A 115,343-nucleotide genomic window follows, 5' to 3' on the forward strand; every position below is an offset into this window, starting at 1 on the left:
AGTCGGTTATGGTTGAGAAGAGGGATGCTGGATTTGTTTTGGCTGTAACGTAAGTTGAGAGACAGCTGCCAGCGGGAGGTGAGCGGACGACTGGCGCTGGCGCTTAGCGTAAAGCGCGTATCTTTACGGCGAGTCGAGCCAAATAAAAATTCACTGTAGCTGTGCGCATCGCGCTCGATAATAATGCTGGCGGTGTGGCGCAGTGTCCATTGGGCGATATTCATATTATGGCTGCTGCTGGCTTGGGCGCGGAAGGTATTACCCGCATTCCTCATTGGCTGTCGATGGTAGCCGACGTTGAGGTTGTAGCTCCATCGCTGGGCTTTATCAGTAAACAGCGAGGCGGCTAGGTACTGGCTGTCGGGCTTATCATGTTGGTTGTGGCGATAATCTGCGTGCAGTCTGAACCCTGGCATTGATGGGGTGCTCAGATTCTGTCGACTGTATTCTAGGGCGAGTATTGATAGTGCATCCCGCTCATTTGGCTCTTGGTATTGAGCGTATGTTATCCATTGGTGGTGAGTGCCTTGTGCCTGTTTTCTTACAAGCCCCCCCAGTAGCCCGTGTCGGCGGCTGTAGGTAGTATGCGTTTGGTATTGGCGTGCTGATATATTGCCCAATAGGGCATAACACCATTGTTGCTGACAACGATCGGGCGATTCTGCGAGAGAGAACTGTAGGTGTTCTTCTATAAATGAATCCGGGGTGGCGGTGCTTTCCGGGGCTAGGTAGAGTTCAATGGGGATTTGCCCTTGCAGGTTAAGGGTGATGCTTTCTGCGTCGGTGGCAAGGTTGGAATTGTTGTCATAACCTGCGGTGACAGCGAGGTTAATGATGCGTGTTGCTGTGTTAGTTGGACGTGCGAGGTTGATGGCCATTTGTTGCATGAGCTCATTCACCGATTGGGGTACGATATCGATATGAGCGAGCACTGCTTTTAGGTGGGTGAATTCGTCGCGGGCTTCACGGATTTCGCCTGTCTTATAATAGGCGAGGGTTAGGTCTAGCCGTGCGCCGATGTGGTTGGGTTTGAGTAGAATTAGGCGCTCAAGTGCGTTAATAGCTTGAGGATATTGATGACGTAAGAGGGCGAGTTGTGCGAGCCATTCATTGAAGTTTGGATCATTTGCGTAAAGATGTTCATTGGCTTTGAGCCATTGATAGGCGGTATTCGTGTTGTTGTTTTTGAGGTGCTGTATCAATTCTGTGGTGTAGGCGTGGCTAGTTTTTGGTAGGATTGCACAAAAAATACACAGCAGAAAGCGTAGGAGCCACGTGCGCACAGATACGGATGAAGTGTGGCTTGGGATAAACAGAGAGTTTGGAGTTCGTTTGTTCAAGGGGTAGTCCGTGGCGCAGTTATAACATCCGAATAATACAGCTGATTTAGATTAAATTGGCGTGTAGGTTCTGTATTATAGGGCAGAATGCTTTTTGAGAAAGGGCTATTGAGTGCTTTATTCGTTCTAACCTGCGTATTCCAGCGGTTGTGTTGGGCGTTATCAGATTATAGCGTTGTAGGGGGTATAAAATGGAGAAGTGTGGCATGGGGTATTTATGATGTTTATCAGGTCGATTGTGTTGCCAGTAGCTTGTCTGTTTGTGTTTATGGTTAATAACGTGTACGCAAAAACTTCTGTGGGGCAAATTATATTTGCAGTTGGAAAGGCTACCCTTGATCGTGGTTCTGTGACAACTGATGTTACGCGGGGCGATACCATATTTGAGGGTGATGCATTTTCTACTGGGCCGGATGGGCATGTGCATCTGTTGATGCATGATAAGGGTTTTTTTAGTCTTCGACCGAATAGTCGGATGCGTATCGAACGTTACAGCTATGATTCAGCTAATCTGAGCCAGAATCGAGTAAAAATTCAGCTTGAAACTGGGGTATTGCGCTCCATTACCGGACGCGCGGGCGAGATGAATAAGCGTCAGTATAGGCTAAATACGCCTGTGGCTGCTATAGGCGTAAGAGGCACGGATTACAGTGTGTATGCGTCGGAAGCGTTAAGCCGTATCAGTGTGCGCAGTGGCGGTGTTGTGATGTCTCCTTTTGGAGATGGTTGCCAGGTTGCGGGTTCAGGACCTTGTGATGGAGTGGCGGCAGCAGAGTTGCTGGCGGTGGACTTAGGGGCGGTATTGGAAACGCGTGTGGGAGAAAGTACGGTTATCAAATACGATACATTGTCGCCGGATGATCTGAATCCCCCGTTGCCTGAGGAGCGGCATTTATTACGTCAAGTTGGTGACAATTTAAGTAGTCAGGAGACCAAACATGACAATAAGGCTCCAGCGTCTACCCTAGACAATCCGGATGAGTCGTCTGAGAAGGTTGAGGGTGAAGGGAAGGCTGAGGTATCTAATGAGTCACCTACCGAGCAAGAGGCCCGAGCGGGCTTGTCTGGGGGCGGCACTCATTATCCCAATGATGAGCAAATTGACTTTGATGGTCGTCGGGAAGAACTGAGTGCTTATGTGAGCGAACGCCCATTGGTGCAATTGGTGGTTGAGGCTGGGTTGAAGGGAGATGGGCTGCCGTTACCGAAGGATGCCGGGTTGGTTGAAAAGCCTTCTATTATATGGGGGCGTTGGGCGGAATATAGCGGGGATGATGAGAGTTATAAAACCATTGCGCGTCTGTTATATGAAAATCGGCGTTATGCGGCATTGAATAGTGTGTTTGGTATGCTAGAAGAGCGGGTTGATGATCGAGATATTCCAAGCACAGGTAGGACGTTTTTTAGATTAAATGGTTATGAGGCTTATGTTAAGCGCTCTGATCGACTTGAAGGGGCGGTGTTAAGTAATGCGTCACTGTTGATAGATTTTGAGCAGGCGCGTTTTGCTACGCATGTGAATTTTGACGCTGAAAGCTTATCGGAAACTTCATCGATAGTGGGAAGTGGTGATGTGCGGAGCACGGGGTTTTTTAGCAGTGATAGTGGCGCTCCTGCTGTGATTAATGGTGTATTTTCACCAGGCGCAGGGGAAGCCGGTTATTTGTTTCAGTACAATCTTGCACCGGGCGTTGATGCGGTGGGCGCGACTCATTGGGTTAATACGAGCGTAGATATTAGCCGTTAATTGTGTCTTGAGTTTATTACCAGTTTAGCCACGTTGATGATGGAAGCGTATCAACTTTATTCTTCTCTGCGCTCAGCGTGGCTTCGTACTTTGAATTGGTGATCTTTCTACCTACTGGATAATAGATTCCGGCCTATTAGGTTATATCGCCATTCTCTGCTCGGGCGTTCGGGTACTGAGTAAATAGCGATATTCTCAAGCTTATAGTAGTACGAACGCGGCATATTGATGTGTAGCCAAGAGTCTGATCTAGCTTTCTGGCTTAGTTACGTCATTACGCTACTGTGGATTTTTTAGCGCTTTGCGCCTTGCGAACGATTGAACGTTGGGAGTCCATGTTCTGTTTAGGAGCGGAGATATGTTGCTGTCCGGTAATACCTTTAATCTCCAGCTCACCCAAAGATGTGTATGACGATACAGGGAGTTGAGAGGTGAGCTGAGGGCCGATCAGTATGTTGTGTTTGAGTATGTTGGACATCCCTTGAAGGTGAGCTGCCAGATTGACGGGGTGGCCAAGTGCGGTATAAGCACGGCGCTGGCGGGAGCCCATATTGCCAACGGTCACATCTCCAGTTTCCAACGCAATACTGAGTTGTACCAGTGGAAGGTTATGACGTGTTAGCCAGTCTGCGAGTTCATCTGTTCGTTGCTGCAATGCCAGCGCACAATTGAGTGCTAATTCTTTGTGGCTGGGTTGTGACAGTGGTGCTCCCCAGAATGCCATGATGCAGTCTCCCATATACTTATCCAGCGTACCGTTGTGGCGGTGAATCTCTTCAGTTAACTCAGTAAATAAATGGTTAGTCATTTCTGCGATTTGTTCGGGCTGCAGTTTTTCGCATAAATGCGTGAAACCCTTTATATCCGCAAACAATACGGTAATTTCGGTACGTTTTGGGGCAAGAGCGTCATGGTCTTGTCGCCCTTTGATGAGTTGCTGAAGAATGAAGGGCGGTACGTATGTGTTGAAAGCGTTTTCCAGCTGCAAGCGCTCAAGATGGTTTCGTACACCATAGGCAATGGCCATGAGTGCGAGTTGAACAGTCATTGTGATAATTAGAGGGAGTGGGTTCGCCCAGATTCCCGCTCGGAACAGGGTGCCGCCTACGGTCACTACAACGGCAATGCTTATAACGGTAATCAGTATTTGGTGTGTTGCTTTTTGAGCATAGGCACCCACCAAAAAGACACATGTAATGAGTATTAAGGCGAGGCTTTGCCAGAGTGTTTGATGGGGAAGCGGTTGCCAGGAAGCACTATCGAGCCAGCTTGATAATAAGAGAGCATGGATGTTAACGCCTGGGGTTTCAGGCGAAAGAGGTGTGATGACATTGTCACCGAGACCAACCGCTGAGGTGCCTATCAGTGTGAGCGTGCCCCGGAGGTTGGGGATAGATTCTCCTGTTAGTACTTTCCATGCGGGGATGGCGTCGACAATGTGGCTGTGTTGATAGGGAATCCAGATGTGTTGATTGTCGTCTACATACTGACAGTACGGGCCAATACAGAATTGACTGTTGGCAATGTAGGATGTGCTGGGACTCCACTCTGCTGTCAGGCTGGTGAGGCGTTCTAACATGGCTATCGATAGGGTTTTGATGCAGCTATCGGTGCATATCACCGGGTGGATACGACGGATGACATTATCAGCATCATAAGTGGGACTGATGTGCCCGAGAGCTGTCTTTTCCATGTCCAGCAGGGTGGGTGCCAGGGCGATCATTGTATCGCTGACAGGCCATGCCGGGTCTGCTTTATGATGCAATGGGTTTACTTCGGGTTGTGAAAAAGTCACCGCAGAGATGACATTGGGTTGTGATAGCTGATATTTAAGTTCTTGATCTGCAAGCGGATTGTTGTCGGGCTCTGGGAAAAGTATGTCGAGACCAATTATTGCAGGTTGCTGACGTTGCAGTTGTTCAAGAAGTTTAGCCTGAGTGACACGTGGCCATGGCCAGCGTCCTATCTTTTGCAGGCTTTCCTCATCGATATCAATCACAACGACGCGGTTATCGGGGGCTAATGCTGAGGGGGATAACAGGCTGTCGTATATCATGCCTGACAGGCGTCCCGAAGTGTCATCATCTGAGGACCAAATGGTTATCAGACTGACTAGCATCACAATAAGCAGTGATGCTTGATAGATCGGGCGAGCCTGCCGGGATATCACGTGATTAACCTGTCCTTATGTTGTTTAGCAAAAGCGAAGTACTTAGGTTTTTAAGGCGTTTGGAGATCCGTGTCCAGTTGTGTTGGACTAACCAGTCCTGCTGTCGCTCATTGAGAGCATTGAGTGTGGCTGGGTCGTTGAGTGTATTACTGATGCATTCGGCAAGCTCATCTGGAGAGCAGCCATCAGAAAAAGCTACCGCATCGGCGACATCTTCAAAAATCGACAACGGGGTGCATATAACAGGTTTACCTGTCGCTAACCCCCAGCGTACGGCTGCACTGGAAGATTCCTGGGTCTGCTGGTAAGGAAAGACGATGATATCTGCCAAAGACAACCAGCTTAGGGATTCATGATCTTCAAGGAAGTCTGTATTCAGCGTGACATGTTCGTTTAAGTTGAGGCTGTCGATAAGCTCGCGGCAGGCCTGCGCTTCTTCTGCGGATACCGGAGCAGGGTATTCTGCATTCATGAGCAATAAGTGACTGTTTGGATTTTGCGCGTGTATCTTTTTGAACGCGTGAATCAGTGACTGTGTGCCTTTATGTGGCAGAAGAAAGCCGTAGCTGGCGATAACCTGTTTGCCGCTTAGGTGCGGGTTCGCATGGGCTGGCTTTTTAACCTGAATGTTGTGCCGTGTGACCCCATGAGGTAAAAGCGTGCAGTTCTCAATCAGTCCCCAGGATTTCAAGCGGTTAAGGTCCTGCGCACTATGAACCAGTATGCGGGTGCAATGTTCTAGTTCTGGCAGAAGGGTCTGCAAGGTCTTTAATTCCTCACCCCAATACACATCTGCGGTTGAGTGTAGGGTGATAAACGTTTGAATGCCTTGGGCATGCAATGCTGCTAACAGGTTTTTCAGAGATTGCAGACTGAAAAAAGAGAAATTGAACTGGATGAGCACTTGTGAAAGACCGGCATCTTGAATGGCCTTAAGTAAGCGCTCTAGAGAGTCATCTTGTCCTGCTGTCCAGCAGCGTTGAACATATGCGTTGTCAGTCGCTGTTTTTTCTACGTTGTCGTTGGCAAATATGACGGCATTGCTTAACGCAGGCTCTAGCAGCATTTGGCTGTAGGTTGCGATACCACATTTGCTGTTCCATGTTGTGATACAGCCAAATTTTAACTCTGGCTCAAGCATCGGTGCTTGCTGGAGTTGGCTTACCGCTTGTCGAGTGTGTTCAGCGACTGTCGACCAGGTATATCTGCTGTTAATGAGATGGTATGCCGCCTCTGCTTTCTGGGAGACCCAGCTCGATAACGTGCCATCTGTGTAGTGAGTGCCGAATGTTTTCAGCAGTTCGCTCAGATGTCCTGCGTCTGGTTCGACCCATATTGATGCTGCTTGTCCCATGTGTGATTGAGCCCGGGCAAACTGATAATCAATCAACCAGCTGGTTTGTTCGGTACAGAAGTCGGTTTGGCCGCCATAGCCCGTCGTTATTACCGGCACATGATGTAGCATTGCTTCGGCCATTGGTAAGCCAAAGCCTTCTCCGCGACTTGGTGCGATCAAAACACTAGCGACTTCGTAAAGTGCCCGAATAGCACTATCGTCAAGATCTTTGTTGATCAACGTAATATGTGGCGCCTGTGGGTGTTGACTACGCCATGTTGATAGTTGTTGTTCAATATTATGGTGTGGATTTGGAAAGGTTTTGATGATGAGAGTGACATCATCATCCGCAGAAAATGCGTCTGCATATGCACTGAGTAAGCAATCAATCCCTTTGCGCGGAAAGCATGAAGAGATGTGTAGCAAGCGTAACCCATGGGTGATCTCTGGCAGCTGTGTTGGATCAGGTTGAGCACCAAGAATGTGATCTGCGCCGATTCCCGTTGTATAAAGGGGGATATTGGTGCCGTTGTCGATCATCGTTTTGGTGACGTAATCCGACATCGTGGTGGCAAACTGCAGGTGTTGATTAAAGTTGGTGATGTAATTCCACGGCAGGACGGATTCTTCCCAGCCGTAACATCCCAAACCATTGTTTACACCCTTCATTCCGCTGACTCTTGGTGGATAAAGCAGGCGCAATGTAGTGTTTGCTTGCGCACTGGAACAACCTGCTTGATGCAGCTTTTCAACGTTTGGGTGAGTATCGAGAAATTGCTGATCAGGCGAAAAATCGCCATGGCCTTCTGTCGAGTACAGGGCTGTGCTCTCTGGCTCTTGCGCTGAAAGTGCCAGGGCCAGATTGCGGTTCACAGAGGCGAGGCTGTAGCTTGAATCAAAAGGCCCTTCGATGCGAAAGCTGGTTGTTTGTGCCTCGCTTTTTTCAAAGTGTGTATCGGGCAGTTGAATATCAAACTGAGCCATAAAGCGTTGTAGCTGATCGTATAAGGTTGAAGACGTATAGCGCTCAAGGTGGGTCTGGGCCTGAGTGTTGATCTGCGCACGCAATCTTGGATTGGCAATCAGCTGAGCAATAGTTGCCGCGCAGTGAACAGGATCGTCACTTTTCAGAATCAGGCCACCAGTGCCAATTGTATCTGCAACATTGCTATCGGTGTTACTAAAGGCAAGTACGGGTAGGTGCTGACTCATCGCTTCGATCAGAGGCATGCCGAAGCCTTCATGATGGCTGAGGCTCACATAAAGATCTGACTGTTGATAATACTGTGTGAGGGCGTCATCGCTGACTTTGCCTGTCATTTTAACCGCGTGCTGAAGCCCCAGATTCTTGATTTGTTCGTTCAGCTTTTCACAGTATTCGCGGTCAGAGTTGTTGCCGACAAGTGTTAAGCGAATATCCTGCTGTGTCATACAGCGCAGGTGGTATAATGCGTCTATCAAACCATGTTGATTTTTGTGTGGCATGAGGCGGCCAACAAAAAGCAGGTTAAAGACTTCATGTTCCGGGCGGAATGAATGCCGTGGCTGAAGGGCGTTGAACTTGTCCAGATCGACCAGCAGAGGGATGTCCTGGCAGATGTCCGGAGAGTATCCGTGTTCGATCAGTAAGTCATAGTTTTGACGTGAGTCTGCGATGGCGCCGGTGAGCCATGTTTTCCAGCTATCTACCTGCTGCCAACCATGTGTCAGCATCGGCTGTATCGGATCGTTTTCGGCAAAGAAAGATGCAGGTGTAATGTTGTGGAATACCATGAAACATTTATCAGACAGCTGCTTTAACTCTGCTTCCTGATTGTTTCCTATCCCATGATGAATCAGCAGAACTTGCTCTGGATGGCCTTCGTATTGGCCAAAGGGCAATATTTTGTCGGCTAGCTCTGCGTCCACTTCTGTACAGTAAATTTCAGATTTGATACCTGCATGACGCAGCAGTCTCTGGGTAAGAAGCATGCCGTTGGTGATTCCGTCACCAGGGTGTCCAACGATTGAAAACTGATGTATCGCTTTAGGTATCATGATTGTGATGTCTGCTATTGGATGGTCAGGGCTGGGTTCAGTGATGATAGGTATGCGCTGAGCTTAGGTATGAGCGTTGAGCTTTGGAAGTTATTAAGGTTGCGCGTGCCTGCATTGATGAGATCTTGCTTCAGCGTATTGTTTGCCAGTAGCTGCGCTGTCGTTGCAGCCAGTATTGCCGGATCGCTTTGCTCAATGATCAGGCCGGATTCGCCAAGTGTCGATGGTATGTTTGAGGATGCAAAGCTAACGACAGGCAGCTCAAAAAAGCCTGACTCAATGAGTGGCATACAGAACCCTTCATGTTCACTGGCGCACCAGTAGCAATCAGAGTTTTGGTAAAGCCAGCTTAATTCTTCGTCACTGCATTTTCCTGGCATGAGAACATCATCTTCAAGTCCTAGCTTAAGGATGTGTGCCTTCAGGGAATATTCGTATTCCGGGCTGGTAACGCCACCTACGATCACAAGTTGCGGTAGGGTTATATCGTCATGGTGGTTTTTTAGGTACCACATCGCTTCCAGAAGCAGATGCTGACGTTTGTTTTCCACAATGCGGCCCACAGACAGTAATCGGGAACGGGAAAGGTTTAATCCCCAGTCCTTTGGCGCGGACACCGTTTTTTCATGGAACTTCTCCATGTCAATCAGCATCGGTAGTGTGATGATATTGGAGTACCCTGCGTCCTTCAGTTCTTCGCTATTGTATAGCGAATCGCCGATCGCACCGATGAAAAGGTCACTCCATTGCTTCAGTTGTTGGCGGCCTTTTTTCGAGTATATGTGCTCCGCTGTCCCTGCCGCGAAAAACCTGGCCGGAGTTATGTTGTGATAAATCATCGCCATGGGGCATTGAAAGGATGTTATTAGGTCATCATGGTCATGCCCCATAGAATGGTGTACGAGCAGAAGGTCTGTTTCTTTAGAGTGAAGCATATCTATCGGCTGAATTTTATCCGTAAGAGTCGGCGGAATATGTGCCGAGTAGATAGTTGATTCATAGCCGATGCTGCGCAGGAGCTTTTGGGTGACAAACAGACCCGTTGTTACACCGTCACCTACGGCGGTTGCTGGCGTAAATTGGTGGATCTTAATTCTTTTCATTGTGCCATCCCCCCTCAGTTATCCAAAAAAGGTTTGACAGCAGTTACTGCATAGTCTTGCGGGCCGTAAAAGAGAGTGTTGCAGCGCTCTGCAGTTGTTGAATTCTGAGGGATGCAGAACTCTTCGGGTATCGCGTTTAGTCGATGGATAGTAACGTCAGTAAACCCTTTATAAGTTACAGTGAACTCAGTAAATGCTGGGGGCAGTGGATGCAGATGGGTTGGATCTGTATAAAAGTGTGTCGCACCGGTGATCAGGTTCTCAGGGTTTGGTGTTTCCAATATCAGCATGCCGCCAGGAACTAAGGTGCGAATAGCTTGTGTGAGCAAGTGGTTAAACTGTTCAAATGTTAGGTGCTCAATGACGTGGAAGGAGCTGATCAGCGCAAGGCTGTTATCTGGTTGATCTTGTAACCAGCTCAAACCATCGGTTTTCAGAGCGTTATGGCCTGCTTCTGAGCACAGCGCAACATTGACTGAATTTAGGTCTATACCAAGGGGCTCTAAACCTTCCTCTCTCAGGACATTGAGCCACTCACCGCGGCCACAGCCAATATCTACGCTTGGTAGTGAGCAGGCCTTTAGCGTAGGATTTTTTTGTATCAGCGGCACGTAGTATTGGAGGCGGCTTGTGATTGTTTCTGTGCTGCCTCGGAAATGGCTCTCAAATGCTACATAGAATGCGTCTTCAATCTCTGCAGATTGAGATATAGGGGATACGGTGCGCTGTTTTTCGGGGTTGGGCGCAGCAGCTTTCAGGTTTTCTAAGGTGTTAATGCGAAGTTTAAGCTGCTCAATGTATTTTTTTTGTGTAGTTGCTTCGTTATTCAATTGGGAAATAATAGTGCTTTGAGAGGCAATAGTTTCCTTTTGATGCGTAAGGGCGTCTTTGTGCTCTGCAAGTGCTTCTTGCTGCAGTGTAAGAAACTCATTGTGCTCTGTTAATGTCTCTTTCTGTGCCGTGAGGTGGTCTTTATGCTCTGTTAGTGCCGTCTGCTGCAGCGTCAAAAACTCATTGTTTTCTATAAGCATTTCTTGTTGAGCGGAGAAGGATGCCAGATTATCAGCAGCTTGTTGGCTAACTAGTTCTTGTAGTGCCGCAATAGCTTCTTGTTGTGTGTCTAGCTGTTGGGCGTGGGCAGCAAAGGTTGAGTCGACGTTATTCAGGCGAGCGTTGTGATCTTCTCCCAAACGATAAAAATGGTTGAAGCGCGCCTGTATATAGCGTCGAAACTGGGGGGCAGATAGTGTGGAAAAGAGAGTAGCTGATACTTTGCTAATCACGGGAAGTTTTAATATAACCCGTTTTATCAGCTGCTTTGTGCGACCAGGAACTAAGTGCGCATTCTTTTTACCTTCAGCGGAAAATGCAAGGCTGTTGATGATGTGGCTCTTCTCTTCGCCGCTGCGCAGCAAACCGAGATAGTGGTTAAGTCCATCATTATCTGATGGGCGCCCAAGCAGGAGTTTATATGCTTCAGATACAAACTCTTTATCTTCTAGTGACAGTAGTTCAGTGATGCTTGTGATAGGGGCTGTTGTTGATACCGCTGGGGCCGATGATCGTGTTTCTACAGCAAACTCTGGTGGGATGGCTGTATTGTGTTGATAGTGAGTGAGTTGTTCTGCAATTCGGGCATTCAACGCATCAAAGTCGATATTTGGATTGTTTCTTTTTAACATAATTTTGTCTTCGTTCACATGTCGGTCTGGCGTTGCTGAATTGTGGGTGAAAGGTTGCATACACCTGCAAATTGCGGGCCCCGAATTCCGGCTATCTCAAAGTTTAATGCGTTATCCCACCAGTGGTAACAATGGCGTGTATGGTCAGAACCTTCATGCAATGCCAGTGACATGGTGTATTTGCCGGGCGCAAGTGTCATGGGTAGGGTGAAGCTAAATTCTACCAGTTGTCCTGCTTGTAGGCTGATGGGATGGTTTAGGTGATAGGTGTTGGTGCCAAAGATATCTTGACCGAAGCGATCTCGAATCATCATGCCTAATGTGACTGACTCAAGTGGGGCTTTGGCATTGACATGTGCCGTGAGGATGGCATTTTCGCCGCTGGTAATAATCTGTGATGCTGAGTCTACACCTGTGAGAGTTGCTTTTTCTATTAAGGCCTCGCGTGTGCCATAGCCGCTGCTTTCTAGTTTAGGGGCTTCAACTTCAGTTTCGGTACCGAGTAGCTGATTATAAATATTTACAGCGGACTCAGGTTCGCTGTCTGCTACCACGTTCCCTTTATCAAGAACGATAGCGCGATCACACAGCATCTTTACGGCATTAAGGTCATGAGAAACGAATACGATGGAACCGCCGTTTGCACGGAACTGGCGGATTTTTCGCATGCATTTTTGTTGAAAATGCCCATCACCGACAGATAAGGCTTCGTCAATCAGGAATATTTCAGGTTCGGCGTGTATTGATATAGAAAACGCGAGCCGCATAACCATACCGGAAGAGTATGTGCGGATTGGCTCATGAATATAGTGGCCGAGTTCTGAGAATGTAATGATATCTTCGAGCTTGCTCTCGATCTCTTCCGGTGACATACCAATTAATAATCCGTTGGTATGGATGTTCTGTAAACCGGTCAAATTGAAATCGAAACCGGTTCCAAGTTCGAGCAGGCCTGTCAGTTTTCCGCTGAGCTGGACCGTTCCAGTATCCGGTTCTAGAACGCCGGTAAGAATTTTCAAAAGCGTCGATTTACCCGCGCCGTTCCGTCCGAGGATAGCAAGTGCTTCTCCGTCTTCGACCGTAAAGCTGAGGTTATTCAGCACGGTGTGGCGAGTGTGATAAGGCTTTCTCATAACCAGCTCTTTCAGCCGGTCGGAGGGCTTTTTGTAGAGTTTAAAACTCTTCGACAGTTGATCGACGGTAATCATGATATGGCCTTATATAAAGTCCCGGATGTCACTCTGAAGGTGCTTGTTTATATATTGCGCAAACACAAACAAGCTTAATGCCACGAGTGAGGCGGTTAGCATGAATTCAAGCCCCGGCAGCTTGTTCATGAGAATGATATCTCGGTAGGCTTCGATAAATCCTATCGCGGGGTTAAAGGACATCAAGCTCGACAGTCCATCGGGCAGAATGTTGACGACATAGACAATCGGGGTCATCCAAAACCACACATGGAAGACGATCGCAACGAGTTCTCGTATGTCTCTGATAAATACCGAGAATGTTGCTGCGATGAGACCCAGGCTATATGCAATGATTTGTTGAATCAGAAAAAGTACGGGTAAAGCGAGCACGGTCCAGCCGAAGCTATGACCCACTATGAGTGCGAATGCTGTAAAAAACACCATCGAGATGACATAGATAATGGTCTCCGACAGCAGGATATAGGCAGGCAAGGTGCGCAGCCCAATGTTTACTTTGGAAATTATGCCTGCTTTTTCCTGATATATCGTTGTCGTGCGCGTGACACATGCGGCAAAGCAGTTCCAGGCCAGGAGGGCTGAAACCAAATATAAGCTGTAATTGTATTCGTCTAACTCTAAGCCCGAAACGCTTAATCGAGCGCCCATGATCTTCGAGAATATGATTGTAAATATCAGGATATTAACCAGTGGCATGAGCAGCGACCAAAGGCTGCCCAGAATAGATCCCGAGTACTTTTCTATCAGGTCCTGACGGGTGAAAGTCAGGATTACGAACAATGCCCGCACGTTTAATTGTCCTGTTTGTAATGGTTACGCCAGAAATCGAGTACTTCGTTTAAGGTATCTTGAAGCTCTGTTTTCTGAGACCAGCCAGTGGCATGTTTTAAGAGAGAAGAATCTGCTTGTGCGACAGGAATGTCCGTAGGGCGAAGTCGCTCTGGATCAGTTTCTACACTGATTTCGGTTTGGGATAGACTGAGCAGTGTGTTGAGTATGCTCTTAATTGAGACGGGCGTATCGGACGCTATATTAAAAGCACTACCAGAGGAGATGGAGTCTCTGTTTTCGAGTAGCCTTATGTAGGCATCGATTATGTCATCTACATGTAAAAAACAGCGCAATGCACTGAGGTCCCCAACGCTTATTGTCGGAGGCTGTAGACCCGCTTCGATTTTTGCGATCTGCTCTGCAAAAGCGGAAATGACGAATTGGTTGCTTTGTCCGGGCCCGGTATGGTTAAACGGGCGAACACGAATTAGCTTTAGGTTGGGCGTATTGCAGTATGAAAATACACCAATGTCAGCCGCTGCTTTACTTGCAGCATAGGGGTTCAGAGGCTTGAATGGAGTATCTTCTGTTACCGGAGTAGCCTGCTTAAAACTCTCACCGTAACAATCACCGGAGCCTATTTGTAAAAACGTACAGGGGGTCGACCTGCTTGTTGCCGCATTGAGTAATTTGAGGGTGCCAAGCAAATTAACATGCCAGGTCTGCTCTGGATTCTTAAATGCAGTTGGGATGTGAGAGATTGCTGCAAGATGTATGATCGCATCAGGTTTTGTGTCGCTGATGATGCGATTGACACTCTCCGCTGAGGTTAGGTCGAGCGCGAGTGCTTTTGAGTTTGATGCGGAACCAGCTGCATGAATCTGTGCAGCTGGAAACGCTTTATGGAGTGCTGGTACAAGGCGCTTGCCGACAAAACCGGTGCTTCCTGTGACAAGGATGCTATGTAACAACGTTTGCTCCTTGTTTACTTGCCGGATAGGCGGGCAATGTCGGCATCGACCATTTCAATGATCATCTCTTCAAGAGATGTTTTTGCGGTCCAGCCCAAGTTTTTCTCAGCTTTCGCAGGGTTGCCAAGCAGTACGTCAACTTCGGCCGGGCGGAAGAATTCTGGATCAATGATCAGATGGTCTTCCATATTCAGACCGGTGTGCTCGAAGGCGATTTTGCACATGTCGCGTACGGTTACTGTGCGACCGGTTGCTATGACATAGTCGTCAGCTTCTTCTTGCTGAAGCATCAACCACATGGCTTCTACATAGTCCTGAGCGTGTCCCCAATCACGTTTTGCATCGATGTTGCCTAAACGCAGTTCGTTTTGCATGCCCAATTTAATACGTGCCACAGCATCGGTTACTTTGCGGGTAACAAACTCGAGGCCACGTAGTGGAGATTCGTGATTGAACAAAATGCCGCTGCAAGTAAACAACCCGAAGCTCTCGCGGTAGTTTACAGTCATCCAGTGAGCATAAAGCTTGGCTGCAGCATAAGGGGAACGAGGATAGAACGGAGTTGTTTCGGACTGCATTGGTTCCTGGATCAGTCCGTACATCTCAGACGTTGATGCCTGATAAAAACGTGCTTTGGGAGCGGCTAAACGCATTGCTTCCAAAATATTAGCTGCGCCGAGTCCTGTTACCTGGCCAGTCAAAAGGGGCTGGTCCCAAGATGTCTGAACGAATGACTGAGCTGCAAGGTTGTAAATCTCGTCAGGCTGGTATTTTGTCAGGATTCGGACAAAGCTCGACATGTCGAGCATATCTGCATCTTCCAGAATTACCTTACCGTTGATGCCTAGCCAATCCAGACGCCACATGTTGACACCCGAAGAGCTACGGCGAGGCATCGCGCCAACAACCTTGTAACCTTTATCTAACAAAAGCTTAGCCAGATAAGCGCCGTCTTGGCCTGTAATTCCGGTAATAAATGCTGTTTTGGAGCTCATACTCGTGAATGTCCTTGTGTCTGTGGGGGCGTGCAACATAAACGCGCGCATTGTATCAGTCGTCTTTGGTGTTGAAAAGTCGGTTTATGTTGAAAGCGGTGTCGTTAGAGGATGGAGAAGTGGGGCGTAGAAAGCATAGGGATGGTTGTAACGTGCGGTGTCTGGGATGTATCATTGGCCCCATTTTATGTGTCGCTATTCGCTTTTTTGAAATGTATGGAGAGGGCCTTCCTTTTATGATCGTTCCTGTGATTTTGTGTGGTGGCTCTGGTACCCGTCTTTGGCCTCAGTCTAGGCAAGCATATCCAAAGCAGTTTCTGTCGTTAACGTCTGAAAATTCGATGTTTCAGGAAACGTTGCTAAGGCTTGACGGGGTGGAGCATGCTGAGCCCATTATTGTGTGTAATGCGCAGCACCGTTTTATTGTATCAGAGCAGTTGCGGCAGATGGATTTGCAGGCTGGAGCAATTGTATTAGAACCGCTTGCAAGAAATACTGCACCCGCGATTAGTTTGGCTGCTCAGAAAGCGCTTGAGTTGCATGATGATCCTGTTTTGTTGGTTTTAGCAGCGGATCACCTGATTTCAGACCTTGAGCCTTTTTTCCTTGCCATTGATCGGGCAAAAACCCTGGCAGACAGTGGGTTTATGGTGACGTTTGGTATTACGCCACAAAAACCAGAAACCGGATATGGCTATATTTATGCGGGTAATAGAATTGATGATCACTCGTTTAAAATCGATTCGTTTAAAGAAAAGCCGGACTATGCCACCGCTTGTGAATATGTAGATAGCGGTGATTATTTCTGGAACAGCGGGATGTTTATGTTCAAAGCATCGGTGTTCCGGCAGCAGCTTGCTGACTTTGCACCGGTGATAGCGGCAAGTGCTGATTTGGCGTTTAAAAACAGCGAGAGTGATTCGCATTTTATTCATGTGGATGAAACAGCATTCGCGGCCTGTCCTGATGAGTCTGTAGATAACGCAGTGATGGAACTCACTGAGCAGGGAGCCATCATTCCTTTAGATGCCGGCTGGAGTGATGTGGGATCCTGGGATGCTCTTTGGGAAGCGCTTGATAAGGATGAAAACTCCAATGTGGTCAAAGGCGAAGCAATTACGCTAGATACCAAAGGATGTTACATCTCTTCTGAGCGAAGCTTGATTGCAACTGCAGGCCTTGAAAATCTTGTTATCGTAGAATCAGATGATTCGATACTTGTTGCACACAAAGACAGTGCTCAAAGTGTTAAAGCGATAGTGAAAACGTTGGATTCTCAGGGTGGTAGCAAGCACAAAGTGCACCGTAAAGTTTTCCGTCCGTGGGGGCATTATGACTCTATTGATGCGGGAAAGCGTTTTCAGGTGAAGCGCATCTGCGTCAAACCGGGACATCGTTTGTCTTTGCAGATGCATCATCATCGGGCTGAGCACTGGATTGTCGTTAAAGGCACTGCGTTGATAACCCGTGGAGAAGAGACTGAGTTGTTGACTGAAAATCAGTCAACTTATATCCCAGTGGGCGTTAAGCATCGTCTTGAAAACCCCGGTAAGGTAAACCTGGAAATCATAGAAGTGCAGAGCGGTTCGTATCTTCAGGAAGATGATATTGTTCGGTTTGATGACATTTATGGTCGTACAGACTGAGATCGGATCCATGTCTGAAATGAAAGTCTTACATGTCTTTAAGACCTACTTTCCGGAAACGGTTGGTGGAATTGAGCAGGTTATCCGGCAGTTAGCATCCGTTGGTAAAAGGAAGGGAGTTCGATCAGATGTCCTAACTCTGACGAAAGGCCCTTCCCGTGTTTTTAGGTTTGAAGGGCAGCTCGTTTACGCAGTGCGTAGGGATCTGGATGTTGCTTCTACAGGTTTTTCGTATCAGGCGTTTGGTGCGCTGAAACGCATCATTGATCGTTATGATGTTGTTCATTATCACTATCCCTGGCCGTTTGGTGATTTGCTGAAGTTGTTGATTGATGCGGATAAACCGAGTTTGGTGACATATCACTCAGATATTGTGCGGCAGAAGTTTCTTGGGAAACTGTATGCGCCGTTACAGCGACGCTTTTTGGGCTCTGTTGATTGCATCGTGGCAACCTCTCCAAGCTATTTGGAGTCTAGTCAGACGTTAAAGCACTATCGTGAAAAGTCTACAGTCGTTCCTATCGGGTTAAGTAAGGCGACGTATCCCGTTGTCAGTGACAGAAAAATACAATGCTGGAAGGAAGAGATTGGCAGCGATTTCTTCCTTTTTGTAGGTGTGCTGCGTTATTACAAAGGGTTGCATATCCTGCTTGAGGCGTTGAAGGGTACGGACTTGACGGTGGTGATTGCGGGTACAGGTCCGGTTGAAGGCGAGCTTAAGCGTCTTGCTCAAGAGCTTGGTGTTTCGGAGAATGTTCGTTTTCTGGGGCGTGTGAGCGAAGAGGATAAAGTCGCTCTGCTCGAAGCCTGTTTAGGTGTCGTGTTTCCTTCCCATCTGCGTTCCGAGGCGTTTGGAATTACCTTGCTTGAAGGTGCAATGTATGGAAAGCCGCTAATCTCATGTGAGATTAAGACGGGAACGTCTTACATTAATGCATCCGGGGAGACGGGCATTGTTATACCGCCGTCAGATTCAGGCGCGCTGAGGGAGGCTATGCAGACTTTGGTCGGTGATCAGGTGCGTGCTAATCGGATGGGCGCGAATGCGTTTCGTCGTTATCAGACTATGTTTAGCGATGATGTGATGTTCGATGGTTATTACAAGGCTTACAAGGCTTTGCTTTCAAAAGCACAATCATGATGAAAAAGGGTGAGTGAATGCATCCTTTTTTATTTAAAAGTCATTGTCTCCAGCTCTTTGGGCTTGAGGATGATGATGTGTCTTCCACTTTTCTTAATTAGATTCTTCTCGATCAGCAAGGTCAGTGTGCGTGATACCGTTTCACGTGATGTGTTGGTTATATTGGCCAGCTCCTCTTGTGTTGGTAGTTTCTGGATCTCAAGCTCGCCATTCACTGGTTTTGCATATTTTAGTAATACGATGTTAATTCGGCTGATGGCATTCGTGGTGCCGAGCATGACGATGTGATCATTGTTCTGGCGGATAATGTTGGCTAGCTGTTTTAAGAGTTTCTCGGAAACGCTGGGTTTGGAATACATCAGGTTCTGAGCATCGCTCTTGGATAAAAAGGCAATGACGGATTGCTCAGTAGCAACTATAGAGGCGGAGCGTGGTTTGCCATCTATGAGCGCGATTTCACCAAAATGCGAACCTGCTTCAATAGAAAGAAATCCTACTTCTTTTCCGCTGCTCGAGTAATCAACAACCTTTAATCGCCCCTTAAGCAGGAAATATAGCTCAGAGGATGGCTGTCCTTTGTGGACGACCATGTCGGCTTTCTTCACCTGTCTTACATGAAGTTGCTTTATCAGCTCTTGTTTCTCGACTGAAGACAAGTCGGCAAGTAGATAAATGCTGTCCAGGTCTGATGGGGTTACATCCATTGAGCATCTCGTTTAATACATTTTTTTGTGTTATTGCTTTCCGCGAATGGGCTCTGTTCATGTTGCCGGGACCATGGTCATCGGATCTTGTTCTGATAATAAAGAGGTTTTAGGCTCTCTTCCAGCGGTGTTTGGTTCTGTGTTGGCAATGTAGGGTTGATGTGTCAGGGTGTGTGTTTAACTCTTTTGATTTTAAAAGAGTTTTTTGTGGATCTTTGGTGTGCTGATATGCACAGAGATCAGGTGTAGAGGGGGCTTTGTCGTCTGGGGTGGCAAAGGGGCTGTAGGCTTACGGCCCCTTTATCTGTATGTCTGAAGGTCTCTAAAAGTCGTCTTCCTGTGCTTCCGGGCCACAGCTGACGCGGATGGTTTTGATTAGATTGTCGCTGATTTGCAGTGTTTCTAACTGGTAACGTCCCAATCGCATACAGACGTTGGCGTCGGGGATCGATTCCAGGGTCTCTGTTACCAGTCCATTGATGGTTTTGGGGCCATCGGTGGGCAGGTCCCATTCCAGCGCCTTGTTCACGTCACGAATGTAAGCTGATCCGTCGACAAAGTAACTGCCGTCTTCCTGCGGATGAATATCCTGATTGTCTTCTTTGTTGTCGTTGGAGAGTTCTCCGACAATTTCTTCCAGAATATCTTCCAGCGTGACGATGCCTTCAATATCGCCGTACTCATCCACCACTAGGCCCATGCGTCGTCCCTGCTTTTGAAAGTGCAGCAGCTGAGTCTGTAGCGGTGTGCTTTCAGGGATGAAATAGGGTTCGGTAATCACCTGCAAAATAGCGGCTTTGGAGATGGTCCCCTGATGGAAGACCTGCGCCAGATTCCGCATATGCAGGATGCCTACGACTTTATTTAGCTCGCCGCGGTAAACCGGCAGGCGGGTGTGCGGTGTGATGCTGAGCTGTTGAATGATCTGGTCTATCTCTTCGTCCAGATCGATCCCAATAACCTCATTTCTCGGGACCATGATGTCGTTGACGGTGACTTCTGAAAGCTCAAGTACACCCAGTAACATCGACTGGTTCCGGTGTGGCAGAAGGGCGCCCGCTTCGTTAACCAGTGTGCGCAGTTCCTCTGTGCTGAGGTTGTGGTTGTTGTCATCGTTGATATTGATGCCAAGCAGGCGCAAAAAGCCGTTGGTGATGCCGTTGACGGCCCATACAAGCGGGTAGATGAGTGTTAGTAGCGGTCGCAGTATATAGGCGGCAGGAAATGCAATCTTTTCCGGGTGCAAAGCGGCAAGTGTTTTTGGAGACACTTCCGCAAAAATCAGGATCACCAATGTCAGTCCGGCAGTCGCAATGACAACGCCCGCATCGCCCCAGAGGCGCACCGCAACGATGGTAGCGATAGCTGATGCAAGGATGTTAACGAAGTTATTGCCGATCAGGATGACACCGATCAGGCGGTCTGGTCGCTCTAGTAGCTTGCTGGCACGGCGTGCGCCGGGATGTTTTTTCTTCACCAGATGCTTCAGCCGATAACGGTTGAGAGACATCATGCCGGTTTCGGAACTAGAGAAAAAAGCGGAACAGAGGATCAGGCAACAAAGGATGCCTAATAGGAGGCTTATCGACGCGTCTTCCAAGACTGCATAACCTGTGGTCTATATTGGGAGGCCCATTGTCGAGTGCCCCCCAGAACCTGTCAAGTAGCGAATAGATGACAGCGTCGTGATCAGTGTTCAGGTGTCGTTGTTACAGCAGCCACTCAAGCACCAGTTTGCTGCCAAAAAAGGCCAGTGCCAGCAAGATAAACCCGCCAATTGTCCAGCGTGTCGCGGTATGGCTGCGCCAGCCAAAAAAGAGACGACCACAGATTAAGGTGGCATAGAGCACCCATGCCAACAGCGACAGGGCTGTTTTATGTAGCAGGTGCTGAGCAAAAAGGTCATCTACAAAGATAAAGCCAGATACCAGCGCTGCTGTTAGCAGAATCTCGCCGGACCAGATCATCTCAAAGAGTAAGCGATCCATCGTTTGCAGCGGGGGTAGGGAGCTCACCAGGCCGCGGGTATGGTGATGTTTCAGTGCAGAGTGCTGGCGAGATACCAGTACTGCTTGCAAAACGGCCAGTGTGAGTATGCTGTATGCCAATACGGATAGTAGGATATGTGTAATCAGGCCGCCATCATAGTTGCGGGCGATGCTTTCTTCGGGAATAAAGCCCGCGACCAGGGTCGCCATCAGTGCAATTGGAAACACGCCTATAAATAAGTTGTCGATGGCTTGGCGGATGCTGCTTAACAGAACGATCGCAACCACAAGCCATGACACGAGGCTGCCCATGGCAAAGAACCCTAGATGGATGCCTTCAGCCTGATGCAGCAGCGCATATGCGGCCACGGTATGGCTGGCAAAACCGGCCCATCCCAGCAGTTGGTTGATGGTGCGAGGCTGCTGGCGTTTGCCCTGCAGAATCTGCCATTGGAGAAAGCTTGCTACCGCGTATAAGAGGGCAGCCAACAGAGTGGGAAGTATCAGCATCCTTTTCCTCCTGTCCGGGGACAGGTATCAATACTAAAACAAAAGGTCAGCCATTCGCTGAGCCGGTATAAGCGCAGTAGTGTGTCACAATTGCCCGTTGGATGAAATATGGGGGAGTGGCGTGGGTGGGTTGCTACTGTATAATGTGCATCAATTGCAATTTTCTCCGAGTCCCGCCTGAGCAAGATAGCCCTTCTGGACGTTATTTCTATATATAGATGGTTGGCGGGAACTGATACCGAGGCAGAGCATGTTCGAGAATCTTACAGAGCGACTCACGCAAACGCTTAAGTCCGTCACGGGCCAGGCAAAGCTGACCGAAGACAATATTAAAGGCACCTTGCGTGAAGTACGTATGGCACTGCTGGAGGCTGATGTTGCCCTGCCGGTAGTCAAAGCGTTTGTTAACAGTGTTAAAGAGCGTGCAGTTGGCACCGAAGTCAGCAGCAGTCTGTCACCGGGGCAGGTGTTCGTTAAGATTGTTAACGAAGAGCTGGTCAATGTTATGGGTGAGGCCAATGAGGCACTCAACCTGGCAGCACAGCCTCCGGCAGTGGTGATGATGGCCGGTCTTCAGGGTGCGGGTAAAACGACCTCTGTTGCTAAGCTGTCTCGTTTCCTGCGCGAACGTGAGAAGAAAAAAGTTCTGGTCGTTTCTGCTGACGTATACCGTCCGGCCGCGATCAAGCAGCTGGAGACATTGGCGGCGGAAGTGGATGTTGAATTCTTCCCCTCGACGGCTGATCAGGATCCGGTAGATATCGTCAATGCTGCTATCGCGCATGCGAAGATTCAGCATCATGATGTGCTGCTGGTGGATACTGCGGGTCGTCTGCATGTTGACGGCGAAATGATGGACGAGATCAAACGTCTGCATAGCGCGGTTAAACCGGTTGAAACGCTGTTTGTCGTTGATGCGATGACCGGTCAGGATGCTGCGAACACGGCGCGGGCGTTTAATGAACAGCTGCCGCTGACCGGTGTGATCCTGACAAAAACCGATGGTGATGCCCGAGGTGGTGCTGCTCTGTCGGTACGTCATATCACGGGTAAACCGATCAAGTTCCTTGGTGTGGGTGAGAAGGTTGAGGCGCTGGAGCCATTCCATCCGGACCGTGTTGCTTCTCGAATCCTTGGTATGGGCGATGTTCTGTCCCTGATCGAGGAAGCAGAAGAGAAGATCGACAAGAAGAAAGCTGAGAAATTTGCGAAGAAGATCCAGAAAGGCAAAGGCTTTGATCTGGAAGATTTCCGCGAACAGATTCAGCAAATGAAGAATATGGGTGGCATGATGGGCATGCTCGATAAGTTACCCGGCATGGGGCAGATGGCGAATGCATCCCAGATGGCCGGTGCTGAAAAGGGTGTGGTCCAGATGGAGTCAATTATCAACTCCATGACCCCTAAAGAGCGTCGTAATCCAGATATCCTGACGGGCTCCCGTAAGAAACGTATCGCTGCAGGTTCCGGCACACAGGTGCAGGACGTTAACCGACTCATCAAACAGCATAAACAGATGTCGAAGATGATGAAGAAGATGAGTGGCAAAGGTGGCATGGCCAAAATGATGCGTGGAATGAAAGGTATGTTGCCTCCCGGTATGGGCGGTGGTCCGGGTGGCCCAGGTGGTATGGGCGGGATGGGTGGCGGCGGCTTCCCCGGTCGTTAAGTCGACCGAGTCTGCGCCGCTTTCCGGCGTGTTTGACAGCTGGTCTGACGTTATTTTCCGTGCTGTCTAAGATTTAAGCATAAACCTCTTTGAAAGGGCGGTGAATTCGCGTAGAATTTCCGCCCTGTTTTTCCGTTCGTGGATTGCGCGGTTAGCGCGGTTGGCGGGCGAAAGTTGGATCGGTGGAGTCTGAAATGATTTCTACCGGGATACGAAATTGCAGGCGATACCAAAACCTGCACAAATAAAGGGACCATTCGCATGGTAACAATTCGTTTGTCTCGTGGCGGCGCTAAGAAGCGTCCTTTCTATCACCTTACTGTAGCTGACTCACGTAACCCACGTGATGGTCGCTTTATTGAGCGTGTTGGCTTCTTCAACCCTCAGGCTCGCGGCCAGGAAGAGCGTCTGCGTGTAAATCTGGAGCGTGTTGAGTACTGGCAGAGCAAAGGCGCGCAGGTTTCTGCACGTGTTGCTACGCTGCTGAAAGACGCTGCAAAAGCTGCTGAATAAGTTTTTTGGATCAGGTTGGGTCAAGTAGATGAGTGGAAATACCACAGAAGAGAACACGGTTCTTGGTCGTATTGCTTCCGTCTACGGTGTTAAAGGATGGGTGAAGATTTATTCTCACACCGATCCGATTGAAAACATCCTGACCTACTCGCCGTGGTTATTGAAAATTAAAGGCCAGTGGAAATCTTTCGAGATAGAAGCTAGCAAACGCCATGGTAAAGGCCTGGTCGCTAAGTTGGTTGGAGTAGATGACCGAGAGATTGCCCGTACATATAACGGGGTTGAGATCGCGGTTGAATCACATCGTCTTCCAAAACTGGAAGAGGGTGAGTTCTACTGGAGCCAGCTGGAAAACCTGACGGTATATACCGTGTCCGGTCAGTTGCTGGGCAAGGTAAGTCATCTGATGGAAACCGGTGCAAATGATGTGCTGGTGGTAAAGGGTAATGATGAGAGTATTGATCGTAACGAACGTTTGATACCTTACCTGCCTGATCAGGTGATTAAAGAGATTGACTTGGAAACAGGTGCTATTCGGGTCGACTGGGATCCGGAGTTCTAAACCGTGTGGTTTGGTGTAGTGACGTTATTCCCGGAGATGTTCGAAGCGGTTAAAAGCTTTGGCGTAACGGGACGAGCGGTACGGAATGGGTCGATTGAGCTGCAATGCTGGAATCCGCGTGACTTCACGCTCGATAAGCATCGCACTGTAGATGATCGTCCATACGGCGGTGGCCCCGGCATGCTGATGAAAGTTCAGCCGCTGAGGGATGCAATCCATGCTGCAAAAGCTGCAGCAGGGGGCGATGAGGTAAGTGTTATTTATCTCTCTCCTCAGGGACGCCGACTTGACCACAACGGGGTGCAGGAGTTAGCGAATCGTAAGAAGCTGATTCTGGTAGCCGGGCGTTATGAAGGTATTGATGAACGCCTGATTGAGACTGAAATTGATGAAGAGTGGTCGCTTGGGGATTTTGTCCTCAGCGGTGGTGAACTGCCAGCGATGACCATGATTGATGCAGTTTCGAGGTTGGTGCCGGGTGTACTTGGGCATCAGGACTCAGCTACTGAGGATTCTTTTTCAGACGGTTTATTGGACTGCCCGCACTATACGAGACCGGAACAGTTTGACGGAATGCAGGTACCTGGGGTGCTGCTGGGCGGTAACCATGAGGAGATCAGGCGCTGGCGCTTGAAACAACAATTGGGACGCACTTGGAAAAGACGTCCTGAGTTGTTGGATTCTCTGGAGTTAACCAAAGAACAGCAGGCATTGTTAAAAGATTTTATCCGTGAGACCCAAGGGTCCGACGGTTGAATATTTAGGAGCGAGCCATGAGCAGCAAGAACCTGATTATTCAGCAGATTGAAGCTGAACAGAAAACTAAAGACGTACCAGAATTCGGCCCGGGTGATACCGTTGTCGTACAGGTAAAAGTAACAGAGGGTACTCGTACTCGTCTGCAGGCGTTTGAAGGCGTAGTTATCGGTAAGCGTAACCGCGGCGTTAACTCTGCATTCACAGTACGCAAAATCTCTCACGGTGTTGGTGTGGAACGTACTTTCCAGACTTACAGCACTACAGTAGATAGCATTGCTGTTAAGCGTCGCGGTGACGTGCGCAAAGCTAAGCTGTACTACCTGCGTGAGCGTAGCGGTAAGTCTGCACGTATCAAAGAGAAGCTGGGTTAAGCTATCTTTTTGCTACACAGATCATAAAAAGCGGCTTTCGAGCCGCTTTTTTTGTGTCTGTAGATCTGGTTGGGGGTGGTCTGAATGGTAAACCTGCAACTCCTTGCCTATAGTGTGTCCATTCAAAATTCATGAACTGCGTGGGAAGCGGGTGTTGAAACGGATTGCGTTACTGCTGAGTATTCTGCTGTTGCCGGTATTTTGTGTGGCTGGCTTTTATGGTTTCTTATGGTGGCGGGTAACTGAGGCAGCGGATGAAATGGTGACGAAAGTGTCGCCTTTTGCTGAGTTAAGTTATAACGACGTACGTATCGATTTGGTGGCGACTGAGATTGCGCTGGTCGATATCCGGGTCGCGCCTTTGGGCGGTACCGACCAGTTCAATATTGATGAAATATCCCTGAAGGCACCCGACTGGTCTCAGATGCTGCGTCTCGGTGGCGATCTGGGCGCAGAGTCTTGGCCTGATGCTTTGTCGTTGCGTTTGAAGGGGTTCTTCTTCCGGTTGGACAGTGCATTGATGGAACAGTGGATGCAACTAGCCCAGCAGGGGCAGCCGCAAGATATGACGGTGGTAGGACAGTTCTGCAGTCGTATGCAGGGCGCTGATCTACTGCAGGCCATGGGTTACCGGGTGTTGGGCGCCGATATGGAGTTAGCCTATAGCTTTGATGCCGTAGAGGGGCGCTGGGATGTCGATATCTCTGCGGATACGGCCGAGGTTGGGGATTTCTCCATGGGGGTCTCGTTAAAGACATCTTCTGCATCGTTGTCAAAGTCCGCGTTGGCGGGGAGTCAGACCGCTTTGCGTAGTGTGCAGAGTCATTTTAGCGACAAAGGGTTTAACCGTCGTTTTCGTGAGTACTGTGCGACACAGTCAGGCATCACCGATGAGCAGTTTGATCAGGCGCTGCGTGAAGAGTTTGAAGCGATGATCGCTTACGCGGGTGTTGGACTGACAGAGGAGTTGTATCAGGGGCTTGTGGATATGTATCGCCCTGCGGCAAACATCACGTTCCGGATGCGTCCTGATACCCCGTTGGGGCAGATGCAGACCGTTCAAATTACCTCCCTCGATAGTTTCATGAGTGTGTTAAATCCCGCGCTGCTAATCAATGGTGAGCCTGTGAGTCTCGCCGGCATTCAATTGTTGGAACCTGTGAAGAACTCTGTTCCTTCCTCTGCAGTGACGCAAGGTCTAGTGCAACCGCCACATTCCGCTTTACCGGAAGGTGCGTCAGAAGATTTGTCCCCATCAACATCAGGTGCAGACTTGCATGGGAAGACTTCGGTGTCGCCAGCAAATGAGGTAGAGCGCCGTCCAGCATTTCGTTCAGTAGATGTCGCTGATATAGGCAAACATATCGGGCATCGGGCACGTATGGTGACTTATTTCGGGCGTCGAATTGAAGGTCGTATTCTGGAGATCGACCGCCATGAAATGCTTATAGAACAAAGAATGCAGCGTGGCGTGGCAACCTACAGTATTGCACTGGAGAAGGTTGCTGAGATTGAAGTCTACCGTTAGGTCTCATATGTATTGGAATCTGAACTGATGTCTTCTTCTATTGCCGCGCTGTCTGCTGCAGACTCCAGGTTGATTGATCAGTTTCTCGATGCTATCTGGATGGAGCGTGGTCTGAGTGAGAATACGCTGAGCTCGTACCGTCGAGATCTGGTGCAGTACGGTATGTGGTTGCAGGCAAGAGCTTCCGGCTTGCTATCCGCAGGTCGAGAGGAGTTGCAGCAACACTTGGCATGGCGGTATACAGAACGGCTAAAGGCAAGCTCGACCGCTCGCTTGTTGTCGACATTGCGTGGTTTTTATCGTTATCTGGTGCGTGAAAAGCTGATCGATACCGACCCTACGCTGCTCATTGATAGCCCAAAGCGAGGGCGTGCCCTGCCGAAAACGTTGACTGAAAGCGATGTGGAACGTCTGTTACAAGCACCGGATTTGAGTGATGCCGTCGAGTGTCGGGATCGCGCAATGCTTGAGGTGTTGTATGCCACAGGGCTGCGAGTGTCTGAATTAGTGTCTCTGCATAGCTCTCAGGTGAATCTGCGTCAGGGCGTCATTCGTGTGATGGGCAAGGGTAGTAAGGAGCGCTTGGTTCCTTTGGGGGATGAGGCGATTCATTGCGTGCTGCAATACATGCGCGATGCCAGGCCGCTTTTGCTTAAGGATGCCTCCAGTGAGGTGTTGTTTCCAAGTCGGCGGGGGCAGCAGATGACCCGGCAGACGTTTTGGCACCGGGTGAAGCACTATGCCTTGGTATCAGGGCTCGACAAGCCGCTTTCGCCGCATGTGTTGCGGCATGCGTTTGCAACACATCTCCTGAATCATGGTGCGGATCTGCGTGTTGTGCAGATGCTGTTGGGGCATAGCGATCTATCGACAACGCAAATCTATACACATGTCGCCCAGCATCGTTTACAGTCGCTGCATAGTAAACACCACCCACGCGGCTGAACTTTATGGTCTGTTCTGTATCTTAGCCAGTAGTGGATTGTGAATAATATGGGGAAAGTCATGCGGAAGTTATGGGCAGTGGGCCTGATTTTGTTGGGTGTAAGCAGTTTGTCTCAGGCGGCACCCGCTGTAGATGAGATCATCAAAGGCAGTTTAAAGAAGATTGATGCGCGCTTAAGTGCGGTATCTATCAAGCCTGCTGAGATGGAAGGAATGTATGCGGTTGAGCTGAATACCGGAGAGTTGCTTTATTCGGATGCTAAAGGTGAATATTTCATGGTTGGACAGTTGTTCCGACTTTCACCACAAGAAGGGTTTGTTAACCTGACGGAAGGCAAGCGCAAGCAACAGCGTCTTGATCAGTTGGCTAAGGTCGAATCTAAAGACATTATTGTTTACCCCGCAGAAGGCGAACGTAAAGCCACAGTCACGGTATTTACCGATGTGGATTGTGGTTACTGCCGTAAATTACATAAGGAAATTCCCCAGCTTAATGCGATGGGTGTTCAGGTGAATTATCTGGCGTTCCCGCGTGCGGGCATTGGCTCCAATGCATTTAATGTGATGGAGTCGATCTGGTGTGCAGCACCCGATATGCGTAACGAGCTGATGACACGCGCGAAAAACGGACAAAAAGTTGACCGGAGCAGTTGTGACTCACCTATCGCTTCCCAGCTGATGTTGGGACAGGCTGTGGGTGTGACGGGGACTCCGGCACTGGTATTTGAGGACGGTACGTTGATGCCGGGGTATTTGCCTGCTAAACAGTTGGCGCGCGCGTTGAAATTGCAATAATTGTCGCGATCCTAAAGATACAAGAAGGGGCTGATTATGCCCCTTTTTTGTGGGCGCGTGTTACGGGTAATAGGCAATAGTGCTGACGGGCTGTTTTCGCTATAATACCCGGCTCAATTTTTGTGCAGTGCTGAAGATATTCACAGCGAGAGGTTATAGTTTGAAACCGGTAAAAGTAGGTATCTGTGGTCTTGGAACCGTCGGTGGCGGCACCTTTAACGTACTGAAGCGTAATGCGGATGAGATTTCTCGCCGTGCGGGTCGTCGAATTATCGTGGAAGAGGTTGGCGCTCGCCGTCCAAACCCTGATTGCGACACTAAAGGTGTTCAGGTAACGCAGGATATTTTCGACGTTGCGACGAATCCCGAAATCGATGTTGTTGTAGAACTGATCGGTGGCTATGAAGTCGCACGTGATCTGGTTATGACGGCTATCGAAAACGGTAAGCACGTTGTAACCGCGAACAAAGCGCTGATCGCTGTGCACGGTAATGAGATTTTTGAAGCTGCACAACGTAAAAACGTTATGGTTGCATTCGAAGCATCCGTCGCGGGCGGTATTCCGATTATCAAAGCGATCCGGGAAGGTTTGTCTGCGAACCAGATTAACTGGCTGACAGGTATCATCAACGGCACCGGTAACTTCATCCTGACTGAGATGCGTGACAAGGGTCGTGACTTCGCCGATGTGTTGGCCGAAGCTCAGGCTCTGGGTTATGCAGAAGCAGATCCTACCTTTGATGTTGAAGGCATCGATGCTGCGCACAAGCTGACAATTCTGGCATCACTGGCCTTTGGTATCCCGCTGCAGTTTGAAAAAGCGTACACCGAAGGCATCAGTAAGATCACGCGTGATGATGTGCAGTATGCTGAAGAGCTGGGCTACCGCATCAAGCATCTGGGTGTGAGTCGTCGTACAGAAGCGGGTGTTGAACTGCGTGTTCATCCGACTATGGTGCCTGAGTCTGCCTTGCTGGCGAACGTTAACGGTGTCATGAACGCTGTGCTGGTTGATGGCGATGCTGTCGGTCAGACCATGTATTACGGTGCCGGTGCTGGTGCAGAGCCAACAGCATCTGCTGTTGTTGCAGACATCGTTGATGTTGTACGTACGCTGACAGCTGATCGTGATAACCGCGTTCCTCATCTGGCATTCCAGCCGGGTGAACTGTCCGATTTGCCAGTGCTGCCTGTTGAGCAGATCGAAACCGGTTACTACCTGCGTATGCAGGCGCTGGAGCAGCCAGGTGTACTGGCTCAGGTGACCAGCATTCTGGGCGATAAAGGCATCAATATCGAAGCTATCATCCAGAAAGAAACCCGCGAAGAGCAGGTGCCTGTTATCATCCTGACGCAGCGTGTTCAGGAGCAGAAGATGAACGAAGCGATTGCAGCGATCGAAGCACTGGGTGCAATCTGTGGTTCTGTTACCCGTATCCGCGTTGAGCATCTGGCGGACTAAGGAGTCTTGAGCGTGAAATATATCTCTACCCGGGGACAGGCTCCGGTACTGAATTTTGAAGAAGTGTTGCTGGCCGGTCTGGCGAGCGACGGCGGTTTGTATGTTCCTGAAGAACTGCCTAAGTTCTCCCAGGAAGAGATCGCTTCATGGGCGGGTCTGTCTTACGCTGATCTGGCGTACAAGATCATCAAGCCATTTGTTGATGACTGTGTTGCAGACGATGATCTGAAACAGATGATCGATGAAACCTATGCCGGTTTTAACCACACGGCGGTTGCTCCGCTGAAAGAGCTGGGTACTAACGAATGGGTTCTGGAACTGTTTCATGGTCCAACCCTGGCGTTTAAAGACTTTGCATTGCAGTTGCTGGGTCGCCTGATGGATTACGCGCTGACCAAGCGTAATGAGCGTCTGGTGATCATGGGGGCAACTTCTGGTGATACCGGTTCTGCTGCTATCGAAGGCTGCCGTCACAGCGATCATTTGGATATCTTTATCCTGCATCCGCATAACCGCGTGTCTGAAGTACAGCGTCGCCAGATGACTACTATTCTGGAAGACAATGTTTTCAACGTGGCGTTGGAAGGCAACTTCGATGACTGTCAGCAGATGGTTAAAGACAGCTTTGCTAATCAGGACTTCCTGAAAGGTATGAAGCTGGGTGCGGTAAACTCGATCAACTGGGCGCGTATTATGTCCCAGATCGTTTACTACTTCTCCGCATCACTGGCGCTGGGTGGTCCTCATCGTCCGGTTTCCTTCTCTGTGCCAACGGGTAACTTCGGCGATATCTTTGCGGGTTATCTGGCGAAGCAGATGGGTCTACCGATTCAGCAGCTAGTTGTGGCAACAAACCGTAACGACATTCTGCACCGTGTTATCTCCGGCAATGATATGTCTAAAGGTGAGCTGGTTCATACGCTGTCCCCGTCTATGGACATCATGGTGTCCTCTAACTTTGAACGTATGCTGTTTGATGTATACGGTCGCGACGGTCAGGCCATTGCTGATCTTATGGATCGCTTCAAGTCTGAGTCTGTGCAGTTGGAAGATGGCAACTGGGATAAGGTACGTGAACTGTTCGACAGCTGTGCAGTTGACGACGAAACCACGTGTGACGTGATCAAAGACGTGTTTGCTGAAACCAGTTACCTGCTGGATCCGCACACGGCGATTGGTGTCAAAGCGGGTCGTGAATGCAACCGTGATCAGAGCGTACCGATGATCACGCTGGCAACAGCGCATCCGGTTAAATTCCCTGAGCCTGTCGTGAAGGCTGGCTTGGAATCACCTCAGCTACCGCCACATATGACTGATCTGTTTGAGCGTGAAGAACGCGTTGAAGTACTGGATAATGACCTGCAAACTGTTCAGCAGTTTATTGCGGGACATGTTCATACGAACTGATAGATCGATCTGATCTGGAAAGGCCCGCATTTGTCGGGCCTTTTTTGTCTATGCAGGATCTGTTTTTTTACCTTTCCAAGATATTCTGGGCTTTAGCCAGTCCGGATCACTTTCTTTTGCTGTTGGTACTGTTGGGCTTGTTGCTGGCCTGGGCAGGGCGTCGCTGTGGGCTGTGGTTAAGTACGTTCTCTATGGGATTTCTGCTATTCGCCGCGATCTATCCTGTGGGTAACTTCTTACTATCACCTCTGGAAAATTATTTTGCGCACGTAGAACCACCGGATCAGGTGGCGGGGGTGATCGTGCTCGGTGGCGCAGAAGAGGCCACGCTATCTGCTGTTCATCGGCAGCCCCATATGAACTCAGCGGCTGAGCGGGTGATGGTGATTCCCGAACTGATGCAGCGATACCCGGATGTTCCTGTTGTTATCACCGGTGGTAGCAGTTCAATTATCGATCAGACTTACCGGGGGGCCGATGTTGTTGAGCAATGGCTGGAGTCACTTGGCTTAGGATCGCGCCTGATCGTGGAGCGCGAGTCGCGTAATACCTTTGAGAATGCAATTTATAGCGCCGATAAGGTCGATCCAAGTGCGGGCCAGTGGTTGTTAGTGACCTCTGCTTTTCATATGCCACGTTCCGTTGCTGTTTTCCGTAAGCAGGGTTGGGATGTGGTGCCTTATGCTGTGGATTATCGTATCAGCGGAGATCGTCTCTCCGTGCAGTTCTGGCGCAATATGCGTGATTTGACGACGGCTGTACGTGAGTGGATCGGAATCATTGCGTACTACCTGACCGACAAAACCGACCAACTGTTGCCTGATAGGAAGCCTGAACGATGAAAGAGCTTAATATTTGCCGTCGTCCGGAACCGCCCCAAGATCTGCCAGTGTTTAATCAGGTCAATGCGGTGTTGGCGCGAATTTACGCGACGCGTGGCGTGCATGACCTGGATGATCTGGGGCGTAACCTGAAAGCGCTTTTACCCGATGGGGGCTTAAAAGGTATTGAGGATGCGGTCGCGCGTCTGGTGAAGGCGATTCAACTGCAGGAAAAAGTACTGATCGTCGGTGATTTTGACTGTGATGGGGCGACCAGCACTGCGGTCGCGTTGTTGGCCTTGCGGCGCATGGGTTTCGACTCGGTTGATTACTTGGTACCGAATCGCTTTGATTACGGTTACGGACTCAGTGCAGAGATCGTAGATGTTGCACGCGAGCGTCAGCCGCAGCTCCTGATCACCGTGGATAACGGCATTTCAAGTTTATCCGGTGTTAAGCGTGCGGCTGAATATGGCATTGATGTGCTGGTGACCGATCATCATCTTCCGGGCTCGGAGTTACCCGAGGCCTGTGCCATCGTGAACCCTAATCAGCCTGCCTGTGGTTTTCCTGCTAAATCTACCTGCGGCGTCGGTGTTATTTTTTACGTGATGATCGCGCTACGCCGAGCGTTGCAGCAGATTAATTGGTTCGCTGAGCAGCAGATTCAGGCGCCTAACCTGGCCGATCTGTTGGATCTTGTAGCGTTAGGCACCGTAGCGGATGTTGTGCCATTGGAGCAGAACAATCGCATTCTGGTGCATCAGGGATTGCAGCGAATTCGTGCAGGGTATGCGCGTCCAGGGATATTGGCTCTGCTGGATGTGGCAGGCCGGCAGCGTCATAAACTCGTGGCGTCTGGTCTGGGGTTTGCGATTGCACCCCGGTTGAATGCTGCTGGGCGTCTTGAAGATATCTCAATTGGCATTGAATGTCTGATCACCGATGATGCTGAGCAAGCGCGCAAACTTGCAGCTACACTAGATCAACTCAACAGAGATCGACGTGGCATTGAAGATGAAATGCAGCAGCACGCGGTTACGTTATTGGATGATCTCAAGATTGAGTCTGAGGCGTTTCCTTACGGAGTCTGTCTGTATGATGATAGCTGGCATCAGGGTGTTATTGGTATTCTTGCATCACGTATTAAAGAGCGCATGCATCGGCCGGTTATCGCGTTTGCGCCCGGCGATGAAGGTGAAATAAAAGGCTCTGCCCGGTCTATTAGTGGCTTCCATGTCCGCGATGGATTAGATGCTATTGCAGCTGAAAATCCCGGCTTGTTAAGTAAGTTTGGCGGCCATGCGATGGCCGCCGGTATGACATTAAAAGCCACCGATTATCAACAGTTTTCCGAGGCATTTGATCGGGAAGTTCGGCGTCAGTTGTCCGAGGCTGATCTGCAAGAAACCGTGTTGACCGATGGTAGTTTGCTTGCCGCGGAGATCTCAATCGAGATGGCAGAGATGCTGCGGGAAGCCGGGCCTTGGGGGCACCAATTTCCTGAGCCGCTGTTTGATGGTGAGTTTGCATTGTTGCAACAGCGCTTGGTCGGGCAAAAGCATCTGAAAATGGTCTTAATGGATCCCGCATCCGGTCTGGCGGTTGACGCGATCAAGTTCAATGCTGATCTGGAGCTTTGGCCAAATGACAGCGTGGCGAGGGTGCGTGTTGTATATCGCCTGGATATTAATGAATTTCGAGGGCAGCGCAGTGTACAACTGATTGTTGACCAACTGCTGCCCGTTTAAACCACCTAGGAAGAAAAACTGTAAATGAAAGATCTGGCCCTGAATGAACTGGAAATCCTGTTGGCAGTATTTGCGCGTGCGGGTGTTGAAGACACAGCGGGAGATGAGGGTGAACTGTTAGCTCAAGTTAAAAAAGCACATGCTGAACGTCAGGAACTGGAAAGCATGGATTTTGATGACTGTCTGGGCGGTGCTTGCAAGCTGTAACTATGAGCAAACCATACTACATCGGTGCGCACGTAAGTGCCGCCGGTGGCGTTGAAAATGCGCCACTGAATGCAGCCAAACTTGGCGCAAGTGCTTTTGCGCTTTTTACTAAGAACCAGCGCCGATGGGAAGCAAAACCGCTGACCACCAAGAACATCACGTCTTTCAAGGAAAACTGCGATCGCTTAGGTTTTACGCCAGAGCAAATTTTGCCGCACGATTCCTACCTGATCAATCTCGGTCATCCGGAGAAAGAAGCGTTGGATAAATCCCGTCATGCCTTTCTTGATGAGTTGAAGCGCTGTGAGCAGTTAGGTCTCAAATATTTGAACTTTCATCCGGGTAGCCATCTAAGGAAGACCTCAGAAACCGAATGTCTGGCGACAATCGCACAGTCTCTGAATTGGGCGTTGGATCAAACGCAGGGTGTCACTGCTGTCATTGAAAATACGGCAGGTCAGGGCAGTAACCTTGGACATACTTTCGAGCAGTTGGCTGAGATCATTGATCAGGTCGAGGACCAAAGCCGAGTAGGCGTGTGTCTTGATACCTGTCATACATTTGCTGCCGGATATGACCTGCGGACATTTCAGAGTAGTGAGCAGGTGTTCACTGCGTTTGATGAAACTGTTGGCTTCGAGCATTTGTGTGGCATGCATTTAAATGACTCTAAAGGGGCATTGGCATCAAGGTTGGATCGTCACCATAGTTTAGGTCAGGGAGAAATCGGCTGGGATGTGTTTCGTTTTATCATGCAGGATGACCGCTTTCGCGGTATCCCGTTAACTCTGGAAACCATCGATGAGACGATCTGGATGGAAGAAATACAGACTTTAAGGCAGTTCACTCGGGCTGACCAATGAAGTAGCCATGTTAGATGCAGTGAGGTGAATAGCGGGTTATTTGATTGGTTAGGTTTATCTTTATATCGCAGGTTTAATCTATCTAGGAGATGTAGGTGGATCAGTCTATTTTAAACGCCGTTGTTGCGATTGAGTATGTTAGTGGCTCATCTATTATTAGGGGGTCTGGGGTTTTACTTCCGGGCGGTACGCATATACTAACGGCGGCCCATCTTTTTAATCAAAACCCAGCTGCACAATCCCTATCTATCTCATCAGGAAATGTATCCCTGCCATCCGCCAAGAAGATCAATATCCATCATGGTTGGGACAAAAATAGCTCGGACTTCAATCATGATATTGCGGTTATTGAGCTGGCATCCCCCGTTGTTTCTGTGGATGGGGTTCAGTTGTGGACACAAAGCAACGTGATTGGAGAAGAGATTACGTTTGCGGGTTTTGGCGGAGACAGTGGTTTTCATACTGGCACCAATACCATCGATGCCGACGGCTCTCAATTGAACGCGACCTTCAATCGTAATGTCGTTTCCGGTACGCAGCTTGTTTACGACCATGATAATGGAACTGAAAGTCAGAATACGCTGGGTGGCTTGATCAACATGGGTAGCGCCAGGGTAACGACAAGTGAAGGGCAGGCAAGGGCGGGCGACTCTGGAGGGCCTTTGTTACTGGATGGAAAGGTTGTGGGTATCTCCAGCTACGCCTACCGTGATGATCGATATGATGTGAACAGTTCGGTCGACTTTAGCGCCGGTGAAGTTGGGTTTGCCACTGCGGTGCATCCCTATATCCCGTGGATTGAGTCGATTACACAGGGTAATCCGGTTTACTCGGAGCCAACGAACTCAGGCGAAGTTCTAACGTCGATCAATGAGCCGTTCACAGGTGAAGTAACAAACTACTTTCTTCTTGAGCTTGCTGCGGCATCGAGTGCTGATATTAGCTTCCATTACCGGACCCAGAACGGCACGGCGATAGCGGGAGAAGACTATCAGTTTGCCGAAGGGGATAAAGTCCTAAAAGCAGGCGAAACATCTCTTACTATCCCCATACAAATACTGGGGGATGTTATTAAAGAAGAAAATGAAACATTTAGCGTGGTTGTAAATAACTTTGTATCTGAAGGTAATGATATGAATATAGAACTTATTGCCACGCATACTATTTTGGATAATGATATTCTGTCTTGATTATTAGTGGCTGAGAACACATATTCTGCACTGGCAGAAAGCCGGTGCAGAATATGTGTGTTTCTAAAATGACTTATACGCCAAAGGTGATGATACCGTTTTCGGTAGTTTCGTTGCTACCGATGAGTTGAACCATATCCAAGCCACTATTAGTTACGTTGATAGTGATTGCTTGATCAACACCACTCTGGTGTGCGTGGAATGAGACCCGATCAATGTTGGTTAAGCTGTCAGTGCCTTCATTATAGCTGTTGGTTAACAGGTCAGTGACTGTGCCGTTACCGCCCGCATCCAAGAAAACTCGATACAGATCAGCTCCTCCATCGTCGTAGATCGTGATTGAGTGGTCATCATCTCTATAAGCCAGTGAGCTTACCTCATTGTACTGAGCATGATAGATCGCTGTTGAGATACCTGCGCCGCCTACGAGAGAGTCATTCCCTTGTTTGCCCTCTAATTCTACCAGTGTGGAGTTACTGAGAGTAAAGCCTTCAACGCCAATTGCACTTAGTATATCGTCGTTGACCGAGCCACGAATATCGCCTCCAGTGTTGCCATCGGGCAGATATTCGACGAAATTTGTACCGCTTAAATGATAAGTGCCAGTATCGTCTAGTTTGATATCCACGTTTTGCTGATTGGAGATACCAACCGTAATATGAACCGATTCTATCTTTTCCAATGAATCGGTGCCATCGTCTTGAAGATCAGTTCGATTGTCTATTACACTACCCGACCCGTCTGCACTGAGGGTTACCGTATACAATGTACCGCTGTTATCTGTTACGACAACGCTATTGTCTTGTACCGAGGCTGATAGTGGGCCGCTGACTTCATCATGAAACAGAAAATAACCCGCAGTATCTAAGCCCGAGCCGCCAATAATCTGATCGTCTCCACCGCGTCCTCTTAGGATCACACTGGATGTGGAGTCCGTTGCATCAAATCCTGCGATAACCGCATCAGTATGACTGACGGAGATTTCTTCTGCAGCAGATGTTCCGCCGATAAAGCCGTTGTCAGAATCATATGTCACAACTCCTGAGCCATAGAAAATGAAGTTGCCACTATTGCTGAGTTGAATGGAGAGGTATTCCGACGTTAGTGGGGTTTGGTCATTAAACTGTATACGCTCAATGTTAGTTAGGGTATCGCTCCCGTCATCTGATAGCTCAGTGCGGACATCAGTGACCTGGCCGCTACCATCAGAGGTGAGGGTTACCTGGTAAAGTTCGCCTGCGCCATCTACGACACTAATGCTGCCGTCTTCGTTGATATGGGCTGTCAGGTGGCCATCCAGTTCACCGCGTGCAATGTAATAAGCGGCTGTATCGTCGCCTGAGCCACCAATAAGGTGATCATCACCTCCTTCCCCAAAGAAGTAGGTAGATTTACTTGTATCATTAGGATCAAATCCTACAGCAATCGCTTCTTGGCTGCTGATATTTAGACTTTCAGCAGCAGAAGTGCCTACGATATTGTTGTGTTCAGGGTTATAGCTAATGATATGAGAGCCGCTGAATGTATAGGCACCACTATCGCTGCGAGCAATAGCTAGCCATTGGCCATCTAGTGTACCGATAGAGACCCTTTCAATGTTTGAAAGCGAATCAGTACCTTCATCAAATGCACTTGTATTTAGATCTGTGACCGTACCGCTGCCATTTGAACCTAACGTGACATGATAAAGTGGGCCAGTGTCATTGCTCACAATAACCCGCTCAGAATTTTCTGAGTCAATGGATGCGGAAAGTAAACCACTCTGCTCCCCAAGCTGCACGCTATAGACAGCAGTATCCTGGCTATTATTGCCCACGATTTGATCATCTCCTTCTTGGCCTTCCAAACGAATCCAAGTGTTGCTGTCCGAAGGAGTAAAGCCGTAGGCGTCAGGTGCTGAGAGTGGAGTATCGTTCCCTGTGGTGCCTCGTATATGTCCACCACCGTAGTTATCGGAGCGGTAGCTCACCATATGGGTACCTTCTAAACGTAGGTGTCCGTTCTCACCGCGCTCAACTTGAAGGTATTGACCGTCGCTACCTGAGTTTATCGATACTCGCTCGATGTTTTGCAGGGTATCTGTTCCTTCGTCAAATATATCGGTACGGCGATCTGTGACACGTCCGGTGCCATCAGGGTTGAGTGTTACGGAATAAAGTTCACCATTGTCATCTTTGACGCTGATGCTGCCGTTATCCAATATTTCAGCCACTAACTTACCGTTGATCTCGTCCGCTTTCAGATCGTATCCCGCAGAATCGGTGCCTGCTGCACCAATGATCTGATCGTTCCCTTCTCGCCCCGCAATACGGACGTAGGTGGATGTATCCGTTGGATCAAAGCCTGCGTCAATGGCCAGCTGGCTATTAATATTAAGCTCATCGTCGGAGTAAGTACCGCCAATATAGTTGACATCCGGTCTATAGCTGACGATGTGTGAACCTTGGACTTGATAGTTTCCACTGTCTGTCAAATTGACGAGTAGCCAGTTCCTACTGTTTCCATCTTCAATATTGATATGAACAGAGTTGATATGGCTAAGGTTATCGGTGCCTTCATCACGCAGCGTGGTAAGCTCGTCTGTTACCGTGCCACTGACTTCCTCAGTGTTAGGATCGCGAGATAACGTAATGGTGTAAAGCAGGGTGTCTGCGCTGTCGATAATTGCGATGCTATCACCGTTTTGGCGATAATTGAGATGACCAGTAACTTCCTCGGCCTTAAGATTATAGGCAGCGCGGTCCGGACTTTCTGGGTTACCAATCAAGATATCGTTGCCCTCATTACCGGACATGAGTATTTCTGAATCGACAGCATAAGGTACAATGCTTTTGTCGGTATCACCTTGCACGGAAAGGATATCGTCTTTGAATGTACCCTCGATAATGCCGCCGTTGTTCCAGCGTTCATAGGTGATAAAGTCGCTTCCGAAGACTTCGAATTCGCCTGCTTCGCTGATAGTGACTTCAATCCAGCGTTTATTATCCGGTGAAATGATTTCGATTGAGTCAATGTCTTGAAGCTGATCGGTACCTAGGTTAACGGTATCTGTTTTCAGGTCGGTGATACTTGCAAGATAAAAACCGATGTCGTCCTGTGCTACGTTAATTCGATAGAGTTCGTCTTTTCCGTCGGTGATCAAGAGAGAGTCATCATCCTGTTCAACCGCGGCAAGCTCGCCATTTGGCGCAACCTCTTCCTGATAATATGCTCGATTAAAAAGGTCACTGTTGCCGATTAAGGTATCGTTGCCACCTCTACCGACAAAATTAACACCGTAATCACCCGATTGGGCAAAGCCCTTGTCTGCAGTCGCTTCTAAAATATCATCGGAACTTGTGCCTTTGACCCTGCCCCAGCCATCAATGTTTGTACGATAGGTAATTGTCTCTGGCGTTGGGGTAGGGCCACCGCCAGAATCGGTTGGCGTTGGCGTTGGCGTTGGCGTTGGCGTTGGCGTTGGCGTTGGATCTGATTTGGGTACTGGGGGAGGATTGTTACCGGCAAAGGCCTCGTCACTTATTTCAACTTTGTCAGCTGCTTGGGTTAGGTTTTGTCCGGTAAAGTTGTCCTGTGCTGCTTTTAGATCGCCTTTTTTGGCACCATCACGGATTGCGGTGGTTGCATCCCCTTGTGCAACGGTTTGAACCTTGGCGGAGTCTTTTAGGGCGTTGGTAATTTGAGTTGTATCACGGGTATCGGCTTTTTCCAGGGCGTCCTGAATCTGGAGATTGGCAGAAGAAAGTACTTTGGCTGCTTCATCTGCGAGGCCCTTAACGGTGTTTTTAATATTGCTTTTTTTCGCTTCGTCCGTCATCAATTTAAGGGCGTTATCGGACGCCTTGTTGACGGTTTCTTCTACCAGTGCTGAGTCGGTCAGATCAACTTTTTCTGCGTTATCGGCAGAGATACTGATCTTTTCGGCAAGTGCTTGGATAGTCGCTTTCATCGCATCCTTCGTACTGACTTCACCTTGAGTGGCGCCAGTGACTACCGCTGCTGACTGTACGAGCATATTGGCGACTTGTATGTTTGCTTTTTGCAACAGAAGTGCTTTGCCAACCGTACTGCTATCGGCCGCTGTTTTGGTAGCCTCATCAATGGGATCAAAGGTTTGCAGGTTTATATCCTGAGGTAGGTCTAAGGCTTGTACAACTTCTTTGGTAGCTTCTTCTACTGACTTACCTGTTTCTACAATCTCTGCAATAACTGTTGTAATCGGAGTTATCACGCTAGAGCCAGCGGGTGCCTTTAACGCGCCTTCAAATGCCAGACCGGTAGAAATATCGGTACCGCCAAATGCGACCAAATTTCCGGTGCCAGTCAGAGTGAAATCTCCATCAGCGTCTGTGGTTGTAGAGGCCTCGCCCTCGTCGAGAATGCCGTTGCCATTGGTATCTGCAAATACTGTGGCACCTTTGATATAGCCATCAATCAACTTGCCTGATACCGGGCTGGTGCCCGGTAATGTGGCTCCATTGTAATCATTGCTTCCGTAAAGTGACGTAATTAAGGATAGTTTGTTGCTATCTGCAGAGGAGAGTTCAACGGTGGTGGGACTTCGATTGAGAATTCCATGAAAAATAGCGCTAGTTTGAACATCGCTCCCTTTCAAAGACTCAAATTCGGCAGACGCAGCAAAGCTGTTGATTACATCGGCTTGACTGAAACCTTCAGACATTTTGCCTAACCAATAAGCTTTGCCTTCATCATCTGATCCACGTCCAAGCGCATGCTGGTACAATGTATCCAGAAATGCTGTTTCTGTTGGCGCATTGGCGTACGTACGACTGAACTCATCAGACTGGACGAAAGAGTGGGCAATATCCTGCAGGCTTTCTCCGCGGTGCATCGCTTCGACCCAATAAGTTAAACCTTCATAATCCGGGATGCGGTCGAACACTAAGAAGTACAATTTAGTTAAGGCAGCAGCAGTGCCTTGATATTCTGTACTATTGATAAATGCAAGTGTTGCTTGTGCGGCGGTAATTTTATGTGTATCAAGCTCGTTTACCCAATATGCCTTGCCTTCTGTATCGGGATTGCGAAAGAGAAACTTTGTATAGAGCTGATCTAGAAAAATAGAGGCTGTCATGTTACGTCCTAGTAGTCAAAATTTACAGCAGCTCTTCACGTGTGTGAGACATCAGTGCGGGTAGACGGATTTAGTGCGAGAATGAAGTTTGGCAGTGAGGTTTTTTCTTAAATAGGCCTTTGTAGAGTTTTTTGTCTGCGTGCTTTAGGGTTGGTAGTTTTGAATTTTATATGTTTTTTTTATTTAGGTAATCTATAGAAAATTACAAATATTTAATGATCGTTAATTTTTAAATTCGGAAGATTTTTATGGGTAATAGGTTTATAGAGAAATCTGGTGATAGCCGATCCGATAGCCTTTTGAGTGGCGCTAAATGGGGGGAGGGGGCTGTTGGGGAGCCCGTTTATATTACTTACAGTTTCCCCGAAGGTGATGCATATTGGTCATATACTGAAGAACCAGGTTCTGGTTTTTTGGGGCTCAATAAAACACAACAGAAAAACTTTAAATTTGCACTCAATGCCTGGCAGGAAGTGTCTAAACTCACGTTTATTGAAATACCCGATTCAATGACATATGGCGATATTCGAGTTGCCTATACAGCGAAAATAACCGGTAATGTTCAGGCATATGCATATTTTCCAGGTTCTGGAACATATATAGGTGACATTATTAGGCCCAGTGATCAGGCTGGGGATATTTGGATTAATCCTGAGTTAACCGATCTAAGTGTTTCATCGACAGGCTATGCAACTCTAATTCATGAAGTTGGTCATGCGCTTGGTTTAAAACACAGTTTTGAAAGTGAAGGTGGCTTTCCTGCAATTAACCCAACATTAGATAATACAAAATACACGGTCATGTCTTATACCGAGTATACCGGTGCGGGATATATTTTTACTGAAGAGAATGCTTTCTACTACACCTATCGGGAAGTCATGCCAACAACGCCTATGCTATATGACATCCTTGCTGCGCAATATATGTATGGCGTGGATACCACCACCCGTGCTGGGGATGACGTATATACCTTCACAACACAGGCGGAATTAAAGACGATCTGGGATGCTGGTGGTGCTGACGAAATTAATCTATCTAATCAGAATATTGCTGCGAATCTTAATTTAAATGCGGGCGAGTTTAGCGATATAGGTCAGAGACAAATGACTTATAAGGGACCTCTGCTTCAGGCAAATGAGAATATTGCGATAGCTTTTGGCGTTATTATCGAAAATGCGACAGGTACGCGTTTTGATGACGTCATAACAGGAAACAGTGCTGACAATATCATTGACGGAGGTTTAGGAGATGACCGTATTGATGGTGGCTCTGGCATAGACACAGCAAAATATCAGGGCGCGCGTGATAGTTATGTACTCACCCAGGTTGCTGCTGGAAATGTGACAGTAGAGGGACAGGATGGCCTGGACACTTTGGAAAACATAGAGAAACTGTCCTTTAGTGATGGAGACTTTTTGTTGTCAGAGCTTTTGGCCTCTACGGCTACATCGGTTCCTACGACTAAATCTGAGGTAAGTTTAACCCCAGCAGAAAGTGAAACTGCGTACTATCTACTTGAGATTGGCCAGGTGCAAAGTCAGGATGCAAGTGTGAGTTACGCCACGCGTGATGGAACGGCTTTGGCAGGCGAGGATTATGTTGCCACAAGTGGTATAGCAACGATAGCAGCAGGCAGCAGCTCTCTGGCTATTGCCGTACAGCTTATAGACGACGCGGTCACTGAAGACAATGAGACGTTCAGTCTGGTCGTGTCTAATCCTGTCGGCGGAATCTTTTCAAATGACATGATTGAGCTTGTTGCACAACGCACAATTATTGATAACGACATTGTTGTGTAAAGGTGAGACCATTCAGCGTAATTTGGATTTTAAGACACATTAAATCTGATTGGTAAGTAGCGTTATGCTCAGGCAGATCTGTTATTGACCGGATATCTTTCGTTTTCAGATAGTTCTCTCATCGCCTCGTCGGTAGTGAAAAACACTTTACCTTCTCCCAGATGATCAACAAAGGTGGTATTCAGTAGCTGATCCATGACCGGTCCTTTGACTTCCGCCAGGTGCAACGTAATCCCCTCATCCCTTAACTTGAGTACTAGGTTTTCGAGAGTTTCCAGTGCACTGGCATCTATAAAGTTGACTGCATTACAGATTAATACGATGTGCTGCAGGTTAGAATGCCCGGCGCATTGCTTAAGTATATACTCTTCTACATAGCGGGTGTTGGCAAAGTACAGGCTTTCATCAATACGCAGTGCCAAGGTGTTGTTATAGGTTGTGACATCGTGGCGTTCTATATTGCGAAAGTGTTCGCTACTGCCTACACGACCGACAACAGCGATATGTGGCTGGCTGGAGCGGTAAAGTAGCAGCGCGATAGAGATGCCGATCCCACAGAGGATGCCCAGCTCGACGCCAAAAATAAGCACCAAGATAAAGGTTGCCAGTAACGTCAGCGCATCCGCTTTATTAAATTTCCAGCATTGGCGGAAAGAGGAAAAGTCGATCAGTGGTATGACGGCCATAACAATGACAGCCCCCAGCGTCGCTTTGGGTAAGTAGTAGAAAAGTGGTGTCAGAAATAGCAGACTCAGTAACACCAGAAATGCAGATATCATCGATGCGACGGTGGTCTGCGCTCCTGCGCTATGATTCACCATGGACCGGCCAAAACCTCCTGCTACGGGGTAAGTACCGGACATAGCCGAACCAAGATTGGCAATACCTAGTGCAATAAGCTCCTTGCTTGGATCGATCCGTTCACGACGTTTACTCGCCAGTACCGTACCAACAGAGACACTTTCTAAGAAACCGATCAATGCAATCAGCAGTGCAGGCATAAACAGCTGCTGCCAAAGCATCAGATCCAGTTGAATCGTAAACAGCTCAGGCAGTCCGGTTGGAATCATTCCCACCGTGGTGACATTATGGGTTATATCCAATTCACCGCCCCATACAATGATGCTGCCGACCAGCACAGCAAACATCGGACCTGCTTTACAGACAGGCTGCGCGATCCATGTAGGAACCCGCATCGCTTCAAGCCCGCAGCACAGTTTGGTTTTGGTGAACCAAAGGACAAATACCGAGGTCAGGCCGACAAGTAACGTCGCAGGGTTGATAGCCGTAAGGTGATCAAACAGGTAACCAAAGGATTCCCAGATTGGTGCGCTGCGGGGGATATCTAAGCCACTAAAGTTTTTGATCTGACTGATGGCAATCAGTAAAGCCGCGGCACTGGTAAAGCCGGAAATGACCGAATGACTCATGTAGTTAACAATTGAGCCTAGATTGAGCGCACGAAGGATGAGCAGGATCACGCCGACCAGCAGCGAGAGATTTACAGCCGCGTTGATGTAGGCATCGGTACCTTGTTCAGCAAACTGGGCAATCGTTGACCCCACCATCAGTGAGGCGATGGCGACAGGCCCTACCGCGAGTGAGCGGCTGCTGCCAAGCAAGGCATAAAGCATCAGGGGGAGAATGCTTGCGTAAAGGCCGTATTGAGGAGGCAGTCCTGCCAAAAACGCATAAGCCATTCCCTGAGGTACCAGCATGATGGCGACAATAATCCCGGCCATCAGGTCGCTGATAAATATGCTGCGTTGATAGTTCTGCAGCCAGTGGGCAATTGGAAATATGTCGACCATCGGTCGCATCCGGCGGGGCCTCTGCGTATTCAAAGTGGTTAAGTGAAGTATATGATAATTAATTATATGCCTATGTTTAATGATTATAATCAAACTGAAGTCGGACATACCACAATTGTTATATTTTCTACGTGTATCAGTAAGTTGCAGTGCCAATTCAGAGGTGGGGATGGTGCCAGATGTTTGATCATTCTGATGTAGAAGTGCATACAAAAGAGCGCGTCTATGATGGTTTCTTCAAGATGGAGAAGCTGGTTGTAAGTCATGCACGTTTTGCGGGTGGCACGGTCAAGGTGACTCGAGAGTTGTTTCAACGTGACGATGCTGTATGTGTGCTGCTTTATGATGCGCCAAGAGACAGAGTTGTTTTGGTTGAGCAGTTTCGTATTGGTGCACTGGAGCATCCACGCAGTCCTTGGTTGCTTGAGCTAGTAGCAGGCATTGTAGAGCAGGGCGAAACTGAGGAAGCGGTTGCCAGGCGTGAGGCGCAGGAAGAAGCGGGGGCCGAACTGGGAGAGATTGTACCTATCACGCGCTACCTGGTTAGTCCTGGAGGTGCTAACGAATATATCTCGTTGCTATGCGCGCAAGTGGATAGTGAGGGCATGGGCGGTGTATTCGGTTTGGAGTCAGAGGGTGAGGATATCAAGGTGCATGTCTTAGCGTGTGAGCAGGTTTTTGCCATGGTGAAGGATGGGCAGATCGATAATGCTGCGTCCATTATCGCTTTACAGTGGTTGCAGTTGAATCGTTCTGACCTGAAGCAACGTTGGCAGAATTCGATCTAGTATCCGGTGGATAAAATTTTAAAGTATCTCCTATACTGGTGCATGTTCTTCCAGCCGGTCATCCGGAGACTCATACGGAAGCGAGTGTTAAATCCTAATCGGTGGATGGATCTATGATTAAAGCTGAATTTGTTAACCCTTTTCTCACATCGATGACGAATGTGTTGACCACGATGGCTCAGATCGACTCTCAGCCAGGTAAGCCAACCGTTAAGAAAACGTCGACAGCATCAGGTGTAGTGACGGGCATCATCGGTATGGCGGGAGAGCAGCTCAAAGGCTCATTTGCGGTTTCATTTTCTGAGCCAGTGATCTTCGCTATTACCAAACGGATGCTGGGTGAAGAGGTATCCAGTGTGGATGAAACCGTGATTGATATGGTGGGCGAGTTAACAAATATGGCGACCGGCGGTGCAAAGGCCCTGCTGGCGGAACAAGGGTTTGAGTTCGACATGGCCGTACCGGTTATGATCAGCGGGAAAGATCATCGTATCGAACATTCCTCCAGTGGCCCCACCATCGTCTTACCTTTTAATACCGAATATGGTGACTTTTTTATCGAAGTCAGTTTTATTCCTGCCGCTTGATCAGACTGTTCATCCTTTCGATATGCCACACTGATTATATCTCCTGATGAAAAGTGTGGCTGGTATGCCCCCGTTCTCAGTTGCGTTAAGATAACGTTGATTCGAACAGTCGTACTTGAAGGTACGTAGAGAACTCCATGAAGCGTAAATATATACCAGACCTGCGTAAACAGACGGCTCAGTGTGAAGCCAACTATATGCGCCTGATGAAGTTAATGCCTGATATGGATGAGGTTGACGAGCGTTGTTTTTACGTGAGCTGGCCTGAACATCAGGCACGTCTGCGTCTGGAAGTAGAAGAACGCTTTACCTACACCACGACGCTGCGTGTATCTCAGCAGCATGATCATGATTCACCTTGGTTGGATGCTCCGGTATTGGTGGTGCGGCTATACCATGACGCCACAACGGCAGAAGTCGTGTGTCTGCGCCGTAGCCAGCTTTCGGGTGTATACCGTTATCCAAATCAACAGATGTATCAGCCCGATGAGAAGGTTCAACTCAACCAATATCTGGGCGAGTGGCTCACCCATTGCCTGAGTCATGGGCATGTTATGGAACCCGTCTTTATCGGTTAGCTCAGTAAGGCGCTTCATTCGTGCAAAAAATACTTCAGGTTACCGATATTCACCTGCTGGCAGATCCCGCAGAAAAACTTCAAGGTGCTGTGATTGAACAGCGCTGGCAGCGCGTTTTGGCACACATTCAGGCTCATCATCTTGATGCAGATTTGCTCATGCTGACGGGAGATCTGGTGCATCACTCAGGGCCTGCAGCCTATCAGCGATTAACGCGGGATCTGGACGCATTGGGATTGCCTGCCGTTTGGATTCCAGGAAACCATGACTGTGCCGAAGAGATGAGCCGATACGGTTCTGTCGCGCTCAATCGAGATATCGTTGAGCTGGGCGGTTGGCGGGTGGTGCTTCTGAATTCTACGGCGGAGCCCGATGGCCGGGGGAGCGGCAGCTTAAGCTCGAGTGAACTAAAGCGCCTGTGTAACGAACTTGATGTGCAGGAAGATACGCATCTTTTGTTGGTGTTGCATCACAACCCTCTTGCCTTGGGGAGCGTCTGGCAGGATGCGATTGCCTTGAAGAATGCGGATCAATTCTGGCCCCTCTTGGAAAATAGAACACATGTTCGCGGTATTATTTTTGGACATGTCCATCAACAATGGACGCTGAACCATAAGGGCGTAGCGCTCTTTTCTTCTCCCGCCGTTGCGCCGCAATACAAAGCGGGGTGTTCTGATGTGACGTTAGAAGATGACCCGGCTCTAATAGGCCCGGCATATCGGGTTTATCATCTGCAACCCGACGGTAATATCACGGCGGAAACTGTTCGCCCGATTGACTCAGTTGCACCCTGAGAGTGTGTCGGGTAACGTCTCTCAGTTCTTGGCACTGTAAAAAATACACTTCTGGCCGATAAGACAAGTATTCTAGGGTTGAGGACAATTGATGCAGAGACCTCTGTTTATCTATGTACATGGTTTTAACAGTTCACCCGCGTCGATAAAAGCGCAGCTGTTTGGCCGATACCTGAGCGAATATCAGGTAGACGCCGACTATGAAGTGCCGGAACTCTCACACTGGCCTGCGCAGGCGATCTCACAGCTTGAATCAATTATTGCAGCGAATACACACCGCACCGTGCTGCTCATCGGTAGTTCATTGGGTGGTTTTTATAGCACTCATCTGACCGAGCGATACGATAACCTGCGCACGGTATTGGTGAATCCGGCGGTGCGCCCGTATGCGCTGCTGGAGTCATGGTTAGGTGACAATGAAAACCTCTATACCCATGAGAAGTACCTGTTGACGCGTGATCACCTTCAGCAGCTATTGGATATCAACTGTGAAACGATAAAAGACCCTTCCCGCTACCTGTTGCTGACACAAACAGCAGATGAAACACTGGATTACCGTGAGGCTGTGGATAAATATCCTCACTCGCCGCAATTTGTTCAGCCCGGTGGTAGTCATGGATTTGACCAGTTTGAGAACCTGATCCCCGCAATTTTAGCGTTCAGCGAAGGGCGTGTTGTGTTACCGCCCGCTGATCCACTCTGTTAGTCGTCACGGTTGTTAAGGATTTATTAGATGACGAATGAATATACAGCTGATGCGATTGAAGTCCTCAGCGGACTGGACCCGGTAAAACGTCGTCCAGGCATGTACACCGAAACTGACCGCCCAAACCATCTGGCGCAGGAAGTGATCGATAACTCGGTGGATGAAGCACTGGCGGGTCATGCCAAGCAGATCGATGTTATTTTGCATAAAGACCACTCCGTATCCGTCAGCGATGACGGCCGTGGTATGCCGGTGGATATCCACCCTGAGCAAGGGGTGAGTGGCGTAGAGCTGATCCTCTGTAAATTGCATGCCGGGGGTAAGTTCAACAACGACAACTACAAATACTCCGGTGGTTTGCACGGGGTGGGTGTATCAGTTGTGAACGCGCTCTCTAAACTCCTGGAAGTGACGGTGAAGCGTGACGGTAACGTTTACCGTATTGGCTTCGCAGATGGCGATAAAGTCTCTGATCTGGAGGTGGTTGATACCTGCGGTAAGCGAAATACCGGGACGACGGTGCGTTTCTCGCCTGATCCAAAGTATTTTGATTCTCCCAAATTCAGTGTGACCCGCCTGAAGCATATGCTGCGTGCGAAAGCGGTGTTGTGCCCCGGTCTAAAAATGACCTTTACCAACCTGACGGGCGCTGAGAAAGAAAAAGATGAATGGCTGTATGAAGATGGGCTGACCGCCTACCTTCAGGGCGCAACCCAGGTTTTTGAAACATTGCCTGCCGCACCGTTTTCAGGGTCTTTGCAAGGCGAAGAGGATGCGGTGGAGTGGGCGGTACAATGGCTGCCTGAAGGTGGCGAGCTGGTGTGTGAAAGTTACGTCAACCTGATCCCGACAGCGCAGGGGGGAACCCATGTGAACGGCATGCGTTCCGGCTTACTGGAGGCGATGCGTGAGTTCTGTGAGTTCCGTAATCTGCTACCGCGTGGGGTCAAACTGACGGCGGATGATATCTGGGATAAATGTGCCTATGTGCTGTCCACCAAAATGCGTGATCCTCAGTTTGCAGGACAGACAAAAGAACGCCTTTCCTCACGGCATGTCGCAGGTTTTATTACCGGAGCGCTAAAAGACGCATTCTCTCTCTGGCTCAATCGCCATGTAGAAGAGGGTGAAAAGCTGGCGGAGATGGTGATCTCTAACGCGCAGCGTCGACAGCGATCTAATAAAAAAGTTATACGTAAAAAAGTCACTCAGGGCCCCGCGTTGCCGGGTAAGCTGGCAGATTGCTCTGGCGGTGACGCCATGCAGTCGGAGCTTTTTCTGGTCGAGGGTGATTCGGCAGGGGGCTCGGCGAAACAGGCACGTGAACGTGAGTTTCAGGCGATCCTGCCGCTACGCGGTAAGATTCTGAATACCTGGGAGGTTGAATCACCAGATACGATGGGGTCGCAGGAGATTCACGATATCTCTGTCGCCATTGGGGTTGATCCGGGCTCTGATAACCTCGACGGTCTGCGTTACGGAAAAATTTGTATCCTTGCCGATGCTGACTCTGACGGTTTGCACATCGCAACGCTACTTTGTGCTTTGTTTGTCCGTCACTTCCGTTCGCTGGTGGCGGAGGGGCATGTTTATGTGGCGATGCCGCCGCTGTATCGGATCGATGTTGCCAAAGAGGTGTATTACGCTCTGGATGACAATGAACGGGACAGCATCATCGAACGTATCCGCTCTGAACGTAAAAATGCAAAAGTTGGGGTGCAGCGTTTTAAAGGACTGGGTGAGATGAACCCGCCTCAGCTGCGTGAAACCACCATGGCACCCGATACCCGCCGTTTGGTCCAGCTGATGGTAGAGCCGGGTGATGGTACCAATGAAACGATGGACATGCTGTTAGCTAAAAAACGCTCCGGTGACCGCAAAGGGTGGCTGGAGTCCAAAGGTAACCTTGCAGAGGTCTGACAGGATGAAATCAGCACAGGGATTTACGATTGTTGAGCTGGTCGTAGTGATAGCGCTATTGGGCATTCTAGCGGCGGTGGCGCTGCCTCGTTTTGTCGATATTGGTGATAACGCGCGGGAATCTGTGTTGGAACATCTTGAAGGCAAACTGCACTCGATTGCGAATCTGGTGCATGCCGAGGCGGTACTGCGCAGTGTGCAAAATCAGGCCCGTAATGATGAGGATGTTGTCATCGACGGTTTGGTTGTGGAGCTTAAATATGGGTACCCCGAAGCCCGTGTCAGTACGGCGGGGCACGCCGATATCGTGGATCTGCTCGGGTTGTCTCCTTCAGCAGGCTTAACCGTTGATACCAGCGTAAACAATCGGGTGCGCATCGGTTATGACAATAGTGACAATGGATGCTACGTGCAGTATCAGGAAGCTGATCCTGATGCTGGCAGCCCTAATCCCTATATAGTGAGCCGCGCCAACGCCGGTTGTAACTGATACCAAAAAGAACAAGCAGGTGGCAGTGTTTACTGCCGGATGTCATAAGAATTAAGGAATCCTGATGAGCGTAGAAACCACGTTTACCGAAGGTGGTGAGCGCATTGCGCTGAGAGACTTTACCGAAAAGGCGTATCTGGATTACTCCATGTACGTCATCCTCGACCGCGCTCTGCCGCATATTGGTGACGGTATGAAGCCGGTGCAGCGTCGAATTGTGTATGCGATGTCGGAGCTGGGATTGAATGCCGCCTCTAAGCACAAAAAGTCGGCCCGTACCGTGGGTGATGTACTGGGTAAGTTTCATCCTCATGGTGATTCGGCCTGTTACGAAGCGATGGTGCTGATGGCGCAGCCGTTCAGTTATCGTTACCCGTTGGTCGACGGTCAGGGAAACTGGGGTTCTCAGGATGACCCTAAATCTTTCGCTGCCATGCGTTATACCGAATCGCGTCTGGCAGCCTACTCGCAAGTCTTATTGAAAGAAGTTGCTCAGGGCACGGTTGACTGGATTCCAAATTTTGATGGCACGCTGAATGAGCCGGAAGTACTGCCCGCGCGTTTACCGAATGTATTACTGAACGGCGGTACGGGTATCGCGGTAGGTATGGCCACGGATATACCGCCGCACAACCTGCGGGAAGTGGGGGGCGCTTGTATTCACCTGTTGGAGAACCCAACAGCGACACTGGATGACCTCTGCCAGATGGTCCCTGGCCCTGATATGCCAACATCCGCTGAGATTATTACGCCGCGCCATGAGTTGCGAAAGCTCTATGAAAGCGGACGCGGATCGGTTCGGATGCGAGCGGTATACGAAAAAGAGCAAGGTGAGATTGTTGTCACCGCGCTACCGTACCAGACATCCGGCGCGAAAGTGCTGGAGCAGATCGCCCAGCAGATGCAGCAGAAAAAGTTGCCGATGGTCAGTGACCTGAGAGATGAGTCTGATCACGAAAGTCCAACGCGCCTGGTGATCGTACCACGCTCGAATCGGGTGGATATTGAGCAGCTGATGGCACATCTGTTCGCATCGACGGATCTGGAGCGCTCTTACCGTGTGAACCTCAACATGATTGGGGTTGATGGCAAGCCACAGGTGAAAAACCTGCATCAGATCTTGGGTGAATGGCTTGGCTGGCGAACCAGCGTGGTCACTCGCCGTTTACAGCACCGGTTAGAAAAGGTGCTGGATCGTTTGCATATCCTCGAAGGTTTGATGGTGGCGTTCCTCAATATTGATGAGGTGATTGCGATCATCCGTCATGAGGACGATCCGAAGCAGGAGTTGATGGATCGGTTTAAGCTGAGCGATATCCAGGCTAACGCTATTCTTGATCTGAAACTGCGTCACCTCGCTAAGCTGGAAGAGTTTAAGATCAAAGGCGAGCAGGAAGAACTGGATGAAGAGCGCAAGTATCTGGAGGCGACGCTAGGCTCAGACAGTTTGATGCGTAAACTGATCAAAGAAGAGATCAGCGAAGCGATTGAACAGTTTGGTGATGAGCGCCGTTCTCCTATCGTTGAGCGCGGTGAAGCTCAAGCGTTCAGTGAAAAAGATCTGCTTACGGCAGATCCTGTTACCGTAGTGATCTCTAAGCAGGGCTGGGTACGGGCAGCGAAGGGACACGATGTTGATGCACACGGACTGAATTATAAGTCAGGTGATGCGTTCAAGCTCGCCTGCCGTGGCAGGACGAATCAACCGACACTCCTGATCGATTCTACCGGTCGAAGTTATACGGTTGATACACATACGCTCCCGTCAGCCCGTGGACAGGGAGAGCCCGTGACGGGGCGTATTACCCTGCCCAAAGGTGCTACGATCGATGCCGCTGTTGCAGGAAAAGATACAGATCGGGTATTGCTGGCCAGTGACGCGGGGTATGGCTTTGTTGCCAAATTAGCGGATATGACCAGCAAAACCAAAAACGGCAAGGCTGTTCTGACGTTGCCTAAAAATGCCAAGGTGTTAACGCCACAGCATCTGGAAACCACAGAGAACAAGCTGCTGGCTGCGGTGACCAATGAAGGGCGAATGTTGGTGTTCCCAGTTGCTGATCTGCCAGAGTTGGCACGGGGTAAAGGGAATAAGATTATCAACATCCCATCTGCCCGTTCAGCCGCCGGAGAGGAAGTACTGGTGGCACTCACCGTACTGGGCACGAACGATATGCTGGTTGTGCATTCTGGTCGTCAGCACCACAAACTGAAGGCTGCAGATCTGGAGCACTACCGAGGTGAACGCGGTCGTCGGGGTAATAAATTGCCTCGTGGTTATCAGCGAGTGGATCGACTTGAAGTGATCGGCACCGAGTAAAAAATTAAACCTATTACGGGCAGGTTGAATCCTGTCCGTTTTCAACTAGGCTGGATTACTCTGACGCATCAAACGATATCGTCATCAGGTAAAGGTACTTTCGTGTATCTGGCCGAAAAACAGGGACTTCAGGACAGCTCCAATGGATGGGCGTTTACTCAATCTGCGTTATAAGCGACGCACAGCAGCACTGGCAACATTTCTGGCTATCTCCGTCCTGATGTTTGGTGGTGCGCTACTCTACAATCTTGTGCAACTGCGGCAGGCATGGGGTGAATACAGTTATGAAACCTCACAGCGTGCTGATGCGTTGACGCGTATACATCGTGCCGCAGGGTACGGTGGTTTTATCCACAACTTTAAGAACTATGTCCTGCGACAAGATCCTGCATATCTGAAACGACTCACAATCGATACGTCTGAATTCCATAGCGCTTTAAATACATACCGTTTGCTAACGGTGAATACTGAAGAGCAAGCGGCGCTGAATGCAATCCATAAGACCTTTGACGCCTATCTGAATGCGGTACAACTTGCTGAGGCGGGTGTGCTTGAGCAGCTGACGCCCAACGTGCTGGATAAGCGAGTGTTAGTCAGTGATACGGAGGCCATTGAAGCGCTGGCGGTGTTGGAAAGTGCCCATGAACGATATAACCACGAGATCAATCAGCAGATGCAAGCTGAGTTCGATTTTCTAATCAATATGTTGCTGATTGGTCTATTGGCGGTGCCGTTGATTGGATTTTGGGCGCATAGACACATGGGGTTATTGGAGCGCCTGGCTGAAACGATGCTTGCCCGAAATGAGATGCAGAAGATGCTGGCGAGATCGGAGGAGGAGGCCGATGAAGCGTTGAGGCGCAGTGAGACCTATAAACATCTCGCTTATCGTTGTGCGCTGACTCAGATTCCAAATCGACAGGCGTTTAATGAGGCGGCAGAAAAGGCACTGGTTTCCGCGCGTGATCAGCGTGAAAAGCTGGCTGTACTTTATGTGGATGTTGACGATTTTAAAGGGATCAATGATCGTTTTGGCCATAAAACAGGTGATCAGGTGTTAACCGAAATCGCGGGTCGTCTTGATCGAGTATTGCGGGGAGATGATCTGGTGGCGCGCATTGGTGGCGACGAGTTTGCGATTCTCATCTTTGGTCGGGATGCGTTAAAAGCCAAAGATCAATTAGCTACCCGTATTATGGATGCCTTGCGTAAACCGTTTGATAATATTGAACTGGGTTTAAAGGTAAGTTGTTCTGTGGGTGGAGCTATTGCACCAGATCAGGGTGAAGATGTGGATGCCTTACTGAAAGCGGCAGATACCCGTATGTACGTTGTGAAAAAAAGTGGCAAAGATGGTGCGATGATTGGTTGAAACTGGCGCCTGCTAATGTGCGTTATCCAACGTGTTGTTGTGTTGTGCGAGTTTGATTAGCAGATGATTTGATTGTTTCTCAAACAGTGTCTGGTATCGCTTTTCAACCTTGTGAATGAGCACTTTGTCTTCATCTTCCCGGCGGATATCGGCATCCTTCAGCAGCGCCCGTTTAATATCAGGGGCTTCTGTCAGGGCCGTATGGCTGATCAATTCGTTACTTTGGGTTGTGCGAGTCAGAAACCGGGATTCCTCTTGTAGAATCTGTGGCTTACTGCGGTGACCACGTACCAATGCAATGTGCAGATTCAACACTGGTTTGAACTGACCAATACGTTGTTGATTAAACCCTTTGTACAGCAGCACAAACAGCAGCCCTGAACACAGAGCGTTCACACCATGGGCATCGTTGTCCATTGGCTCGCCGAACAGCACTTGCATATCGCCACCGGGATGGATTTCAAGTTCACCGCTGTATATATGTGCCACCTGGTTAGCCAATTGGTGATAAACCTTTAAAAGTTCGTCACGCTCGGCGGTATCCGCATATTCTGTATGTGCTGATGTTGTATCGATATACAGCATATAAGCGGCATTTTCGGCGGTCAGCATGAGCTCCATTTCATGTTCGAAGCTATATAGATCCAGCTGCTCTTCGTCTCTTCCGCGTTTTAACAGCGGATTCTCTTTCTCAGGTGTTGCGGTGAGAGTTTGCTCTTCCAGTTCGATCGTTGTGTCTATCTGCTCAGTATCTGGGGTGATTAAATCGACAGTCAGTTCTTCTGCGTGGCTATCACTGTTGATCGATACGTTTGGCTCTGAAGTCTCTTCAGCGACAGATTCTGGGCTCAGTGGATCAATTGAGGGCGGGTTGCTATGTGCTGCGGATGTTGTTTCTTCAGATTCTGGAATTGCCCGCGCCAGCGTTTGTGAGAAATCCTCTGTTGGTACTATGCCTGGTGTTGAATCGGCGGCTCTGCATCGGTACCAGAGTACAATTGCTGTCAGGCTTCCGCTCAGCAGGACAAACAGCAACGTCAGCAGGAGTTGTTTATGCAGCGCTTGCTGCAGAGAGTTGGGATTCAACCACAATGTGAGCGTGCCAATCTGACGTTCCTGCTGCATCATTTGTCGTTGTACGTGAATGCCTTCATTGTTTCCTGAGCGCGCGACGATCTGTTCACGGGCATCCGAGAGTTGCATGCCCGAGACATAATCCAGCTCAACTAATTCTTTCAGTAGATAGTTTGCGCTGATTCGGTCGTCGGCCAGAATCAGGGGGCGGATCAAAAATGTTGTTTGTTTGGCCAGCGAATGGCCGAGACGACGGGTTTCCGCGTCAGCTTGTTGGCTGGACGCAAACCACAGGTATCCCCCCGCCAGCAGTACGCTCCCCAGGAAAACCAAGGCAGCCATCAAAGACAGGGATTTATTTGATAATAGGGCGGGGCGGTTATCCGTGCTCACGTTTATATAGCTTAAATCAGATACTTAAAGTCTAAATATAGAAGAGGTTAGGCCACCGCGGGTGACAAACGTTCAATGATAGCAGGAGATTTCAGGAATGGTTAATCGAATTCAGCGAAGTGTGACCATGACCCGGGACAACGACGGCGCTATAATGGGTCGATTACTGATCGGGAAGACGACTTCATGAACGTAGAAGAGTACATGATTGAGCTGGGCCAGCAGGCACGAGATGCTGCCCGGTTGATAGCTAAAGCTGCCACAGGCACTAAAAACGAAGCATTGCTGGCGATGGCTGATGCCATTGATAATAGCCGTGATGCGCTGCAATCTGCTAACCAGAAAGATCTGGATAACGGTCGCGCTAATGGTTTAGACGATGCGATGCTGGATCGTTTGGAACTGACGCCTGCGCGTATCGACACAATGATCGAAGGTTTGCGCCAGGTTGCCGGTTTGCCTGACCCCGTAGGTGCCATTACTGATTTGAAGTACCGACCGACTGGTATTCAGGTTGGTAAGATGCGTGTACCGCTGGGGGTGATTGGCATCATCTACGAATCTCGTCCGAACGTTACGGTTGAGGCGGCGAGCCTGTGTCTGAAATCCGGTAATGCGACGATTCTACGCGGTGGTTCTGAAGCGATTAATTCGAATCAGGCCGTTGCTGAGTGCATTAAATCCGGTTTAACCGCGGTGGGTTTACCAGAGACTGCCGTACAGGTTGTAGAAACGACCGACCGTGCTGCGGTGGGTCAAATGATTACCATGCCGGAATATGTGGATGTGATTGTACCACGCGGAGGCAAGGGCCTGATCGAACGTATCAGTGCTGATGCCAAAGTGACAGTGATTAAGCATCTGGATGGTATCTGCCACGTGTATATCGACAGTGATGCGGATAAAGCCAAAGCGGTGAATGTGGCGATCAACGCCAAAACCCACCGCTACGGTACCTGTAATACAATGGAAACGTTGCTGGTGAACCGATCGGTTGCGGCAGACGTTCTGCCTGAACTGGCCGAGCGCTATCAGGCCATTGGTGTCGAGTTGCGAGGTTGTGACGCTACCCGCGAACTGCTGCCGTATATCAACGAAGCGACTGAAGAAGATTGGTCCACCGAATACCTGGCGCCAATCTTGTCGATCAAGCTGGTGGACGATATGGCGGAAGCGATTCGCCATATCAACAAGTACGGCTCACACCATACTGACTCGATCATTACGGAAAACTACACTAAATCCCGCGCATTTTTGCTTGAAGTGGATTCAAGTTCTGTCATGGTGAATGCGTCAACGCGCTTTGCAGATGGTTTTGAATACGGCCTGGGTGCTGAGATTGGCATCTCCACCGATAAGATCCATGCACGTGGACCGGTTGGGCTGGATGGCCTGACATCTGAGAAGTACGTCGTGTTGGGTGACGGTCATATCCGTAATTAAGTGGAGCTATCGGTGAACGAGGCTTTTGTCTTTATGGGTGGGACTTTTGATCCCATACATAATGGCCATTTGCGGACCGCACTAGAGATTCAGCAGTGGCTGGGCGTTGCTCAGGTCAGCCTGGTTCCGTCAAAGCAACCCGTGCATCGTGATGCGCCGGGTTGTACATCGGAACAGCGCCTGGCCATGGTAGATGCAGCCGTTTTGCCTGAACCTGCTTTACGGGCTGATGCCCGTGAAGTCGCGTCGGATAAACCTTCCTATACGTTACTGACCTTACAAGGATTGCGTGAGGAGTTAGGCGAGCATCATCCCATTTGTATGGTGATGGGTATGGATGCTTACCTGACGCTGCCAAAGTGGCACCAGTGGCAGGATTTTCTGGGCTATGCGCATATTATCGTCGTGGCGCGTCCTGGATATCATTTTGAACCCGACGAAATCATGCAACGTTTTACCAGTGCCAACCGTGTAACGGATAAGGCTGAGTTGCTGAGTAAACCGGCAGGTCATGTCCTGATCCATGAAATGACCCCGCTGGGTATTTCAGCCACTCAGGTTCGTCAGTTGGTGACGCGCGGCAATTCGCCCCGCTACCTGCTCCCTGATCCGGTCTGGGCATATATAAAAGATCATAACCTTTACGGTTATCTAACTAATTGAATTGAGACAAATGCAGACAGAAAAACTGATCGAACTGGTTACCGGCTTTTTGGAAGACATGAAAGCCAAAGATATCACTCTGCTGGATGTGCGTGGTAAGTCGACAATTACCGATTACATGTTGATCGCGAGCGGAACTTCTTCCCGTCATGTGGTTTCAACTGCTCAGGACGTGGCAGAGAAGGTTAAAAAGTTGGGTTTACAGCCGATGGGTGTCGAAGGTCAGCAAACCGGTGACTGGATCTTAGTCGATCTGGGTGATCTGGTGGTGCATGTTATGATGCCTGACGCACGTAGCTTCTACGATCTCGAACGCCTGTGGAGCATCGACGAGACCGAGAGCGAGGCTAAGTAACCCCGATGAAAGTGCGCCTGATCGCCATTGGCGGCAAGATGCCACGCTGGGTAACCGATGGTTATAGTGAATATGCCAAACGGTTACCACAGGAGATGCAGCTGGAACTCGTTGAGTTACCTCTGGGCCATCGCGGCAAAAACAGCGATCTGGCCCGGGCTAAAAAGCTTGAGGGTGATCAGATGCTGGCAGCGATCCCAAAAGGAGATCGGGTTATCGCACTGGAAGTGGGCGGTAAAAACTGGTCCACCGAACATTTGGCCGATCAGCTCGAAACCTGGCGCATGGATGGGCGTAATGTTTCTCTGTTGGTTGGTGGCCCCGATGGCTTAGATAGCCGCTGTGTTGCCCTAGCTGACCAGAAGTGGTCCCTGTCTGCCCTGACTCTGCCCCATCCGCTGGTGCGGGTATTGTTGGCTGAGCAGCTTTATCGCGCCTGGACAGTGATCCAGGGCCACCCCTATCACAAATAGGGGCTTGGATGAGTCCTTCACGTTTTAAAGATCACCACCGGGAAAGCCGGACGTTTCAGATCCGAGCAGTTATCGCCTTTATCTTGGTGATCATTGCGCTGTTCGGGTTGGTGTCTCGCTTTTACTTTCTGCAGGTGACGGAACATGACCGTTTTACTGCGCTGTCAGATAAAAACCGTATTCAGCTGCAGCCGGTCGCGCCGACACGCGGCTTGATCTATGACCGTAATGGCGTGTTGTTAGCGGACAATCAGCCCAGCTACAGCGTGACATTGCTGAAAGAAGAGCTTCAGGATCTAGACGGAACTCTGATTCGTCTGCAAGAACTCATACCAATTACGGATCGTCAGATAGAGCGTTTTCGAAAACGACTCAAACAGCGTCGTCGTCCCTTTGAATCGGTGCCGTTGCGTTTTCGCCTGACGGAACAAGAGATCGCTCGGATCTCTGTTAACTATCACCGTTTACCGGGTGTGAGGGTTGAGGCTGACCTGATTCGTTACTACCCCTATGGATCATCCCTGGTGCATGCGCTGGGATATGTGGGGCGAATTAACGAACGTGAACTGCAGAAAGTGGATGAAACCAACTATTCTGCGACGCACTACATCGGTAAATTAGGCGTCGAAAAATACTATGAAGCAGAGCTTCATGGGGATGTCGGTTTCCAGAAAGTAGAGACGAATGCACGTGGCAGGATTATGCGTGTTGTTGAGCGCAGTGACCCCGTGCCGGGCAAGGACCTGGTGATGAGTCTTGACCTTAAACTGCAGCAGGTGACTGAGAAATTATTGGACGGACGCCGGGCAGCAGTGGTTGCGATTGATCCAAACGATGGCGGCATTCTGGCGCTGGTCTCAACGCCTGGATACGACCCTAACCTCTTTGTAACAGGGATCTCCAATAAGGATTACGGTGCGCTGCGTGAATCGGATGATCTACCGCTGTTTAACCGGGCATTGCGCGGACGTTATCCGCCGGGGTCGACAGTTAAACCGATCATCGCGCTTGCTGCTATTGATTCTGAGTCGGTATCCCCCGCGTTTAAGGTCAGTGATCCCGGTTGGTTCACGCTGACCAACGGTGGGCGTAAATACCGGGACTGGAAACGCGGTGGTCATGGAACCGTGGGGCTTAATCTGGCGCTGGCTCAGTCCTGTGATGTTTGGTTTTATTCTGCCGGTCACAAGATGGGCATAGATCCGATGTCGGAATATCTGGGATATTTTGGGTTTGGTTCTATCGAAAGTCTCGACTTGCCCGAAGCCACACGCGGTATTTTGCCTTCCCGGGAGTGGAAACGTAACAGTCGACGCCTACCCTGGTATCCCGGTGACTCACTTAATTTGAGCATAGGGCAGGGTTTTCTATTGTCGACACCGATGCAGCTCGCGACCGCCACAGCGGTTATTGCAAACCGGGGGCGCTGGGTGCAGCCTCGTATGCTGAAAGGGGTGTATCAGGCTGATGAAGAAGGCTTTACTACGACTGACCTGAATCACGACTACGGTCGGAGCAAACCGGATGATGTGAAACTCAAACATCCTGAATACTGGGATACCATTATCCAGGGCATGGTAGATGTTGTGCATGGCCCAAGAGGGACCGCCCGTCTTTCCGCGCAAGGTGCTCAATACCGTTTCGCAGGTAAAACCGGCACGGCTCAGGTCGTGGGTATCAAGCAGGATGAAGAATACGATGCGGAAAAGTTGGCCGAACGGTTACGTGATCACGCGCTATTTGTAGCCTTTGCACCGGTTGAAAATCCTCAGATTGCGGTGGCGGTGATTGTTGAAAACGGAGGGGGCGGTTCTACGACTGCTGCACCGATTGCCCGTAAGGTGATGGATGCCTATTTGGTGGGTGAAGAGGCTGTTAAAGAAACTGAAATTGAGAGCTTGATGGGTTATGAGCACGACTGAGTTCCGCCGTCATATGCCAGAAGCGAGTGACTCGCTGCGTCGGCGTCGTTCGCTCTGGAGTTATACCAAGCTCGACCCGATTATGTTGGTGTTACTGATTACACTCTGCGCCTTTGGCCTGTTTGTGTTGTACAGCGCATCCGGTCAGGACAGTGCGTATGTTCAGCGCCAGGCGATTCGAATGGGGGCAGGGTTTGGCGCAATGATCATTCTGGCGCAGCTTGATCCTCGGTTATTCGGTCGTTGGGCTCCCTGGTTGTACGCTATGGGCGTATTGCTACTGATCGGTGTTATTTTGTTCGGGGTGGGGGCCAAGGGAGCCCAACGTTGGATTCAGTTGCCAGGCTTCCGTTTTCAGCCATCTGAGATTATGAAACTCGTGTTGCCCTTAATGGTGGCTCAGTATTTAGCGGTCAGGGCTTTACCGCCCGGGTTAAAGCACACCTTTTTTGCACTGGTGTTGATTGGCGTACCCACTGTATTGATCATGAAACAGCCGGATTTGGGTACCTCATTGCTGATTGCTGCATCCGGTGTTTTTGTTCTGTTATTCAGCGGTATAAAGTGGCGATATGTATTTGGTGCACTGACGGTGGCGGGGGCTGCGCTGCCGGGTTTGTGGATGGTTATGAAAGAATACCAGAAGCAGCGTGTACTGACGTTCTTAGATCCGGAGAGTGACCCCTTAGGGTCCGGCTGGAATATCATTCAGTCAAAAACTGCGATTGGTTCTGGTGGTGTAACCGGCAAAGGTTGGCTTTCCGGCACGCAGTCACAGTTGGATTTTCTTCCAGAATCACATACAGACTTCATTATTGCTGTCATTGCAGAAGAGATGGGGATGATTGGTGTCCTGCTGCTGCTCGTACTTTATGCAGCAATCATCGGACGCGGGTTATGGATGGCAGCAAATGTTCAGCACAGTTTTGGGCGTTTGGTGGCTGGGAGTGTTACCCTCACATTTTTCGTCTATGTTTTTGTCAACATGGGCATGGTCAGTGGTATTTTGCCAGTGGTAGGCGTACCTCTACCGCTGGTAAGCTACGGCGGAACATCCATCGTTACACTGATGGCGGGGTTTGGTTTGTTGATGTCTGTGCATAGCCATAAAACTATGATGTTGCGGTAATTCAGGGGACAAAACGGAATGAAACGGGTTAAAAAACATCTCGTATCTGCAATCTTAGGCAGTGCAGTGCTACTGCAGGCCGGTTGTGCTGTTTCTGCGGCGAAACCCGCTAACTATGCACAGCATCCAGAGGCTGAGCCATTTATACGGGAAATGGCAAAGGAAGGGTTTGCCGAGGATGAATTACGTGCAGTGCTCGAGCAAGCAACACGGCAGGAGTCGATCCTTAAAGCGATCTCACGTCCGGCGGAAAAGCGCCTGACATGGGGGGAATACCGCAATATCTTTATCCAGCAAAAGCGGATTGATCGGGGCGTTACATTTTGGCACGAAAACGCTGAAGCGTTGCAGCGGGCAGAGCAACAGTACGGTGTGCCCGCAGAATATATCGTTGCGATCATCGGTGTTGAAACTCACTACGGTCGCATTATGGGTAAGTATCGTGTCGTGGATGCGTTGACCACGCTGGGTTTTGATTATCCTAAACGCTCTAAGTTTTTCCGCGGCCAGCTGAAAGAATATTTTCATATGGCCAAAGAGGAAAACATTGATCCGCTCAGTCTGAAAGGCTCTTATGCCGGAGCGATGGGGTTCGGGCAATTTATTCCTTCCAGTTTCCGTAACTATGCTGTTGATTTTGATGGCGACGGTCAGCGGAATATCTGGACGAACAAGACTGATGCCATTGGCAGTGTTGCCAACTATTTTGCCCGCCATGGCTGGCAAAAAGATGGTGCTGTGGTGAGTGGTGTTCAGCTTGGCGGGAGCGCTGACGAGAGCTGGTTCAATGACGGCCTTAAACCGAAGTTAACGCTGGCCGACTGGTCTAAGCGTGGGGTCAGCGCTGCGCGCACGTTAGAGGCTGATCAGCCTGCAACACTGATGCGTTTGGAGACCGATGGCCAGTTCCAGGACCTGCTGGGCTTGCATAATTTTTACGTCATTACGCGTTATAACCACAGCCGTTTATATGCGATGGCTGTGCATGAACTGAGTCAGGCGGTGAAGGCCGAGTACGGGAAACCTCAGTCATGAAGCGGATTTTAATCCTGCTGCCACTGATTCTGCTGGTGGGGTGTTCCTCCGGCGGTGGCGGTCGCTACTCTATTAAGCAGGATCATGGTCCTTCGCAGGCGGTTGATGTGTCGCATGTGAAGGATGCCGTACCGCGGGTCGAACCCAAAAGCCGTGGCGGGAACAAAAGTCCCTACGTTGTATTTGGCAAACGCTACTACATTATGGACAGTGCTCAAGGCTATAAACAGCGTGGTGGGGCGTCTTGGTACGGTAAGAAATTTCATGGGCACGCCACCTCAAATGGTGAAAAGTACGATATGTACGCGATGACTGCGGCCCATAAAAGCTTACCGATTCCCACTTATGTTCGAGTGACAAACTTAAAGAACGGACGGCAGGTTATTGTTAGGGTGAACGACCGTGGTCCGTTTCATCAAGGGCGTATTATTGATCTGTCCTATGCTGCGGCATCCAAGCTTGATATGTTGCGAAGCGGGACAGCGCAAGTTGAAGTCGAAGCCATTGATCCTCGCAGTTGGCAGCGGTCTTCCTCGGTTATAGCGGCGGCAACGCCTGCTTTACCCGTACGTTCGGCCCCGAATGTTCGCGTCCCAGTCCGGGCGACAGCGACTGAAGTATCGAAATCAGTTCTGGTGAAGGGAAGTTACCTTCAGGTAGGCGCGTATAGCAATCGTATTGCCGCTGAGAGAGTAACGGCAGCAGTGCGGGCACTAACCGGAGAAAAGGTTGTCATACGCAACCTTGATCGTGGTGATCGGGTGTTATATCGGGTGCAGGTAGGTCCGGTCAGCTCAGACACTCAGGTCCGCGATCTTATCGGTCAGTTGGAGAGATCCGGATATCCGGAGACCCATCTGGTGGACTTAGATTGAGGGGTTCAGTACAGTTGGGCACGATTGTGCACCGCCTGTAATGTTCATTTCCCAATTCAGCTTTTTATATTTGGATACACATGTTTAAAGCCAAATTTCGACTTATCTTCTTAATGTTCCTGAGCTTATGTGCGGTTAGCGTACAAGCCACCTCCCTGATCCCGGCAGCACCGCAGATTGCGGCTAGAGCCTATGTCGTGATGGATGCGGATACGGGTAAAGTGATCGCCGCAAAAAACGCCGATACTGCGTTTCCTCCGGCGAGCCTGACGAAGCTGATGACCAGTTATGTCCTTGCGTATGAATTGGGTAAAGGCAACATTAGTAAACAGGATTTGGTACTGGTTAGCGAAAAAGCATGGCGTACGCCCGGCTCTCGTATGTTTATTCGCGAGGGTACGCAGGTCCGACTGGAAGATTTGATGAAAGGTATCGTTATCCAATCGGGTAACGATGCTTCGGTCGCAGTGGCGGAGCATATCGCGGGTAGTGAGCGTGCGTTTGCGGATCTGATGAATCAGCACGCGGATCTGCTGGGCATGACCTCCTCGAACTTCCTTAATGCTACCGGCTTGCCGAATGACGCTCATGTATCCTCCGCTATGGATATGGCGCAGCTGGCGCGGGCAATTATTCAGCGTTACCCAGAGCATTACGGTGTCTATTCCGAGAAGTACTTTACCTATAACAAGATTCGTCAACCCAATCGCAATAAGCTGTTGTGGCGTGATAAAACCGTGGATGGTCTGAAAACCGGCCATACAGATGCGGCGGGCTACTGTTTGGTGGCATCTGCTAAACGTGAAGGTATGCGCCTGATCTCGGTGGTGATGGGTACTCGCAGTGAAGAGGCTCGTGCGCAGGAAAGCCAGAAGCTGCTGTCATACGGATTCCGTTACTATCGGACACATCAGCTCTATAATGCCAATGAAGCCCTGAACAGCGCTACAGTCTGGTCGGGCATGCAGGATCAACTGAAAGTGGGTTTATCCGATCCGCTGGCCGTGACTATCCCTCGTGGGCAGGTTGATCAGTTGGAAGCCGTCATGGATATCGATAAGGTCATCAAAGCGCCCGTCGTGAAAGGAGAGGTTTACGGCAACGTAAATATTCTGCTCAATGGTGAGCAGGTACGCGAGGTACCACTGATTGCATTGGAAGATATTCCGGAAGCCGGTCTGCTGAAACGTATTTGGCATTCCATTATGTTGTTCTTTGTTGGCTTGATTGGCTAAACACATTTGGGGTAAGCAGGGATGCCCGCATCTGAGAAGATGTGGGCATTTGCGTTTATAGACTATGAATATCGTGTACCTGAACGGCGAGTACCTGCCTGCTGATAAAGCTAAGATTTCGGTATTTGATCGTGGATTCCTCTTTGGTGATAGCGTATACGAGGTGATCCCGTTTTATCAGGGTGTAGGGTTTCGCCTGACTGAGCATCTGGCAAGGCTGGAATACAGTTTGCGTGCCTTGCAGATTCAAACCTGTCAGGACTGGGAAGCAATACTGAACCTGTTGGTCAGCCAAAATGGTGGCGGTAATCTTTCTGTTTATCTGCAGATAACCCGCGGAGCGGGAGATAGTCGCAGTCATCGATACGGTGATGATCTGTCTCCGACGGTATTTGCCTGCTGTACCCCGATCAAGGACATATATACAGCAGGTCCAGATGACATTGTGCCGATGAAAGTTATCGTCACCGCTGATCTGCGTTGGCACCGTTGTGATGTGAAGTCGACCTGCCTGTTACCTAATATAATGGTGGTGCATCAAGCGCAGGCGCAGGATGCGGATGAAGCATTAATGATGCGAGACGGTAAGTTGACGGAAGGTTCTTCCTGCAATGTCTTTATCGTACTGCAAGGTGTTATTTATACCCCAAAACGTGGTTCTGAGATTTTGGGTGGCACCACCCGTGAGTTAATTATGCAGTTGGCCGATGAACACGCGATTCCCTCGCAGGAAGTCGACATCGACTACGAGATGTTGAAAACGGCTGACGAAGTATGGATATCCAGCTCTACCCGCGGGGTAGTGCCGGTGATCGAAATTGATGGTGATCAGGTCGGGGACGGTGAGAAAGGCCCGCTCTGGTCGACTATGTTTGAACTGTTTATCCGTTATCAGCAAAAACTGATGACCGGCGAGTAGAAGTGAAAGAAAGATGAGTGATACAGAAGCGCCAAAAATTGAATTTCCGTGTGAAAACTACCCGATTAAAGTGCTCGGCCGTGGTGGCGACAACTTTCAGAGTCTGGTGATCGAAGTTGTGCAACAGCACGCCCCGGATCTGGATGTCTCAACGGTTACTGTGCAAGACAGTAAAAAAGGTACCTTTCAGTCGGTACGATTCAGTATTACCGCGACAGGCGAAGCGCAGTTAAGTGCGTTGCACAAAGCCTTGATGGACACCGGCCGTGTCACGATGGTGATGTGAATGAGTGTGAGCGATCAGGTTCTGGTTCGGCAGCTGGCAATTGAGCCTTATACCCCGACATGGGAGAAGATGCAGGACTTTACTGACACCCGGGATGAAAATACCCGTGATGAAATCTGGTTGCTACAGCACGAACCGGTATTTACTCAAGGGCAGGCGGGAAAAGCAGAGCACTTGCTGGCTACGGGTGATATTCCTGTCGTACAGGTGGATCGTGGCGGTCAGGTGACCTATCACGGCCCTGGACAGCTGATTGTATATCTGATGATTAACTTGCGTCGTCGTAAGCTAGGTGTGCGTGAAATGGTTGATATCATGGAGCGCACGTTGGTTGATCTGTTAGCCGATTATGGCATTGATGCTTATGCTAAACCGGATGCACCTGGTGTGTATGTGGGGAATGCCAAAATCGCTTCTTTGGGATTACGTGTGCGGCGTGGCTGTTCTTTTCATGGGCTGGCACTGAACCTGAATATGGACATGGAGCCTTTCCTTCGGATTAACCCCTGTGGTTATGCGGGCATGCCGATGACGCAGCTTTCCGAGTTGACTGAAATGCCTGAATTGAAGGACCTTATGCAAAAGCTGGTCGATCATTTGGTAGGCAAAATCGGGTATACTCACGTCTCTCATTCTGACGTTCTGGAATAAATACTACATGGCTCGTGATACTGACAATATGACAACTTCCAATCCGAAACGCGCTGAACAGGGTGTTAAGTTGCGCGGTGCCGACAAGGTTGCCCGCATTCCGGTAAAAGTGATTCCAACAGCAAAAGATGAAATGCCGCGTAAACCCGACTGGTTGCGTGTACGTATGGGATCCAATGCTGAAGTAAAGCGGATCAAAGAGAAGCTGCGTAATCACAAGTTGTCCTCGGTATGTGAAGAAGCGAGCTGTCCAAACCTGGGTGAGTGTTTCAGCCACGGTACCGCAACGTTCATGATCATGGGTGATATCTGCACCCGTCGTTGTCCGTTCTGCGATGTAGCGCACGGTCGTCCTAACCCGCTGGCTGAAGATGAACCTCGTGAGTTGGCAGAAGCCATCGCGGATATGGAGTTGCGTTACGTTGTTGTCACTTCTGTAGACCGGGATGATCTGCGCGATGGTGGCGCTCAGCACTTTGCGAACTGTGTTAGCGAAACGCGTTCACGCGTCCCGAACATTCAGATTGAAACCTTAGTACCGGATTTCCGTGGCCGTATGGATATCGCGATTGAAATCCTTACACAGACACCACCCGATGTGTTTAACCACAACATGGAAACGGTGCCGAGTCTGTACAAAAAAGTACGTCCGGGTTCAGATTATGAATGGTCCTTGCGTCTACTGAAGAAGTTTAAAGCGCAGAACCCAGATGTCCGGACTAAATCCGGGTTGATGGTTGGTATCGGTGAAACCAACGAAGAGATTATTCAGGTTATGCGTGATCTGCGCGCGCATGATGTGGATATGCTGACTATTGGTCAGTATCTTCAGCCAAGCCGGGATCACCTGAAGGTGGAGCGCTTCGTAACACCTGCAGAGTTTGATGAGTTTTCCCGTCTGGCGAAAGAGATGGGCTTCAAGCATGCGGCCTGTGGTCCATTGGTCCGTTCTTCTTACCATGCCGATCTGCAGGCGAAAGGAGAAGAGGTTAAATAAGACCTCTCTTAGCAAGAATTCTTTAAAGGAGCCTATCGGCTCCTTTTTTATTGTCCGTTATTCTGATTCGATATGTTGCAGGATCAAAAACTTCTAACTATATTAGCCGTATCTTAATTAGAGGTGACGAACATGGCTGGACTGAAGACGATCTCCATCACTGCGAACATGGGTGATAGCAGCGCTATCTATGCAGACATCCGCGATCATAAAATGGTGATCGATCAGCCGACGGCTGCGGGTGGCAAGAACGAAGGTCCAACCCCATTGGAGTACTTCCTGTTCTCGCTGGCTGGATGTATTGCCAGCATTGCGCGTATCGCGGCGATGCAGAAGAAAATTGATCTGCGAGGCATGGAGCTGAAAGTAGATGCTACTTTGAACCCGGCAGGTCTGATGGGTAAAGAAACAGAAGATCGTGTTGGCTTTCAAACTATCTCTGTTGATGCCAGCATTGACGCTGATATGAGCGAAAGTGAGAAAAAAGCCTTTCTGGATGCTGTATGTGATCGCTGCCCATTGCATGACAATATCAAGCTGGAAACACGTGTTGATCACCAGTTGGTTTAATAGACAGTGAATTCTCAAGAGCCGGTTTTATACCGGCTTTTTTGTGTCTGAGGATTGACAGGCAGGTTACGCACAGAATCTGTTGATAAGTCTGGGAATAAACCGGGTATAGGCTCGGGGTACTTGTCTGTATCTGCCATGTATGGGGGCTTTCAGGAGATCGTGCTTTTTATGATCGGTGTGATTAACTTTTTTGTAGAAGGCGTTTGTCAATAATAACTTTAGAAAAAATATAGATAGAGATTTGGCTTATCAACAAAATTTATGCCTAAGTTATACCGGAATTCTGGGGGTTAAATTGTGGATAAGCTAAGGGTAAGTTGCTCGGTGTGGCATGTTCTGGGCAATACCCTAAAGTGGTCAAATACTACCCGTTGGAAAAGGCTCTGTGGCTATTTAGCTTGCTGCTCACGGCGCTTCTCAACCATATAGGATGCAACTGCTTCGGCTTGTTCAGCACTGAGGTTATCGAACGTTGGCATTGAGTGTTCGCTGTTGTAACCATATTTTATGACCAGCATGATTTCATAGTCTTTTAGGCTCTTATCGGTAATCGGTAAGTTTTCCAGATAAGGCCCGAGCCCTTGATTCTGATGGCAGCTAATACAGTAGTAGTCGTAGAGGGGTTTGCCATCTTTCAGGCGAGTGGGATCGAATTTTTTTTCACAGCCTACTGTGACCAGACTCAGGCAGGCCACGATCAATGCAGTCAATCGCATGGGAAGCCCTTCCTTTGCTATCCAGAGCGCACAATATTGCGCATTTGAAGTACATGATAGTTAAGAAATAGGTAGAGTGATACCGGCAAGTGTAAAACAGATACTGGCCAGGCTCACCCAAGGGTCACCCCGTTCAGCGCCTTTGATGATGCGATCAACCTGTCCGCAGTCGGATAGAAGTTTTTCCAGGGTGGATTGACGAAGTCTCTGAGCGGCGCGTCCTAATTGTGGCTTACGCTTTCCCCAGATCTTCTCGCGCTGACACAATGCATCAAAGCTCATACCCGATGATTGGCCTAGCTGGATGTTGTAGAGTGCGCGGATCTCTCTGACCAAAGCCCAGAGAACAATCGCAGCTTCCGTACCGTCCTGATGTAAGACTTGCAGAATCTTATGGCTGCGGTCTGCCTGGCCCAACAAAACAGCTTCTGTCAGACCATAGATATCGTAGCGGGAACTGTCTGTAACCGCGTCAATGACATCGTCTGCGGTGACCGGTTTATCCGGGTAGAGCAGTAGGAGCTTTTGCAGTTCCTGTTTGGCGGCGAGCAGATTCCCTTCGATACGATCAACCAGTAGGCTGACTGCATCGTCTTCCAATTGCAGGCCGATTTGGGCAGCACGTTGCCGGACCCAGGTGGGCAGTTGATTCGGTTCAATTGGCCAAAGCTCTACAATCACGCCTTTTTGGTCAATGGCTTTAAACCAGGCGGATTTCTTGCTCGCTCCGTCGAGTTTGTTGGCGACAAGCAGTAATACGTTGTCCGGGGAGGGGGAATTCAGATACTGACGAAGAATCTCGCTGGATTGTTTATTCAGCTTGCTGCTGCCAAGGCGCAGTTCGATAATCTTCCGTTCAGCGAACAGAGACAGAGCGTTAGCGCATTCCAGTAGATACTCCCATTTAAAGCCGGATTCTACATGGAGTATTTCACGCTCGGTAAACCCCTGTTGTTTGAAGTGGCTACGCAACAGGTCGCAGCTTTCTTCGGAGAGAAGCGGCTCGTCACCCGTGATCAGATAAGCCGGTTGGACCTCACCTTTCAGTCGGCTGGCGAGCTGCTCCTGTTTTACTTTCATTTCTTGCTGTCAAACGCCAGATAGCTGCGGATAATGCGGGTTGCCATCGCATCGTACATTTCGTCGCGAAGCAGAGATTCCTGTTCATCCTTGGCCGCGGCGGCATCTGCATCGTACGTGTAAACACGCTCAGTGATCGCAGACTCGTTTTTAACCAAGTCGTTTTTCAGCGAGTGCAGTTCATACTCAACCTTCAGTGTTAGTGAGTACTCATCAACACGAGCGCTACTGTCGAGAGAGACAGAGTCACGTTTGAATACAGACTTATGAATCTTCAGGTTGTACGGGGCATTTGCCACCAGTTGAATACCGTTATCCTGCAGACCGCGCGTCAAAGCGCGACTCAGACGCTCATTGGTGCGGTCTGTTTGCAGGCTCAGTTGAGCCTTATCGGCGGATACATCCACTGCACCGCGCAAGTGAAAACCACAAGCAGACAGCAGCGATAGGGTAAACGCCAGCATAACTGCCAGCAGCAGCTTAGTGTTCAGTTGCTCGGCCATATGAGGATGCTCCTTTATCCGGTCTTATCCAACGACGATGTTAACCAGTTTACCCGGCACCACAATCTGCTTGCGGATGCTTTTGTCGGCCATATGTTTCTGAACGTTTTCTTCAGCCAGTGCCGTGTGCAGGATGACATCCTTATCGGCGTCTGCTGCAACGTTGATCTTCGCCCGGACTTTGCCATTCACCTGTACAACCATCTCGATAGAGGTACGTACAAGTGCACTTTCGTCAACCTGTGGCCAAGGTGCGGTTAGGATATCACCTTCCTGCCCCAGAGCTGTCCACAGTTCGTGCGTGATGTGTGGCACGATAGGGGCCAGCAGCTGAACGGCGGTTTGCAGTGCTTCCTGAGACACCGCACGGCCTTGTTCGCTGACATCAACAAACTTGCTGATAGCGTTGGACAGTTCCATCACAGCAGCAATCGCCGTGTTAAATGTCTGGCGGCGCTCTACGTCATCAGACACTTTCTGGATGGTTTCGTGCACCTTGCGACGCAATGCCTGCTGGTCATCTGTCAGCGCAGCCGTATCCAGTGCGACAACATCGTCGCCTGTTTGCAGGTGATCAAATGCCTGTTTCCAAAGACGTTTCAGGAAGCGATGCGCGCCATCAACACCGGAATCAGACCATTCCAGAGATTGCTCTGGTGGTGCTGCAAACATCATGAACAGGCGTACGGTGTCTGCACCGTATTTATCGATCATGATCTGAGGATCGATGCCGTTGTTTTTCGACTTGGACATCTTGGATACGCCAGCAGAAAGCACGGGCTCTCCGTCTGATTTCAGGGTCGCGCTAACAAAACGACCTTTGTCATCGGTTTCTACCTGAACGTCGGTCGGGGAGATCCACTCCTGACCACCATTCTCACCTTCGCGGTAGTAGGTATCTGCCAGAACCATACCCTGACACAGCAGGCGCTTGAACGGTTCGTCGGAATCGACCAAACCCTGATCACGCATCAGTTTATGGAAGAAGCGAGAGTACAGCAGATGCAGAATCGCGTGTTCGATACCACCGATGTACTGATCAACCGGTAGCCAGTAATTGGCCTTTTCCGGTTCCAGCATCTGGCTTTCGCTCAGACGACTCGCGTAACGTGCGTAGTACCAGGATGATTCCATAAAGGTATCAAAGGTGTCGGTTTCACGTTCTGCCGCTCCGCCGCATTTAGGGCAGGTGGTGTTGATGAAGCTTTCCATTTTTTTAATTGGAGAGCCGACACCGTCAAACTGAACATCTTCAGGCAGCGTCACTGGTAGCTGATCTTCAGGGACAGGAACGGAACCACAGCTGCTGCAGTTTACGACAGGGATTGGTGTACCCCAGTAGCGCTGACGGGATACGCCCCAGTCGCGCAGGCGGTAGTTAACGGTAACTTTGCCTTTGCCTTTTGCTTCCAGTTCAGCGGCGATCGCTTTGAAGGCCATATCGAATTCCAGATGATCGAAATCACCGGAGTTCACCAAAATGCCTTTCTCTGTGTAAGCTTCTTTATTCAGATCGACTTCGATGGAAGCATCAACAGGTTTGATCACCTGTTTGATCTCCAGGCCATATTTAACGGCAAATTCGTAATCACGCTGATCGTGACCCGGAACAGACATCACTGCACCTGAACCGTAATCCATCAAGACGAAGTTCGCGGTCCATACTGGCACTTTTTCACCGGTGAGCGGGTGAATGGCTTCGACGCCCAGCGCCATGCCTTTTTTCTCCATGGTTGCCAGATCGGCCTCGGCAACCTTGATGTTTTTGCACTCGTCCAGGAATTCGGCCAGTTCTGGATTGTTCTCAGCTGCTTTTTGCGCGAGAGGGTGCTGTGCAGCAACGGCGACATAGGTCACACCCAGAAGAGTGTCAGGGCGCGTCGTAAAGACTTCTAGCTCACCGTAGCCCTCCACATCAAACTGTAGCTCGACACCTTCGGAGCGTCCGATCCAGTTTTTCTGCATGGTGCGGACCTGTTCAGGCCACTGATCCAGTTTATCCAGATCATCAAGCAGCTGATCAGCGTAGTCCGTAATTTTCAGGAACCACTGAGGAATCTTCTTACGCTCTACCAGTGCGCCGGAACGCCAGCCACGACCGTCGATAACCTGCTCGTTCGCCAAAACGGTCTGATCGACCGGATCCCAGTTCACTTCGGCTTCTTTTTTGTAAACCAGACCGGCGTCCATTAGCTGGGTGAAGAACCACTGTTCCCAACGGTAATACTGTGGGTGACAGGTCGCCAGTTCACGGTTCCAGTCGTATCCAAAGCCCATTTGCTTGAGCTGGTTACGCATGTAGTCGATGTTTTCGTAGGTCCACTTCGCAGGCGCAACGTTGTTTTTCAACGCGGCGTTCTCAGCGGGCAGGCCAAACGCATCCCAACCCATCGGCTGAAGGACGTTTTTTCCCTGCATGCGCTGGTAGCGGGAGATCACGTCACCAATGGTGTAGTTACGAACGTGGCCCATGTGAAGACGGCCGCTTGGGTATGGGAACATGGATAGACAGTAGAACTTGTCTTTCCCTGGCTCCTCAATACATTTGAAGCTGTCATTGTCTTCCCAGTGTTTCTGGGCCTGAGTTTCGATTTCCTGAGGCTGATACTGTTCGTTCATCGTGATCTTTTGTGAACCCGGTAACTGAAAACCGGCATCGGATTGACGCCGGTTAAATGTTCATATGGAAAGTTTGCGGTATGGGGCATAGCATACAATATATGGACTAGAGCCAACAGAGTTTCACCCTCAGGAGTGCATGTTATGACCGATAAAGATAACGATCGCCAAAATGATTCGGCTCAAGGAATCAGTGCCTACGATCGGGTGGTAGCCCGATTGCATAAAAATTTGTCCAATGCCGAGGCCAGTTCCTGGGAATATCTGCAGGAAAAAATTGAAGAGGCCGTTGAGATGGAGCTGACGGCGGAAGAGATGACCCGTGATGAAATGGATCTTCTGACAGCGTATATCAAACGTGATCTGAAAAAGCTGGGTTTCTATGCCCATGGCACAGGTGAAGGGATCGCGGCGTGGTTGCACTTCGATTTAAATGTGTTGGAAGACCGCATGAAACGGATGCTGGTCAGCCTGGCGGACAAAACTCGTATTCAACAGGAAGAGTTGCGTGAACGCCTGGATCACGGCGAAGAGGAATATATTGCCGGTGAGCTAGCTGGAGCGGGCACATTGCAGTGTCTTAAATGCGAATCGACACAAGTGTTAACTAAAACTGCGCAAATAGGCCCATGTGAGGAATGTCAGGGGCGGTATTTCCGCCGGATATCTCAACCGTGGCAACAAGATAACGCTTGAAATGATGAGTATTCGCAATAGTCGGTGGTGTCTGCTGCTGGCACTGGTCTTAAGTACCAGTGCCGCGGCATTGGGTTTTTATGCAGGTGCCGAGCGTCCCGCGCAGATGTTATCTGTTCAGTTGGTTAACGATTCCAGTCGGCTGATAGAACGGGTTGAGATTAAGCACGGCAACTCCGACACTCAGGAACTGATCTCGATATTAGGACTTAAGCCCGGTGATGATCGGATTATCGGGCTCAATCATCAGCCTGCGATGGGCTTCAGTTTGACAGTACATTATGCCGACGGTGAGCACTATGAAATGTGTGTCGGAAAATACGTGCCAGGGTGGTTTTTGTCGGAAGTGATCAGTGACGAAGGTTTGGACGAAGTGAGCGGGCGTTATCGTTGAAGGATAATTTCTGGCGTCCTAAACCTACAATGCAGAGTAAGAAACTGAACGCTACAACGGGCCAGCTCCCGACCTGTTGAAACGGTGTCAGCCCCTGCCGCGGCTGCACTGAGCCGGTCAGAATAGCCTGTGTATAACGCGGTGCTTGTTGAGTCACGTTGCCGTGCGGATCGATCAGACCCGATATTCCGTTGTTGGTGCTGCGGATAATCCAGCGCTGACTTTCCAGTGCGCGCATGCGGGCGATCTGCATATGCTGATCCGGTGCAATCGAATGACCAAACCAAGTGTCGTTGGACACGGTCAGAATAAATGCGGCTTGCTGGCTGCTTTCACGCACCAGTTCAGGGTAGGCAATCTCATAGCAGATGGCGGCTGACATGAGGTGACCTTGTACGTTCAGAAGTGATTGCTTGTCGGATAAAGGTAGGCTAAAGCTCGACATCGGTAAATTGAAGAATTCCAGCGCGCCTCGCAGATAGTGTTCCATTGGTATGTATTCACCAAAGGGTACTAGGCGCTCTTTGTGGTAAACACCACTGCCGTTGCTGAGCACTGCAATGCTGTTGTGGTAGAGCCGTCGCTGGGAGTCCGGGTCTCGGGATGAGGTTGGCAAGCCGCTGATCAACGTTGTGTTGTCGGCGTCAAATTGTTCCAGCATTGGTGACAGTTGTTCGGCAGCACGGCTAAAAAATGTTGGGATCGCTGTTTCAGGCCAGATGATCAGGTCATCGCCGCTGCGAGGCAGGGACAACGCTTCATAGCGCGCGAGGATACTGTCGCGTTGTTGTGGGTCCCACTTGTCTTCCTGATCAATGTCCGCCTGAATGAGGGTGACGTTCAGTGGAGTTCCCGATGCTGTCGTCCAGGTGGTGTTTACAAACGGCAGCAGTGCCCATGGTGCGATCAGAATCAGAAGATAGCTCGCGCGTGTGGGCCAGCTTTTTTCCCGTAGCACCTCAAACAATACAATACCGCTACCGGCAACGATCAGCGAGTTCAGCCAAACCCCACCCATCGGAGCCCAGCTTGCCAGCGGGGTATCCAGCGTTGCGTAACCGAGATAAAGCCACGGAAAGCCGGTGAGTAACCAGCTGCGCAGCCATTCACCCAGTATCCATAAGCCGATAAATGACAGTGCACCCCAGCGACCGCTGAACCAGCGTTTCCAACACCCGCCTTGCAGCATAAACAGCAGCGCAAGCGCTGATACAAAAAGCGCGGTCAGTGCCACTGCCAAGGGCAAGGGGGTGGCGCTGTGTTCGTAGATACTGACAAATACCCAGGAGACCCCGGTACCAAAAAAACCGAGGCCAAAAGACCAGCCCAGTAGCCATGAATTGCGCTGTGGGGCCGTACTTAGAATAAGGTAAAAGAGCAGGGGAGCGACGGGCGCGAGCCAGACAATGTTAAACGGTGCAAGGGCGGCTGTTGCTGAAGCGCCAGCGAGCAGGGACAGCAACAGACGCAGGATCAACATCAATCAGGCGCTGGTTTTAGGTGTGACTTGTAACAGGCGGATACGACGGTTATCAGCCGATAAGACCTTAAAGCTGAAACCATCAAAGTCGACCTGTTCATCTTTTTGCGGCAGATGCCCAAAACGCTGGGTTACCAGACCACCCATGGTATCGAAGTCGTCTTCACACAAGCCGACGTCAAAGAACTCATTGAAGTCTTCCACCGGGGTGAGCGCTTTGACGATATAACCGTTGTCCGCAAACGGTTTGATATTGCCATCGTCCTCTTCAATATCATGTTCGTCCTCGATCTCACCGACAATCTGTTCAAGAACATCTTCAATGGTGATCAGTCCGGAGACGCCGCCGTATTCGTCAACCACCACTGCCATGTGATTACGGGTGGTGCGAAACTCCTGTAGCAGGATGTTCAGGCGTTTGGATTCGGGAATAACGGTGAGTTCACGCAGTTTGCTATGGATATCAAACTGGTCGAGGTTGCCTTCCAGAATGAGAGGCAACAAGTCCTTCGCCAACAGGATACCCAGTACTTCATCGGGCGTATCGCCAATCACCGGGAAGCGGGAATGGGCACTGGAAATGACAATCGGAAGAAACTCTTTAGGGGTCTGTTCAGCTTCTACTACCACCATTTGGGAGCGAGGTATCATCACATCGCGGACCTGCTTGTCAGAAACGTTCATGGCACCTTCTATGATGCCCAGTGCTTCCAGATCCAGCAGGTTTTCTTCCGCGGCGTCGCGCAGATCGGTCAACAAATCATCTCGTGTTTTGGGTTCATCGCTGAATGCCTGGGCAAGTTTGCCCAGCCAGCCACGAGATTGTCCCGTTCGGTCTTCGCTCATAATGTGTCTCTGTCAGAGTTCCTTGTAAGGATCAGGGATACCTAAGCTGGCGAGAATTTCGCGCTCAAGCTGTTCCATCACCTCGGCGTCTTCGTCATTTATATGATCGTAGCCCAGTAGATGCAAGGTGCCGTGTACAACCATGTGTGCCCAGTGGTCATGCAGTGGTTTTTTCTGCTGCAGGGCTTCCTCTCGGACGACCTCTGCGCAGATCACCAGATCACCCAGTAAGTTTAACGGGATATCTTCCGGTACTTCAAAGGGAAAGGATAGAACATTAGTCGATTTGTCCTTGCCACGATACTGATTATTCAGGGCCTGACTTTCATCGGCTTCGACCAGACGAATACAGAGTTCGGCTTCGTCTTTTCGAGAGGTCAAAGCGGCAACAACCCAATCGTTAAATTGTGTTTCGCTGGGCAGGTCGCTGGCTTCAACTTCCTGCTGCAATTCAACGTAATAGTTCACTAGCTGTTATCCCTGTGGTCTCGTGATTGGCGGCGTGCCTGATCCTGCGCTTGTTCGACCTTTTCGAAACGGTCGTAGGCCCGAACAATGTGCTGTACCAGCGGGTGACGAACAACATCTTTAGCAGAGAACTGGGTGAAGCCAATGTCTTTGACACCGTCCAGTACTTTCATGGCATGTACCAGACCAGACAGAGTGCCTTTGGGCAGGTCGACCTGAGTAATGTCGCCGGTGATGACGGCGGTAGAACCAAAACCGATACGTGTCAGAAACATTTTCATCTGTTCACGGGTCGTGTTCTGGCTCTCGTCGAGGATCACAAACGAGTTGTTCAGGGTCCGGCCGCGCATATACGCCAGCGGTGCGACTTCGATCACGTTTTTTTCGATCAGCTTGCTGACCTTCTCAAACCCGATCATCTCGTACAGAGCGTCGTAAAGCGGACGTAGATACGGATCAACCTTCTGGGTCAGATCGCCGGGTAAAAAGCCCAGCTTCTCACCGGCTTCTACCGCCGGGCGTACCAGTAGAATGCGTTCGACCTCTTCCCGTTCCATCGCTTCAACGGCGCAAGCAACGGCGAGGTAGGTTTTTCCTGTGCCAGCTGGGCCGATACCAAAGTTGATGTCATGCAGCTGGATAGAGCGAACATAGAGTTGCTGATTCGGACCACGAGGACGGATTAGCGCCTTCTTGGTACGGATACTGACCTCTTTATCTTCAGCCGCCAAGTCCTGCTGTTTTTGCTCGACGCCGGATTGTTGCAGATACAGGTGTACCTGATCCGGGGTCAGCAAAGTGCCTTGTTTGGCTTCGTCATAGAGGTCTTCGAGCATTTCGGAGACGATGCGGATCACGTCCATATCGCCTACCAGCTGAAAATTGTTGCCGCGATTGCGGATTTCGATATCGAGACGTTGCTCGATCATCTTGAGGTGTTCATCAAGCTGACCGCACAGATTGGCCAGAAACTCTGGATTATCCGGTTCCAGTGCCAGCTTGATTGAAGGTGCTGTGTTCAAATTATCTCCTGAATACAGTGACGGTTACTGTATTTGATCCAGTTCTGAGCCAACCAGTTCCCCTAACAGGGAATTGGCGTAGGCCTGGTCGATCAGTACATCGGCGAAATGTCCGATCAGATCCGGGTTGTCGCAACGGAAGTTAACCACCCGGTTGTTCTCTGTACGACCGGACAACATGCCCGGATCTTTCTTGGAATAACCGTTGACCAGAATGCGTTCGGTGTTGCCGACCATACGGCGGCTGATTGCCATCGCCTGTTGAGTGATGCGATCCTGCAGTATCTTCAGGCGCTGCTTTTTGGTTTCTTCGTCGATATTATCCGGCAGGTCAGACGCGGGTGTTCCCGGGCGGCGACTGTAGATAAAGCTGTAAGAGTTGTCGAAACCGATGTCTGAGATCAGGTTCATCGTGGCTTCGAAATCTGCATCACTTTCGTTCGGGAAGCCGATGATGAAGTCCGATGAGATGCAGATATCCGGGCGGACCTTGCGCAGCTTACGGATCTTGGATTTGTACTCCAGCGCGGTATGGCCGCGTTTCATCGCCATCAAAATGCTGTCGGAGCCGCTTTGTACCGGCAGATGCAGGAAATTCACCAGTTCAGGGACATCGCCATAGGCTTCGATCAGACTATCTGTAAACTCGACCGGGTGAGACGTGGTGAAACGGATACGGTCAATGCCATCAACAGCGGCAACGCAGCGGATCAGTTCAGCCAGATCAGCGATATCACCGTCATGGGTATCACCACGGTAAGCGTTGACGTTCTGACCTAGCAGGTTGATCTCACGGACCCCTTGCTCAGCTAGCTCTACACACTCGGTAATCACATCGTCCAGTGGACGGCTGACCTCTTCACCCCGGGTGTAAGGTACGACGCAAAACGTACAATATTTGGAGCAGCCTTCCATGACGGACACAAAGGCTTCTGCGCCTTCAACTTTAGGCGCAGGCAGGTGATCGAACTTTTCGATCTCCGGGAAAGACACGTCAACAATGCCAACGCCGCCTGCATCGGTGACATCGATCATCTCAGGCAGACGGTGCAGGGTCTGCGGCCCAAAGATCATATCGACATAGGGCGCACGTTTGAGGATGGCATCCCCTTCCTGGCTGGCAACACAACCGCCGACGCCTATTTTCAGCTCGGGGTTGGCCGCTTTCATCTTGCGCCAGCGACCGAGCTGATGGAATACCTTTTCCTGCGCCTTTTCTCGAATCGAACAGGTGTTCAGAAGCAGGACATCGGCTTCGTCCTGATTGTCTGTCAGTTCAAGGGCATGGCTCTCACCAAGCAGATCCGCCATTCGGGCTGAATCGTACTCATTCATCTGGCAACCATGGGTTTTGATAAACAGCTTCTTCGCCATTACTCACCTGTGTTTCGTTCGAGATTATTCATCGGCATGCCATTGAAGGACAGCCGGCGCATTGAGGACCGCGCATTATACTGGATGGGCTTGAAACTGCCTAGCGCCTGCTTGATTAAAAAACAACCAGATTGAACGTGTGGATTAAACTTGTAAACGGGTCGTTATAACCCCATCTATAAAGTCTGATGAGTGATGAATTTGGTTAACGCAAAAGAGAAGATCAATGGCAAGTGATGACCGTATCTACCGGGTGATTTTTATTAATCAGGATCAGGTGTACGAGCTGTACGCAAAACATGTCTATCAGAGTGAGTTGTGGGGTTTTTTGCAGATAGAGGAATTTGTGTTTGGCAGTCGTTCTGAGTTGCTGGTGGATCCCGGAGAGGAGAAGCTCAAACAGCAATTTGCGGATGTGAAATCGTCATACATTCCCATGCAGTCGGTGGTTCGAATCGATGAAGTGACCAGCGAAGGAGTGGCCAAAGTGTCAGATGCAAAAGGTACTGTGACGACCTTTCCGATGCCGGTGCCTCCAAAGTCGTAGCGCAACGGAAGCATTGGTTGGCGCAGGCCCTTATAGCCTGCGCGGATAATCAGCTGTTAAAGCTGATCAGATGGCATCTGCGGTTTGTAACTGATAGCTGTCGAAGCGCAGCATCTTGTTACGCGTGATAATCGAGCGCAGGCGCTGTACGTATTCGTCGCCGATCTCACTGTAGTAATTCAGATATTTGATCAGCTCCAGAGCATCCCGTGTTTGACTACGGGCTTTACGAAACTGTCGATAGGGTCCGCCGCGGGCGATGGTTACAAAGTAGTCATCGACGGCCTCGATCAGCGAGCTGTAACGTTTAACGTAGATCGGTTTCCCTTCGCGGGTCTGGCTGGCTCGCATACGGGGCTCTTTAGCACTAAACGACCAAACCCCAAAAATGTTGTTCCCTTCGAGGAAGAAGCGGGACGTTCCCCAGCCGGTTTCCAGTGCGGCCTGAGCCAGAATAATGCTGGTTGGATGGTCTGCCAGTTTGCTTTTCAGCTGGGTTGTATCTTTGGCTTTATATAGCTTGAACTGTTTCTGGAGCCAGGCCTGTGCCTTTTCATCCGGTGTAGGCATGGCGTTGATTTCGGCCAGCTTGATACGTTTGGCCAGCAAGCGTTGTTTGCTGATCAAAACGGCGGGCAGAATCATATCGAAGAATTTCTGCTTTTTGGTGCTGACTTCCAGTGCTGCCAGTGTGCTGACACGGGTGTAAGCCACAGGTTTGATTAAAGGCGGTGTCAGGGCTTCTATATCATCCGGGCTGTGAATCGGTTTGTAAGTAATCGTCAGAGCAGGTTGAGGGCTGATCTTTTGAATCATTGAAGACTGCTGCTTGGTTGTCTTCTCAGAAGCGGGATCACCGGGTGGTGCTAAGCGGGTTAGCGATAGTGTGATCAGCAACAGTACGACTAGGGTGGCAATCGTTGCCTTAACGGGTAAATACATCCTGATGGGCCCCTCGATGACTGAAAAAGTGGCCGCAGTCTACAGGGGAACTGCGTGTATATCCAATGAACGTCTTTCAACGTGACGGAAAAGAGCCTAATTGTGCAATATCTTATAGGCGGTTTTGAACTTCTGGGCTGTTCTGCGATGTAAAATCAATCAGCTCGGGGAAGAACACCAGAAATCCACCCTCCAGCGTTTCATAATGTTGCTCAACTTCAATGACTGCCCCGCCAAAACGATTTTGAAAACGGATACGTTCTGCAATACGGTCAAGGGCAAACCCAACCTGTTCCAGGTTGGCATAACTACGAATCCAGTCTCCCTCAATCATGCGTTTTACAACACGTTGCATGCGTGCGGGCATGAGGGGATAGCCTTGTTCCAGATCGCTGTAAGCGGACTCGAGAAACTGATCCAGAGATTGATCACTAAAGTTGTGCCAGTGCCGGATCAGAAAATGATCAAATACGACATCGAGTACAATTCCGGAATAGCGGCGGCGCTGACGGGAAAAAAGTGTTTTCAGTTTGCGGACTTCAGCGTGGCTATCGGTGTAATGGTCAATCGCCCGGTGATTTCGTAAGCCTTGGATAATCTCATCGGGTAACGCATTTGTATCGACCCCGCGCGCAAAGTCACCGAGCAGATTACCAACGCGGGACGGCATGTTTGCTTCTGAAAAATAGAGGTGGGCAAGATAGTTCAATGGGCTGACTGCGGCTTGTTTTATTGGATTATGGTGGTGTTTCTCTCCAGATATCCCACTGTTTTACTTTAGCGGAATAAGCGCTGTGTCGGTAGTGTCGGCAGGACGCAGAAGGGCCGCGTAGAATCAAGAGCCTTTTTCTTTATCCATGGTAGAAAGTACGGTTAAATAAATGCTTCCGAAACGCTCCTTCAGAAATCGCTATCGATGGAGTGTAAGACAAGGGCTGTCAGGAATCACCGATGAAATTATCCATTGTTGCGCCGTTTCACAATGAAGAAGAAAACGTTGATGAGTTCTTTAATCGGGTGTTACCGATAATAAGGGCTGAGAGTGATTCCATTGAGGTGGTGTGTGTCAATGACGGAAGTTCTGATACGACCCTTGCTCAGCTGCGCGGGTGGCGGGAAAAAGAACCTGTAATACGTGTTGTTAATTTATCGCGAAACTTTGGTAAAGAAAACGCGTTGACCGCCGGATTAGATCACGCAACCGGTGATGTGATTATACCGATGGACAGTGATTTACAGGATCCCCCTGAACTGATCCCGCAGATGATCGAAAAGTGGCGGGAAGGGTATGACGTGGTATATGCCCGGCGTACGGTCCGCAATACTGACACCCTGGCAAAACGCATGACGGCTGTGTGGTATTATAGGCTGTTTAACTTCATTGCCGATCGTCCAATCCCGGATAATACCGGTGATTTTCGCCTGATGGATAAAAAGGTTCTGGGTGAAGTTAAGAAGCTGGGTGAAAGCGCACGCTTTATGAAAGGCTTGTTTTCATGGGTCGGCTTTCGCTGCACCGCTGTAGAGTATGAGCGGCCCCCTCGTCATGACGGAAAGGAAAGCCTGAACTTTCGTAACCTCTGGCGTTTAGCGTTGGACGGTATAACCGCCTTTTCCACCGTGCCGCTGAAAATATGGAGTTATATCGGGATGGGCGTGGCGGGGATCGCATTCCTGTATGGCTTGGTGATTATCTTTAAAACGCTTATTTTAGGTATTGATGTTCCGGGTTATGCCTCGATTATGGTGATCGTGCTCTTTCTGGGTGGTGTGCAGTTGTTGTCGCTGGGTGTTATCGGCGAGTACGTGGGGCGTATCTATCTGGAAGTCAAAAAACGCCCCCACTATATCGTTGATCCGGAAGACGAACAGGGATCAAGACGCTAATGTTATTTCGTTTTGAGATCGCCCGATTCGGGCTGGTTGGTATCGCCGCAACCCTGGTTCATGCCGCTATTCTATCGCTGCTGGTTGAGTGGTTCGCGTTGCCGGTGCAGCTGGCTAATATCAGTGCGTTTGTTGTGGCATTTTTGGTGAGTTATCTGGGACACCATCGTTGGACGTTTGCATCCGATGCGGGCCATAAGGAAGCGGCTAGTAAGTTTCTGCTGACCGCCATTATCGGATTTATTGCGAATGTCCTGATCATGGAGCTGGTGGTTGTTCAGCTCGGATATCACTACATGATCGGTTTTTTATGCGTGGTGTTTTCCGTGCCGCCTGCAACGTACGTGATCAGCCGTCTCTGGATCTTCTGATCCTTATTCGCTATCAGCGATTATTGAGCGGGCAGGTGGAATAATCGCCCAGCCGATCTGTACAGGTTCCTTCGTGGTATTCATATGCCAGCTGTACTGAAATGGAGGCTGCACTTCTGCGTGTGGATAACGTTTGAGTAACGTTTCATATTGCGCCATCTCACCATCCATACTCTCATTCCATACAATCAATCCACCCTCGCGTGCTAAGGCCTCCTCGTCAATCCATGGGCTGCGGCTGATGTCGGCATCATAAAGAATGGAGGGGTGTTGGTCGGAATAGTACGCCAGATTTCCGCCCAGCCAGATAGAGGCAACTGCATACTTCAGCGGTTGTGGATAACGCTGCTGCCACTCGGTGGTCAGTTTTGTTGCTATGGCTTCGCCCGGGAAGTGGGCGCGCTTTTTTAACTTGCCAAACTGCGGAGCAATTAACATCTCTGTGACAAAAACACTGGCGAAAAACAGGCTGGTAACGACCCAGACCCGGATTAGTTTTTTCATCCTGACGTCGGTTAGCAGGACGCCGGAAAAGACCATCAGCCACAGTGGCAGGAAGGTGAACAGAGGCGTGCCCCACATGGAGCGCAGACGCATGCCTGTGGACAGTGATATCAGTAATGTGATGAACAGAGGGCCAAATGCGATCAGTGTCAGGAAGGTACGATTGGCACGGAGCGAGGGCTCTGCAGATGATGATTGTTTACTCTCTCCCCTGATCAGCAGGAAGAAGGTCGGGAGCAGTATGATCAACACAGCCAGCTGAGAGAGTCCAAACCGCAACGGGTTGATCAGATGGTCAGCCAGTGCTTTTTCGTTGCCACTGCCACGTGCTGCGCCGTAACGAATCGTACTGAAATCATGGTCTAGCAGCCAGATCAGGTTAGGTAGCCATACCAGTACGGCGGCGATCAACGCTATATAAATGCCTTTCTGGCGCCAGAAAGGGCGTCCGGCAGGGGTCAGGAAATAACAGGCAACGCTTAGCAGTAGCACGACCGAGTAATACTTGGTCAGCATAGCCAGGCCGCTGCAAACCCCGAGCAGCGCCCAATCCCAAAGTCGGTTGTGATTGATAGCGCGAAATCCGAACATTACGGTCAGCGCCCAGATCGCCAGTTGTAGAATGTTCGGGTTAAATTCAGGTGTGAGATAGTTGTAATACGGGACCAGTGTTAGCAGGAGTACTGCAACGAGCGCCGGTTGTTTGCCGAGAAAGGTTCGGCCTACGGCGTATTGCGCGCAGAATGCGGTGACCACCGCGATCTGGCTGAGTAGAAATATCGGCCAGTTGCTGGCGGGTGATAGCAGCGTAATCGCGTAGGTCAGCCACGGTGCCAGCAGGGGGTGTTTATCGTAACCCAATTGCCATTCTTGTCCCCAGGTCAGCCCCTCGACGACGTCTAAGTTTGCATTTGGCTGTAACAGTGTGGGTAACAAAAACCATAAAAGGCAATGTACACCTAAGGCGAGAAGCAACGTTCGATTGTAGCTGTGGGTGGCTGTCATATTAACGACTCAATAAATGTGACTGCCCGACGTGTAGTTAACGCGCCGGGTGCCGAACCTCTATCATTTGCGTGCAGCCAGATAACCCCAAACGTAGGCGTTAGGGCCAATCGTGGATTGCACGGTGAACTCGTTCAAAGGCGCAAAATCATATATATCGAAATAGGCTTCTGCGGTTGGCCAAGATGCGTGATTTGGGTAGATCACTTTATCGAACTGCTTTGCGAGCCAATGTTCAAGCTGACGTTTGGTCTCCAGTGGTCCGTTGACGGTAATCCCTTCTGGAGGTTGTTGCGCGGATACACGCTGATCCTGGACCAGTGGGTGCTTGGGAGAGTTCTGTCCGATGCCCGTGGTGAAGGCCATATTCAGCGGATTAGCACCTGCCCCGTATTGGGTCGCCAGCAACACCGCATCAAGGTATTTCTGCTTGCCGGTAAGATAGTGTGCCCGAATCAGAGATGAGGCCTCCGGTGCTGTCAGGTTACCCCATCCCAGCCACGCCCAGGGATTACGTTTAGTCCATTTGAATGCGGTCTGATCGCCGGTACGAATGCTCTGATCAGCTTCCCGCAAGAGAGCCATTTCAGCGTTGCGCTTGATTAAAGAATCGGTTTTGTGGGTGTTTAGATACACGAACGCCGCATCAGTCTGATCGTGATGCTTCCATTTTTTTAGCGGCGATGCTTTGTTGAAAACCGAGGTTTGTACGAATAAACGGTGCCATGTTTCATTGCCGGTAAGGCGGTACAATTCTGCTGCTGCAAGGTTGCGAGCGTCTTTCGCCTGATGGGGGAGGTTACGATACGCTCTTCGCGAATAAGCGTCTTCCGCCCAGTTCATCGCCTTAAGTGCTGAGGCTTTATAGGTTGCGGCCAATTCAGGCGCAAACGGCTTCAGAATGCGCGCGGCACGAGCCGCGACACCGGCATAGATATGGCTCGACCAAAAGCCAGGAGCATAGGCTAGCAATGTTTGTGATTCCTGCCAGCTTCCTTCACCGTGTCTGGGGTGATCCATGGATTCAATACCCCCGCGAATACCGCCTTCCGGTGTTTGCAAACGGCGGAAAAACTCTAGCCCCCAGAGCGCTTCATCTAACAGATCCGGCAAGTTATTACTCGATTCGGGCAGATTCAGATTAAGTCCGGCAAAGTACTGCGGATTCATCTCGATCAGTTCCAGCAATAGGCGGGTACTGTCCAGGTGCTGGATACGGCGGTCCCAGTCGCCCGCGTCCGCGTAACCTCCCCAGGCATTCTCGACCACCAGGGTGGTTTTTCCATTGATCAGATCGGAAAAATTATCCCGTGCGGTACCGCGTGCGTTGATGCCGTTCATCGTATCCATCAATGGCGTACGTGAGTGGTAAACCACAACACCATCAGCAGGGTGCATATTCCGTGGCCGACGGTATTGAGTGTACGGTGGTCCCAGTTCGATCCCGCTGCGCTGGTGGAATAAGCCGCGAACGGATGTGGTGAACGCATCACCCCAGGCATTTTGGTTGATCGGGAAGCTATACGAGCAACCGACGCTTTTGACGCAAACCCGATACTCGCCTGCAGTTTTCAGCGCACTGAATTGCATCATATAAACATCGGCACTGGTGTAGTTCTGTTTATACGCATCTTCTGCTTCAAAGCGGGATTTGGAGAGTTCAGTTTTCCCGCGGTAAACAATCTGCTGCGTCTGATTGTTGATCACTGCAAACGGAAGACCATCGGTATACGGTTGGCCATCGCCGTTACCGCGCCACAATGATAGAAAGGCGACTTTACGGTTGTCGTCCGGACGGAAACCAATTTGAGACACATGCACGGCTTCGCTACGTACATTGCGTGTGTTGTGCAGGTACGTTTGGCGGCTAATCGCACTGTTATTAAATTCGATTTCATATTGCGCACCTTCTTTGAGCGGTGCGGGTAGCTTCAGATACAGGTAGTGGGTGACGGGCCAATCAAATGCCCAGAACCCCGTGCGGGCCATATCGCTGGGGCGGCTTTTACGATAAATTGCGATGGGTTTTTTACCCGCACTATAATCCGAATCGTTGTCGGAGCGGATCAGATAGCTAGAGGCAGAATCTGCCCAGCGGGTGTTTAACGGTGCGCCCTGAAACTCATCAAACGGATAAAGCACGTCCTGTTTTGGTCCTACAACGCTGCCGATGACCTGTTTACCCTGACGTACCCAGCGGTGCCTATCACGACTGTCATCCACCCAATCGATAATCCCTTTGTCGTAATACCGCTGAAGTGCCGGAATGCGCTTGCCGGCCTGAATCTCGATGCTGAGCACATCGGGCGCGACCGCTGAAATATGGGAGATATAGGGGAGATGGCTATTTGCACTCACAAAAGCGATGTGGCTGAGCCAGACAAGCGTTGCTGCAATAATCCGTATCATCTTCAAGGTATATCCGTTGCTGAACCTGAGGTCTTATTCTTCCATTAACTGGTGACAGTTGGTAGTACGGTTTTAGACGGACGATCAGGGATCTCCCGTGCTAGCTTCGGTACCAGATAACCGGGCAGCTGGGCCTGTAGCTGGGCGACCAGGTTTTGGGCCTCAGCATCAGGAATATCAAAGTGTGCTGCACCGTCTACCGGATCAAGTACAAAGAGGTAATAGGGCAGAACGCCCCAGTCAAACAGTGATTCGTTCAGATGCTTTAGTGCGTGGACTGAGTCGTTAATGCCTCGCAGCAGTACCGCCTGGTTGAGCAGGGTGATATGCGCATCACGCAGCGCATTTAATGCCCGGCCAACAGTGTCGTCGATCTCGTTTCCGTGGTTGACGTGTAACACGAGCGTTGTCTGCAGGCGATTTTTACCCAGAATGCCGAGCAATTCAGGGGTCACGCGCTCTGGGATGACAACGGGCAGGCGACTATGGATGCGTAGCCGCTTCAGATGGCTAATTGTACTTAGATCATTCACCAGCCGCTGTAAGCGATTATCGGAAACGGCAAGAGGATCACCCCCGGAGAGGATGACCTCTTCAATGCTGCTGTCAGCCCGAAGGTAGTTGAGCATAGTCTGCCATTGCTCGGGGCCTAAACGGTTCTCATCGTACGGGAAATGACGACGGAAACAGTATCGGCAGTTGATGGCACACGCGCCGGTCATAATCAGTAGCACCCGGCCTTTATATTTGTGGACGATGCCCTGATGTGGATTGTACTGGGCTTCTGATAAAGGATCGGCGACAAATCCGGTGACCTTTTGCGTTTCTGCAACAAGCGGCAGGACCTGTTTCAACAATGGATCATCCGGATTGCCTTTCTCAATTCTACGCAGATAAGGCATTGGTACTCGTAAGGGAAAGCCTTTTGCTGCTTTCCGGGCCGGAGCTACCAGAGTCTCGGGCAGATCCAGCAATCGGATCAGCTCGGCAGGGTCATCAATGGTATGGCTGAGCAGCTGTTGCCAGCTGTCTAGGGAGGTCACCGGAAGATTCATGATGGGGAAAACAGGCCGCAGGGTGCAGTGAAAGTTGCTCGCATTCTCCTTTCAAGTAGAATAACTGTCAATTCTGGTGCCGGAACCCACTGTCGCAACTTGCAATTGCAGCAGAATGTCCCGAAATAGCGCCGCTATCCAGCTTTAACAGATATTGAGACAGTCATGGCAAATTACTCTACTAACCAGTTCAAAAACGGCCTGAAGGTAATGATCGACGGTGATCCATGTAACATGGTGGATGTCGAGTTCGTAAAACCGGGTAAAGGACAGGCGTTCACCCGTGTTAAATTGAAAAACTTGCTGTCTGGTCGTATTTGGGAACGTACCTTCAAATCTGGCGAAAGCGTAGAAGGCGCTGACGTAATGGAAACAGATATGGAGTATCTCTACAGCGATGGCGAAATGTGGCACTTCATGGATCCCGCTTCTTTTGAGCAGGTGGCTGCTGATTCAACGGCTGTAGGTGATTCTTACAAGTGGCTGAAGGAGCAGAACAGCGTCATGATCACGTTGTTCAACAACAACCCAATCTCTGTGACGCCGTCTAACTTCGTTGAGCTGGAAGTGACGGAAACAGATCCAGGTCTGAAAGGTGATACTGCGCAGGGTGGTTCTAAACCGGCAACGCTGAGCACGGGTGCTGTTGTACGTGTACCACTGTTTATCAACACCGGTGATGTACTGAAGATTGATACGCGTACTGGTGATTACGTATCCCGCGCATAACCGCTGGACACTGAAAGAAAACGGCAGCTTAGGCTGCCGTTTTGCGTTTCAGGCAGATAGAGAACGATGATGACGATAAATCCCGATCACTGGCAGCCTGCGGCTAGCATAGATAATTTACGTCAGCGGGCGGCCATCGTGGCGAAAATCCGTACGTTTTTTGCGGACAGAGATGTGATGGAAGTGGATATGCCGCTGATGTCCCAGTGTGCGGTCAGCGATCCCTTTATCGATACGATCGAAACGCGGTATGCCGACTATGTGGGCGCGGAAAGTTATCCACTGTATCTGCAAACCTCGCCGGAATATGCGATGAAACGGTTGCTTGCAGCGGGTAGCGGTGCGATCTATCAGCTTGGTAAAGCCTTCCGTAATGGCGAGTCCGGTAGTCGACGTCACAATCCTGAATTCACCATGCTGGAGTGGTATCGACCGGATTTTAACGATCAGATGCTGATGGATGAAGTAGAGGCTTTGGTCTGTCCAATATTGGGTTTTGAAGCGGTCGAACGTCAGAGTTATGCACAGATCTTTCAGCAATACCTGGGATTTGATCCACACTCTGTATCGCTGAATCAGCTGGTGGCTGAAACCCGACAGCATATCGATATTGATCTTAACGATGATGACCGGGATACGTGGTTGAATCTACTGATGTCCCACGTGATCGAGCCAAAAATGACTGAGCGGAATGCGGTGTTTGTCTATGATTATCCCGCGTCACAGGCTGCGCTGGCTCAAGTACGGGTTGATGCTGAAGGGCGTCCGGTTGCTGCGCGGTTTGAATTGTTTGTGAAAGGCATCGAGTTAGCCAATGGCTATCACGAGTTAACGGATGCAGAAGAGCAGAAACGTCGTCTGTTGAGTGATCAGAAGGTTCGTTCACAACTGGGATTGCCGCAGCGTCCTCTGGAGATGCGGTTGGTGAGCGCGTTGCGTGCAGGGATACCCGATTGTGCCGGAGTCGCGTTGGGTGTGGATCGACTTATTATGCTGGCACTGGGTGTCGCGTCGATTCAAGAAGTGATCGCTTTTCCCGTTGAGCGGGCCTGAGCTCTGAGCTGCCAATACCAATTTGTGAAAAGGCCAGCCTATCGCTGGCCTTTTGCTCTTTGTGCGTATTTCAGCTCGGTCTGTATCAGGCAGGAAGTTCGCCCAGAATAGCGCGTCGAATACGTTTGACCGCTTCTTCGAGCAGTTCCCGGCGACAGCCAAAGTTGAGTCGCATAAATCGATCGTCCCCGAAATCTCTACCCGGCGACAAACCAACGCCAGCCTGTTCAAAGAAGTGAGCAGGGTTCTCAAGTTTGGCACCCGACACATCGATCCATGCCAGATAAGTCGCTTCTATCGGCGCCAGCTTTAAGCCTGGAATCTTGTTGATCTCGCGCACCAGGTAATCCCGGTTACGGCGCAGATAATCGAGCTGTTGTGCATTCCACGCATCGCCATCTTTATAGGCGGCGATTGCTGCGGTGAAGCCCAGCAGGTTGACGTCTGGCACGATCCCTTTCATCTGGCGCAGGAACTGCTGACGTAACTGACGATCAGGGATAATGGCGAAGGAGCAGGCAAGACCGGCAATATTATACGTTTTGCTCGGTGCCATCAGGGTAATGCTGCGTGCGGCGATGTCGTCGTTTAGTGAACCCAGAGGAATATGGCTGAGGCCCGCTTCCAGAATCAGATCGCAGTGGATCTCATCGGAGCAGACAACCAGATCATGTTTGACAGCGATATTCGCCAACGCTTCCAGTTCTTCGCGTCGATATACGGCTCCGCCCGGGTTGTGAGGGTTGCAGAACAGCAGCAGTTTAGACTCGGGGGTGATGGCGGCTTCGAGTGCTGCCAGGTCCAGCGTCCAGCGGTTGTTCTTTTCGCTCAGAGGTACGGACACCAGCTGGCGCTGGGACAGGCGTGGTGACGACATGAAAGGCGGATATACCGGTTTTGGGGAAAATACCTGATCATCGGTTTCCCCCACTGCACGGCATGCCAGATTGAGACCGCAAACCAGGCCGGGTAACCATACCAGCCAATCTTTCTCGATCGTCCAGTTATAAAGATTTTGCATCCTTTCGATGACCAGTCTATCCAGCTCATCCGGTGTATTGGTGTAACCAAACACGCCGTGATCGATTCGCTCATGGAGTGCTTTGGCAATGGCCGGAGGTGACATGAAATCTGTATCAGCGACCCACATCGGCAGCACGTCACTATCGTGGTATTTTTCCCACTTCAGACTGGACGTATTGCTGCGATCAATTGGACGGTCAAATTGGGTTGCCATCGGTTGTAGTTCCTGTGCTGTTGAACGTTCAAGACATGGTTTTTTTACACGCTGTCATTGTAGCCATACAGGCTTGCAAATGGCTAACGGCACGTTATAGTACGTGGTCATAATATAAACCAAAAAACCGCATAGAACGGCCATGCAAAATTCAGGGTCCAGCCAGACAAGCAGTTCATCCGGTACGCATTACGCGGCCGCGACTCCTCTCTACCTGTCTCCTCTATCGGCCCTGCTACGACTGCCGTAAGGCAGTATACTTTCCATATAACACCGTCTTTCTCCGTTTTTTAGTTTTTAACATATTCCGCGTCACGTTTAATCCTAAACGGTACGCAAATCAGATTTGGAGCATCTCCGATGAGTGACAACAATCGCGTCATTATTTTTGATACCACATTGCGTGATGGTGAACAGAGCCCCGGCGCGTCCATGACTAAAGACGAAAAGCTGCGGGTGGCTAAGCAGCTTGAGAAGATGCGTGTGGATGTGATCGAGGCTGGCTTTGCGATTGCCAGCCCGGGTGACTTCGAATCTGTCCAGTCTATTGCGAATACTGTGAAAGACAGCACAGTATGTTCCCTGTCCCGTGCCCTGAATGCAGACATTGATCGTGCCGGTGAAGCGCTGGCCAATGCGAACTCAGGTCGTATTCACACCTTTATCGCCACATCACCGATTCACATGAAGTACAAACTTCAGATGAACCCGGATCAGGTGGTTGAGCAGGCCGTCCATGCGGTGAAGCGGGCACGTAACCTGATTGATGACGTCGAATTCTCGCTGGAAGATGCCAGTCGTTCTGAGCTGGACTTCATGTGCCGGATCATCGAAGAGGTGATTAAAGCGGGTGCTCGAACCATTAACATTCCCGATACGGTGGGTTACGCGGTACCGGAAGAGTTTGGGCACACGATTGGTCAGTTGATTCAGCGGATTCCGAATGCGGATCAGGCGATCTTCTCTGTTCACTGTCACAATGACTTGGGTCTGGCGGTGGCGAACTCCCTGGCAGCGGTTCAGGCCGGTGCACGTCAGGTTGAGTGTACGATTAACGGATTGGGTGAACGTGCGGGCAATGCGTCGCTGGAAGAACTTGTCATGGCTATCCGTACCCGTCATGACCGTCTGGGTGTGACCACTGGCTTGGATACGACACAGATCGTTCCAGCATCCCGTTTGGTATCCAGCGTAACCGGTTTCCCAGTACAGCCGAACAAAGCGATTGTTGGCGCAAACGCCTTTGCGCACGAATCCGGTATCCATCAGGACGGTGTCCTGAAGCACCGTGAAACCTACGAAATCATGACCGCACAGGATGTGGGTTGGAAAACCAACCGTATGGTCATGGGTAAGCATTCTGGTCGTGCCGCTTTCCGTAGCCGATTGGAAGAACTGGGTACTACGCTGTCTTCCGATAAAGAGCTGAATGATGCATTTGCACGTTTTAAAGAGCTGGCGGACAAAAAGCATGAGATCTTCGACGAAGATCTGGTGGCCTTAGTTAGTGATACACGGGCGACAGCCAGCAGCGAGAAATTTAAGCTGAGCAGTATTTCCGTGACTTCACAGACCGGTGAAACGCCAGTGGCAAAAGTTGTCATGATGATTGATGACGAAGAGCAAAGTGCTGAAGCAGCGGGCAGTGGTCCGGTGGATGCAGCCTTTAAAGCGATTGAAGCGATCGCTAACTCGGGTGCCAGTCTGCAGATTTATTCCGTTAATGCCGTCACCGAAGGCACTGACTCGCAGGGTGAAGTTACCGTACGTCTTGAGAACGGTGGTCGTATCGTGAATGGTCTGGGGGCTGACCTCGATGTTATTATCGCATCGGCCAAGGCATACGTGCATGCTCTGAATATGCTGGATGCCAACATCCAGAAAGCACACCCACAGGTATAACGTCTTTAAACGGTAGGAGGCCATCTCTTGCCACAGGCTATGAATGGCAGGAGCGGTAGTCATGATTGAAGAACAGCAGCGTCACCAATATCTGGAAGCGCTCGGTATCTCCAGCTGGCTACCGCGTGCAGAGTTGCCCGCTGCCGCGCCAACACCTGATTGGGTGTGGGATTTCAGTTATCCTGCACCTGACATCCCCTTTGCGGATACGAATACCGCGAATGCTGATACAGCAACGAAACCTTCTGTTTCAGCGGATCCTGCTGCTGCGCGTGCCAGTCTGACGCGAAGTTTTGCTTCAGGGCCGAAACCCGAAGTCAAAGAAGCGCTTTGGCGTGAGAAAAAAGCACCGCTTAAGGCGACGCAACCTGAAGAAGTATCCCCGCCTGAGAATGATGATGCGGTCGCTATTGAGGCGGCAACGCAAACTCCAAAACGTCCACAGCCTCGTTTTAAGCTAGCACTGGCTCGTTTTGGACGTGCGCTGCTGGTGGATAGTTTACCGCCACAGTCACAGAACGACTTTTCTCCCTCTCATCAGGCGTTGGCTGGGGCAATTGTACGCAGCGTGTGTAGTGCAGAACAGCCGTTACAAGGCTCGCCTTTCTTGTTGCCCTGGCCGATGTTTGCCAGTCCAACCTTGCCTCAGGGATATGATGAAGCACTGCAAACCGTGCAGCATAAACTGGATCGCTTACTGGCAGATGGTGGTGTCGATGTCGTTCTGCTGATGGGTGAAAGCGCGGCCCGGATGGTATTGGAACGTGAAGAGGAATTGGCAGAACTAAGCGGTATTCTGTTTAGCGTGCGGGCGGATATTAAAGCGCTAGCAACTCACAGTCTGACAGAAGCGATGCAAGTACCCGGAATAAAACCGGTCATCTGGCAGCAATTACAGCCGTTATTAAAGCACTTACAAAATGGCTGATACATTTGCCGATGTTGAGTTACGTCGTTTACAACCCGAGCACCTGGCTGAATGGTTGCTGATCGAAAAGGCAACTTTTCCTGATCCCTGGAGCGAGCCTCAGTTGGCGGGATTCCTTGAGAAAACGCGCTATCAGTGTTTTGGTCTGTTTCAGTTGAACCGTTTGCTGGCGTTTTGCGTATTTACTACAGTGCTGGATGAAGCTGAGCTGCTGCAGATTGCCGTAACACCCGCAGAACAAGGGCGGCGTCTGGCAAATCAGTTGTTTTTGTTAGCGGCCGAGAAGCTGGAGGCAGAGAATATTCATCGTATCCTGCTGGAGGTGAGGGTATCCAATACCCCTGCTGTGCAGCTGTACAAACGTCTTGGGTTTTCCGAAGACGGAGTGCGCAAAGGATACTATCCCACCACTGCGGGTCGAGAAGATGCCTTGCTGATGAGTTTCAGCTTCTGATTCGAGGGCTGATTCAAATCAAGCTTCCAGTGATGTTTGCCGCTATCTTTCCGGCAGTCGTTATACTGCATGTGAAAAGACACAATTCCCACTGATACTGATCTTTCTCTACGGGACCCCAATCATGAGTATCTCTGTTGGCCTGCTGAGTGGCTACTGGTTCTGGCTTAGTCTGCTGATTTACTTGCCTGTGCTCGGGTTTGCGATATACCGCGTGCCTTGGGGGGTATTGAAGTCAAACCGTCGTTTGCAGCACTTTTTTCTGGGAGCAATGGTGTTCCTGATGGTGATGTGGAGTATGCGGGCGGGTATTTCACCGGGTCTGGGTATTCACTTTCTGGGTGTCACGGCATTAACACTGATTTTTGGCTGGGACCTGGCCATTGTCGCCGGTACGGTTGCGCTGCTTGGGATGATTCTGGTGGGGCGCGAAGGTTGGGACAGTTTACCGATCAATGCGGTATGTTCCGTATTGTTACCGGTGATGGTGACAATGCTGGTACTTAAGGTTGTTGAGGCTAAGCTCACCAAGAATTTTTTTGTGTATCTTTTTCTCTGTGGCTTTTTTGGCGCAGGGATTGCTGCTGCATCATCGGGGCTGGCGACTGGCCTGTTACTATGGCTGGATGACGTATACAGCTGGAGTAAAATTAATCATGAATACGTACGCTATCTGCCGTTGATCATGTTCCCCGAAGGGTTGATGAACGGCATCATCCTCACTGGAATGCTGGTCTTTCATCCTGACTGGGTACGTACTTTCGATGCAAAGATCTATATCGATGATCAGTAAGAGAGCGTTTCCGGTTACTGCTTGACGGGACGCTTGGATAGCTTGCGTTGCAGCGTACGGCGGTGCATACCCAATGCGCGGGCTGTTGCTGAGACATTACCGTCATGTTCTGCCAATATCTTCTGAATATGCTCCCATTCCAATCGGTTCACAGACATCGGCTGTTGGGTGACTTCCATATCAGGGTCAGCCTGTTGCTTGCCCAGTGCCGCCAATATTTCATCCGCATCAGCAGGTTTTGGCAGATAGTTGGTTGCCCCTAGCTTGATCGCTTCCACCGCGGTGGTGATGCTCGCGTAGCCGGTCAGTACCAGAATGAGCATATTGCCGTTGGCTGCCCGCAAACTCGGAATTAATGTCAGCCCCGAAGCGGTATCCATTTTCAGATCCACTGTAGCTAGATCGGGTATCCCTTGTGTCAGAGAGGCCTCGGCTTCTTCAACGCTATGAGCAACTGATACCTCCAGCCCGCGACGTTTCATGGCGCGGGCGAGAATACGGGTGAATGTTGGATCATCGTCGACAATCAGCAGAGACTTCCCAGCTAGTTCAGTCATCCAGTTGGCTCCTTGGAATAATCACTTCCGTCAAAGTGCCACCATCGGGGTGGTTGTACAGGCGCACACTACCATCATAGCGTGCCAGTGTGGTTGCAGTAAGAAACAGACCAATGCCTAAACCTCGGCCTTTGGTGGTCACGAAAGGTTTGCCCAGATTGTCATGCGCTTCCAGTGACAGTCCGGGTCCCTGATCGTGGATGAGCAGAGTGATATCGTTAGTGTCCCAGCTAAGATTGATGGCGATATTTTTTGGCTGCGCATCGGCTGCGTTGTTCAGCAGGTTCAAAATTGACTGGCGTAGGGATGTGCTGTTTCTTATATCCGGTACAGTGCCTTCCGTGTCGATTTCAAGGTTAAAGGTGACCTCCGGGCGTTGGATGCTCCACTGTTCGATAACGTCATCCAGTATGTCGCTGAAGTTCTCTTCTCTCTGGCTGGACTGCTCTTCCTGAACGGAGCGGGCAAACTGCTGCAGGCGATCGCTACAGGCATCAATCTGCTGCCGCATCAGCGCCAGATCTTCCATGAGCTCAGGGTCTTCGTGATGTTCGGCCTGCAGTTCGCTGACCAGAACCCTGAGAGTGCTCAGCGGTGTTCCTAGTTCATGGGCGGTTCCGGCTGCCATCGTTGCCAGTGATAGCAGTTGCTGATCGTTAATACGTTTCTCCCGTTCTTCTTCCAGCCGCTCCTGCTGGCGATGCATCGATTGACGCATACGGACGATAAACCAGGTGACAACGCCTACTGTCAGGATGAAGTTTATCCACATGCCGGTGATATGCAGGTCGAACAGGCTTAGCAGGGCGTGCTGGTGGCGCGATTCAGCTTCGATAATGGGGATGAAGTAAAACAGTAACGAGCTATAGATACCAACAACCAGGCCACCCATGATCAGGCTCAGGCGCTGTGAAAGCGTGGCTGTACAGATAATTAAGGGGACCAGCAGCAGAAAGATAAAAGGGTTGGTGGCACCACCAGTCTGGAACAGCAGGCAGCCATAGAGCACAACATCGGCAACCAACTGGGTAAAAAACTCCGGTTCAGTCACCGGCCAGTCCGAGCGTAGACGGGCGTATGTTGCTACGTTAAGCAACGTTAGTGCTGCCAGTGTCGACGCCAGAATCCAAACATTGAGTGAGGCCTGCAGAACGTAAAGAGCGAAAAGTATCGCGGCGCTTTGTCCGAACAGGGTGACAGTGCGGATGTAGGTGAGCTGCAGAAGGTTGTTGTGATGGTTAGCCATGGGGGCAGATTATACCCGACGAATACTCAAAACGAGCAGGGCAAAATGTCGCAGGGGCTTAATTGCCGTTGGCTTTAAAACAGGTATAGGGCACGTATAACGGTTTTTCCCGTAACTTTGATTGAGTCCTTTAGCCAGATCGGCGAAAATACCGTCCATCTCATTTCAATTATGCACCCGGGTTGTGAAATGCCCGACTGCATCAGTCAGAAGAAATCGTTTAATGTCACATGTTGCTCAGCAAGTCGGCAAACGCCGGACTTTTGCGATCATATCGCACCCGGATGCGGGTAAAACCACCATCACCGAAAAACTGTTGTTGTTCGGAAACCTGATCCAGACTGCGGGTACGGTTAAAGGCAAAAAAAGCGACCGCCATGCAACGTCTGACTGGATGTCCATGGAGCAGGAGCGTGGTATTTCGATCACCTCCTCCGTGATGCAGTTTCCATACAAAGAACGCATGGTTAACTTGCTGGATACACCGGGACACGAGGATTTCTCCGAGGATACTTACCGTACACTCACCGCTGTCGACAGTGCGCTGATGGTGGTGGATGGAGCAAAGGGTGTCGAGGACCGGACCATCAAACTGATGGACGTGTGTCGTTTGCGCGATACGCCGATCTTCTCCTTCGTGAACAAGATGGACCGCGATATTCGTGATCCGATTGATCTGCTGGATGAGATTGAAGCTGTACTGAAAATCGAAGCTGCCCCGATTACGTGGCCGATCGATATGGGTAAGAGCTTTAAGGGTGTATACAACCTTTACACCGATACCATCCATGTATTCCAGCCGGGCAAAGGGCATACCATCCCTGAAGATGTTCAGATTCAGGGGATTGAGTCGGCAGAAGCCAAAGAGTTGTTGGGCAATATCTACGACGATTATCTGGAAGAGATTGAGCTGGTACGTGGTGCAACCCATGAGTTTGATCGGGATGCCTTTTTGGCGGGCACTCTGACACCCGTGTACTTCGGTACGGCGTTGGCAAACTTTGGCGTACGCGAGATGCTGGATGGCTTTGTTGAGTGGGCTCCTGCACCGATCAGTCGTCAGACTGTGGGCCGTACTGTTGAAGCGGAAGAGGAAAAGTTCTCTGGTTTCATCTTTAAAATTCAGGCCAATATGGACCCGAAACATCGTGACCGTATTGCCTTCATGCGTATCTGCTCCGGTAAATACAGTCGTGGTATGAAGATGAAACATACCCGCATCAACAAGGATGTGAAGATTGCCGATGCGGTGACCTTTGTTGCCGGTGATCGGGAAAACGTCGAAGAGGCGTGGTCTGGTGACATTATCGGTTTGCATAACCACGGTACGATCCAGATTGGTGATACGTTTACCGAAGGTGAAGCACTGAAATTCACCGGTATTCCACACTTTGCGCCGGAAATTTTCCGTCGGGTGCGTCCTATCGACCCGTTGAAGATGAAGCAGTTGCAGAAAGGTTTGCAGCAGCTGTCTGAAGAGGGCGCGGTACAGCTGTTTATGCCAGAGAAGAATAATGATCTGGTGCTGGGCGCTGTGGGTCAGCTGCAGTTTGATGTGGTTATGTTCCGCCTCAAGGACGAGTACAAAGTGGATTGTGTGTACGAAGCCGTCAACGTGAACACGGCCCGTTGGGTGGAGTGTGACGACGAGAAAATGCTGGCGGACTTTAAGCGCAAAGCTTATGACAACATCGGCTACGATGGCGCTGGCTTGCTGACCTATCTCGCACCGACGCGTGTCAACCTGAGTCTGACTCAGGAGCGTTGGCCGGATGTGATGTTCCGCGCTACACGCGAACACTGATCCCCCGTACGTTAAGGTCTTTCTAAAAAGCCCGCTTTCAGATCTCTGTTAGCGGGCTTTTTGCTATTATCGGGTCATGAGTATTCAACTGATTGATACGCACTGTCATCTGGACTTTGCGGTGTTCGATGGCTGGCGTGACCAGCTGTTGGCTGATGCCCGGTCGGACAATGTCACTGACTTTGTGGTTCCTGGTGTAACGGCTGATGCTTGGCCTGGATTGCTGGCGACCTGTGATGCAGAAGGGCTCTACCCTGCATTGGGTTTGCATCCATGCTTTTTGGATCAGCATAAGGCCGCAGATCTGACTCAACTGGAGGAGCTGTTGTCCTTTAAGCCCGTGGCTGCAGTGGGTGAGATCGGGCTGGATTTCTTTATAGCGAACCTGAATCAGGAAAAGCAGATCGAGTTGTTCACACGGCAGCTGGAGATGGCCAATCATTTTCAGTTGCCGGTATTGCTGCATGTACGCAAAGCCCATGATCAGGTATTGAAACTACTGCGTCAGTTTAAGTTGGAGCGGGGTGGGATTGTTCATGCGTATTCCGGCAGCGAACAACAGGCTCAGCAATATATCGAGCTGGGGTTTAAGTTAGGCATGGGGGGGAGTCTCACCTACGATCGGGCGAAAAAGTTACGCAGGATAGCGATGCATCTTCCGCTGGATGCATTTGTACTGGAAACAGATTCGCCGGATATCCCGTTGGCGGGGTACCGTGGTGAACCCAATCAGCCGAGGCGGGTACGTGAGGTGGCTGAGGTGTTTGCTGAGTTACGCGGCATCAGTCTTGAAGAGCTGGCGCAATGCACCTCGGCAACCGCACGAAAATTGCTACGACTCTGAATATTCGCTGTCAGCGGAAATTCCTTCCGTTTGACTCATAGAGATCATATTGCTCCCGTTCCAGGTGGTACCAAACGCTGTTGGTAGCCTTGTTTCTTGGTATCAGGTAGCTAAAGTCGCTGGTCTGTTTGACTTCGTATTGTTTGCCCGGAGGGGCTAACATCAGCTTAACTAGCTGTCGTACATTCCAGCTTTCAGAGGTCGACGGTAGTTGATATGCACGAGCGATTTGGTGCTCATTGTGGGAAGGATATATCAGTTCCAAATTGAGACAGTTACTGTTGCCGGAATAGCAGAGCTGGGTGCGATCCAGATTCAGCGTGTAATAGCCGGGTTCGGAGGTCATATTTGATGTGCAGCCGACCAGAGCAAACAGGCCAGCTACGAGAGGTATTCGCATGTTCATGGTGTTCTGCCGATTTTTGGGGGATACCCCAAATTGGACTGCGGCAAATGCGAATAGTTTTGACGGAATGAACAGCCTTGTTCAGGCTGTTCATAGTCGGGTGTCAGCAGAGGTCTTTGTAAGGATTTTCGACGGCCAGATCCACAGGGTTCTCGTATCCTGGCAGACGGATCTCTTTATCCGTGATCTGCAGGTCATCACCGCCAAGTACGTTGTGATCGTAGAGGTAGATCGGGCGAGCGGTACCTTTAGTTGCTTCTTCATCGTACGCTGCCGCGACAGCACTCACCTGTTCACGTTTCTTCAGGTAGGCAGTCATAGCGCTGTCGCCATATCGGCGACGCAGCATATTCTCGGCGATATGTGGACCCAGCACTGGGGCAGATGCGTTATTACCACCAAATCCCTTAGAGTTCAGTAGAACGCTGTCCATACCTTGAGCACCGACTTCGATATGCTGATTGCTTAGCTGCAGGTTACTCTGGTGGATATCGTCGGCGAATGCGGGCGTAGTTAAAATGCCCGGAATATAGCCGTAAGCCCATGTTCCTAGTGATGTGCTCAGCTGATCACCGCCAGCGGTGCCCTGAGAGTGGCCCAGGTACGATTTTATCGCCGCAACAGGCCAGCTTTCGACGCCAAATGCTTTTGCGGTTTCATTAATGACATGAGATTCAGTGACGCGGTTCTGAGGCGTACTGGTTCCGTGCGCCTGTACAAAGCTACGTTGCTGCAGGGATTCTTCGCCCAGCATTTCACGTACCATCGAAGCGGCTTTGCCGAGCGTGATGTAGTTACCCACACCCGGTGCGGAGATTGATTTCTTGTGTCCATCGGCGTTGACGAAAACATCAGGTACAACACCGTAAACCTGTGCGCCCAGCTCCATGGCCAGATCGTCGCTCATCAACAGAGCAAATTGGCTGGATTCACCCATTGTGAAGCCGCAGTTCTGCCCAAATGGTCGGCAGGCACGACGATAGTCTTCGTCTGATAGGGATGAGAGTCCATCCAGGGCTAGCAGGTCTTTGTCTTCAGCCAGTGCGCCCATCACGCGGAAGCCTTCAATGACTTCAGGTGTAACGGGTGCATCACTGCCACCAACCAGTACAACTTTGCGCCGACCAGAGCGAATATCGTTCACGGCACTGCGCAGGTTGTAGAGGAATGTTGCACATGCACCGAGTGCACCACCGGTAACGCCCACGCTACCCAGTACGTATGCGTTCACAAAGTCGGCTGGCATCTGGGCATAACCCAAAGGCATCTGCTTGGACGTGGTACGTTTACCCAGTGCCGGGTATTTTGTCAGACCACCAAAGCCAAAGTCGTCCAGCTGGCCGATGGAATTGCTGGCATAGACACCCACTTGGTCAGGAGATACCTTGGCTGCGATCTGTTCAAACGGGATGCCGCTGGAGCGTAATGCATCAGATGCACCGAATACGGTCATCTGAAGATTGCGCGGGTGGTTACGGGATTGATAAAGTTTGCCCGGTTCAAAGCCTGTGGGTAGCTGTCCCGCTGCTTTGACCTGTGCTTCTTTGGTATCCGGGAAAATAACGTCCAGAGATTCTGACACTACAATGTCAAACACGCCGGGTGCCGACTCCGTGACCTGCCAGTTGGCGGGAACATTGGTTGGCATCTGACGTTTGCGAAGCTGGAATCGAAGTTCGCCTTCGCTGCATTTCATCTTTGCCGGTTTGTTAAACATCACTTCGTTGACGTCAAACCAGTCCGGATGGATTTTTCGGATCAGCGTATTATCCAGTACCTGTTGCCCAACGGATGCCAGAAGATCCTGTATAGAAAGTGTTTCACCTGCACTGTTTTTGTAATGGCCATCTTCATAACTGGCCAGTCCAGTCAGTGTTGCCAATCCAATAAGGGTTGTCTCTCGGCTTTGGGTATCCAGCTTGTCAATAATCAGGCGTCGATAAGCGTGATGAAATGATGCGCGACCCGCAGGGTTGATACCACCAAAACCTACGATGAGAGGCAGCTGAGACAAAGGGAACTCCTTGGATTGGATGTACTCAATGAGTGTGGCTGAAGTTTTCGGCACCACGATGGCCTGTGTGCCCAGTTAACACAGTTTTATGACACCGTTTTTGGGTAGCGGTGTTCAAAATAGTGTTTCTGTTACTAATCAGTCATTTTATCGGTTGTTCAGAGGGGTGACTAGGGATAAATGACAGCTTTTCGGTTTTGTAAGAAATCAGAAACATGTATGCGGTATGACGGGCTGTTTAAGCTATGGTTCAGTTAGTAAAAGTAGACTGGAAGCATACTGGGTGAGCCTGCCGTTTTAGTTTTTAAGAGAGATTGCTATGAGAAAGTTAATTTACGTGTGTATTACTGTTGCGGTGTTGTCAGGTTGTCAGACGATTGATCCGTATACCCGCGAACAAAAAACCGGTAATGCCGCTAAAGGGGCCGGTATTGGTGCTGTTGCCGGTGCTGTATTAGGTGCTGCGGTATCAAGTAAAAAAGATCGTGGTAGAGGTGCGTTAACAGGGGCATTGGTTGGCGGTGCTGTTGGTGGTGGTATTGGTTATTACATGGATCAGCAGGAAGCGTTGTTGCGTCAGGAATTGGAAGGAACAGGTGTAAGCGTTCAGCGGCAGGGAGATGATATTCGTCTGATTATGCCGGGTAACGTGACCTTTGGGACAGACTCCACACGTATCGATGGCGGCTTTTATCCGGTATTGGATTCAGTGGCCAAAGTGCTGATGAAGTTCGATAAAACGGTGATGGCGGTGGATGGGTTCACCGATAGCACCGGCAGCTTCGAATACAACCAGCAATTGTCTGAAGCGCGCGCGGCTGCAGTAGCAAATTATCTGGCGGGTTCCGGCATAGAGCGTTTGCGTATCAGTACACAGGGGTACGGTGAGCGCTATCCAATTGCGGATAACGGTTCTGCCGCTGGTCGGGCACAGAACCGCCGCGTGGAGATCAACATCCGTGGTCAGCGTTCTTGATCTATAAAATCTTTCCCGCTCGCTATCAGGCATGGTTGTTGATTTAGTCTGATACGACGATATCGCCTGGCAAAATGTTCTGGTGCTGGGCGATATTTACCAGATGGCCTTGTACAAAGTTTGGATGTACTTCATCCACGACCAATGTTCGGTTGGTATTGCTCAGCTGATGAGTAGGCCGCATTTGTACGTCAAAGAAGGTTGAACGGTGCAAAACGTTGAACTTGTCACCTGGTTTGATACCCGTACTCTCGCCCGCATGAAACCAGATCTGGTTGTTCTCTATGCGGGTGATTCGGGCCGAAAAAGGTCGGCAGCGCAGATTGCTTTCCAGCTCTCCCACCATCTGGTCGATCAATTTGATCACGGCCTGCCCATATTCCTGATGAGCAAATGCCTGGCTGTTGAATCCCGCTTTGAGTTCTTGAGATAAACTCCATACGCCTTGCGTCTGATAGCGGCGCTCCAGCAGCAGGGCGCCACTGAATCCGTCATGGATAAACAGGTCTAGCTGAAAGTTGCGCAGGTGTCTGCGACTGCGATAATCCAGCCGGTTGTAGAGATCTACAAAGTAGTTATCTTCCGAATGCGTGCGTGGGTCCACCATCGCCATATCCCGAATCACACCTGAGACAATGAACTGAGTATCCAGGTTGTTCACATTGGCAGCCACTGAAGTAAGGGCTCCGTCATCCAGTTGGCGGCTGGCTGCAGTTTGAAGGGTTGGAAATATATTCAGGTGGGTTGCTTTAAACGGCTGCAAATTGCCGCGTGCGGCAAGCTGGCTGGCGATAAGGTTTGGTAGTTCCCAAGCCGTGTCGCCGAGTCCGCCCACATTTCCCTGAGAGGGATGTTCCAGAGGAAAAGCTGCAATGGCGATGGACTTCAGAAAGCGGTCTCCGCTGCCGTTTTTGCACCCGGTATCAGTAAAGACATCGGCGCTGATGCGTACAGTGAGAATGCTGCCGGAGACCTGTTCGTCGATGACCCGGACGTTTTCAACCTGCCCCAGTGTGGTTATCTGCATGTTGTCGATTTCCAGAATGCCATCGCGTACCTGTTGGCTGCTGGAAACATAGACGGCCGCTTGCATTGAGGCTTGCTGGGTTGCAACGCCAATGGCGGCCTTTCGTGCGGCGTTCAGGTTGTTGTCCTGAATAACGGCTTGGCCCTCGGCTTCCACAGTTAATGCCTGCGCATAGAAATGAGGCGCTAGCAGAGCGATAAGCAAGATGAATTTGTGCAAAGCGTTAAACATATTCAGAGTCTGACCGACAACTAGGTAAATGTCCGGTTAACAGTATGCAATTGCATTGGGCTTGTAAACCGGCATGAGTCCAGCTCTGCGAGTGCGCTTGCCTAACTTACGTTTGTACGGCCCAGACTGGCAGAAACTGGCAACTAAAGTGTGTTAGATTGTCTGCAGACGAGCGACGGATATTACATGATGAAAAAGCTTCTACTGCTTTCCTTTCTGATTTCAGGGTGTACCTGGCATGGATTTGGAGCAAGCCCCGCGCCAGAGCAGCCGGTTGTTGTGCCTGCACCTGAAGTGAAGGAGCCGGTAATCAGTAGTGCAGGATTATCAAGTGTCGATGTTGATGATCAGATTTATGATCCGGTGAGTGAGGCTGTTGCACAGTTGGCTGTTCAGTTGCAGGAAGGGTTGCAGGCTAACCGTGTGCAACGTTTGCCGATGGCCGTCATGCCATTTGTTGATTTGAGCCGCGCCCGAGAACGTTATACGGGTGTGTTGGGTGAACGGTTGGGCGAGAATATTGTTTATCAGCTGCAGCAAAGTCGTTACAACCTGATTGACTACCGAGCGGTTAGTTTGCTCACAACAGCCCGTGATCCGCTCACTAAGCAGAACATGTCGAGTCTGCGCAATCGTTATCGCATCTACTTCCTGCTTACGGGGACGTATGCCCGCTACCCTGATGGCATTGTGATCAATGCTCGCGTTTTGGATACCACCACGCGTCAGGTGCTGGCGTCTGGGCAAACGCATTTGCCGGATAGCCGGCTGGAAGGCGGTACGCCGGGTTATGATCCGATGAAAGCCCTGCAGAAAGGGATGATTATTGAAAACAGTCTTGGGCCGGTAGGGCAGTAATGAATAAGTTGGATACGCTGTGTAAAACGCTGGTTTTGTCTGCATCTCTTGTGATGCTTTCGGGATGTGAAACGGCATCCAAATCGTTAGTGGATTTTGCCGAGGCGTTGCCTGATGCGCCGAGGATTACGGAAACCGTAGAGGCGAAGGACCCTGAATGGGTGCGGGCCACAGGTTATGCGCCGATCAGTTTGCAGCCTGGTCAGACGAAAGAACATAAAATGATTCAGGCAATGCGAGCGTCAAAATTGCGCGCTTATCAGGAATTAACCGCAATCGTTCACGGCCAGTATCTGTTTGGTACCACGGCAGTGCGCGATATGGTGGTGAAGAATGATCAGTTTAAGACTGCGGTGTCCGGGATTGTGCGCGGCGCCCGGCTAGTAAAGAGCTATCCAGTGCAAGAAGATGTCTATGCGACGGTACTGGAGGTGGATATCAATCAGTTGCAGAAAGCATGGGTAAAATCCAGCGACTGAAACGGATAGGTTGGGCACGCCAATAAAGGCTATGCCCAACCGGAAATCTTAATCGAGGAAAGGGGTTATTTACCTTTCTGTGTTGCTTCAAACTGAGCCAGCTGTTCTGGTGTGGCTTTTTCCTGATATTTATCTTTCCAGCTATTGTATGGCTCGCCATAGATGACTTCGCGCGCTTGCTCGTAGTCCATCTCTACTCCGCGCTCTTCAGCCGCTGCACGATACCACTTTGACAGGCAGTTACGGCAGAATCCGGCCATAATCATCAGGTCGATGTTCTGCACATCTTTGCGGTTATCAAAATGCTCCAGCATGCGGCGAAATGCGGCGGCTTCTATCTCGGTCTGTGTTTGTTTATCCATCATTTTTCTCGGTTTTGTCTGACCGTCGCCAGATCAGGATTCTTGTTGATGTATGTGTTCGTCCAGTTGCTGGCAGATATCATTCTGCAGTCGCTGGCACAAAATGGGATCAGAAATCGGCTGATCGGATTCATCGGTGATAAAGAAGAAATCCTCTACGCGTTCGCCGATGGAGGTGATCTTAGCCTTGCGCACGGAGACGTTGTTTTCCACAAAGATACGGCCTATACGTGCCAGCAGTCCCGGTCTGTCGGGAGTGATAACCTCCAGTACGGTTTCCTGACTCATTGGATCGGTACTGATATTAACCGTGGTTGGTGTGGCAAACAGTTTTAGCTGGCGTGGGACGCGGCGGTGGATAATTTCCGGGTAATCCTCCGGGTCGTCCAGTTCCTCAACCATGCGTTGTTGGATTTCGTTCAGATAATCCGGGTTTTCCGACAGTGGCTGATTGTCTTCGGTGAGTACTGTGTAGGTATTCAGTGTGCGTTGGTCATCAGTGACGATGACGCGTGCATCCTGGATGCTCAGGTGCAGCTGGTCGAGTGTTGCGACGGAGGCTGCAAACAGGTTGGGCAGATCTCTCATATACACAAAGATCTCTGTTGCGCCTTCATGTAGTCTGTGAGATGTCTGACGGATCAGAACCAGTGGGATCTCGGTGTCGTGGTGTTCCAGAATTGCGCGGGTGTGCCATGCAATACTGTGAGACGTCTCACGCAGGAAGTAGTCATCCCCGAGTGTTGACCAGAACTCCAGGATCTCTGATTCATGCAGGCCATGGCGTGTCAGGACGATCATCGCTTCGTGCTGAACTTGCTCAATCAGATCTTCTTTTTCGATCGGGTTTTCTAACCCACGACGCAGTGTGCGTTTCGTTTCGGTATAGAGGGTGCGCATCAGTGTGGCACGCCAGTTATTCCAAAGCGTGTGGTTGGTTGCGTTAATGTCTGCCAGAGTCAGGACGTAGAGATAATCCAGATGCGTAATGTCGTGCACCTGTTCCGCAAACGTCTGAATAATCTCCGGATCAGAAATATCTTTGCGTTGCGCGGTCATCGACATAAGCAGGTGATTGCGTACCAGCCAGGAGACGAGGTGGCTGTCCCAGCGTCCAAGGTGATGGCGTTCACAAAAATCCATCACATCCTCTGCGCCCAGTTCAGAGTGGTCTCCGCCGCGGCCTTTGCCAATGTCGTGATAAAGTGCGGCTATGTATAAAAGCTCTATTTTGGGGAGCTGATTGACAATACGGTGAGCGATTGGGAATTGCTCGCGGTAGTCATTGTGTCGGAACTGGCGGGTTTTCTGGATTACTTTGAGGGTGTGGGCGTCCACCGTGTAAATGTGGAACAGATCATGCTGCATCTGGCCGACAATTTTTCCAAATTCCGGTAGATACAGACCCAAAATCCCGTACTTATTCATCCGCTTGAGTTCAGTTGACACCTTGTCGGGGCAGCGTAACAGCTCCATAAACAATGAAGTGTTGCGAATATCGTTGCGGAACTCATCGTCAATCAGGTGCCTGTGATCCCTTATTAGGCGGATGGTGGATGCTCTTACGCCCTTGATTTGGCTGTTAGTGGCCATCAGGACGAAGATTTCCATCAATGCAAAGGGATGGTGTTCAAATACAGTGTCGTAAATGACGTCGATGAAGTTGTTGTGAAGTTGGAAGCGGTTATTCAGGGGAAGAATGACCTGCTCGTCCTCTGCCCGCAGGATGGCTTCATCAAAATGTTGCAGGAGCATATGGTTAAATTCCGACATCGCTTTCGCTACGCGGTAGTATTTCCCCATAAACTGCTCAACGGCCAATTCGCCTTCTGAATCGGAGTAACCAAATATTTCGGCCAATGCGCGCTGGTGGTCAAAAAGCAGGCGGTCGTCGTGACGGTTGCAGACCATATGCAGTGCGTAACGAACGGTCCATAGGTAAAGCTCACCCTTATTCAGCGTGTCCAGTTCGCTATCGGTGAGGAAACCATCGTCTACCAGGTCACGGATATAGGTTGAACCAAAGTGACGCTTCGCGACCCAGCCGATAGTTTGTAGGTCTCGCAGCCCCCCTGGAGAGTTCTTGAGATTGGGCTCCAGGTTGTACTCGGTATTGTTGGTTTTTTCGTGGCGGTCCAGCTGCTCGCTGATTTTCGCCCGGAAAAACTCTTTGTCGGTCCAGGCGCCTTCCGAAGTCACCTCGTCATAGACGCGAGTGTGCAGCTCGCCGCTACCGACTATAGTGCGGGATTCGATCAGGTTTGTGGCGATGGTGACGTCATTACGGGCTTCTTCGTAGCACTCGGTAATGGTGCGAACACTGGAGCCAATGTCGAGGTTGATGTCCCAGAGCAGCGTCAGGAAACCGCTGATGGAGTCGTGGTAGCTTTCCGGCTCTATGCCGTCAATCAGAATCAGAATGTCTACATCTGAGCACGGATGGAGCTCGCCACGGCCATAGCCGCCCACGGCGATCAGTTCTATATGTTTGCTTTCAGGCCAGTCATAACGCTGCCAGATGGCCTCAAGTACCATATCCATGACCCAGGCTCGGCCGTAGATCAGCTTGCGAATATCTTCGCCGGCTTTAAAACGTTCGTCCATTCGCTCCCGCACCCCTTTGAGGGTTTCTTTCAGGAGTGGAATTGGCTGCTTGCTTGCGGCAAGCGCCTGACGGAATTCGTCAACGTTAAACAGTTCTTCGTCGGCAACCTGATGGTGGGCAGCGTTTGACATTGTGGCTTCCTGAATTAGATCGTTTCGCCTTTGCGCAAAGTGAGGACTTCGTAACCGTCTGCGGTAACCAGAATGGTGTGTTCCCACTGTGCGGATGGGCGGCGGTCAGCGGTTTCTACCGTCCAGCCATCCCGTTTATTGAGTTTTACGTGGCGTTTGCCCGCATTCACCATTGGTTCAATGGTGAAAATCATGCCTTCCTGTAGTTCAGCGCCGGTGCCTGCTTTGCCGTAGTGCAGGACCTGTGGGTCTTCATGGAACTCAGCGCCAATGCCATGCCCGCAATACTCGCGTACGACGGAATAGTGATTGGCTTCGGCGTGCTGTTGGATTACGGCGCCAATATCGCCCAGGCGCGTACCCGGTTTCACCAGGCGGATGCCTTTATAGAGGCATTCCAGGGTGACGTCGACTAAACGGCGTGCGTGTGCTTGTTCTTTGCCAACAAAAAACATTTTGCTGGTATCGCCATGATAACCATCTTTGATGACAGTGATATCAACATTGATGGTGTCGCCATTCTTAAGCGGTTTGTCGTTTGGAATACCGTGGCAAACTACCTGATTGACTGACGTACAGATCGATTTAGGGAAACCGTGGTAATTCAGCGGAGCCGGGATGGCGTCTTGTTCGTTGACGATATAGTCGTGACAGATCTGGTTCAGCTCGTTAGTTGTAACGCCCGCCTGGATGTGAGGCTCTATCATTTCCAGAACCTCTGCCGCCATACGGCCGACTACGCGCATTTTTTCGATTTCTTCGGGGGTCTTGATTTTGATGGTCATCTTCAGGGGTCCGTTAAGTACTCAACACAGAGCTTTGATTCAGGCTATTCTGCCTTATATGACGAGTATGAAATACCGTCGTCTGTAGAATAATTTGTACGCAGGCGTCTGCTTATCGACTGATTGTATCAATGCAGGCGGTGAAAGCGAATGCACCCTTTAAAATTAGGGTTCAATATGGTATAAATCCGCGCTCGAAAAATGCGCTCTGCGCACTACATAAAACACACACGCTCCGTCACATCGTTCAGGGTGCCTCATTTTTGAGGTTGGGCAATGGGGAGTGTGGAGGTTTAACCCAATCTTACAGGATTTTAAAATGGCTAAAATTAGCATGCGCGACCTGCTGAAAGCAGGTGTTCACTTCGGTCACCAGACTCGCTACTGGAATCCAAAGATGTCTAAATTCATCTTTGGTGCTCGTAACAAGATTCATATCATCAACCTGGAGCACACGCTGCCTGCACTGAATGGTGCACTGGACGTTGTTCAGGGTATGGCTACTAACAAGAACAAAGTTCTGTTTGTAGGTACAAAACGAGCTGCTAGCAAAATCATTAAAGACGAAGCTGCACGCGCAGGTATGCCTTATGTCAACCATCGCTGGTTGGGTGGCATGCTGACTAACTACAAAACTATCCGTCAGTCTATCCGTCGTCTGCGCGATCTGGAATCCCAGGCACAGGATGGTACCTTCGAACAGCTGACCAAGAAAGAAGCTCTGATGCGTCAGCGCGAAATGGACAAGCTGGAACGCTCCATCGGTGGTATCAAAGACATGGGCGGTCTGCCTGACGCGCTGTTCGTAATCGACGTTGATCACGAGCGTATCGCAGTTAATGAAGCAAACAAGCTGGGTATCCCAGTTATTGGTGTTGTTGATACTAACAGCAACCCAGACGGCATTGACTACGTTATCCCTGGTAACGACGATGCGCTGCGTGCGATTCAGATCTACGTTCAGTCTGCTGCTGACGCTTGCCTGGAAGGTTCCGAGGCAGTTGCTGGTGCAAAAGGCGAATTCGTAGAAGTTGAAGAAAATCAGGCAGCTGCAGAGTAATCCTGCTGTCAAGGATGCCTGATACAGTTTTGTGGCAGGCATGAAGGGGAGCGTAGCTCCCCTTTTTTCGATTTTTGATTTAAAGCTTTAATCTTATTGATAGAGGTATTCAACATGGCATTCTCTGCTAAGGACGTGAAAGAACTGCGCGACCGTACTGGCCTGGGCATGATGGAGTGTAAAAAAGCTCTGGCGGCTGTAGACGGTGATATCGAGAAAGCGATCGAAGATCTGCGTAAAGCGTCTGGCATGAAGGCAGCTAAAAAAGCTTCCCGTACTGCGGCAGACGGTGTTGTTGCAGTTAAAGTTGCTGACGACAACAGCTATGCAGTTGCGCTGGAAGTTAACTCTGAAACTGATTTCGCAGCACGTGATGAAGGCTTCCTGGCATTCGTTAACACTGTGCTGGATAAAGCAGTTGCAGACAAGCAGACTGATGTTGCAGCGCTGATGGACGGTGAGCTGGAAGTTGCTCGTGAAGCACTGGTTCAGAAAATCGGTGAGAACATCACTGTACGTCGTACCGTTGTTGTAGAAGGCGGTGTTGTTGGTGCTTACGTTCACAGCAACGCTAAAATTGCAGCAATCGTTTCTCTGGAAGGCGGCGACGCTGAAACAGCTAAAGACGTTGCAATGCACGTTACTGCTGTAAACCCACGTGTTGTCAGCAAAGAAGACATGCCGGAAGACGTGGTTGCTAAAGAGAAGGAAATCATCCTGGCGCAGCCTGATATGGCAAGCAAGCCTGCAGAAATCGCTGAGAAGATGGTTGTTGGTCGTATCAACAAATTCCTGGCGGAAAACAGCTTGGTTGAGCAGGCGTTCGTTAAGAACCCTGAGCAGAAAGTTGCTGCTTTCGTTAAAGCTGCTGGCGGCGAAGTTAAGTCTTTCGTACGTGTAGAAGTTGGCGAAGGTATCGAAGTTGAGCAAGTTGACTTCGCTGCAGAAGTTGCTGCACAGCTGAAAGGCTAAGCCCCGCTTAAGCCTCCGGTTGCGCATGTTTCTGCATGCGCAACCCTCTCTTTTCCTGATACACTCTTGTGACCTCATTTCGAGCGGAGAATTCTTAGATGCCTGCCACTGAAAAACAGTCTAAATACAAAAGGATACTGCTGAAGCTTAGCGGCGAAGCATTGATGGGTGATGAGAATTTCGGTATAGATCCGAAGGTGCTTGACCGCATGGCCTTGGAAATTGGCCAGTTGGTAGGTATTGGTGTTCAGGTCGGCATAGTGATCGGTGGTGGTAACTTGTTTCGTGGCGCAGCGTTGAGTGCGGCGGGTATGGATCGAGTGACCGGTGATCACATGGGGATGCTGGCAACTGTGATGAATGCGCTGGCTATGCGCGATGCGCTGGAGCGCAGCAATATCGCAACCCGTGTTATGTCTGCCATTCCTATGAGTGGTGTTGTAGATCATTATGATCGCCGAAATGCGATGCGTTATCTTAATCAAGGTGATGTAGTGATCTTCTCTGCGGGTACGGGTAACCCGTTCTTTACGACTGATTCAGCCGCCTGTTTGCGTGGTATCGAGGTAGAGGCTGATGTCGTAATCAAGGCTACAAAGGTAGATGGTGTATTCACCGCAGATCCGATGAAGGATCCATCTGCTAAACGATATCTTCATTTGGGTTACGATGAAGCTATTGAGAAACAACTGGGCGTTATGGATTTGACGGCAATTTGTCTGACCCGTGACCATGATATGCCTATTCGTGTCTTCAATATGAATAAGCCGGGTGCGCTGGCGAATCTAGTACTGGGCGGTGACGAAGGTACGTTGATTGATCGTTGCGACGAGGTGGGAGAAAAATATGCTGAATGAGATTGCGCAGGACGCTGAAACGCGTATGAAAAAAAGTGCTGACGCACTGGTGGAAAACTTTAAAAAGATCCGTACCGGTCGCGCGCACCCAAGTATTCTGGAGACAGTTCAGGTGCCTTACTATGGTTCTGATGTGCCTCTGTCTCAGGTCGCTAACATCTCGGTTGAGGATGCGCGTACATTGTCGATTGTCCCTTGGGAAAAGCCCATGGTGCCGGTTATCGAAAAAGCGATCATGAAGTCTGATCTGGGTCTGAACCCTTCTACATCAGGTGAAAATATTCGTGTTCCAATGCCTGCTTTGACGGAAGAAACACGTAAAGGCTATATTCGCCGGGCACGTGCTGAAGCAGAAAACGCACGTATTGCTATTCGTAATATTCGCCGTGATGCAAACGGTGACCTGAAAGACCTTCTGAAAGAGAAAGAGATCACCGAGGACGATGAGCGTCGTGGTGAAGATCGCGTTCAGAAACTGACCAATCAGTTTGTTGCTGAAGTAGATAAGCTGCTGGAGCAAAAAGAAACTGATCTGATGGAAATCTAAGGAAGGTGCCGGGGTGCCAGTCACCCCGATTTCCTACTACCCGCCCATGTCTAAAGATACTATGACCGATTCTTCGAAAGTAAATCCGCCTCCCAGACATGTTGCAATTATCATGGATGGTAATAACCGTTGGGCGAAAAGCCGGGGGCTGCCAAGTTTGGCGGGCCATAAAGCGGGTGTTGATGCTGTTCGTCAGGTAATTACCGGATGTGTTGAGCAGGGGGTTGAAGCTCTGACGTTGTTTGCGTTCAGCTCTGAAAACTGGAAACGTCCGCCTTTAGAGGTGAAAGGGCTGATGGAGTTGTTTAAGTTTGCGCTGGATCGCGAAGTTAAAAAGCTTCATAAGAATAATATTCGCTTGCGTGTTGTCGGTGACAAAACACGTTTTAGTGAGTCTTTGCAAAAGCGTATTGCCGAGGCGGAGTCATTAACAGAGTCCTGTACCGGCTTACAATTGAATATCGCTGCGAATTACGGCGGACGCTGGGATATTGCTGCTGCCGCGAAGCAGGTCGCGCAGCGCTGTTTAGAAGGTGAGCTAACACCCGATCAGATTGATGAAGCTGTGTTGGGGCGTTATGTAACTTTGTCTGACCTGCCTGATCCTGATTTGTGTATTCGTACTGCCGGAGAACAGCGAATCAGTAATTTTCTGATTTGGCAGTTTGCATATACCGAGTTTTATTACGCAGACTGTTACTGGCCCGATTTTGGTAAGGAGCGCCTGGTGCAAGCGATCAGTGATTTCACCGGGCGTGAGCGTCGATTTGGGCGAACTAGTGAGCAGTTAGAGGCGGATAAAGGTGCTTAAAGCTCGTTTTTTGACCGCAATTGTTTTGGCGCCTTTGGCGCTGGTTGTTCTGTTTCTGTTTCCCAAAGATTGGTTTCTGCTGGCGATCGACGGCGTGTTGCTGTTGGGTGCGTGGGAATGGTCACGTCTGGCGGGCTTGTCTGGAACGAAAGATAAAGCTTTTTTTATAGCAACCGTCGGCGTGGCATTAGCGCTATTGCATCAATTTGAAACGGTATTGCCTGTAACTGCCCTATTAGGGGTGGCCCTGTTTTTCTGGGTGATGGCCGTTTTTTGGGTTGTTCGTTACCCGCAAGCGTCCGGTTGGTCATCCGTGGGTGTGCGGGTACTGATGGGGTATGTTGTTCTGCTTCCCGTTTGGGTTGCGCTGGGGGAGCTTAAGTCGCAGCCGCTCAGCACCGAGTTGATTTTGATGCTGCTGCTGTTGGTATGGGCGGCAGATATTGGTGCTTACTTTGCAGGCAAGTCTTTGGGCAAGAATAAACTGGCGCCTTCAGTCAGTCCTGGGAAAACGCGTGAAGGGCTTTATGGCGGCCTTCTGTCTTGTCTGATTGTCGGTGTCGGTTTTGCGATCTGGTTTGAACTTGATTCGCAATCATTTGTCTATCTTGTGCTGTTGAGTGTCATCACTGGTATCATTTCCGTGCTGGGAGACCTGTTTGAAAGCATGCTGAAGCGTCACCAGGGCATAAAAGACAGCAGTCATTTACTGCCGGGACATGGCGGTATTCTTGATCGAATGGATAGTCTCACGGCAGCTGCACCGTTATTTGTATTAGGTGTGCAGTTCCTCACTCTGAGCTGAGTAATAACTGTATATGGATCTTCTTCAAACCTTGCTTGCGACATTGGTAACACTAGGCATTCTAGTGACCATACATGAGTGGGGGCATTTCTTCGTCGCCCGTCGTTGCGGCGTCAAAGTTCTAACCTTTTCAGTCGGTTTCGGTAAGGCTCTGTTTCGTTGGCGAAGTGAGCGCTCGGGAACAGAGTATGTATTGGCAGCCATCCCGCTGGGTGGTTACGTGCGCATGCTGGATGAAAGCGAAGGTGAAGTACCTGAAGAGCTTAAGTCTCAGGCATTTAATCGTAAACCTGTGCTGCAGCGGATTGCCGTTGTTGCGGCGGGGCCCCTGGTTAATCTGATCTTTGCTTTTCTTGCCTACTGGGTGATGTTTGTATCCGGTGTCGGCGCTATCAAGCCGATGGTTGCTGATGTTAAACCAGGTACACCTGCTGCGATGGCCGATTTTCGTCCCGGTGGTGAAATTATTGCTATAGA

Annotated in this window: 103 protein-coding genes (2 of these 103 cut by a window edge); 65 read left to right on the forward strand and 38 right to left on the reverse strand. The window is 50.1% G+C overall.

What is annotated here, in order from left to right; genetic code table 11:
• Positions 1–1,340, reverse strand: partial view of a tetratricopeptide repeat protein gene (locus IOQ59_RS01600; RefSeq protein ID WP_193951498.1) — the 5' portion only. Its footprint begins 34 nt before the window's first position; the window shows 1,340 of its 1,374 coding nt (coding positions 1–1,340); it begins with the start codon at positions 1,338–1,340; the stop codon falls past the left edge of the window.
• 349 nt (positions 1,341–1,689) lie between these two features.
• Between IOQ59_RS01600 and IOQ59_RS01605 the strand changes: the two genes are divergently transcribed.
• Positions 1,690–3,087 (forward strand): FecR family protein, encoded by a 1,398-nt coding sequence (locus IOQ59_RS01605; protein WP_193951499.1) that lies wholly within the window; start codon positions 1,690–1,692, stop codon positions 3,085–3,087.
• A 274-nt stretch (positions 3,088–3,361) separates the two neighbouring features.
• On the opposite strand, the gene IOQ59_RS01610 is transcribed toward IOQ59_RS01605, so the two are convergent.
• The 8 genes from IOQ59_RS01610 to gmd form a co-directional block, all read right to left on the reverse strand.
• Positions 3,362–5,206 carry a CHASE2 domain-containing protein gene (locus IOQ59_RS01610; protein ID WP_228050626.1) on the reverse strand — a complete coding sequence of 615 codons (1,845 nt, stop codon included), beginning with the start codon at positions 5,204–5,206 and terminating at the stop codon, positions 3,362–3,364.
• A 55-nt stretch (positions 5,207–5,261) separates the two neighbouring features.
• Positions 5,262–8,564 carry a glycosyltransferase family 4 protein gene (locus IOQ59_RS01615; protein ID WP_228050593.1) on the reverse strand — a complete coding sequence of 1,101 codons (3,303 nt, stop codon included), beginning with the start codon at positions 8,562–8,564 and terminating at the stop codon, positions 5,262–5,264.
• Positions 8,565–8,644: 80 nt separating this feature from the next.
• On the reverse strand, positions 8,645–9,733 hold the full coding sequence (locus IOQ59_RS01620; protein WP_193951502.1) for a glycosyltransferase: 1,089 nt from the start codon (positions 9,731–9,733) through the stop codon (positions 8,645–8,647).
• Between the two features lie 14 nt (positions 9,734–9,747).
• Positions 9,748–11,433 carry a methyltransferase domain-containing protein gene (locus IOQ59_RS01625; protein WP_193951503.1) on the reverse strand — a complete coding sequence of 562 codons (1,686 nt, stop codon included), beginning with the start codon at positions 11,431–11,433 and terminating at the stop codon, positions 9,748–9,750.
• Positions 11,430–12,623, reverse strand: a complete 1,194-nt coding sequence (locus IOQ59_RS01630; RefSeq protein ID WP_193951504.1) for an ABC transporter ATP-binding protein — start codon at positions 12,621–12,623, stop codon at positions 11,430–11,432. The genes IOQ59_RS01625 and IOQ59_RS01630 overlap by 4 nt, the downstream gene beginning before the upstream one ends.
• A 9-nt stretch (positions 12,624–12,632) precedes the next feature.
• Positions 12,633–13,412 carry an ABC transporter permease gene (locus tag IOQ59_RS01635; protein ID WP_193951505.1) on the reverse strand — a complete coding sequence of 260 codons (780 nt, stop codon included), beginning with the start codon at positions 13,410–13,412 and terminating at the stop codon, positions 12,633–12,635.
• 2 nt (positions 13,413–13,414) lie between these two features.
• Positions 13,415–14,365 (reverse strand): GDP-mannose 4,6-dehydratase, encoded by a 951-nt coding sequence (locus IOQ59_RS01640; RefSeq protein ID WP_193951506.1) that lies wholly within the window; start codon positions 14,363–14,365, stop codon positions 13,415–13,417.
• A 14-nt stretch (positions 14,366–14,379) separates the two neighbouring features.
• Complete coding sequence (gmd, locus tag IOQ59_RS01645) at positions 14,380–15,360, reverse strand: GDP-mannose 4,6-dehydratase (RefSeq protein WP_193951507.1); 981 nt, start codon at positions 15,358–15,360, stop codon at positions 14,380–14,382.
• An 86-nt stretch (positions 15,361–15,446) separates the two neighbouring features.
• On the opposite strand from gmd, the gene IOQ59_RS01650 reads away from it, so the two are divergent.
• Positions 15,447–17,006: a mannose-1-phosphate guanylyltransferase/mannose-6-phosphate isomerase gene (locus IOQ59_RS01650; protein ID WP_307726981.1), complete on the forward strand. Its 1,560-nt coding sequence runs from the start codon at positions 15,447–15,449 to the stop codon at positions 17,004–17,006.
• A gap of 10 nt (positions 17,007–17,016) precedes the next feature.
• A complete protein-coding gene (locus IOQ59_RS01655) occupies positions 17,017–18,147 on the forward strand; it encodes a glycosyltransferase family 4 protein (protein ID WP_304621429.1) in 1,131 nt (376 codons plus the stop codon).
• Between the two features lie 29 nt (positions 18,148–18,176).
• Here IOQ59_RS01655 and IOQ59_RS01660 read toward each other — a convergent pair whose 3' ends face one another.
• The 3 genes from IOQ59_RS01660 to IOQ59_RS01670 all read right to left on the reverse strand — a co-directional run bounded on the left by IOQ59_RS01660 (position 18,177) and on the right by IOQ59_RS01670 (position 21,349).
• Entirely contained in the window at positions 18,177–18,851 is a 675-nt protein-coding gene (locus IOQ59_RS01660; protein WP_193951508.1) for a Crp/Fnr family transcriptional regulator, read from the reverse strand.
• Positions 18,852–19,173: 322 nt separating this feature from the next.
• A complete protein-coding gene (locus IOQ59_RS01665; protein WP_193951509.1) occupies positions 19,174–20,451 on the reverse strand; it encodes an HlyC/CorC family transporter in 1,278 nt (425 codons plus the stop codon).
• Between the two features lie 109 nt (positions 20,452–20,560).
• Positions 20,561–21,349, reverse strand: coding sequence for a cytochrome C assembly family protein (locus tag IOQ59_RS01670; protein WP_193951510.1), 789 nt, complete (start codon positions 21,347–21,349; stop codon positions 20,561–20,563).
• Between the two features lie 250 nt (positions 21,350–21,599).
• Here IOQ59_RS01670 and ffh point away from each other — a divergent pair, with 250 nt between their 5' ends.
• The 15 genes from ffh to IOQ59_RS01745 all read left to right on the forward strand — a co-directional run bounded on the left by ffh (position 21,600) and on the right by IOQ59_RS01745 (position 36,192).
• A complete protein-coding gene (gene ffh, locus IOQ59_RS01675; protein ID WP_193951511.1) occupies positions 21,600–23,018 on the forward strand; it encodes a signal recognition particle protein in 1,419 nt (472 codons plus the stop codon).
• 261 nt (positions 23,019–23,279) lie between these two features.
• Positions 23,280–23,531, forward strand: coding sequence for a 30S ribosomal protein S16 (rpsP, locus tag IOQ59_RS01680; protein WP_193951512.1), 252 nt, complete (start codon positions 23,280–23,282; stop codon positions 23,529–23,531).
• 28 nt (positions 23,532–23,559) lie between these two features.
• The gene (gene rimM / locus IOQ59_RS01685) at positions 23,560–24,093 is read left to right on the forward strand and encodes a ribosome maturation factor RimM (RefSeq protein WP_193951513.1); all 534 of its coding nucleotides are present in this window, start codon (positions 23,560–23,562) and stop codon (positions 24,091–24,093) included.
• Positions 24,094–24,096: 3 nt separating this feature from the next.
• Positions 24,097–24,849, forward strand: coding sequence for a tRNA (guanosine(37)-N1)-methyltransferase TrmD (gene trmD, locus IOQ59_RS01690; protein ID WP_193951514.1), 753 nt, complete (start codon positions 24,097–24,099; stop codon positions 24,847–24,849).
• A 17-nt stretch (positions 24,850–24,866) separates the two neighbouring features.
• On the forward strand, positions 24,867–25,223 hold the full coding sequence (rplS, locus tag IOQ59_RS01695; RefSeq protein ID WP_193951515.1) for a 50S ribosomal protein L19: 357 nt from the start codon (positions 24,867–24,869) through the stop codon (positions 25,221–25,223).
• Between the two features lie 154 nt (positions 25,224–25,377).
• Complete coding sequence (locus tag IOQ59_RS01700) at positions 25,378–26,751, forward strand: aq_1923 C-terminal domain (RefSeq protein ID WP_193951516.1); 1,374 nt, start codon at positions 25,378–25,380, stop codon at positions 26,749–26,751.
• Positions 26,752–26,778: 27 nt separating this feature from the next.
• Positions 26,779–27,696 (forward strand): site-specific tyrosine recombinase XerD, encoded by a 918-nt coding sequence (gene xerD / locus IOQ59_RS01705; RefSeq protein ID WP_193951517.1) that lies wholly within the window; start codon positions 26,779–26,781, stop codon positions 27,694–27,696.
• A 60-nt stretch (positions 27,697–27,756) separates the two neighbouring features.
• Positions 27,757–28,491 (forward strand): DsbC family protein, encoded by a 735-nt coding sequence (locus tag IOQ59_RS01710; RefSeq protein ID WP_193951518.1) that lies wholly within the window; start codon positions 27,757–27,759, stop codon positions 28,489–28,491.
• Between the two features lie 160 nt (positions 28,492–28,651).
• Entirely contained in the window at positions 28,652–29,953 is a 1,302-nt protein-coding gene (locus IOQ59_RS01715) for a homoserine dehydrogenase (protein WP_193951519.1), read from the forward strand.
• Between the two features lie 12 nt (positions 29,954–29,965).
• On the forward strand, positions 29,966–31,360 hold the full coding sequence (gene thrC, locus IOQ59_RS01720; RefSeq protein ID WP_193951520.1) for a threonine synthase: 1,395 nt from the start codon (positions 29,966–29,968) through the stop codon (positions 31,358–31,360).
• 50 nt (positions 31,361–31,410) lie between these two features.
• Positions 31,411–32,202, forward strand: a complete 792-nt coding sequence (locus tag IOQ59_RS01725; protein WP_193951521.1) for a YdcF family protein — start codon at positions 31,411–31,413, stop codon at positions 32,200–32,202.
• Positions 32,199–33,932, forward strand: coding sequence for a single-stranded-DNA-specific exonuclease RecJ (recJ, locus tag IOQ59_RS01730; RefSeq protein ID WP_193951522.1), 1,734 nt, complete (start codon positions 32,199–32,201; stop codon positions 33,930–33,932). The genes IOQ59_RS01725 and recJ overlap by 4 nt, the downstream gene beginning before the upstream one ends.
• A gap of 24 nt (positions 33,933–33,956) precedes the next feature.
• The gene (locus tag IOQ59_RS01735) at positions 33,957–34,139 is read left to right on the forward strand and encodes a hypothetical protein (protein ID WP_193951523.1); all 183 of its coding nucleotides are present in this window, start codon (positions 33,957–33,959) and stop codon (positions 34,137–34,139) included.
• Positions 34,140–34,141: 2 nt separating this feature from the next.
• Positions 34,142–35,002 carry a deoxyribonuclease IV gene (gene nfo, locus IOQ59_RS01740; protein ID WP_193951524.1) on the forward strand — a complete coding sequence of 287 codons (861 nt, stop codon included), beginning with the start codon at positions 34,142–34,144 and terminating at the stop codon, positions 35,000–35,002.
• A gap of 95 nt (positions 35,003–35,097) precedes the next feature.
• Positions 35,098–36,192, forward strand: coding sequence for a trypsin-like serine protease (locus IOQ59_RS01745; protein ID WP_193951525.1), 1,095 nt, complete (start codon positions 35,098–35,100; stop codon positions 36,190–36,192).
• Between the two features lie 73 nt (positions 36,193–36,265).
• Here the strand turns inward: IOQ59_RS01745 and IOQ59_RS01750 are convergent, their stop codons facing one another.
• Positions 36,266–41,287, reverse strand: a complete 5,022-nt coding sequence (locus IOQ59_RS01750; protein ID WP_193951526.1) for a DUF4214 domain-containing protein — start codon at positions 41,285–41,287, stop codon at positions 36,266–36,268.
• A gap of 248 nt (positions 41,288–41,535) precedes the next feature.
• Here IOQ59_RS01750 and IOQ59_RS01755 point away from each other — a divergent pair, with 248 nt between their 5' ends.
• Positions 41,536–43,086, forward strand: a complete 1,551-nt coding sequence (locus tag IOQ59_RS01755) for a M10 family metallopeptidase C-terminal domain-containing protein (protein WP_193951527.1) — start codon at positions 41,536–41,538, stop codon at positions 43,084–43,086.
• Positions 43,087–43,154: 68 nt separating this feature from the next.
• Here the strand turns inward: IOQ59_RS01755 and IOQ59_RS01760 are convergent, their stop codons facing one another.
• Positions 43,155–44,897 carry a SulP family inorganic anion transporter gene (locus tag IOQ59_RS01760; RefSeq protein WP_228050595.1) on the reverse strand — a complete coding sequence of 581 codons (1,743 nt, stop codon included), beginning with the start codon at positions 44,895–44,897 and terminating at the stop codon, positions 43,155–43,157.
• A gap of 179 nt (positions 44,898–45,076) precedes the next feature.
• On the opposite strand from IOQ59_RS01760, the gene IOQ59_RS01765 reads away from it, so the two are divergent.
• The 9 genes from IOQ59_RS01765 (at position 45,077) to IOQ59_RS01805 (ending at position 54,452) form a co-directional block, all read left to right on the forward strand.
• Entirely contained in the window at positions 45,077–45,685 is a 609-nt protein-coding gene (locus tag IOQ59_RS01765; protein WP_193951529.1) for an NUDIX domain-containing protein, read from the forward strand.
• Positions 45,686–45,798: 113 nt separating this feature from the next.
• A complete protein-coding gene (locus tag IOQ59_RS01770; RefSeq protein WP_228050596.1) occupies positions 45,799–46,272 on the forward strand; it encodes a chemotaxis protein CheX in 474 nt (157 codons plus the stop codon).
• Between the two features lie 137 nt (positions 46,273–46,409).
• The gene (locus tag IOQ59_RS01775; RefSeq protein WP_193951530.1) at positions 46,410–46,850 is read left to right on the forward strand and encodes a DUF1249 domain-containing protein; all 441 of its coding nucleotides are present in this window, start codon (positions 46,410–46,412) and stop codon (positions 46,848–46,850) included.
• Between the two features lie 20 nt (positions 46,851–46,870).
• Entirely contained in the window at positions 46,871–47,644 is a 774-nt protein-coding gene (locus tag IOQ59_RS01780) for a metallophosphoesterase (RefSeq protein ID WP_193951531.1), read from the forward strand.
• Between the two features lie 91 nt (positions 47,645–47,735).
• A complete protein-coding gene (locus IOQ59_RS01785; protein ID WP_193951532.1) occupies positions 47,736–48,350 on the forward strand; it encodes a YqiA/YcfP family alpha/beta fold hydrolase in 615 nt (204 codons plus the stop codon).
• Positions 48,351–48,377: 27 nt separating this feature from the next.
• Entirely contained in the window at positions 48,378–50,270 is a 1,893-nt protein-coding gene (gene parE / locus IOQ59_RS01790; RefSeq protein WP_193951533.1) for a DNA topoisomerase IV subunit B, read from the forward strand.
• A 4-nt stretch (positions 50,271–50,274) separates the two neighbouring features.
• The gene (locus IOQ59_RS21440) at positions 50,275–50,760 is read left to right on the forward strand and encodes a pilus assembly FimT family protein (protein ID WP_193951534.1); all 486 of its coding nucleotides are present in this window, start codon (positions 50,275–50,277) and stop codon (positions 50,758–50,760) included.
• Between the two features lie 64 nt (positions 50,761–50,824).
• Complete coding sequence (gene parC / locus IOQ59_RS01800; protein WP_193951535.1) at positions 50,825–53,080, forward strand: DNA topoisomerase IV subunit A; 2,256 nt, start codon at positions 50,825–50,827, stop codon at positions 53,078–53,080.
• Between the two features lie 142 nt (positions 53,081–53,222).
• On the forward strand, positions 53,223–54,452 hold the full coding sequence (locus tag IOQ59_RS01805; RefSeq protein WP_193951536.1) for a GGDEF domain-containing protein: 1,230 nt from the start codon (positions 53,223–53,225) through the stop codon (positions 54,450–54,452).
• Positions 54,453–54,464: 12 nt separating this feature from the next.
• On the opposite strand, the gene IOQ59_RS01810 is transcribed toward IOQ59_RS01805, so the two are convergent.
• Positions 54,465–55,868 (reverse strand): hypothetical protein, encoded by a 1,404-nt coding sequence (locus IOQ59_RS01810; protein ID WP_193951537.1) that lies wholly within the window; start codon positions 55,866–55,868, stop codon positions 54,465–54,467.
• A 237-nt stretch (positions 55,869–56,105) separates the two neighbouring features.
• On the opposite strand from IOQ59_RS01810, the gene IOQ59_RS01815 reads away from it, so the two are divergent.
• The 14 genes from IOQ59_RS01815 (at position 56,106) to IOQ59_RS01880 (ending at position 68,472) form a co-directional block, all read left to right on the forward strand.
• Positions 56,106–57,362, forward strand: a complete 1,257-nt coding sequence (locus IOQ59_RS01815; RefSeq protein ID WP_193951538.1) for a glutamate-5-semialdehyde dehydrogenase — start codon at positions 56,106–56,108, stop codon at positions 57,360–57,362.
• Positions 57,363–57,374: 12 nt separating this feature from the next.
• Positions 57,375–58,025 (forward strand): nicotinate-nucleotide adenylyltransferase, encoded by a 651-nt coding sequence (gene nadD, locus IOQ59_RS01820; protein WP_371871811.1) that lies wholly within the window; start codon positions 57,375–57,377, stop codon positions 58,023–58,025.
• A gap of 10 nt (positions 58,026–58,035) precedes the next feature.
• Entirely contained in the window at positions 58,036–58,380 is a 345-nt protein-coding gene (rsfS, locus tag IOQ59_RS01825; protein ID WP_193951539.1) for a ribosome silencing factor, read from the forward strand.
• 5 nt (positions 58,381–58,385) lie between these two features.
• The gene (rlmH, locus tag IOQ59_RS01830; protein WP_193951540.1) at positions 58,386–58,853 is read left to right on the forward strand and encodes a 23S rRNA (pseudouridine(1915)-N(3))-methyltransferase RlmH; all 468 of its coding nucleotides are present in this window, start codon (positions 58,386–58,388) and stop codon (positions 58,851–58,853) included.
• Between the two features lie 8 nt (positions 58,854–58,861).
• Complete coding sequence (gene mrdA / locus IOQ59_RS01835; protein WP_193951541.1) at positions 58,862–60,775, forward strand: penicillin-binding protein 2; 1,914 nt, start codon at positions 58,862–58,864, stop codon at positions 60,773–60,775.
• Positions 60,762–61,904, forward strand: coding sequence for a rod shape-determining protein RodA (gene rodA / locus IOQ59_RS01840; RefSeq protein ID WP_193951542.1), 1,143 nt, complete (start codon positions 60,762–60,764; stop codon positions 61,902–61,904). Before mrdA ends, rodA begins: the two co-directional genes overlap by 14 nt.
• An 18-nt stretch (positions 61,905–61,922) precedes the next feature.
• Positions 61,923–62,939, forward strand: coding sequence for a lytic murein transglycosylase B (mltB, locus tag IOQ59_RS01845; RefSeq protein WP_193951543.1), 1,017 nt, complete (start codon positions 61,923–61,925; stop codon positions 62,937–62,939).
• Positions 62,936–63,814, forward strand: a complete 879-nt coding sequence (locus tag IOQ59_RS01850; protein ID WP_193951544.1) for a septal ring lytic transglycosylase RlpA family protein — start codon at positions 62,936–62,938, stop codon at positions 63,812–63,814. The genes mltB and IOQ59_RS01850 overlap by 4 nt, the downstream gene beginning before the upstream one ends.
• Before the next feature lie 80 nt (positions 63,815–63,894).
• Entirely contained in the window at positions 63,895–65,049 is a 1,155-nt protein-coding gene (locus IOQ59_RS01855; RefSeq protein WP_193951545.1) for a D-alanyl-D-alanine carboxypeptidase family protein, read from the forward strand.
• 64 nt (positions 65,050–65,113) lie between these two features.
• Positions 65,114–65,968, forward strand: a complete 855-nt coding sequence (locus tag IOQ59_RS01860) for an aminotransferase class IV (protein ID WP_193951546.1) — start codon at positions 65,114–65,116, stop codon at positions 65,966–65,968.
• Positions 65,969–65,981: 13 nt separating this feature from the next.
• On the forward strand, positions 65,982–66,254 hold the full coding sequence (locus IOQ59_RS01865) for a YbeD family protein (RefSeq protein ID WP_193951547.1): 273 nt from the start codon (positions 65,982–65,984) through the stop codon (positions 66,252–66,254).
• On the forward strand, positions 66,255–66,905 hold the full coding sequence (gene lipB, locus IOQ59_RS01870) for a lipoyl(octanoyl) transferase LipB (protein WP_193951548.1): 651 nt from the start codon (positions 66,255–66,257) through the stop codon (positions 66,903–66,905).
• 7 nt (positions 66,906–66,912) lie between these two features.
• Positions 66,913–67,902 (forward strand): lipoyl synthase, encoded by a 990-nt coding sequence (gene lipA, locus IOQ59_RS01875; protein ID WP_371871812.1) that lies wholly within the window; start codon positions 66,913–66,915, stop codon positions 67,900–67,902.
• A 132-nt stretch (positions 67,903–68,034) separates the two neighbouring features.
• Positions 68,035–68,472 (forward strand): OsmC family protein, encoded by a 438-nt coding sequence (locus IOQ59_RS01880; RefSeq protein WP_193951549.1) that lies wholly within the window; start codon positions 68,035–68,037, stop codon positions 68,470–68,472.
• Between the two features lie 392 nt (positions 68,473–68,864).
• Here IOQ59_RS01880 and IOQ59_RS01885 read toward each other — a convergent pair whose 3' ends face one another.
• The 4 genes from IOQ59_RS01885 to leuS are packed head-to-tail and all read right to left on the reverse strand — an operon-like array spanning position 68,865 to position 73,393.
• Complete coding sequence (locus tag IOQ59_RS01885; RefSeq protein WP_193951550.1) at positions 68,865–69,191, reverse strand: c-type cytochrome; 327 nt, start codon at positions 69,189–69,191, stop codon at positions 68,865–68,867.
• 60 nt (positions 69,192–69,251) lie between these two features.
• A complete protein-coding gene (holA, locus tag IOQ59_RS01890) occupies positions 69,252–70,271 on the reverse strand; it encodes a DNA polymerase III subunit delta (RefSeq protein ID WP_193951551.1) in 1,020 nt (339 codons plus the stop codon).
• Positions 70,268–70,774, reverse strand: a complete 507-nt coding sequence (locus tag IOQ59_RS01895) for an LPS-assembly lipoprotein LptE (RefSeq protein ID WP_193951552.1) — start codon at positions 70,772–70,774, stop codon at positions 70,268–70,270. Before IOQ59_RS01895 ends, holA begins: the two co-directional genes overlap by 4 nt.
• 24 nt (positions 70,775–70,798) lie before the next feature.
• On the reverse strand, positions 70,799–73,393 hold the full coding sequence (leuS, locus tag IOQ59_RS01900) for a leucine--tRNA ligase (protein WP_193951553.1): 2,595 nt from the start codon (positions 73,391–73,393) through the stop codon (positions 70,799–70,801).
• A gap of 144 nt (positions 73,394–73,537) precedes the next feature.
• Here leuS and IOQ59_RS01905 point away from each other — a divergent pair, with 144 nt between their 5' ends.
• Positions 73,538–74,089 (forward strand): zinc ribbon-containing protein, encoded by a 552-nt coding sequence (locus IOQ59_RS01905; protein WP_193951554.1) that lies wholly within the window; start codon positions 73,538–73,540, stop codon positions 74,087–74,089.
• Between the two features lies 1 nt (position 74,090).
• Positions 74,091–74,483, forward strand: a complete 393-nt coding sequence (locus tag IOQ59_RS01910) for a hypothetical protein (RefSeq protein ID WP_228050597.1) — start codon at positions 74,091–74,093, stop codon at positions 74,481–74,483.
• Here the strand turns inward: IOQ59_RS01910 and lnt are convergent.
• From lnt to miaB, 5 genes are read right to left on the reverse strand one after another with little or no spacing between them, the layout of a single operon-like run.
• Entirely contained in the window at positions 74,440–75,963 is a 1,524-nt protein-coding gene (gene lnt, locus IOQ59_RS01915) for an apolipoprotein N-acyltransferase (protein WP_193951556.1), read from the reverse strand. The two genes, IOQ59_RS01910 and lnt, sit on opposite strands and share 44 nt — an antisense overlap.
• Positions 75,964–75,966: 3 nt before the next feature.
• Positions 75,967–76,809: a CorC family transporter gene (locus tag IOQ59_RS01920; protein ID WP_193951557.1), complete on the reverse strand. Its 843-nt coding sequence runs from the start codon at positions 76,807–76,809 to the stop codon at positions 75,967–75,969.
• Between the two features lie 12 nt (positions 76,810–76,821).
• Positions 76,822–77,277, reverse strand: coding sequence for an rRNA maturation RNase YbeY (ybeY, locus tag IOQ59_RS01925; RefSeq protein WP_193951558.1), 456 nt, complete (start codon positions 77,275–77,277; stop codon positions 76,822–76,824).
• Positions 77,277–78,299 (reverse strand): PhoH family protein, encoded by a 1,023-nt coding sequence (locus tag IOQ59_RS01930; protein WP_228050598.1) that lies wholly within the window; start codon positions 78,297–78,299, stop codon positions 77,277–77,279. The genes ybeY and IOQ59_RS01930 overlap by 1 nt, the downstream gene beginning before the upstream one ends.
• A 24-nt stretch (positions 78,300–78,323) precedes the next feature.
• Positions 78,324–79,673, reverse strand: coding sequence for a tRNA (N6-isopentenyl adenosine(37)-C2)-methylthiotransferase MiaB (gene miaB, locus IOQ59_RS01935; RefSeq protein WP_193951559.1), 1,350 nt, complete (start codon positions 79,671–79,673; stop codon positions 78,324–78,326).
• A 226-nt stretch (positions 79,674–79,899) separates the two neighbouring features.
• Between miaB and IOQ59_RS01940 the strand changes: the two genes are divergently transcribed.
• Positions 79,900–80,220, forward strand: a complete 321-nt coding sequence (locus tag IOQ59_RS01940; protein ID WP_193951560.1) for a DUF1820 family protein — start codon at positions 79,900–79,902, stop codon at positions 80,218–80,220.
• A 66-nt stretch (positions 80,221–80,286) separates the two neighbouring features.
• On the opposite strand, the gene IOQ59_RS01945 is transcribed toward IOQ59_RS01940, so the two are convergent.
• Positions 80,287–81,162 carry a glucosaminidase domain-containing protein gene (locus IOQ59_RS01945; protein WP_193951561.1) on the reverse strand — a complete coding sequence of 292 codons (876 nt, stop codon included), beginning with the start codon at positions 81,160–81,162 and terminating at the stop codon, positions 80,287–80,289.
• 112 nt (positions 81,163–81,274) lie between these two features.
• Positions 81,275–81,871: an acyl carrier protein phosphodiesterase gene (locus IOQ59_RS01950; RefSeq protein WP_193951562.1), complete on the reverse strand. Its 597-nt coding sequence runs from the start codon at positions 81,869–81,871 to the stop codon at positions 81,275–81,277.
• 242 nt (positions 81,872–82,113) lie between these two features.
• Here IOQ59_RS01950 and IOQ59_RS01955 point away from each other — a divergent pair, with 242 nt between their 5' ends.
• Both IOQ59_RS01955 and IOQ59_RS01960 read left to right on the forward strand, forming a co-directional pair.
• On the forward strand, positions 82,114–83,049 hold the full coding sequence (locus IOQ59_RS01955) for a glycosyltransferase family 2 protein (RefSeq protein ID WP_193951563.1): 936 nt from the start codon (positions 82,114–82,116) through the stop codon (positions 83,047–83,049).
• Entirely contained in the window at positions 83,049–83,420 is a 372-nt protein-coding gene (locus IOQ59_RS01960; RefSeq protein WP_193951564.1) for a GtrA family protein, read from the forward strand. The genes IOQ59_RS01955 and IOQ59_RS01960 overlap by 1 nt, the downstream gene beginning before the upstream one ends.
• A gap of 3 nt (positions 83,421–83,423) precedes the next feature.
• Here IOQ59_RS01960 and IOQ59_RS01965 read toward each other — a convergent pair whose 3' ends face one another.
• The 3 genes from IOQ59_RS01965 to epmB all read right to left on the reverse strand — a co-directional run bounded on the left by IOQ59_RS01965 (position 83,424) and on the right by epmB (position 88,381).
• Positions 83,424–84,929: a glycosyltransferase family 39 protein gene (locus IOQ59_RS01965; protein WP_193951565.1), complete on the reverse strand. Its 1,506-nt coding sequence runs from the start codon at positions 84,927–84,929 to the stop codon at positions 83,424–83,426.
• A gap of 63 nt (positions 84,930–84,992) precedes the next feature.
• Positions 84,993–87,338: a glycoside hydrolase family 9 protein gene (locus IOQ59_RS01970; RefSeq protein ID WP_193951566.1), complete on the reverse strand. Its 2,346-nt coding sequence runs from the start codon at positions 87,336–87,338 to the stop codon at positions 84,993–84,995.
• Positions 87,339–87,382: 44 nt separating this feature from the next.
• Positions 87,383–88,381 carry an EF-P beta-lysylation protein EpmB gene (gene epmB / locus IOQ59_RS01975; RefSeq protein ID WP_371871813.1) on the reverse strand — a complete coding sequence of 333 codons (999 nt, stop codon included), beginning with the start codon at positions 88,379–88,381 and terminating at the stop codon, positions 87,383–87,385.
• A gap of 177 nt (positions 88,382–88,558) precedes the next feature.
• Here epmB and efp point away from each other — a divergent pair, with 177 nt between their 5' ends.
• Both efp and epmA read left to right on the forward strand, forming a co-directional pair.
• Positions 88,559–89,122: an elongation factor P gene (efp, locus tag IOQ59_RS01980; protein WP_193951568.1), complete on the forward strand. Its 564-nt coding sequence runs from the start codon at positions 88,559–88,561 to the stop codon at positions 89,120–89,122.
• A gap of 66 nt (positions 89,123–89,188) precedes the next feature.
• Entirely contained in the window at positions 89,189–90,175 is a 987-nt protein-coding gene (gene epmA, locus IOQ59_RS01985; protein WP_307726982.1) for an elongation factor P--(R)-beta-lysine ligase, read from the forward strand.
• 85 nt (positions 90,176–90,260) lie between these two features.
• On the opposite strand, the gene IOQ59_RS01990 is transcribed toward epmA, so the two are convergent.
• Complete coding sequence (locus tag IOQ59_RS01990) at positions 90,261–91,412, reverse strand: MalY/PatB family protein (RefSeq protein ID WP_193951570.1); 1,152 nt, start codon at positions 91,410–91,412, stop codon at positions 90,261–90,263.
• A 360-nt stretch (positions 91,413–91,772) separates the two neighbouring features.
• Between IOQ59_RS01990 and IOQ59_RS01995 the strand changes: the two genes are divergently transcribed.
• From IOQ59_RS01995 to IOQ59_RS02010, 4 genes are all read left to right on the forward strand, one after another.
• Entirely contained in the window at positions 91,773–93,314 is a 1,542-nt protein-coding gene (locus IOQ59_RS01995) for a 2-isopropylmalate synthase (RefSeq protein ID WP_193951571.1), read from the forward strand.
• 61 nt (positions 93,315–93,375) lie between these two features.
• The gene (locus IOQ59_RS02000; protein ID WP_193951572.1) at positions 93,376–94,242 is read left to right on the forward strand and encodes a hypothetical protein; all 867 of its coding nucleotides are present in this window, start codon (positions 93,376–93,378) and stop codon (positions 94,240–94,242) included.
• Positions 94,235–94,696, forward strand: a complete 462-nt coding sequence (gene rimI, locus IOQ59_RS02005; RefSeq protein ID WP_193951573.1) for a ribosomal protein S18-alanine N-acetyltransferase — start codon at positions 94,235–94,237, stop codon at positions 94,694–94,696. Before IOQ59_RS02000 ends, rimI begins: the two co-directional genes overlap by 8 nt.
• Positions 94,697–94,820: 124 nt before the next feature.
• Positions 94,821–95,489 (forward strand): energy-coupling factor ABC transporter permease, encoded by a 669-nt coding sequence (locus tag IOQ59_RS02010; RefSeq protein WP_193951574.1) that lies wholly within the window; start codon positions 94,821–94,823, stop codon positions 95,487–95,489.
• A 14-nt stretch (positions 95,490–95,503) separates the two neighbouring features.
• Here the strand turns inward: IOQ59_RS02010 and IOQ59_RS02015 are convergent, their stop codons facing one another.
• Together IOQ59_RS02015 and IOQ59_RS02020 are read right to left on the reverse strand one after the other, a co-directional pair.
• Positions 95,504–96,046 (reverse strand): response regulator transcription factor, encoded by a 543-nt coding sequence (locus IOQ59_RS02015; protein WP_193951575.1) that lies wholly within the window; start codon positions 96,044–96,046, stop codon positions 95,504–95,506.
• Positions 96,039–97,292: an ATP-binding protein gene (locus IOQ59_RS02020; RefSeq protein WP_193951576.1), complete on the reverse strand. Its 1,254-nt coding sequence runs from the start codon at positions 97,290–97,292 to the stop codon at positions 96,039–96,041. Before IOQ59_RS02020 ends, IOQ59_RS02015 begins: the two co-directional genes overlap by 8 nt.
• Before the next feature lie 223 nt (positions 97,293–97,515).
• On the opposite strand from IOQ59_RS02020, the gene IOQ59_RS02025 reads away from it, so the two are divergent.
• Both IOQ59_RS02025 and IOQ59_RS02030 read left to right on the forward strand, forming a co-directional pair.
• A complete protein-coding gene (locus tag IOQ59_RS02025) occupies positions 97,516–99,096 on the forward strand; it encodes a peptide chain release factor 3 (RefSeq protein ID WP_193951577.1) in 1,581 nt (526 codons plus the stop codon).
• A 76-nt stretch (positions 99,097–99,172) separates the two neighbouring features.
• The gene (locus tag IOQ59_RS02030) at positions 99,173–99,940 is read left to right on the forward strand and encodes a TatD family hydrolase (RefSeq protein ID WP_193951578.1); all 768 of its coding nucleotides are present in this window, start codon (positions 99,173–99,175) and stop codon (positions 99,938–99,940) included.
• A gap of 10 nt (positions 99,941–99,950) precedes the next feature.
• Here IOQ59_RS02030 and IOQ59_RS02035 read toward each other — a convergent pair whose 3' ends face one another.
• Together IOQ59_RS02035 and IOQ59_RS02040 are read right to left on the reverse strand one after the other, a co-directional pair.
• Complete coding sequence (locus IOQ59_RS02035; RefSeq protein WP_228050600.1) at positions 99,951–100,346, reverse strand: hypothetical protein; 396 nt, start codon at positions 100,344–100,346, stop codon at positions 99,951–99,953.
• Positions 100,347–100,449: 103 nt separating this feature from the next.
• On the reverse strand, positions 100,450–102,360 hold the full coding sequence (locus IOQ59_RS02040; protein ID WP_193951580.1) for a beta-ketoacyl synthase: 1,911 nt from the start codon (positions 102,358–102,360) through the stop codon (positions 100,450–100,452).
• A gap of 319 nt (positions 102,361–102,679) precedes the next feature.
• On the opposite strand from IOQ59_RS02040, the gene IOQ59_RS02045 reads away from it, so the two are divergent.
• Positions 102,680–103,336 carry a YiaD family glycine zipper/OmpA-like lipoprotein gene (locus tag IOQ59_RS02045; RefSeq protein WP_193951581.1) on the forward strand — a complete coding sequence of 219 codons (657 nt, stop codon included), beginning with the start codon at positions 102,680–102,682 and terminating at the stop codon, positions 103,334–103,336.
• Between the two features lie 43 nt (positions 103,337–103,379).
• Here IOQ59_RS02045 and IOQ59_RS02050 read toward each other — a convergent pair whose 3' ends face one another.
• Positions 103,380–104,594, reverse strand: a complete 1,215-nt coding sequence (locus IOQ59_RS02050; protein ID WP_193951582.1) for a flagellar assembly protein T N-terminal domain-containing protein — start codon at positions 104,592–104,594, stop codon at positions 103,380–103,382.
• Positions 104,595–104,780: 186 nt separating this feature from the next.
• Between IOQ59_RS02050 and IOQ59_RS02055 the strand changes: the two genes are divergently transcribed.
• Together IOQ59_RS02055 and IOQ59_RS02060 are read left to right on the forward strand one after the other, a co-directional pair.
• Positions 104,781–105,452: a FlgO family outer membrane protein gene (locus IOQ59_RS02055; RefSeq protein ID WP_193951583.1), complete on the forward strand. Its 672-nt coding sequence runs from the start codon at positions 104,781–104,783 to the stop codon at positions 105,450–105,452.
• Positions 105,452–105,931 carry an LPP20 family lipoprotein gene (locus IOQ59_RS02060; protein WP_193951584.1) on the forward strand — a complete coding sequence of 160 codons (480 nt, stop codon included), beginning with the start codon at positions 105,452–105,454 and terminating at the stop codon, positions 105,929–105,931. Before IOQ59_RS02055 ends, IOQ59_RS02060 begins: the two co-directional genes overlap by 1 nt.
• Positions 105,932–105,996: 65 nt before the next feature.
• Here IOQ59_RS02060 and IOQ59_RS02065 read toward each other — a convergent pair whose 3' ends face one another.
• The 3 genes from IOQ59_RS02065 to map are packed head-to-tail and all read right to left on the reverse strand — an operon-like array spanning position 105,997 to position 109,814.
• Positions 105,997–106,293: a DUF1244 domain-containing protein gene (locus IOQ59_RS02065; RefSeq protein ID WP_193951585.1), complete on the reverse strand. Its 297-nt coding sequence runs from the start codon at positions 106,291–106,293 to the stop codon at positions 105,997–105,999.
• Positions 106,294–106,326: 33 nt separating this feature from the next.
• On the reverse strand, positions 106,327–109,029 hold the full coding sequence (locus IOQ59_RS02070; protein WP_193951586.1) for a [protein-PII] uridylyltransferase: 2,703 nt from the start codon (positions 109,027–109,029) through the stop codon (positions 106,327–106,329).
• A 14-nt stretch (positions 109,030–109,043) separates the two neighbouring features.
• Positions 109,044–109,814 (reverse strand): type I methionyl aminopeptidase, encoded by a 771-nt coding sequence (gene map / locus IOQ59_RS02075; RefSeq protein ID WP_193951587.1) that lies wholly within the window; start codon positions 109,812–109,814, stop codon positions 109,044–109,046.
• Between the two features lie 319 nt (positions 109,815–110,133).
• Here map and rpsB point away from each other — a divergent pair, with 319 nt between their 5' ends.
• From rpsB to rseP, 7 genes are all read left to right on the forward strand, one after another.
• Entirely contained in the window at positions 110,134–110,874 is a 741-nt protein-coding gene (gene rpsB / locus IOQ59_RS02080) for a 30S ribosomal protein S2 (RefSeq protein ID WP_193951588.1), read from the forward strand.
• A 114-nt stretch (positions 110,875–110,988) separates the two neighbouring features.
• Positions 110,989–111,846: a translation elongation factor Ts gene (gene tsf, locus IOQ59_RS02085; RefSeq protein ID WP_193951589.1), complete on the forward strand. Its 858-nt coding sequence runs from the start codon at positions 110,989–110,991 to the stop codon at positions 111,844–111,846.
• Positions 111,847–111,944: 98 nt separating this feature from the next.
• Positions 111,945–112,703, forward strand: coding sequence for a UMP kinase (pyrH, locus tag IOQ59_RS02090; protein WP_193951590.1), 759 nt, complete (start codon positions 111,945–111,947; stop codon positions 112,701–112,703).
• The gene (gene frr, locus IOQ59_RS02095) at positions 112,693–113,250 is read left to right on the forward strand and encodes a ribosome recycling factor (RefSeq protein ID WP_193951591.1); all 558 of its coding nucleotides are present in this window, start codon (positions 112,693–112,695) and stop codon (positions 113,248–113,250) included. The genes pyrH and frr overlap by 11 nt, the downstream gene beginning before the upstream one ends.
• A 46-nt stretch (positions 113,251–113,296) precedes the next feature.
• Complete coding sequence (gene uppS, locus IOQ59_RS02100; RefSeq protein WP_371871814.1) at positions 113,297–114,061, forward strand: undecaprenyl pyrophosphate synthase; 765 nt, start codon at positions 113,297–113,299, stop codon at positions 114,059–114,061.
• On the forward strand, positions 114,054–114,866 hold the full coding sequence (locus tag IOQ59_RS02105) for a phosphatidate cytidylyltransferase (protein ID WP_193951593.1): 813 nt from the start codon (positions 114,054–114,056) through the stop codon (positions 114,864–114,866). The genes uppS and IOQ59_RS02105 overlap by 8 nt, the downstream gene beginning before the upstream one ends.
• 13 nt (positions 114,867–114,879) lie before the next feature.
• Positions 114,880–115,343: the 5' portion of an RIP metalloprotease RseP gene (gene rseP / locus IOQ59_RS02110; protein ID WP_193951594.1), read on the forward strand. 892 nt of this gene lie beyond the right edge of the window; 464 of the gene's 1,356 nt are visible here — the first part of the coding sequence; it begins with the start codon at positions 114,880–114,882; the stop codon falls past the right edge of the window.

It is taken from the genome of Pontibacterium sinense (genome assembly GCF_015209595.1).
In the GTDB taxonomy this organism is placed as follows: Bacteria; Pseudomonadota; Gammaproteobacteria; order Pseudomonadales; family Balneatricaceae; genus Pontibacterium; species Pontibacterium sinense.

Excerpts from the sequence above, each read along its gene's own strand:
- IOQ59_RS01610 (WP_228050626.1), bottom strand. The coding sequence starts at position 5,206 with ATGCTAGTCAGTCTGATAACCATTTGGTCCTCAGATGATGACACTTCG.
- IOQ59_RS01615 (WP_228050593.1), bottom strand. The coding sequence starts at position 8,564 with ATGCTTCTTACCCAGAGACTGCTGCGTCATGCAGGTATCAAATCTGAA.
- IOQ59_RS01620 (WP_193951502.1), bottom strand. The coding sequence starts at position 9,733 with ATGAAAAGAATTAAGATCCACCAATTTACGCCAGCAACCGCCGTAGGT.
- IOQ59_RS01630 (WP_193951504.1), bottom strand. The coding sequence starts at position 12,623 with ATGATTACCGTCGATCAACTGTCGAAGAGTTTTAAACTCTACAAAAAG.
- gmd (WP_193951507.1), bottom strand. The coding sequence starts at position 15,360 with ATGAGCTCCAAAACAGCATTTATTACCGGAATTACAGGCCAAGACGGC.
- IOQ59_RS01650 (WP_307726981.1), top strand. The coding sequence starts at position 15,447 with ATGTTGAAAGCGGTGTCGTTAGAGGATGGAGAAGTGGGGCGTAGAAAG.
- IOQ59_RS01655 (WP_304621429.1), top strand. The coding sequence starts at position 17,017 with ATGTCTGAAATGAAAGTCTTACATGTCTTTAAGACCTACTTTCCGGAA.
- IOQ59_RS01660 (WP_193951508.1), bottom strand. The coding sequence starts at position 18,851 with ATGGATGTAACCCCATCAGACCTGGACAGCATTTATCTACTTGCCGAC.
- IOQ59_RS01670 (WP_193951510.1), bottom strand. The coding sequence starts at position 21,349 with ATGCTGATACTTCCCACTCTGTTGGCTGCCCTCTTATACGCGGTAGCA.
- ffh (WP_193951511.1), top strand. The coding sequence starts at position 21,600 with ATGTTCGAGAATCTTACAGAGCGACTCACGCAAACGCTTAAGTCCGTC.
- rpsP (WP_193951512.1), top strand. The coding sequence starts at position 23,280 with ATGGTAACAATTCGTTTGTCTCGTGGCGGCGCTAAGAAGCGTCCTTTC.
- rimM (WP_193951513.1), top strand. The coding sequence starts at position 23,560 with ATGAGTGGAAATACCACAGAAGAGAACACGGTTCTTGGTCGTATTGCT.
- rplS (WP_193951515.1), top strand. The coding sequence starts at position 24,867 with ATGAGCAGCAAGAACCTGATTATTCAGCAGATTGAAGCTGAACAGAAA.
- xerD (WP_193951517.1), top strand. The coding sequence starts at position 26,779 with ATGTCTTCTTCTATTGCCGCGCTGTCTGCTGCAGACTCCAGGTTGATT.
- IOQ59_RS01710 (WP_193951518.1), top strand. The coding sequence starts at position 27,757 with ATGCGGAAGTTATGGGCAGTGGGCCTGATTTTGTTGGGTGTAAGCAGT.
- IOQ59_RS01725 (WP_193951521.1), top strand. The coding sequence starts at position 31,411 with ATGCAGGATCTGTTTTTTTACCTTTCCAAGATATTCTGGGCTTTAGCC.
- recJ (WP_193951522.1), top strand. The coding sequence starts at position 32,199 with ATGAAAGAGCTTAATATTTGCCGTCGTCCGGAACCGCCCCAAGATCTG.
- IOQ59_RS01735 (WP_193951523.1), top strand. The coding sequence starts at position 33,957 with ATGAAAGATCTGGCCCTGAATGAACTGGAAATCCTGTTGGCAGTATTT.
- nfo (WP_193951524.1), top strand. The coding sequence starts at position 34,142 with ATGAGCAAACCATACTACATCGGTGCGCACGTAAGTGCCGCCGGTGGC.
- IOQ59_RS01750 (WP_193951526.1), bottom strand. The coding sequence starts at position 41,287 with ATGACAGCCTCTATTTTTCTAGATCAGCTCTATACAAAGTTTCTCTTT.
- IOQ59_RS01755 (WP_193951527.1), top strand. The coding sequence starts at position 41,536 with ATGGGTAATAGGTTTATAGAGAAATCTGGTGATAGCCGATCCGATAGC.
- IOQ59_RS01760 (WP_228050595.1), bottom strand. The coding sequence starts at position 44,897 with ATGGTCGACATATTTCCAATTGCCCACTGGCTGCAGAACTATCAACGC.
- IOQ59_RS01765 (WP_193951529.1), top strand. The coding sequence starts at position 45,077 with ATGTTTGATCATTCTGATGTAGAAGTGCATACAAAAGAGCGCGTCTAT.
- IOQ59_RS01770 (WP_228050596.1), top strand. The coding sequence starts at position 45,799 with ATGATTAAAGCTGAATTTGTTAACCCTTTTCTCACATCGATGACGAAT.
- IOQ59_RS01775 (WP_193951530.1), top strand. The coding sequence starts at position 46,410 with ATGAAGCGTAAATATATACCAGACCTGCGTAAACAGACGGCTCAGTGT.
- IOQ59_RS01785 (WP_193951532.1), top strand. The coding sequence starts at position 47,736 with ATGCAGAGACCTCTGTTTATCTATGTACATGGTTTTAACAGTTCACCC.
- parE (WP_193951533.1), top strand. The coding sequence starts at position 48,378 with ATGACGAATGAATATACAGCTGATGCGATTGAAGTCCTCAGCGGACTG.
- IOQ59_RS21440 (WP_193951534.1), top strand. The coding sequence starts at position 50,275 with ATGAAATCAGCACAGGGATTTACGATTGTTGAGCTGGTCGTAGTGATA.
- parC (WP_193951535.1), top strand. The coding sequence starts at position 50,825 with ATGAGCGTAGAAACCACGTTTACCGAAGGTGGTGAGCGCATTGCGCTG.
- IOQ59_RS01805 (WP_193951536.1), top strand. The coding sequence starts at position 53,223 with ATGGATGGGCGTTTACTCAATCTGCGTTATAAGCGACGCACAGCAGCA.
- IOQ59_RS01810 (WP_193951537.1), bottom strand. The coding sequence starts at position 55,868 with ATGGCTGCCTTGGTTTTCCTGGGGAGCGTACTGCTGGCGGGGGGATAC.
- IOQ59_RS01815 (WP_193951538.1), top strand. The coding sequence starts at position 56,106 with ATGAACGTAGAAGAGTACATGATTGAGCTGGGCCAGCAGGCACGAGAT.
- rsfS (WP_193951539.1), top strand. The coding sequence starts at position 58,036 with ATGCAGACAGAAAAACTGATCGAACTGGTTACCGGCTTTTTGGAAGAC.
- rlmH (WP_193951540.1), top strand. The coding sequence starts at position 58,386 with ATGAAAGTGCGCCTGATCGCCATTGGCGGCAAGATGCCACGCTGGGTA.
- mrdA (WP_193951541.1), top strand. The coding sequence starts at position 58,862 with ATGAGTCCTTCACGTTTTAAAGATCACCACCGGGAAAGCCGGACGTTT.
- rodA (WP_193951542.1), top strand. The coding sequence starts at position 60,762 with ATGAGCACGACTGAGTTCCGCCGTCATATGCCAGAAGCGAGTGACTCG.
- mltB (WP_193951543.1), top strand. The coding sequence starts at position 61,923 with ATGAAACGGGTTAAAAAACATCTCGTATCTGCAATCTTAGGCAGTGCA.
- IOQ59_RS01850 (WP_193951544.1), top strand. The coding sequence starts at position 62,936 with ATGAAGCGGATTTTAATCCTGCTGCCACTGATTCTGCTGGTGGGGTGT.
- IOQ59_RS01855 (WP_193951545.1), top strand. The coding sequence starts at position 63,895 with ATGTTTAAAGCCAAATTTCGACTTATCTTCTTAATGTTCCTGAGCTTA.
- IOQ59_RS01860 (WP_193951546.1), top strand. The coding sequence starts at position 65,114 with ATGAATATCGTGTACCTGAACGGCGAGTACCTGCCTGCTGATAAAGCT.
- IOQ59_RS01865 (WP_193951547.1), top strand. The coding sequence starts at position 65,982 with ATGAGTGATACAGAAGCGCCAAAAATTGAATTTCCGTGTGAAAACTAC.
- lipB (WP_193951548.1), top strand. The coding sequence starts at position 66,255 with ATGAGTGTGAGCGATCAGGTTCTGGTTCGGCAGCTGGCAATTGAGCCT.
- lipA (WP_371871812.1), top strand. The coding sequence starts at position 66,913 with ATGGCTCGTGATACTGACAATATGACAACTTCCAATCCGAAACGCGCT.
- IOQ59_RS01880 (WP_193951549.1), top strand. The coding sequence starts at position 68,035 with ATGGCTGGACTGAAGACGATCTCCATCACTGCGAACATGGGTGATAGC.
- IOQ59_RS01885 (WP_193951550.1), bottom strand. The coding sequence starts at position 69,191 with ATGCGATTGACTGCATTGATCGTGGCCTGCCTGAGTCTGGTCACAGTA.
- holA (WP_193951551.1), bottom strand. The coding sequence starts at position 70,271 with ATGAAAGTAAAACAGGAGCAGCTCGCCAGCCGACTGAAAGGTGAGGTC.
- IOQ59_RS01895 (WP_193951552.1), bottom strand. The coding sequence starts at position 70,774 with ATGGCCGAGCAACTGAACACTAAGCTGCTGCTGGCAGTTATGCTGGCG.
- leuS (WP_193951553.1), bottom strand. The coding sequence starts at position 73,393 with ATGAACGAACAGTATCAGCCTCAGGAAATCGAAACTCAGGCCCAGAAA.
- IOQ59_RS01905 (WP_193951554.1), top strand. The coding sequence starts at position 73,538 with ATGACCGATAAAGATAACGATCGCCAAAATGATTCGGCTCAAGGAATC.
- IOQ59_RS01910 (WP_228050597.1), top strand. The coding sequence starts at position 74,091 with ATGATGAGTATTCGCAATAGTCGGTGGTGTCTGCTGCTGGCACTGGTC.
- lnt (WP_193951556.1), bottom strand. The coding sequence starts at position 75,963 with ATGTTGATCCTGCGTCTGTTGCTGTCCCTGCTCGCTGGCGCTTCAGCA.
- IOQ59_RS01920 (WP_193951557.1), bottom strand. The coding sequence starts at position 76,809 with ATGAGCGAAGACCGAACGGGACAATCTCGTGGCTGGCTGGGCAAACTT.
- miaB (WP_193951559.1), bottom strand. The coding sequence starts at position 79,673 with ATGGCGAAGAAGCTGTTTATCAAAACCCATGGTTGCCAGATGAATGAG.
- IOQ59_RS01940 (WP_193951560.1), top strand. The coding sequence starts at position 79,900 with ATGGCAAGTGATGACCGTATCTACCGGGTGATTTTTATTAATCAGGAT.
- IOQ59_RS01945 (WP_193951561.1), bottom strand. The coding sequence starts at position 81,162 with ATGTATTTACCCGTTAAGGCAACGATTGCCACCCTAGTCGTACTGTTG.
- IOQ59_RS01955 (WP_193951563.1), top strand. The coding sequence starts at position 82,114 with ATGAAATTATCCATTGTTGCGCCGTTTCACAATGAAGAAGAAAACGTT.
- IOQ59_RS01960 (WP_193951564.1), top strand. The coding sequence starts at position 83,049 with ATGTTATTTCGTTTTGAGATCGCCCGATTCGGGCTGGTTGGTATCGCC.
- IOQ59_RS01965 (WP_193951565.1), bottom strand. The coding sequence starts at position 84,929 with ATGACAGCCACCCACAGCTACAATCGAACGTTGCTTCTCGCCTTAGGT.
- IOQ59_RS01970 (WP_193951566.1), bottom strand. The coding sequence starts at position 87,338 with ATGATACGGATTATTGCAGCAACGCTTGTCTGGCTCAGCCACATCGCT.
- efp (WP_193951568.1), top strand. The coding sequence starts at position 88,559 with ATGGCAAATTACTCTACTAACCAGTTCAAAAACGGCCTGAAGGTAATG.
- epmA (WP_307726982.1), top strand. The coding sequence starts at position 89,189 with ATGATGACGATAAATCCCGATCACTGGCAGCCTGCGGCTAGCATAGAT.
- IOQ59_RS01990 (WP_193951570.1), bottom strand. The coding sequence starts at position 91,412 with ATGGCAACCCAATTTGACCGTCCAATTGATCGCAGCAATACGTCCAGT.
- IOQ59_RS01995 (WP_193951571.1), top strand. The coding sequence starts at position 91,773 with ATGAGTGACAACAATCGCGTCATTATTTTTGATACCACATTGCGTGAT.
- IOQ59_RS02000 (WP_193951572.1), top strand. The coding sequence starts at position 93,376 with ATGATTGAAGAACAGCAGCGTCACCAATATCTGGAAGCGCTCGGTATC.
- rimI (WP_193951573.1), top strand. The coding sequence starts at position 94,235 with ATGGCTGATACATTTGCCGATGTTGAGTTACGTCGTTTACAACCCGAG.
- IOQ59_RS02010 (WP_193951574.1), top strand. The coding sequence starts at position 94,821 with ATGAGTATCTCTGTTGGCCTGCTGAGTGGCTACTGGTTCTGGCTTAGT.
- IOQ59_RS02015 (WP_193951575.1), bottom strand. The coding sequence starts at position 96,046 with ATGACTGAACTAGCTGGGAAGTCTCTGCTGATTGTCGACGATGATCCA.
- IOQ59_RS02020 (WP_193951576.1), bottom strand. The coding sequence starts at position 97,292 with ATGGCTAACCATCACAACAACCTTCTGCAGCTCACCTACATCCGCACT.
- IOQ59_RS02025 (WP_193951577.1), top strand. The coding sequence starts at position 97,516 with ATGTCACATGTTGCTCAGCAAGTCGGCAAACGCCGGACTTTTGCGATC.
- IOQ59_RS02030 (WP_193951578.1), top strand. The coding sequence starts at position 99,173 with ATGAGTATTCAACTGATTGATACGCACTGTCATCTGGACTTTGCGGTG.
- IOQ59_RS02035 (WP_228050600.1), bottom strand. The coding sequence starts at position 100,346 with ATGAACATGCGAATACCTCTCGTAGCTGGCCTGTTTGCTCTGGTCGGC.
- IOQ59_RS02045 (WP_193951581.1), top strand. The coding sequence starts at position 102,680 with ATGAGAAAGTTAATTTACGTGTGTATTACTGTTGCGGTGTTGTCAGGT.
- IOQ59_RS02050 (WP_193951582.1), bottom strand. The coding sequence starts at position 104,594 with ATGTTTAACGCTTTGCACAAATTCATCTTGCTTATCGCTCTGCTAGCG.
- IOQ59_RS02055 (WP_193951583.1), top strand. The coding sequence starts at position 104,781 with ATGATGAAAAAGCTTCTACTGCTTTCCTTTCTGATTTCAGGGTGTACC.
- IOQ59_RS02060 (WP_193951584.1), top strand. The coding sequence starts at position 105,452 with ATGAATAAGTTGGATACGCTGTGTAAAACGCTGGTTTTGTCTGCATCT.
- IOQ59_RS02065 (WP_193951585.1), bottom strand. The coding sequence starts at position 106,293 with ATGGATAAACAAACACAGACCGAGATAGAAGCCGCCGCATTTCGCCGC.
- IOQ59_RS02070 (WP_193951586.1), bottom strand. The coding sequence starts at position 109,029 with ATGTCAAACGCTGCCCACCATCAGGTTGCCGACGAAGAACTGTTTAAC.
- map (WP_193951587.1), bottom strand. The coding sequence starts at position 109,814 with ATGACCATCAAAATCAAGACCCCCGAAGAAATCGAAAAAATGCGCGTA.
- rpsB (WP_193951588.1), top strand. The coding sequence starts at position 110,134 with ATGGCTAAAATTAGCATGCGCGACCTGCTGAAAGCAGGTGTTCACTTC.
- tsf (WP_193951589.1), top strand. The coding sequence starts at position 110,989 with ATGGCATTCTCTGCTAAGGACGTGAAAGAACTGCGCGACCGTACTGGC.
- pyrH (WP_193951590.1), top strand. The coding sequence starts at position 111,945 with ATGCCTGCCACTGAAAAACAGTCTAAATACAAAAGGATACTGCTGAAG.
- frr (WP_193951591.1), top strand. The coding sequence starts at position 112,693 with ATGCTGAATGAGATTGCGCAGGACGCTGAAACGCGTATGAAAAAAAGT.
- uppS (WP_371871814.1), top strand. The coding sequence starts at position 113,297 with ATGTCTAAAGATACTATGACCGATTCTTCGAAAGTAAATCCGCCTCCC.